The following is a 115343-nucleotide window of genomic DNA, read 5'->3' as shown; positions in this document are numbered from 1 at the left end:
TATTTAAACAGACGGCGTTGAGTCGAGAATCCCATCTATTGCCAGGTATGCCATCAATTGTAGGTTGCTGCTTTAGGGAAACTATCTTAAAACCTGCGCGATTTTTTCCGGTTAAGCCAAGAGTGAGACTACCGTTATTATTACTAGCATTATTACCTGACACGATTAATCCGTTACTCAAATTTCCTGGTAATTTTCTCAACGGGTTGTAAGGAAGTGTTCGTTCAAAGTAATTGACACCGATAATACCGGAGAACGCAGTTCCACTTTTCGCGGAGCAATTCGGTTTTTGAGTAGTACATTTGCGGCTAGTCACAACCTGTACAGGAACAGGTTCTTCAGTGGCGAGTAAACCAATTCTAAAAGTGGTATAAACTAATTCTCCTTCTAAGATCGTCCCATCACTCAATACTTCCTTGACAACTTGACCTGTTTTGCGGATGGGAGCATTCCCTAAAAATTCTTGAGGGACTCTTAAGCCTGCCGATCCTGTATCCAATAAAACGCGTCTTGGGCGACCATTGGCTACAGACATCTCCAAAAAATAGCCTCGATTTGATTGGCTAACAGATCCCCTTGTATATAAAGGAACTGATACTGTATCAAAAGTAGGCTTTCGGCGTGTAACTTGTGAAGTATCTCGCAAAACAGGGTTGGCAAAGATTTTTAAAAATCCAGCTTGTCGCTGCGCTACTGGTTCAGGTGCAATATCCCAAAGACTTTCATAGTAGAAAAATACAGCACCTAAACCGCGTTGTTGAGCCGCCTGTACTTGAGACTGAATTTGTTGTAAAGAAACTGGGCGATTTCGCAATCCTGTCATAATACCTATGCCAGTAGGTATATATTGTTGTGTTTCGGTAATTTCTGGGCGAGTAATTTGGCTGGTAAAAGCTTCTAAATCGTTACGGTAAACTTGCATGACCAGCTCGTCTACAATTCCCAATCTTACCCAATTCAGCCAGTCTTGAAGTTGAAATTTATAAGCAAAATCATAGTAATTAGGAGAAACAGAGATAATCGCATTTGGCTTTCTTTGTTTCACCGTTTGATTGAGTTGTAGCATAAATGCTGTAATTTTATCTGCTCTCCATTGCACCCATGCTTGGGCTTGAGGGTTGGGTGGAGGTGGGTTACCAGTTTCTTCGGTATATAGTTTGATCGTGTAGCTGTCGTAACCAAAATCTACAGGTAAACTCATATGGTCATCAAATTGAATGCCATCAGCGTTGTATTTGGTAATGATTTCGACTACAAGGTCAGTAATAAATTGTTGTACTTCTGGATGGAAAGGATTAAACCACGCTACTTCACCCGCCGCCGTAATTGAAGTTTGAGTTCCATCCTGCTTTTGTGTCAGCCAATTTGGGTGAGCCGATGCCAATTCTGAGGTTAAGGGAACCATAAAACCAAATTCAAACCAAGGTATAGTCAGTAATCCTTGGCGACGGCTTTGGTTAATAATGTCAGCAATGACATCTTGTCCTTCTGCGCCCCGGAAGAAGAATGGGATACCCTGCTGTTGTGCTACCGCACTAGGATATTTTGTATAACCATCATTCCAGACTACGGGGTAGACTGTGTTAAAGTTCAACCGCCGCAATTGAGCCATTGTGTCTTGTACTTTGGCTTGATACTTCATAATGTCGAAGTCATTATTAGTTAGCCAAACCCCGCGAATTTGTTGGCGGGGTAACTCAGATATTTGAGCAGATGTAGGCGTAAAATTGCCTAACAATACCACGACACTCAATGAACAGATAAACAAAACTGGTAGAAGACGCTGAATTGGTCGCCAGTTTATCCACAGGAAAAAAAATTGCCTAAATGTAGTTAATAACTTAGCTACCCAAGCATGAATTTGTAAGTTTTTGTACTGGAAAAGAGTCAACATTATTAATCAATAGTTGTACTGAAATGATGAAAGATATTTATAACATTTAATTTCAATGCAAAAAGCAAATTACTGCACCCATAAAACTAATGCACATTTAGCTGTAGGCACTGACGTAGTTAACAGTTGAATAGTGCCAAGAATTAGAGATGGTGCTTTGAACCTTTGATATTCGCATCGTTAGATATTCGCATCGTGCTAAAGCCACAGTGATTCTAATCTATTCAAACAGGGTTAAGTTTTTGAATTTTTGGTGGAGTCACAGGTGAAAGCAATCTAATCCCTTTGCTCACGCCAGTCACCTCAACAGGGAGCCACTGCATTGGGAAAACATTGCCGTGTGCGGGTTTCCCGACTTGAGGCGACTGTCGTCGGCGTTACCGAATCATTCCGCAATTATGCAACGCTTCTGATTAACACAATTATTCCTCATGGTCTTGAAGTGAACCAAGGCTTGTGCAAAACTTAAGATCCTTCGCTTCCAGGGTTGATTTGAGGAATTGAGAAATGGCGCGTCTAGCACTGCTGAGTGTATCTAACAAAACTGGTTTAATTGACCTAGCCCGTAGTTTGGTTGAAGAATTTGAATTTGATTTAATCAGCAGTGGGGGAACAGCCAAAGCCCTCAAGGATGCAGGAATACCAGTGACCAAGGTTTCTGATTACACGGGTTCGCCGGAGATTTTAGGCGGAAGGGTGAAAACGCTACATCCGCGAATTCATGGCGGAATTTTGGCACGGCGGGATGTTGCTCAAGATATTACAGATTTAGAAAATAACCAAATTCGCCCGATTGATTTGGTAGTGGTGAATCTTTATCCGTTTGAGGAGACTATTGCTAAACCAGGGGTGACTTTAGCAGAAGCTGTGGAACAAATTGATATTGGTGGCCCGGCGATGTTACGGGCTTCATCGAAGAATTTTGCTCATTTGACGGTATTATGTGACCCAGCGCAGTATGATGAATATCTGCAAGAGTTACGGCAAAATAATGGCGAAGCTTCGTTAGAATTTCGCCAAAAAGCAGCTTTAAAAGGATTTTTACATACCGCGAGTTACGATCAGGCGATCGCATCTTACCTCGCAGGTACACAACAGCATACCCTCAGCGGTACTGAGTTACAATCTCTGCGTTATGGTGAGAACCCGCATCAAAGCGCAGCTTGGTATCAAACTGGCACTACACCCACAGGATGGGCAGCAGCCAAGAAACTCCAAGGCAAGGAACTCAGCTACAATAACTTGGTAGATTTAGAAGCCGCCCGTCGCATTATTGCAGAGTTTCCTGATACACCAGCCGCGACAATTATTAAACACACCAATCCTTGCGGTACAGCGTTGGGAGATACCATTGTTGAAGCTTATCAAAAGGCTTTTAATGCTGATTCTACTTCGGCGTTTGGCGGAATTGTTGCCCTGAACCGACCAATTGACGCGGCTACAGCCAGTGAGTTAACCAAGACATTTTTAGAATGTGTGGTTGCACCTGAGTGTGACGAAGAAGCACAAAAAATTCTAGCGAAGAAAACTAATGTCCGAGTTTTGACATTAGCAGATTTAAGTAGTGGCCCGAAAACTTTGGTAAAACAAATTGCAGGCGGTTTCTTAGTGCAAGCTGCGGATGATATTGTTGCTGACACAAGTCAATGGCAAGTTGTCACAGAACGCCAACCAACCCCAGATGAGTTGGCAGAATTACTATTTGCGTGGAAAGTCTGCAAACACGTTAAATCTAATGCCATTGTAATCACAAGCGATCGCACTACTCTCGGTGTTGGTGCAGGGCAAATGAACCGTGTTGGTTCCGCGAAAATTGCTCTAGAACAAGCTGGTGATAAAGCTAAGGGCGCAATTCTCGCCAGTGATGGATTTTTCCCCTTTGATGATACCGTCAGAACAGCCGCCACCGCCGGGATTACTGCCATTGTCCAACCAGGAGGTAGTTTACGTGACCAAGATTCTATCAAAGCTGCTAATGAACTAGGTTTGGTAATGGTGTTAACGGGTGTACGTCACTTTTTACACTAAATTCAACACACCTCTTTGGGGTAGAAAATAGGGAACAAGGAACAGGGAGAAAGAAAACCTGTGATTTTTTAAACAACCGTTTTGGGTAGCAAACTGGTAATAGAATAATTCTTGTTGCCTGTTGCCTGTTGCCTGTTGCTCAAGATGGTGCAGTTATAAAAGTGTCACTTATAACACTTGCCTTTATCTAACAGCAGTGTTATCTTTTAGTTGTGTGAGGAGCAAGTTGAATTAAAAAGCGTCTGGGGTGGAAACACGGCAACACTCCCAGACGTTTTTTAGTATTTACGCCTGTTTTATGCCAACATCGATAATGAAACTGTTTTAAATAACTGGCTTGTGGAAATGCAGAAAGTCGCAGCTTTGAATAGTCCGGCTTGCTACTTCCCTTTAATGAATGGGCGCTACGAAGTTAAGCCAGGAATGATGGTGTTCGGTTCGTGTTTCGGTAATGGCCAAGCTGATAAACAAGTCTTTCAAATTGATGAAAATTTTGCTGATTACCGTCAAGCTAAACTTTTAGCTCGTGCAGAACGGTTGAGTAAATATTACCAGATTCACAACTATTCTAAGACGGTGGCAGGTGCGATCGCTCGTTTGATAATTGAGCGTCTCACCCAAGAACATCCACAATACTTTAGCTATGAAAAATTAACAGTTAATAACTCGATATTTTCTAGCCAACTCACCCAAGAAATACTTTATCTCGATGCAGACTGGCAATTACAAGCAGTCGAGAATAGTTCAGTGTTTCCAGCTTACACTTCTATTCTCGATGCTTTAGCAGCCCAGGTACAAGAAGATTTCACAGTCATCTGCTGTGGTGACAATGGTGATAATTGGCTGAGTGCAGTTCATTTGTGTTATCCCAACCATTGGTCAGCTGAAGAGAAAATTGGTAAAGATTTTGCAGCCATACATACACCTGTGGCCGGGATAGAAAAAATTAATCGCCGTGCAGATGCGATCGTTGATACTATGATTAACCGTAAACCAATGGTGCGCTTTGCTTGGGGTTTAAGTACCGATATGCGCCTGAACCACCATCCTGAAGCACCGCCTGGTTTGTTAGTTAACCAGTGGCAAGGTAGAAGCTTTGATCCTCAGCATCCCAGGCTTTACTTGCGAATTGAGCGACAAGTCATTTGGGGATTACCAGAGTATCAAGCCACATTATTCACTATTCGTACTTATTTCCGAGATTGTACTTTGCTCAAACAAGATTCGCTGTTACGGGTTAAGTTGTGTACCGCGATAGAGTCTATGACACCAGAATCACTTATTTATAAAGGTTTAGCAGATAGCAAAGCTAGTATTTTACGTTGGCTTGGCTAAACGAAGTTTGAATTATAGTAAAGTACTGAGTTGACTTGCTGAGCAGAAGTGGCATTCAATGTAAGTGATGGTAGGAGTAAACCATATTGAGATTAAAATCGGAAACCCCCTTCAAAACGGGCTTCTAATGTATCTCCACTTATTCCCAAACGAGACTCCCAAAACATAGCATTATTAAGAATTTCACGCTTGATTAATAATCCATAAGAAAAATCATTAACTCGGCTTCTTATACCGCGATTAATATCCCCAAAATTTTGCAGATAAGCGCCAAAATACCAACTAGAGTTTACCCGTTGAATACCTTCTAGAGTGTAGTAAAAATTTTCACTGATTTCTAAATTAGTTTTAAACTCCAACCCTGTACTTAATTCCAATGCACCCTGAAAGAAACCAGCTTGTCTCAAACGATCAGATTCATCATAAAATATGATTCCTGTAGCCAATGAATAGTTATTCCCATATCTGTCTTGACGCAGAAAGGAGTAACTCAAATTGATATAAGCAGGATTTTGGTAGTTTACTCCACTATTCCAATGAAATCGCAACGCTGGAATGTGGCTGGTAATAGCTTGAGTTTGCCCAGAGGCATTCAATTCTATATGGGTATTGATATAGTTTAATGACCCATTAGTATAAACACCAACTGTAGGCTCTGAAGTACCAAAATTATTTACGACATCAAAAGCATTATCTGCATTCAAATTAAACCAAACACCTGAATTAAGACTGTAATTCCAATTACCAGAAGAACCTGCCCATAAAGCTTCCACAGCAGGTAAATATAAATATCCATCAAAAGTTTGCACATGAGTAATGAGTCGGCCATCTTGACTTAATTCGATATTGTCAAATGTCAAATCAAATGAATTTATATTCACCGGCACTGTTTTAGTATCAGATGAATTAAAGTTCTGCACAAAATTCTGACCATTAGGGCTAATTAAATTCTCCTGTAAAGCTGATGAGCGATTATTCAGAAGCATAGATATTTGTTTTGAAGTAATAGGCATATTAACTGCTGTCAAACTGCCAAAATTCCGATGGAAAACATCTATTTTAGAAATATAAGTCTCCCCTTCTCTCCAAGTATATTGACTATCTATGAATTGTACTGTTCTGCGATGATTACCAGTGCGGATTTGTAAGATACTGGAGCTATTGGGTGTAATTGTACTCGGAAAGGTAAAACTTCCAGAAATTTGTTCTAAACTACTTATACGATTGCCTAAAAACAGTGTTCTATTCAGGTTTTGATTAATTTTTCTTCTTTGCTCTGGTGTTGTTTTTGAGATGATAGGTGCAAAATTTTCTTGTCGAGAAAATCGCTCTTGAGCTTCTTGTAAACTTTGTGTTAACTCTGGAGGATTGATGAATTCAAAAATTCCTCCCACGAGCATTCCCAGCGAAGCATTAGCACTTTGTATTTGATCTACATTTATTGGAGCGATCGCAAAAGATAAAGAAACACCAGGATTGCTATAAATATTAGTATATGTTGCTTTATCTTCTAAAGTATCGTACTGCAATAAAGTCCGATTATGAGGACGACTAAAATAAAATCTCTGCCAGTTTTGATTTTCTGTTTTATCTGTAGTTCTGAGTGTAGTTTGTTCTTGATCTAAATTAACCCAAAATAGTGAATTTAAGTAAGATAAATTACGTTGCGTTTCACTAATATCAGGATTTAGCAAAATGTCAAATAAATCAAAATTCCCAAATTGTTCTCGACTACCAACTTTAATTCCTGGCATAGAGGTAATTTGAGCTTGAAATCGTGTTCTTTGTCCAGTTAAAGGATTTCCCCAAACAAATCCGGCTTGTTCTAAATTCTTTCTAGGAATTATTGTTCCTCTACTTAAACTCACATCTCCTAATAATGGTTGTAAATTGTTTGTAGGGAATAATTGTAAAATTAAAGGGGGAAGATTGGCATTCAAATTAGAAATATTAGGAAGAAGTGCAGCTATATCTGAACTATTGGCTGTAGTCGGACTATTAATCCTAACAAAAGGTGCGGGAATACCCTGTGGATTAACTAACTCTGCTGCAATTGATTGAAGAGAAAATTGATTGAGGCTAGTTCTTCCTACTAGCTCTTGAAAACCTTGAGGAAGAGAAAAAACTGATTGTATCCCCCAAAGACTTTGAGTTAATCGCACAGTCTGTAGTTCTTCAAAATCTATGGTTTCTCCTTGGTACAAAATCCCACTTTGCCATCCTTGAGTTTCCACTACAATTCGATTACCAGGTAGCACCCAGTAAAATTGGTCTTGTTGCGGAAAGTGAGCAAAAGTAAATCGCTCAACTATTGGATCTTCTGCTGAGAATTTAATGGAAAAATCAACGTAGTTACTACCTTTCAACGGATTGAATGCAGTTGAAGCAAAATTTAAATTATCTCTAGGGTCAATTATCCAAGGATATATACTGGCACTATTAGTCAGAGCATTTAAAATAAATATTTGTAAATTTTTTTTGTTTAAAACTGGATTTTTATTCTGCTCATTTGGAGTATTGGGCTTGTTCGTATCAGTTTCATCAGTATTGTCTTGTGTAAGTAGACGATTAAATAATTCTGGATAATTCGGCTCATTAAGGTTAGGAAAAACCTTCACTGGCTCTGAAGTTAAATTTTGTGCAATACATATATATGTTGAACTACATGAGTTGTAATTCAAAAAAATCTTAGTAGATACTTCTTCTGGAGATTTATTAGCTGCTTCTTTAATTTTAGGAGATTTGGCTTCTACTTTATCGAATATTAAATGAGCCAGAAATAATAATGTGAGCAGCGCTATCCTAATGTATTGCTGACCAAGAAGTAATTGATTACACATGAGCCAACCCAATAGATAGTTTTAATTGGTAATTTTGGTAAAATATTTTGGGAAATACTAAAGAGTTACTCACAAACTTTCAAGCAAAAAAATCGAACTTACAATTTGAGTATTTTCTCGATTAAAAAGCACGAAATTGGACTTCAACAAATAATCAAAATCCGACAAAATTTTTATTTACGTATGTCCCTGGTGAAGAACAAGTTTACACTACTTGTTCTAAAGTAGAATTAATAGCAAAACATAAGGGAATGTTTTGCTTGTCATGATGCGCTTTAAAATTATTCTAAGAAGTTGCCTAGAAAAATACTCCGTTACTACAGCCAATGATGCTATCTGGACAGTTTACTTGCTTTAACATAAAACTTGATGAGTAACACTTTGAAAAAAATATGAGCATATTACAGTTTTATTTAAGACAAAATACTTGTAAAAATGTCTCTAATATCTCTGTAAAATGTCGATGATTTTTATGATTCATTTTTGTTGTATGATGATTTTCACAAGTGTATACATGATCTACATGTTGCTGAGAATTTTAAACCAGGCAAGGAGTTAATGCTATTGAACTAGAGACTGAATTAACTATCTGTTTAAAAAGCTATATTGAAGAGTTTTAGCTAGATTTATATACAACTAAGCTCAGGATTATTGTCTTAGACTAAAGTAATGGAAAATGACGTAATTTGTTAATTAGGAATTTTGTCTTTTTTTCTAGGGACAATTACTACTGAATTTGCTGATAATTGAAAATATATTATATAATTTTACTCCTGCCTAATCACTGATAAATGTCAAAACACCCCTCCCGCACTATCGCGCAATTGCACGCAACTGTGTTTTTTGACAGCTAACTATCAAAACTATGTATACAAGCTTTATCTATAAAAGCTTACCTTTTCTTGGTATTAGTTCAAGAGCTTTAAATTAATTGGTTTTCAAAATATAAGCGATAAAGCTCACAGCTATAAGTTACCAATTCGCCATTAATATTAATTAATCCAATACTATCTAGTTTATTCGCAAGCTGAGGTAATAGCTTAACAGGTTGTTTGGCAGTAATAACTTGTTTAAAAGCATTTTCTAGTTCTGGCTCTGATTTTAATATTCCCAATAAACTGCGCAAATAGTCATGATAAATTCCTGATGGTGTGGCTGCTTCTTGAATAATTTGTTTAAAAGCTAAGTCTCTGGCGCTGATATAGTAAAAAGCTAGTTGCACTAAATACGGATGACCTCCTACTAGAGCCATAAGTTGTTTATTTTGATTATGAGTCAACTCAATCCCATAACATTTAGATAAAGATAAAACTTCCTCTAATGTGAATGTTCTTAATTTTAGAGGTAGTCCGACATTAAAAGGAGATTGATTAATATGAAGAGGAATATAAATTTCTGTACTATATGTCATAACTAAGCGTAGTTTTTGCCAAACTTTGACACTTTTAGCTTGTTCATACCAAGAGCGTAAAAGCGAAAAAAAATCTTTGGCAATTTCTGGATACTCAAGAAGTAAATTTACTTCTTTTATCGCCAAGACTAAAGCAGTGTTAGTTTTTTTTTAATAAATATTGTTCAAAATAAATGGTGCAGCTGACTTTCCTACCGATGTCTTCATCCCAATATTCATTGAGTTTTGATTCTAACTGTAATTTATAACTGACATTAATACTAAACCAACGAAAAAAACAATCTATATTGGAAAATATATTTTTCTCTGCTTGTTGAAAATCGATAATTACTATTTGGTATTTTTGTGATTCAGCTTGAGCTAATATTCGTAGCATCAAGGAAGTTTTACCCATTTTACAAGGTGCTTTGATGCGGGTAATGCTACCTGGTTTGGTCACTTCTTCATAGGCCAGCATTTCAATTGGAAGACGCTCAATATATAATTTAGAGTCAGCAGCAAACGGAGCGCCAGAAAATTCTATACAAGAAGTAGAAATTGGATGACAATAGCTTTCAATTATTTGCTGTTGGGCTTTGGTTGGTTGGTGTGATTCAAAAACTTGCTGCAAGTTATGTTTATTAATTGATGCTCCCCAAAAGTCGCTTAAACTAGACCATAACTGTGAAGCGGTACGACTGAGGTACTCTTTAACGTAATTGGTTTCTTGCGACATATCTACATAGGTTTTTCCCTCCCAAGAATAACGCAACAGCATTTCTTGGAGTGGTGTTAAACTTTGGGGCAAGCTGGCTTTGAGTAGGTATACGAGTTCGTCAATGGTCATCTCATGAGTTAATTATTTTGAGAGGATGTGCAAGTGCTTATTAACATCATTTTTTGATTTAATTGCACAACATCCAGTATGGATTTTTGCTAGTCTAGAATTCCTATAGACATATGTCTATAGGAATTTAGTAATTATTTTTTGACCAAAAAATTTATCGTATACAATACTTGTTTTAAAGTCTTGACCAAATCCTTTGTCTAACACCAAACTCGGAGTAATAGCCAGAATTATTCTCTGTAAAAGAAGATACAGTTGCTTTCACTAGAAAATCTCAGCCTAACATTCCCAAAAATAGCAAGCAACGCCAAAGGTGAAAATAGAGCGAAGAATACTGCTAAACCTATCTTTGAGAAGGTTTTCCTTTCTCTGGAGAAAGCGTATTTATGTTAAACCTGAAGGGTTATTTTTTACGTCAAGCTAAAATTAGCAAAAACTAAGATTGCAAGCATAGCATCTAAACAACTGCTAAAATCCAAATAATTTTCTGTGAAATCCATACACAACTCCTATGAGAGAAACAGTCCTAGAGGTTCGCAATCTCCAAGTTGAATTTTCCAGTGATGACAATAGTCTCAAAGCTGTAGATGGAATTTCTTTTGAACTCAATCGGGGTGAAACTCTAGGAATTGTAGGTGAATCAGGAAGTGGCAAATCTGTAACTTCACTCGCAGTCATGGGCTTGTTACAAACTCCCGGTAAAGTGAGTGGTGGGGAAATTTGGTTTCGCCAGCAGCCAGAAGCCAAACCGATTAATTTGGTGGAGTTACCGCCCGAACAAATGCAGCTACACCGAGGCGGTGACTTGGCAATGATTTTCCAAGAACCAATGAGTTCGCTGAATCCAGTTTATACAATTGGATTTCAGCTAACAGAAGCGATTATGCGCCATCAAAATGTTTCGATAACTGAAGCTAGGCAAATTGCGATCGCAGGTTTACAAGAAGTCAAACTTCTTCCTAGTGATGAACAAATCAAACAACAGTATCTCGAAACTTGGCCGCAAACTAACCCCCATTCACCCATACCAGATGATTACAAGCTGGCACAGTTGGTCAAACAGCATAAAGAAGCCATCTTAGACCGTTACCCGCATCAACTTTCCGGCGGACAGTTGCAACGGGTGATGATTGCAATGGCAATTTCTTGCAACCCATTACTGTTAATTGCAGATGAACCAACCACAGCCTTAGATGTGACGGTGCAAGCCACAATTATTGATTTGTTACGCGAATTGCAACAAACCCGCGAGATGGCATTGATTTTTATCACCCACGACTTGGGATTAATCTCAGAAATTGCCGATAAAGTCGCGGTGATGTACAAAGGTAAAATTGTTGAATACGGTGCCGCCGCAGATATCTTTAGTAACCCTCAACATCCATATACTAAGGGATTGGTAGCTTGTCGCCCCACACTTAACCGTCGTCCTCACAAACTGCTAACGGTTTCTGATTATATGAGTGTGGAGGAAACAGCTAACGGAGATTTGTTAATTCAGGCAAAAGAACCGCCACAACCACTAGAAGTTTCTCCAGAAGAAATTACTACTCGATTGACAAATCTGGAAGACAAGCCACCTTTATTGCAAATTCGTAACCTAAAAGTGGGTTTCCCGGTGCGGGGAGTGTTTGGTGGTACAAAACGCTACAACATGGCAGTTAATAATGTTTCTTTTGATGTTAAACCAGGGGAAACTTTGGGGTTGGTGGGTGAATCTGGTTGCGGTAAAACTACTCTCGGTAGGAGTTTGCTACGGTTAATTGAACCGATGAGTGGTGAGATTATTTTTGATGGGCAAAATATCACCAACCTCAAGGGTCAAGCTTTGCAAAAACTCCGGCGCGAAATGCAAATTGTCTTTCAAAACCCCTTTAGCGCCCTCGACCCCCGCATGAAAGTGGGTGATGCAATCATGGAACCGTTGTTAATTCACTCTGTAGGTAAAACAGTTAAACAACGGCGAGATAGAGTTGCGGAACTTTTAGAACGGGTGGGTTTGAGTGCAGATGCGATGAGTCGCTATCCCCATCAGTTTTCTGGTGGTCAACGTCAGCGGATTTGTATTGCCCGTTCTTTGGCATTAAATCCAAAATTTATCATTTGTGATGAATCAGTTTCAGCGCTAGATGTGTCGGTACAGGCGCAAGTATTGAATTTGTTGAAAGAATTGCAAGACGAATTTCAACTCACTTATATCTTTATTTCTCATGATTTGAGTGTAGTGAAATTTATGAGCGATCGCATTTTAGTCATGAATCGTGGTCAAATTGTTGAACAAGGTACAGCCGAAAGCATCTACCGCGAACCCAAAGAAGCTTACACACAAAAGTTAATTGCTTCGATTCCTACAGGTAGCCCAGAACGCATACGTAGTCGGCATCTGCGCACAATATAATCAAAAACTTGGGTGACTTCCCTCAAATTTAGCTACTGGGATGTTTAATTACCTGTACGTAAGTAGGTAATAAAGGCTATTACTGAAAATTTCCCGATAAACACATAATTGAGCATTATCCTCTCATATCTTTACAATGTTTTCACAAATATCTGCTATATCCGTATCTATCCCAGTGACAATTGACCTATCTCGGCTGATACTAGGTTGATAAGATACCAAATTATAGGGTTCCAGGTTAGTCATCTGGGCAGCTATCCAGGGATGGGTGCTTCGCAATTAGCGAATGTCATCTATCCCTTTAATTAATGTTACTAAGTTCCCTTGTTTTATAGCAGGGAACAGGGAACAGGGAACAGGCTTTAAAGTCACTCAGTTTCCATGTTTGATCATTAGTCTTTGTCGTTATCTCTGCTTCGACTGCTATACAAATTATTTTCCATCCATTTTCTAAAATTACGCATACCTTGACTTCTACCAATAGTCAAACACTGCTGAACGTAATAATTAACTAATTCAATAATTGGTATATTAAAAAAATTAGGGCTAGATTGAGATTTGTTCGTTAATATCTGGTACTTTTAGACACTGCTTTAAACTATAAAGCACTTTTTGGGAAGTTTAGCATTAGCAGGGCGATCGCCCCTTTGCAGAGGTATTTTTTTTATAAGCTGCACTTATGAAAGTGTTAAGTAAGCTTTTCGTCAGACTTCTTTACAAGCCGTTACAAAGTCTTTAAGATAAAAACATCATAAGTAATTATTCCTGCGTAAACAACGCAATCGCAATCATAAAACCATGACAGCAACCTTAGAACAGCGCAAAAGCGCCAACATATGGGAGCAGTTCTGTAACTGGATCACCAGCACCAACAACCGCCTATACATCGGCTGGTTCGGCGTACTAATGATCCCTACCCTGCTCGCAGCAACCACCTGCTTCGTAATCGCCTTCATCGCAGCACCCCCCGTAGACATCGATGGTATCCGTGAGCCTGTTGCAGGTTCCTTACTCTACGGAAACAACATCATCTCCGGTGCAGTAGTACCATCCTCCAACGCTATCGGTTTGCACTTCTACCCAATTTGGGAAGCAGCATCCTTAGACGAATGGTTGTACAACGGTGGCCCTTACCAGTTGGTAATCTTCCACTTCCTGATTGGCGTATTCTGCTACTTAGGACGTGAGTGGGAACTATCCTACCGCTTGGGTATGCGTCCTTGGATCTGCCTAGCATTCTCTGCACCAGTAGCAGCAGCAACCGCAGTATTCTTGATCTACCCCATCGGACAAGGTTCCTTCAGTGATGGTATGCCCTTGGGTATTTCTGGAACATTCAACTTCATGATCGTGTTCCAAGCAGAACACAACATCCTGATGCACCCCTTCCACATGTTAGGTGTGGCTGGTGTATTCGGTGGTAGCTTGTTCAGTGCAATGCACGGAAGCTTGGTAACTTCTTCCTTAGTTCGTGAAACAACCGAAAACGAATCCCAAAACTACGGTTACAAATTCGGTCAAGAAGAAGAAACCTACAACATCGTAGCAGCACACGGTTACTTCGGTCGCTTAATCTTCCAATACGCGTCCTTCAACAACAGCCGTTCCTTGCACTTCTTCCTAGCTGCATGGCCTGTAATCGGCATCTGGTTCACCGCGTTGGGCGTAAGCACAATGGCGTTCAACCTCAACGGTTTCAACTTCAACCAGTCTGTGATTGATTCTCAAGGTCGCGTCATCAACACCTGGGCTGATATCATCAACCGCGCTAACTTGGGTATGGAAGTAATGCACGAGCGCAATGCTCACAACTTCCCCTTAGACTTAGCTGCTGGTGATGTTGCTCCTGTTGCTATCAGCGCTCCTGCTATCAACGGCTAATTCTCACAGATTGAAGTAGTAACTAATTAATAAAAAGCACTCTCCTGAATGGAGGGTGTTTTTTATTATGATGCGATCGCTCTTCAACCACATCATAATTAAAGGCGATCGCATCCCAACATATTCACTGCACTAGCCAATCTACAGAGTGTGCTTCTGTAATATCTGGCACTTCTAGACGCTGCTTTAATTTATAAAGTACCTTTTCTGGAAGTTTAGCAGAGCGATCGCAATTTCTTTGCAGCAATTCATCCCAAGGAACTTCTAAATAAACAATGCGAATGTTGGCTTGATAACTAGCAAACAAACGAGTTAGCATCCCCCGCAATTGCCTACTAATATTAGTTGCATTCCAAACAAAAGATTGTCCGTCACGCATATATTGCTTCGCTATGGTTTTGGCTGCATTTATAACTGCACCTTGGTCGTCTTCAGGGCTAATACCCATCTGTTTCCGCAGTTCATCTAGAGAAATTACTCGCCATTCAGGAAGATTTTCTTTTATCCAAGTATCTTTCCCCGCACCAGGTAAACCTGACATCATCACTACGCCAAAGCGCGTATCATCGTAGGCTGCATAGTCTGGGTTGCCATTTTCCTTTTGGAAATACACAAACCGACTGTGGGCGGAAGGAAATGCACGCGGTTGGTCAAAACATTGATTTTCTTGGCAAAACTCGCGGAAAAATTCAATCCGTTCTAATAATTGTGCTTGGTCGTTGCAGTAACGTCCCCGCACATCTGCTTCTGCTAGTAAACCCAGCATATCGCAACGAACTATTTGACTCGCTTTAATTACTGCCTGTTCCGGGTTGGGTTTATCCCAAAACCACAGTGGTAAACTGCCATATTTCACCAAAGCCACAACTGCTTCCCGTTCCGCGAATGGCACATTTAAATCCCAAAGAATTTCCTGTGCCATTTTCGCCCCTTGGAGGACGTGACCTTTAGAAGAAACAGCACCATCTGTTTCTATTTGAGTGGCTGCGGGTTTAGCGACATCATGCAGCAAAGCCGCCGCAAATAATACAGAACGTTCTTTGGCTGGTAATTTTCGCCATTGGGGTAAAGCGACTAACGCCTGACATACAAGTTTTGTATGAATGAGAACATTACCCTCAGCATGATAACGCGGGTCTTGGGGACAATCAGCAAGCGATCGCAACCAATCAAATTTTGCTTCCAACGCTGACCAGTTAATCGTCCAGTCAGTTTCACCAGGACAATCAGGAAATTTCCAATCTTGAACTAAGGAATTCATATTGATACCTTCAAACTAAAAATTTCTATCTGATAAAACCCCTCTCCAAACCTCTCCCCTGCCAGGAGAGAGGCTTTGAAAACCCGAATTTTACGTTAAAACAGTGAAATATTTCTGCCCCTCTCCACGTCGGAGAGGGGTTGGGGAGAGGTACATTGGACTCACGTTAGCTAAACAAATCTGCACTAGGATGCAGCTGATTTGGAATTATCGGGCGGTTCAGCCAATGTCCATCAGACTGCTGAATGGTGGTTAAAAAGCTGGAACGCACATATTTATAACGGGCTGTCACCGTTGCTTGTGGCTCGACTTTAATGTATAAACCTTCCATCAAAGCACTTTGGTCAGTTTGTTTGAGAGAACGTTCCACATCTAGTCCCTGTTCCAGACAAATTTGCTGGAAACGCTGCAAATGTTCTGAGGTTTGGTAGTAGGACTTTCCTAGCAGTGCGATGAGTTGTTGATAAGATTCCAGTTCGCCAGCAAACAAAACAGGTACAGACACCAAAGGTAAATCTGCAAGTAACTCCTGGCGGTTCTTGGTGCTGAGAAACACTTGCTGTTCTAAATCCAGCACATCGTATTCTAGAAAGTAATGCGGTAAAGCATCGTAAAAAACTGTGTGCTTGGCATACAGCCATTCACCAAAGAGAATGAAACGATTACCTAGTACTTCCCAAAATGCGGCTGCGTGAGTATGCGCCCATTGTTTAAATAAGTTAAAGTGCTTTTCTCTTGCACCACCTGTTAAATAATGTCCGCGGCTTTGCAATCGAATTTGCCCGTTAGAGGTAAAGCTGATAGCCGCGTTTGCGCCATCAACTTTTTCTTCTACGACTACATACTGACTTTTAATCGCACTAAAGGGAACGCTGTCTAAATCTTCATCCCCAGGCTGCAACCGCGAACCTTCGATGTGATGGGTACGCGGATATTTATAAATTTGTTCCATGACTTTTCTACCTTGGTGACTGCAATCAAATAACTGCGTGGCGAACTTCCACCGAATCAAGAGGGGGTTTTTGCATTCGCCAGTGAAATGAATTTGATTGAGACTGAAGGACTACATAAGCCGTTACCGTAGTTTTCCAAGGATGTATTTTGATAATTACATACTTCACAAGCAGCCGCAGCGTTTTCGGAAATAGAGCGATCGCTTGACGAATTTTTTGGTAATTTGCAGCTGATGAAAGTGTTGATAGAGTGCGATCGTAGTTAAGAGAATCGTAGTCTGAATAATGTTGGGTTCCGTTCCTCTACCCAACCTACACCTAACTTTACTGGTGAATGAGTCTTTGATATTCGTGAACGAGTGTTTAATACTCGCGGGCGAGTCTTTGATATTCATGAATGAGAGTTTAATACTCGTGGACGAGTCTTTGATACTCGTGAGCGAGTCTTTGATACTGGCGGACGAGTGTTTAATACTCGTGAGTGAGTCTTTGATACTCGCGGATGAGTGGTTAATACTCGTGAGTGAGTCTTTGATACTCGTGGATGAGTCTTTGATACTCGTGGACGAGTCTTTGATACTCGTGGACGAGTCTTTGATATTTGTGAATAAGCAAGCCTCGGAATTTATTCCGAATCTCATAGTGCAAATCCTCTGGGTAAGACTCAACAAAAAATTGATTCCAGTCCACTTGAGTGGACTTTCGCTATTAGCCTGGAACTTTAGTTCTAGGTAGGATATGTTTCAACATGAAAATTTTCGACTTGTGTGTTCTAAGTTAACAAGTCTGCAACCCTGATTACAAACTACGAATTAAGGATTAATATACACAGGCTTATAAGTGAACTTGCAGTAAACTATTCTGGTAAATATCGCTACAGAGTTGGTGAGGTTTGCAGGTGACAAACGAAGAACTGTTGCACATTATTGAACAAGCTGCCAAGGAAAAGGTAACAAAGCTAAACCTCTCTGACAAGCAACTCAGCAGTCTGCCACCAGAAATTGGCCAACTCTCTCACTTGAAAGAGCTAGACCTCTCTAACAATCGACTAAGCAGCCTGCCATCAGAAATCGGCCAACTCGCCAACTTGACAACGCTATCCCTCGGTGACAATCAACTGAGCAGCTTGCCACCAGAAATCAGCCAACTCGCCAACTTGACAACGCTATACCTCTATGTCAATCAACTGAGCAGCTTGCCACCAGAAATCAGCCAACTCGCCAACTTGAAGCAGTTATCCCTCGCTATCAATCAACTGAGCAGCCTGCCACCAGAAATCAGCCAACTCGCCAACTTGACACAGCTATACCTCGGTGGCAATCAACTGAGCAGCCTGCCACCAGAAATCAGCCAACTCGCCAACTTGACAAGGCTATACCTCGAGAACAATCAACTGAGCAGCTTGCCACCAGAAATCAGCCAACTCGCCAACTTGACAAGGCTATACCTTGATCACAATCAACTCAGGAGTCTGCCACCAGAAATTAGCCAACTCGCCAACTTGACAACGCTATACCTTGATCACAATCAACTCAGGAGTCTGCCACCAGAAATTAGCCAACTCTCCAACTTGACAACGCTATACTTCGATCACAACCCCATAACCTCACCACCACCTGAAATTGTCAAGCAAGGAACTCAGGCAATTTTGACTTATCTTCGAGAAAGGTTAGAAGATAGAGAACAGCAATGGGTTTCTAAACTGCTAGTAGTCGGTGAAGGGGGTGTAGGTAAAACATCCTTATTAAGAGCATTACGCGGTGAAGCATTCGACACCCAAGAATCAACCACCCACGGCATTGAAATCAAATCCCTCGCCATAACTCACCCCGCCAAACCAGATGTCACCATGCAGCTGAACACCTGGGACTTTGGCGGACAGGAAATATATCACGCCACTCACCAATTCTTCCTCACCAACCGTTCCCTATTCTTACTTGCCTGGAATGCGCGACTGGGATTTGAGCAAGGTAAACTCTACTATTGGCTAGATACCATCAAAGCCTTAGCCCCAGAATCACCCATTTTACTTGTCGCCACCCACATCGATGAACGCGACGCTGACCTTCCCCTCAAAGAGTTACGGGACAAATACCCGCAAATTGTCGAACACTGCAAAATTAGTTCTAAAACCAGCCTCGGTATTGAAGAACTCCGCCAAGCAATTGCTGACACTGCTGCTAAACTGCCCTTAATGGGTGAAATCTGGCCTACCACTTGGCTCAATGCTGCTAACACCATTCGTTCCCAGCCAGAAAAATACATCACGCCGCAGCAATTGTGGAAAATCATGGCTGAGTCTGGAGTTGCGGACATTAGTAAAGAAGTGCTGGCGCAATGGCTGCATGAATTAGGCGAAATTCTCTATTTCCAAGACAATGAAGAACTCAATGATACAGTTATCCTCAAACCACAGTGGGTGACTCAATACATCAGCAAGGTTCTGGAAAGCGAAGAAGTAATTAATAAGTTTGGCATTTTTACCCGCCAGGAAATGGATAAACTCTGGCAAGACTTAGCCCCATCAATGCGTGATCATTTTCTCCGGCTGATGGAACGTTTTGACCTTTCCTACCGCACTTTAGAAAATCGGGATATCAGTTTAATTGTTGAACGTTTGCCTTTCGACCCGCCGAATTACGAACCCAAATGGCAGCAAATCAAAACCAGAGGAAATTGCAATGAAATTTCCATGAAGTTCAAACTCAATACCATTCCGGCGGGGATTCCGACTTGGTTTATTGCGCGTCAACACCGCTTTACAACTAACACCCATTGGCGCAACGGTGCATTGTTGGCTTATGAGCAAGAACATTTAGCTTTGGTGGAAGCTGTCAAAGGCGATCGCTATATTAAACTAACAGTACGCGGTGCTAATCCCTTGAATTTCTTCGTCCTATTGCGGGATGGTATTGAAGTAACTCTCTCCAGGTTTCCCGGCTTAGATATTCAACGCACTATCCCCTGTCTTGGTCATAATGGCGAACCCTGCACCCACGAATTTGACTATCACCAATTATCCAAACGTTGGGAAAAAAAGAAAGCCACAATTGAATGTCCCGAAGCAATAGAAGATGTCTCAGTTGCCGAACTTTTGTATGGTTTAAATTTCAATACACAAAATGCAGTATTAGAACGCATTGATGAATTAGAAACAAAAGTTGTTGATAAACAAGCAATCATTCTCAATGAACTCAAAAACCTGCGCGAACTGTCACAACGAGAATTTACTAATGTATTTCGCCGCGAACAAGCAAAAATCGATTCGCATTGCCCTAATATCTTTGTCTTACGTCCGCGTAGTGGTAAATCTTGGCGAAAAGCCATAGCCGGACAAAAAATAGATTTACAACTTTATTGTCAAGCCCCAGGCTGTTGGCATCCCACCCAAGCAGGCGGTTTATATGAAATAGATGAACCTGCCAAATGGTTGAGAGCAACTGCACCTTATATTTGTAAATTATTCAAAGTCTTGAGATTTGCCGCACCCATAATTGGCCCTTGGCTGGGTGTGGTAGATCCCAAAGAATACGAAGCAATTTATAAGAATGATTTGGAATTATTTAAAGAACTAGCCGAGAAATTACCAGAGATTCAAGATGCCGAAGATTTAGAATTAGCAGACAAAATTGCCAAAGGTGAATATTTAGATCCCGAACGCGCCGACGGTGCAGCGTTGCGTGCGTTGCGTCAACTGTTAGAAGAAAAAGACCCCCAACAACACTGGGGCGGACTCAAGAAAGTGTTAACACCAGAAGGACATTACCTTTGGCTGTGCGAACACCACGCAGCAGAATATAAACGTTAGGGAGTGGGGAGTAGATTTGTTTATATTGCCGTAGTCAGAAGTTATCCTATTTCAAAACAAGAATGAAAATATTTCTTCTCTAGCCCCTAGCCTCTAACCCCTAGCTCACTTTACCACCCAGATTTCCGGTAAAATCAAGTTCGGAGGACTGTGAATCGGGAGACTAGGGTTGCCTACACTCGGAGTTAACATTGACCATATCGCCACCATCCGACAAGCGCGGCGGACGGTGGAACCAGACCCCGTGGCGGCAGCTGTGCTGGCAGAATTAGGGGGTGCAGATGGAATTACAGTACATTTGCGGGAAGACAGGCGGCATATTCAAGACCGAGATGTACGTTTACTGCGGCAAACAGTGAGAACCCATCTTAATCTAGAAATGGCCGCTACAGATGAAATGGTGGCGATCGCACTTGACATTAAACCAGATTATGTGACACTAGTTCCAGAAAAACGGGAAGAAGTCACCACAGAAGGCGGACTCGATATCGTTGGGCAAATTGCTAGAATAGGAGAAATTGTCGATAAACTGCAAAGCGCTGGCATTCCTGTTAGTCTATTTATCGATGCTGACCCTGCACAAATTGAAGCATCTGTCAAAGTGCAGGCAAAATTTATTGAATTGCACACTGGCCAGTATGCTGAAGCGCACGATGAAACCAGTCGCCAAAAAGAACTAGCTGTGTTAGCCAAAGGGTGCGAACAAGCGATTAAAGCTGGACTACGGGTGAATGCTGGTCATGGACTCACATACTGGAATGTTTATCCTGTCGCGGCGCTTCCAGGCATGGAAGAACTCAACATCGGTCATACTATCATCAGCCGGGCAGCTTTAGTCGGCATGGAAAGAGCAGTCCGAGAGATGAAACAAGCGATACAGAAGTATGAAGTGTGAAGTGTAAAGTATGAAATGATTTTTCAGCTTTAAATTTCAACAACAGAGGGGTTGTAACTGCGAAATCTAGAAAAAAGTATGAAGTATGAAGTGTGAAGTATGAAATGAATGTTTCAGTCTTAAAACTTCAAACTTCAGCTTTGTTGATTAAAATCTCAACTAAGACTTTTATGACCTCAACACAATCACAAAACTTGCCGCTTTGGGTACAGGATAGAGATAAAGTTATCGCCGCCAGCACAGATGTTGAGTGGCGCTATCAAACACCTCCTGATTATTCTCGTTCCAAAGAAAACCTTGCCAAAGAAAGTGTATGTCATCATGTTGAAGGATCGTTAGAAGCGATCGTGCAGAACTTGGTAAGAACCTTCGAGATGGAGGTATCATTTAAATCTAACCCCCAGCAGTGGTTATCGGTTGTGAGTGACAAGTTTCGCATTAGTACCAATGGCGGGTCTGAGTACACAGCAGCAGAATTAGGTCACCAAGGTACTTACAATTTATTTATGGCTGATTCTGAACATTACAAAGCTTCCGAAGAAAGCTTTGAATCATCAGCTAAAATCTTCCACACAACATTTCCCCAAGGCTTTCCTTGGGAAGTGCTGGAAGTGTTCTCAGGGCCACCAAACGTGGCATTTAAGTGGCGACACTGGGGACATTTTAGAGGTGCATATAAAGGCCATGCACCAACTGGAGAGACAATCGAAATCATCGGTATGAGCGTGGCTCGTGTTACCGATGATTTAAAGATTATTTCCGTAGAACACTATTTTGACAACACGCTGTTTTTAGAAAAACTCACAGCTGGTGGTATACAAACAAATAGTGAAACTAAAGGAAGTGCTTGTCCCTTCAGTTCTTGGTTCTCAAAATTCCGTAAGAGTTAGTTAAATAGGGTACAGAATTCACACTGTACCCTATTTAATCCATTAGTAACCCAAGGATGAAAATGCAAACATATTATTACGTTTTAGCCAGTCAACGCTTTCTAGTACAAGAAGAACCCCTAGAAGAAGTACTGAAAGAACGCACACGTCATTATCATGAAAATGAAAAACAAATTGATTTTTGGCTAGTTCAACAACCAGCCTTTTTAGAAGCGCCAGAAATGGCAGAAGTTAAAGCTAATTGTCCAAAACCCGCAGCTGCAATTATTTCTACAAATCCCCAATTTATTACTTGGTTGAAACTGCGGTTAGAGTACGTAATTACAGGAGAATTTCATGCACCTTCTGTAACAATTCCTGATCCGTTAGCATCTCTTGCTAGTGTTTCTTAGTCAAGAGTCAAGAGTCAATAGTCCATTGTCCATAGTTTTTATTCATCAAAATACTTGATTATTTTGGTTGACCATTAACCATTGACTATTGACTATTGACAAATTACTAAAATAAAATTTTTTGAAAAAATCTAGCTTATGCGTCCCAATTTTGTGCAGAGGTTTGAGACTATATCTAGTGCATTGGTAATAGCGATCGCTGGTTTAATCAATACTACAATTTCTGTCAATGCCCAACAAAAAATCCCTGTCTGCCAACCACCAAATCCTGGGGAGTATTTGTTACTAGTAATTAGTCCCACAGCAGAATATCAAAAACAATTACGCAATGCTTTGCCAAACGAGATTTCCACTACTACCTGCCAATATCTCACTGACACAGTAACCCGGATAGGTGGTTTTAACAAAATTGAAGATGCAAATCGTTGGGCAAGATATATTAACAATATCGTTGGCTTATCTGCCATCATCACTACACGGCCTGCTGAAGTTACTCAACAAGCAGCAACAGTACCAACAGTTAACTATAATCCCCAACCATTAGGACAAGGTTATGCTGTACTGGTAGATTACTTCAACCGTCCAGAAGTAGCTAATAGCGTGCAACAAGTTGTGGGAGGTAACGTAGGTTTTGCCTCCTATGGACAGCGCCCCTACTTATTGGCAACTCATACGACCAACCAACAACAGGCATACAATACACTACAGAGACTCAACGAGCGCGGCTTTTTTGCCATCCTCGTCGATAGTCGCAAAGTAGTGTTACTGCGTTCATCTGTACGAGTACAGTAGGCAGTTCAAAAACTCTGAAGTGTCAAGCCTAAAAGATAAAATCACATACTTCATACTACCCTTCGGGAAGCCACCCAAAGGGTGTCTACACACTTCATACTTTTAATAAGCATACCTAGCTAACCAGTAAATAGTAATCCCCAAGGCTGAACCGGCTATCACTTGTACTGGTGTATGTCCTAGTAATTCCTTGAGGCGATCTTGGCTAAACTCGTGCTTTTCATCAAATAATTCTGCAATCATTTGATTGAGTATTCGAGCTTGCTTACCCGCAGCTTGACGGACTCCGGCTGCATCGTACATCACGATAATGGCAAAAACTGTAGCTAAGGCAAACTCCGGCGATGCCCAACCAACAGTTTGCCCTATACCAGCTGCTAGGGCTGTCACTAAAGCCGAATGAGCGCTGGGCATACCGCCAGTCGTAACTAAAACACGCACATTCAGTTTTTGATTTTTGACGACCTCGATAACCAGTTTCAATGCTTGAGCAATGAAACAAGCTACCAGCGCTACCAGCAGCACCCGGTTGTCTAAAATATCGGCTATGTCCTGCATGGTGTTTTGGTTCAGTTAGTTAAGATTAGTAGTAATTATTTTGTAAGTAAAAATTCGACGCAACCTAAAATTCCAAATCTCAAAAGGAACTGATCCCAAATTGGCACACTTAATCATGTTTGAGGTTTTTGGAGTAGCCTGTTATACCATTTTGGATTTTGGATTTCGGATTTTGGATTGAGATTGTCCTCTAAATATAGGTTCTATGAATCCATACATCGCAATCATGTTTCCAATTGGTATTAATTAAGACTATGAATCTAATGGAATAATAGCTACTTAAAAGTCGCTCACCCTCCTGTAATGCTGATTCACCACACAGTGGCTCCAAAATTACAATCCAAATGGGTATGTCCTAATTATTGCGATTTACGATAAAGTGCGCTATGGCTTTGAGGGGTTGTGCAAGGTTGCCATATGGCTCTAATTCTGCACAAGCTGACTCGATTAGCTGTTGAGCTTTAGCGCGTGATTCTTCAATTCCCCACAGGCTAGGATAGGTGACTTTCTTTGCTACAAGGTCTTTACCTGCCGTTTTACCTAATTGTTCTTGGGTTGCAGTCACATCCAAAATATCATCAATGATTTGGAATGCCAGACCAATGTTTTGTGAGTAGCGAGTCAGTCGTTGTACATCTTCTGGTGATGCTCCTGCCAAAATACCACCACAAACGACACAAGCCTCCAGAAGGGCAGCAGTTTTATGGTTATGGATAAAATTCAGGGTTTCCAGAGAAATATCTGTTTTACCTTCTGATTCCAAATCGACTACTTGACCACCGACTAAACCTGCTGCGCCTAAGGCTCTGCCTAAGCGTGCTACTACTTGTAAAACTTTATCTCTCGGAACGCTTTCAGGTGTTTGAGTGGCAACCAGTTCAAAAGCGAAGGCTAGTAAACCATCTCCAGCCAAAATGGCGATATCATCACCATAGACTTTGTGATTCGTCAATCTACCACGACGATAATCATCATTGTCCATTGCTGGCAAGTCATCATGAATTAATGACATTGTGTGAATCATTTCTACGGCACAAGCTGTAGGCATAGCCATTTCGATAGTGCCGCCCATCATTTCACAGGTAGCAAGGCAGAGAATGGGACGCACACGCTTACCTCCAGCTAGTAGAGAGTAGCGCATTGATTCGTAGATTGTTTCTGGATAAACAACAGGCATACATGTATCCAGAGCAGTATCACAAAGCTTTTGGCGCTCTTTGAGATAAGCGGCAAGGTTAAAGGTTGCTGTTTGGGGCATCTTCTGAAGGTTATCAGCTGCTACCATTCTTATAATTCCTTCAATTTTTGGCTTTTGGCTGTTTGTCGTATACGTCACAATTTTACGGGGCTTTGGCTCCCAAAAGCTATGCGGGATGAATCGGAAGTCAAAAATTCATACTCATAACTTTTGCCTAGCTTGTAGCACGTAAATAGCTGGTAAAGGTGTTTTGCAACAATATGGCAACGGTCATTGGGCCGACACCACCAGGAACTGGGGTGAAATACTCCGCCACACCAGCAATTGATTCCAAATCAACATCGCCGACTAAGCGACTATTGCCATTGGCATCAGTGACGCGGTTCATCCCCACATCTACCACGATCGCACCCTGTTTTACCATGTCAGCTGTAATGAGTCCTGGACGACCAACTGCGGCGATGAGAATATCGGCATTCTTGGTGATGCTACCAAGATTTTGCGATCGCGAGTGGGCTATGGTGACGGTAGCATCTGCTTCTAGTAGCATCAAAGCCATTGGCTTTCCTACTAAAATACTACGCCCCACAACTACTGCATTTTTGCCCCGCAAGGGAATATTATATTCTGCCAGCAAGTGCATTACTCCCGCAGGCGTGCAACTGCGTAACCCTGCTTCACCCCGTACTAACCGCCCTAAATTTACTGGGTGCAGTCCATCAGCATCTTTATCTGGATGTATTGTATGTAACAAAGATACAGCATCCAAGTGTTCTGGTAGGGGTAGTTGCACCAAAATACCATCTACTCGTTTGTCTTCGTTGAGTTCGGCAATGACAGCTTCTAATTCTTGTTGGCTAGTTTCTTTGGGAAAATGCTTACCGAAAGAGGCAATACCCACCTTAGCGCAGGCTTTCTCTTTATTGCGGACGTAAGCGGCAGATGCGGGGTTATCGCCGACCATCAACACTGCTAAACCCGGAGGACGGCCAACTTTGGCTTGTAATTGGTGAATTTGTGTTTGTAGTTGTTTGTGAATTTTTGCTGCTAACGCTTTACCATCAAGAAGTTTGGCAGTTGTTGTTTCCATGAGAATCCTCAGAAGATTCGCCTCTAATCCAAAAGTTGATTTGTCTGTAGCGAAGTCAACAGTTTAAAAAATTTTTGTCTGTTGATTGCTGTTGCGTCTCTCCTACCACAAGACCATACTTGTTTATCTTCTCAGATCCCTGGTCTAAATCTTACGGATCAAAGAATGAAATCTTATAGAGAGGGAATAGGGAACAGGGAACAGGTAAAAGGCAACAGGTAATAGTAGAACAGTAGAAAAGTGTTCTATTGCCCATTCCCAACTCGCTACTTTCTATCAGCTATGAGACTAATGCACAAATCGCCAAATTATTACCGCATATTCTGCCATTTTTTACTAGTAGCGGGACTTTTTAGTTGTGGTTCTTGGACAGCTTCTGACTTAAAAGGCAGCAATTTCATCTTTGGCAGCAATGTGACTCCAATTGAAGATATTCAAGCCAAACCAGGCAAAAAAGCTACCGTGTATATTCAAGGTAAGGTAGAAAAGCAAGTGCCTTTGATGAAGCAGTGGGCATACGAAATTAGTGACTCCACTGGAAAAATTTGGGTAATTACCAATCAAAGCAATTTGCAAAAGGGAACTCAAGTAGTATTGAAGGGTAAAGTTCGTTATAAAAGTATTCCGATCGCAGGGCAAGATTTTGGTGAAGTGTATATAACAGAAGAGTAATTTTTAATTATAAATTTTATGACTAACCAATTACCAGAAGTCGCGATCGCTATTCTCTACCAAGACAATAAGTATCTCATGCAACTACGAGACAATATCCCGACAATTGCGGCGGCTGGTTGCTGGGGTTTGTTTGGCGGACATATCGAACCCGGCGAAACGCCAGAAGTGGCGCTCAAACGCGAAATTATGGAAGAAATTGCTTATGATTTGCCAACCTTTGCCGAATTTGGCTGTTATCCCGATGAAAAGGTCATTCGCCATGTTTTTCAAGCTCCCTTATTAGTGGATTTAAATCAACTGGAGCTAAATGAAGGCTGGGACATGGGACTTTTAACCCCAGAAGATATTCGTAATGGTGGTTGTTACTCAGCCATAGCTGGCGAAGTCCGACCTTTGGGGACGATGCATCAAAAAATTATGCTGGATTTTATCAATAAGCAAAGTGCTGAGTATCAAGTTCTGAGTGCTGAGTGAGGAAAACACTCTTTACCCTTACACCCTTGCACCCCTAATTACCAAACTTTTGATTTTTTGTCTCAGTAATCTGATGCCACAATAAATTAAAGAATTGTGGTGAAGTCACTCTCATGCAATCAGCAAACAAACTACCACGATGGTTAAGTTATGGCTTGGCGTTTCCGCTAGTCATTCTCAACGGTTGGTTATTAATCCAAGTTGTCAAGTACTTCCAACCTTTGGTGAGTGTAGTTGCGATCGCTATCCTACTAGCTTTTGTCTTAAACTACCCCATCCAGTTCTTTCATAGACGCGGTGTACCCCGGAACTTGGCTATTATTGGAGTTTTGCTGTTAGCTGTGGTGATTGTTGGGGGTATTGGTGTCACCTTAGTGCCAATTATCTTGCAACAGCTGAACGAATTAGCAAATATCCTCCCCTCTTGGGTAGATTCTGGCTTGCAGCAATTAGATGCTTTTCAAACTTGGGCAGCTACGCAACAAATTCCTGTAAATTTAAGAGGGTTAGCCCTGCAATTATTAGAGAGGTTATCTAATCAATTTCAATCTTTTACAGGTAGAATACTTGGTTTTGCTTTTGACACGATCGGTGTTGTAGTTAATATATTAATTGCAGCAGTTCTGACTATTTATTTAATATTAAATGGTGAAAATTTATGGGATGGTATTTATCAGTGGTTTCCCTCCCATATAGGCACAAAAGTTAGGCAATTACTCCGAGAAGATTTTCAGAATTATTTTATTGGTCAAGCAACACTGGGGTCGATTTTAGCTGTGTTAGTGACATTAGCATTTGTAGCACTGCGAATTCCCCTAGCTTTACTTTTTGGCATTGCCATTGGCTTTTTCTCGTTGTTTCCCTTTGGTACAGGGATAGGAATTGGAATAGTTAGTTTATTAGTGGCTTTAGAAAACTTTTGGTTAGGTGTGGAAGTTTTAGGTGTAGCTGTAGCACTTGACCAAATCAACTCTAATATTGTTGCACCTAGAATTTTAGGAAATTTAACAGGGTTAAATCCTGTATGGGTTGTGATTTCCTTACTCATAGGTGCAAAATTAGGTGGCGTTTTAGGTTTATTAATTGCTATTCCTATTGCTAGTTTTGTTAAGGATATTGCAGATAGTTGGCGAGCCGGAGAACTTAGTCAACAGTTTATACCTGGTGAGGATGGTGTAAAAGTTGCACCAATGGAAATAAATCAAGAAAATTACGTCAGCTAAAGTTCATCAGCCACTACATCGACATTTCAGATCCCCGACTTCTTTGAGAAGTCGGGGATATTTTTTTAGATAACTCTTTCTTAACTTCTGGATAACTCAATATTTACTTCTAACATTCAAAGAATGTGCTAAATACCTATTGATGAATAAATCTGGTCTATCTGATTAATTAAAGTTTACAGAATATTACATAACAAAAAATCTGTTTTTCTCGCATTACTGCTTAGGCATTAATTATATTAATGCACATTATTTTTGTGTGTTATTCACGCGTGAATATTTAGCTTCTTAGTTCCTTATACACCTTTGAATTTATGGAATCTAATCAGCCATTAAAGATAAATCGTCGCCAATTTTTACTGCGTTCAGCGGTAACAGCAGGTGGAATTATTGGGACAAATATTGTCTCGAAATCAGGAGTTTTTGCTCAAGCACCTGCAATTATTACCTCTGAAAGAATGCGTCCTCGTATACCTTATGGTGTAGCTAGTGGCGATATTAGCGAAAACAACGTTGTAATTTGGAGTCGGAGCGATCGCCCCGCCAGAATGATCGTAGAATATTCCACTAGCGAATCTTTTCGTAATGTACGCCGCATTCCTGGCCCTGTTGCGTTAGAAAATAGCGACTTTACCGCTAGACTCAATCTCAAAAATTTACCCCCAAATCAACAAATCTGCTATCGGGTAATTTTTCAAGATTTAAATTATCAAAACATTTACAGCGCCCCTGTAACAGGTACTTTCCTTACACCGCCTAGATTTGGTAGAGATATCTGCTTTGTTTGGGGTGGCGACACCGCCGGTCAAGGATGGGGTATCAATCCCGATTTTGGGGGGATGAGAATTTATGAAACCATGCGGCAACTTCAGCCTGACTTTTTCATCCATTCTGGCGATAATATCTATGCTGATGGCCCCATTCAATCAGAAGTAAGGCTGGATGATGGCACAATTTGGCGCAACATTACCACAATCGAAAAATCTAAAGTCGCAGAAACTTTAGCAGAATTTCGAGGTAATTATAAGTACAACTTGATGGATCAAAATATCAGGCGTTTCTACGCTGAAGTGCCAGTTTTAGCGCAGTGGGATGACCATGAAGTTAGAAATAACTGGTATCCTGGGCAGAATATTCTCAATGATGACCGCTACACAGTCAAGGATGTTAACTTGTTAGCACAAAGGGCAAGGCAAGCATTCTTAGAATACATACCTATTCAGTATGACGATGACCCAGAACGAACCAGAATTTACCGTTCTTTCAACTATGGCTCATTACTAGACATTTTCATGCTGGATGAGCGCACTTATAGAGGGCCAAATTCTCCAAATCGTCAGCCAGAACCCAGTTCAGAAACAGATTTTCTGAGTAGAAGACAAGTGCAATGGCTGAAACGACAACTACTTACATCCAAAGCAACTTGGAAAGTCATTGCTAGTGATATGCCTTTGGGACTGATAGTTCCAGATGGTAGTGCTAATTTTGAAGCTTGGGCTAACGGCGACGGCCCAGCTTTAGGAAGGGAATTAGAACTCGCAGACTTACTACGGTTTATCAAGAATAAGAACATTACAAATGTTGTGTGGTTAACTGCGGATGTCCATTACGCCGCCGCCCACTACTACGACCCTAACAAAGCACAGTTTCAAGACTTCAAACCTTTTTGGGAATTTGTCGCTGGGCCGCTGAATGCTGGCACATTTGGCCCAAACCAATTAGAAAATACCTTTGGCCCACAATTGGTATTTCAAAGCCTTCCTCCAGGTACGAGGGCAAATCGTCCCCCCAGTGAAGGGTTGCAATTCTTTGGTGCAGTCAAAATTAATGCTTATACCAAAGTGATGACAGTATCACTGCGTAACTTGGCAGGGCAAACTGTTTACAGTGTAGATTTACCACCCGAACAATATTAGCCGTAGCCGTAGGGTGTGTTGTCGCAAAGCGCAACGCACCATCCTCTCAAACATCCCAAATATCCCATAAAGCTTGAATCTTAGCACTGCTACCCCAATCTAACGGGTAAAAGTTATTGATCCTTCTTAGCTGGGTATTCTAACGGAGTCACAGCAGATAAGAAGGTCAGCTATGCAACTAAGTGCAGGAATACAAACATTTTGGCTGGCGATCGCCAGCTATATATTATTAGGTTTAAGCTTATTTTTATATCTTTTGGCTGGCAATAATTGGCAATTAACCAATATGTTAAGTTTGCCAGATTTAATAGGTTTTACACTGGTCGTTGCGATCGCGCTATTTCCCTTACTTTGGTACTTATCTAATCTGAAGTCCCAAATACTTCAGTCAATGCCAGATGATGTGCAGTTTCAAGAAATAGCGCCAACAAATTATCCTCAGTTAGATGTAGTGTCTTTGGCGTATCACACTACTATTTTAGAATCTCTTGGTTTTATTCATTTAATTGACCATGATATTAAACCAGGTATCGGTTTTGCCCGATGTTTTGCCCATCCCGAATATTATTGTTTTGCCGAAATCGGACAGTTTTTTCAAGAAACAGGGGAAATTATTACACAGCAATTTGTGTTTTTTAGTGTTTTACAGCAAGATTGGGTACTAGCTGAAATTAATCGTACAATTAATAGTGGTGATGGCATTACTTATATCTGGCGACATCCTCAACAAATCCGACGATATCATCCCAATATTGATATTGATGAACTTTTTCAATCTCACTTGCAATTTAGACAGAAAATTTTGACTGATTTAGGCATTAATTTATCTACAGATGTTTCTTGGAATGCCTTTAAACAACAAGAACAACAAGCAACGCTTTTCCGTAAACAAGTTATGCGCCGGAAAAACTTGCTGCTGGCAATGTTAGAAGCTACTTTATTTGAAATGAATCCCAAATCAGAATGGTTGGGTAATTATCCAAAGTTGGCGACGAAAAAATGAGTGTTTAGTGCTGAGTATAAACACAGTAGCGATCGCCTTCCACGTTATATTTATCATGAGTTGTAGAGGAGGCGATGCCTGCGGCGGGCGTGCGATTCGTTCAGTCGAAATAAGTAGCAATACTTAGGGATGACTGGCTTTTATTGGGTAACCCATCCTGGGTTGAGTTCGCACTTTAATCCCCAATAAAATGACAACTCATATATCCATGTAGGTGAGGGAATCTAGTCTAGCTACAAGCTGAGAAAACTAGAGAGGAAAAGAAAAGTAGAAGTTCACACTAACACTATAACTTACCCCAAAATACACCAAGTCCTACTGTCCTAGTGCGGGATTAAAAGCACACAGACTACCAGAGGCAACTTTGGTAGCCCCCACATCCGAGACCGATTATCAAAGATGCGAAGCAGGGGTGAAAGCAGTCAATGCGGTAATTGCTGAAAGCGTATACTGCAAGCAAGAATCCTATGGGTAGAACAAGCAAAGTGCCGTTTAACCATCGTTAGCAGGCTCCAGGGGGAATAAGCTTCTTTGGAACTAACTTCCAAACCGCCTGGGTCGGGAATATCCGACATAAAAGAGTCCACTCGGTATGCCCGACCGAGATGGCGCACTACTCTCACCCGGTGGAAAGGCACGCCCTAAAGGATTCAAACATGGATGATGGGAACGAAACAACCCCTGATGTTCTCCTGAAAATACAGGTAGGTATCAGCCATAAGACATAAGGGAGAAGGATGGTACAAAAAGCAAATGCCCAACCTGAATTAACAGGTAAAGCCGGAAAAAGGATGGCTGTAATCGCCGGGATAAGCTGACGTGTACCGCAGTGTGGGAAAGGCTAAAGGTAACAGTAGCAATGAATAAGCCTAAATTGGACTCAGTTTCACTGAATACCGAGGGATGGAAAACTATCAATTGGCTCAAAGCCGAAAGATATGTCTTTAAGTTGCAAAAACGCATTTATGCTGCTTCCCGCCGTGGCGATGTTAAGCGATGTCGCAAACTCCAAAAGACGCTGATGAGGTCTTGGTACAACAGATTACTATCGGCTCGTCGGGTAACCCAAGAAAACCAAGGTAAAAAGACGGCAGGAGTGGATGGCAAAAAAACGCTGTCCCCAGAAGCACGTATGAAACTGGCAAGGGAACTAAAACTTACTGGAAAATCCAAACCCACTCGTAGAGTATGGATTCCAAAACCAGGAACACAAGAAAAACGCCCATTAGGAATACCCACAATGTACGACCGTGCATTACAAGCCGTAGTAAAATCTGCACTAGAACCTGAATGGGAGGCAGTCTTTGAACCAAATTCCTATGGTTTTAGACCAGGAAGGTCTTGCCACGATGCAATTAAACAAATCAAACTCTGTATACAGAATCAGGCAAAATTCGTACTAGATGCGGACATAGCCAAATGTTTTGATTGCATTAACCACATAGCCCTACTTCAGAAACTTAACATCAGAGGAAAAGCTAGGCAACAGATAAAAGCTTGGCTCAAATCTGGGGTCATAGACCAGGGGGCATTTACGGCTACATCTCTTGGAGCACCGCAAGGTGGTGTTATTTCACCACTACTGGCAAATATAGCCCTCCACGGCTTAGAAAATGCACTCAACAACTTTGCCACAACACTCGATATTCGTGATAAAAACGGTAAAAGAGTGTCACGTCAAGAAAGAATCAAATCACTTAGCTTTATACGCTATGCAGATGATTTTGTTGTGTTGCACAAAGATAAGGCTATAGTCCAAAGATGCCGAGAAATCATCTCGGAGTGGTTAAAAGACATAGGCTTAGAACTTAAACCCGAAAAAACCAGGCTAACTCATACACTCACCAATGAACTGAGTGAAGATGGTAAAGCTGGATTCAACTTTCTTGGTCACCATATCCAGCAATACCCAGCAGGGAAGTACCGCAGCAATAAAAATGCTGAGGGAAAAATACTTGGTTTTAACACCCTCATCACCCCATCCACGAAGGCGAGTAAGGCACATCAAGAGGAAATCGGAAGAATCATCAGAAAACACAGGTCTTCGCCCCAAGCGGCACTAATCAAAGACCTCAACCCTGTAATCAGGGGATGGACTTCCTACTACTCAAACTCCGATGCCCAAACTATCGGAGAATTATCAAAACAAGACAACCTCACATACCTGAAACTTCAACGATGGGCAACACGCCGATGTGGAACTACAGCAAAAGGACATACCAAATACTGGACATCCATAGAAGGCGTTAACTGGGTATTCGCAACAAGAGTTGGGGATGCGAACCCCCTTCGGTTACTAAAACATAACCAATTCTCTTGCAGTAGCACTAGTTATGTAAAAGTCAAAGGTGATAAAAGCCCCTACGACGGCGACACAGTTTACTGGAGTTCAAGACTAGGGAAACACCCTCAAATGCCTAGTCGTAAGGCTAAGTTGCTAAAACTTCAAAAGGGTAAATGTCCCTGGTGCGGATTAAGCTTCCAAGAATGGGATGTAATTGAAATAGACCATCAAATCCCCAAAGCACTAGGCGGTAAGGATGAATGGAAAAACCTGCAATTATTACATCGGCATTGTCATGACGAAAAGACCGCAATTGACCTTAAAGAAATTCGGAATAAAGACCACTCCAAATTCCAAGAATTGCTCTCTAAATTTTGGGAGAAATTCGACTGGGAATGGCTAAACGATATTCCAAACTTTCTTGGTCATGCTGTTAGGAAGTCCGACATGACAAATGGACAACACACTGAGTAGCCGTGTGCGGTGAAAGTCGCACGCACGGTTTCGGATGGGAGGGGTGATGCAGTAATGCACACCTCGACCCTACCTACGCTTACGCAATCAAAACCCGACATTCGAGCTTGGAACTCGGAACTTTGAGCTTTGAACTCGAAGTTTCAACCTCAGAACTTGGAACTTTGACTTCAGAACACAAAACTTCGAGCCTGGAACTCGGAATTTCAACATCAGAACACGAAATTTCAAGCTTGGAACTCGAACAATGGTGTTTATTTCTCCAATGTTCGCCTTCCAAGGTAGATTTATCATGATTTGGGCATAGGGTGATCGCAAATCCATCGAACATCACGCTATCATCGAGTATCGTGGCTTTTCTGTGCGTGAATCTTGACATCTATCTATGACCCTATGACCGCTTCTGACTCTGACATCCAGCCAGCAGAAACTACTCAACTGGCTGTGCCTCATGCGGATACGCGACTAGTAGACCGCAGTAAGCTTAAACAAGTAGTGGAATAAGAATAGCAAAGGCAAAATCGAAACATAAAAAAATCTTGAGCGATCGCAAATCCATCTAACATCACGCTATCATCGAGTATTGTGGCTTTTCTGTGCGTGAATCTTGGCATCTATCTATGACCGCTTCTGACTCTGACATCCAGCCAGCAGAAACCAATCAACCCCCTGCACCCCACGCTGATACGCGATTGGTAGACCGCACTAAGCTGAGTAAAATGTATCAGCATTATGTGGAAATTAAAGATAAATATCCTCATGCGCTGTTGCTGTATCGAGTAGGCGATTTCTTTGAAACTTTTTTCCAAGATGCGGTGACTGTCTCTCGTGAACTGGAATTAGTTCTCACCAGCAAGCACGGCGGCGAAGTGGGACGGGTGGCAATGACTGGTGTGCCGCACCACGCTTGGGAACGCTACACTACTTTATTGGTAGAGAAAGGTTATGCAGTTGTTATTTGCGACCAAGTAGAAGATGCTTCGGAAGCTGTGGGTTTGGTGCGCCGGGAAGTAACGCGCATCCTCACCCCTGGCACGTTGTTAGAAGAAGGAATGCTAAAATCTAGCCGCAATAATTATTTGGCGGCGGTTGTTATTGCTGGTACTCACTGGGGTTTAGCTTACGCAGATATCTCAACTGGGGAATTTCTCACAACTCAAGGTAGCGATTTAGAACACCTGACGCAAGAATTAATGCGTTTGCAACCTTCCGAGGTGTTGGTTCCAACAAATGCGCCTGATTTGGGTGCTTTGCTGCGTCCAGGAGAAACTTCGCCTCATCTTCCCCAATGTTTACCGCCATCATTTTGTTATAGTTTGCGATCGCAAGTACCTTTTTCTCAAGGTGAAGCTAGAAGTAAATTATTGCAGAAATTCAAGGTGCGATCGCTCGAAGGTCTAGGTTGTGATCATCTTCCCCTAGCTGTGCGGGCGGCTGGCGGTCTTTTGGAATATGTGGAAGAGACTCAAAAGGAAAACACAATTTCCCTGCAAAGGTTACGCACCTATACACTCACAGATTATCTAATTATTGACCATCAAACCCGCCGTAATTTAGAAATTACCCAAACAGTTCGTGATGGAACTTTTCACGGTTCTTTGCTGTGGGCATTAGATAAAACTAGCACCGCAATGGGTAGTCGCGCTTTACGGCGTTGGTTATTACAACCGCTACTTGATATTAAAGGCATCCGAGCGCGGCAAGATACAATTCAAGAATTAAAAGAAAATACACCTCTGCGCCAAGATTTGCACTATTTATTACGGCAAATCTACGACCTTGAACGCCTCACAGGACGGGCGAGTTCTGGTACTGCCAATGCCAGAGATTTAGTCGCTTTAGCTGATTCTCTCTCACGTTTACCAGAGTTAGCCCGTTTAGTAGCCAATGCCAATTCTCCTTTCTTGAAAGCTTTGCAGAAAGTGCCGCCTGTATTAGAAGAATTGGCACAAAAAATTCAAGCCCACATTGTCGAAGCACCACCCTTACATTTAAAAGAAGGGGGGCTAATTCGTCCGGGCGTTAATGTTTTGTTGGATGAAAGAAAGGCAACTGTAGAAGCAGACCATCAATGGATTGCAAATTTAGAAGTTGATGAACGGGCGAGAACCGGAATTCCGACTTTAAAAGTAGGATTTAACGAAACCTTTGGTTACTACATTAGTATTTCGCGCACCAAAGCCGACCAAGTACCCGCTAACTATATCCGCAAGCAAACCCTGAAGAATGAGGAACGTTACATCACCCCAGAACTAAAGGAACGAGAAGCACGCATTCTCAGTGCCAGAGATGATTTATATAAGTTGGAATATGAGATTTTTGTAGCATTGCGGGAAGAAGTCGGCGAACAAGCAGAAGCTATACGTCAACTTTCTCGCGCCGTCGCGGCGGTGGATGTGTTGTGTGGTTTAGCCGAGTTAGCAGTGCAACAAGGTTACTGTCGTCCCGAAATGATTTCAGGGCGCGAGATAGAAATTGTTGATGGTCGCCATCCGGTGGTGGAACAATCTTTACCAGCGGGTTTCTTTGTGCCGAATTCAACCCAGCTAGGACAAGAGTCATCAACACATGAAAACCCTGACTTAATTATTCTTACTGGGCCAAATGCCAGTGGTAAAAGTTGTTATTTGCGTCAAGTAGGATTAATTCAATTGATGGCGCAAATTGGTAGTTTTGTCCCCGCTAAGTCGGCGAATTTGGGAATATGCGATCGCATTTTTACCCGTGTCGGCGCAGTTGATGATTTAGCAACAGGTCAATCTACCTTTATGGTAGAAATGAATGAAACCGCCAATATTCTCAACCATGCTACATCTCGGTCGTTAGTCTTGTTAGATGAAATTGGTCGCGGGACAGCAACTTTTGATGGTCTTTCCATTGCTTGGGCGGTAGCAGAATATATTGCCACAGAAATTCGTTCTCGGACAATTTTTGCCACTCACTACCACGAATTAAATGAGTTGGCGGGGATGTTACCTAATGTGGCAAATTATCAAGTAACAGTCAAAGAATTACCAGATCAAATTATCTTTTTACACCAAGTTCAACCAGGTGGTGCGGATAAATCTTATGGCATTGAAGCGGGAAGATTAGCAGGTTTGCCAGCGGTGGTGATTCAACGGGCAAAACAAGTCATGGATCAAATCGAGAAACACAGTAAGATTGCGATCGGACTGAAAAATTTGACATGAGTAAAAAACCTACACCTGTCACACATTCTTGTTTATGTTTTTTGATTTTGCGATTTAAATCGACCTGCAATAAATTCTCGCTTATTTAAATGTTTTGTCTTCCGTTTGGTAACTCGTTCTCGCCACATCCGAAAACTGGATTCTTTCATTTGCTGGCGCATCAATGCAATTACTTGCTTTTCTTTCAGTCCAAACTGAGTTTCAATCGCATCAAATGGTGTTCTGTCTTCCCAGGCCATTTCAATAATGCGATCAATTGTTTGGGTATCAAGGTTTGGTAACTTCATTCCTTTGTTGATAATTAGTCAATTACAGCTAGATATATTCTAATTTTAAAAATGCTACTCCCAAAACTGCTTATTTAAAAGTAGTCCTCTTGAGAGGACTTTTGCCATGAGACTCGGAATTTATTCCGAGGTAGGATAGGCATTCTAGCGACTTAAACTCAAGAACTACAAATCCTCACCTAGCGATCGCCCAGAGATCACAATAAAGCCAACAGAATCAAGCTGAAGCTTTGGCTGACGGACTCCTTGAACAATAGCGGACTTTAAAAGCCTTTCTATTTTCAGTTCTTCAGCTAGAGTATGATTCCAAGTCTGTGTATTCAAGCGCAAATTTAATTGTTCTACTCTCTGCGCTAATTTCTGCTCTGCAACCTGAGCGTAGTCTTCACATAACTGAATAAAATTTTGCCGTTCAGTAAGTAATTGCTTAGATGCAGTACTTACTTGATAACAAACATTATGCCAACTATTAGGAGGAATAAAATTATCAATAATTTCTAAACGCTCTTTAGCCAAATTGTAATCTTGTCCTCGATGAGAATTTTTATCTTTCTGATATGGACGCTGTAATACATTTAAGATAGATTCATCTTGAACATCACTTAGAGTTTCCGAACGAGCATCAATAAAGATACTCTCAATAAAAGGCGGAAATAGAGCATCAACCTGGCGTTTCAAAATATTGAATTGAGAATCATTCAGTTGATAATCTGTAAAAACTTGCTTGATTTTTTCGAGATTACATTCAACTAAATAGTTACACTGAAAACCAAACCATTCCTTTTCCTGATGGCTATCCCATGACGAATCTTGTCGCCATAGAGCAAAAGCTTGACCGCGATCGTCCCATTCTATATAACTAGAGATTGTATCTACTAATTTTTCGCCAATGCGGAAAAGTTTGATACCAGGATGCTGGTTTGCTAAATTGCGGTTATAAGTACCAAATTGGTTTATATTACTATTAGCAAAGCGAGTTTTTAATTCGTCTACAGGAACTAAAGTATACTTACTTGCTTGATAGTGTTTTACATCTGTCAAATCTGGGTGATAAATCGATTTTAATTTTAATACATCATCAATCCAACCTTCGATCGCTCGTTTAATTTCAAGATGATTGCTATCATAATTCTCTAGTTCTTGGAAATATGTATTGGCATCTTTTTGAATACTAAATTCATTTAAAGCATTCTCTACATCTATTTCTAATTGTTCTTGCGCAATTTTCTGTTGAATTGATTCAATTTGTTGTAATAAACCACTACCGCCTAATTGAAACAGAGCTTTTTCTAACTCTGACAATTGTTCATTAAATTGACAACTAGCTATTGACTGGTTAAAAATCAAAAATCCATCTCTTAAGACTTGGTACCAAGCAGCATGAAGACTGTCTTCTAAATCAACACCAACTAGCACAGTAACATCAATATTTTTACAGCGACTAATTCTGTCAAATCTACAAATTCTCTGTTCTAGTTGATGAGGTATCCAAGGAATATCAAAATTAATTACCCAATCAATAAATTGAAAGTTATGCCCTTCTTGAGCAGACGCATCACCAATTAAAATAAAGCAATTAGGGTTATTATGAAACTGGGTTAAATTTTTTTCAGTTTCTACCCAGTTTTGTCCTGAGTGATGAATTGCAATACTTTCTGCACCAAAAGTGATTGATAGGGAACGAGCAATTTCTCGGCAAGCCTGACCAAATTCAGTAAATATCAATACTTTTGGTAAAAAATCACCAGGAATAGGTCTACGAATTCTCTGTTTGATTCTTTCGCTTAATTGGTCAAGATTATTACGAAATGATTGCAACCCATAAATTTCTGATAAGCGGTAGAGAACAATAATTTTTAGTAATTCAATACGGTCTCCGTCTTCTGATGGTTGAGCAATAATTTGCCGTAAAGATATAAGAATTTCTTCTTCCCCTGCAAATTTTGGAGTTTGAGTTAGCAGATTGATATCATGATTGCCAAATTCTTTAATCAAATCTTGGTTACGAATTCCACTTTGGCGGGCTGCAATTACTTGCTCTAAAATTCCTAACCAAGTACCAGAAGCCAAAAATAACAACAGAAAAATACGTTGATAATTTTCCTCATTAGGGGCATTAGTACGCCATTTTTCAATCAGTTCATGGATATCAAACGATCGCTCATCTAAATCGTATTCTTCTTTAGGTGTAATATTACGATTCAAGATGGCATCTTTCACATAAGTACGACGATTACAAAGTACTCGTCGATGTACTCGGTAAGTTTCATTGATATAAATACAAATATTCTGAACAATCTCACTTGGAATATTCGAGTTTGCTTGTAAACAATTTTCCCACTTTTCTATTAAAGATAACAAATATTTATCTTCAGGGAATAAGTTATGTAATTGATCTAAACTGCTTTTGATTTTAGAAGGATTATTCTCATTTTTTAATGAAAGAATAATTTGATTGCTGATTTGATTCTTCTGTATTTGCTGCTGAAAATCTGGTAAATTATTCAATTTGTAACTTGCTGGCTCTAGTAAGTGCAACATTACTAATAAATCTTGCTCGTTCTTCAGGATGTGACTAGCAGATAACAAAAGTAAATGTTCACTTTTATGGGCTAAATTTCTATAAAGTTCAAAACGCTGGCTGATTTTTATATCTTTAGAATTAGCCATTGCTGCAATATGGTGAGCTTCATCTATAATTAGTAGCCCAATATTTGTTTGTGGAGTGATTTTATGTACATCCTCAGATGCCAGCACCACTACTCTTTTGGGAAAATAAGAAATATAAAATTTATTTTCTAATTCATTTTTCCATTGTTGTACTAATTTGCCTGGAACCAGGACTAACACACGTTTTTCTGGTTCATCAAGCAGATATTGACGTAGAATTACACCTGCTTCAATAGTTTTTCCTAGTCCTACTTCATCTGCTAATATGTAGCGTTGAACAGGATCTTCTAATACACGCTGGATAACTTGTACTTGATGGGGATAAAGATGAATATTGGACGAAATTAGTCCTGTCATTCCACGACTAAAAGCCCTCTGCTTGACTAAACATTTAACCAAAGCCAACCTTCTGTCGTGCAAGTAAGGTGTTTCGTGTGCTTTAAGTGCTAAGGTTTCAATGGGATCTTTTATCGCTAAATTACAACGAACATAAGTTTCTGATTCAGCCGTAATTAGTAACTTTTTATCTGGCAAATCTATTTGATACTTTTGAGTGTCTTCGTCCCAAATAAAAATTTTGCCTACTACCCATTGATTCTGGTCTTTTAACTTGACATAACACCGAGTCTTGGGTCTTAGCATAACTTGAGACAGTGACTGTATAGGTAAAGTTTTTTGCAAGCGTTGCTCTATGGAACAGAAATACTCAACAATGATATTGCCATGAGAGATTTCAACGACTTTACCTATCCCCAAAGAATTACTTGAGGACTGCACTAGTGAGCCAAGCTTAATCATAGTTTTAGTCCCCTAAATGCTCCTAAACCTTGTAAAAACTCATCTGAAAATTTTGCAGAATTTCAATTGTAGCGGGTTTTTGTGTTGCCTGTTCAGGGAAGTTCTTAAAATCTTTGCTAAGCTGTCTGCTGTGGTGGCTTACTTTGCCTCACCTGTTGCTGATAGCCAAAAATTTGGGATTTCCACTCTCGCAAGGCATTCGCACTTATTACCAGTTGCTCTGCTCTGGGTGTTGGTGTAGACTTGACATCAAAAAATAGATTTAGCTGATTGGGTTATGAGGTGATGACAAAAGGTGTGACTGACAAGTTAATTATCCCTCAGAAGTGAAAGTAACTCAATTATGGTCTTTAATATTCAATTTGCACTAGCTGAACGTTAACTTGCTCTAACTCTCTAGTAAGTTTATTTGATTAAGTTCCAATGGCTTTGGCTAAATTCGTACAGATCCATAATAAAGCATTGGCACAAAAAATCACTCAAGCAAACACATCACTTGAGACTATGCACTTATAGATTCTTTGTATTCAAGGTTGTGATAATTACCAAACCTTTTGACAACTAAACTGACACGTTTCTCACAAGAAGTTACAAGCAGCTCTGCTTTCAATATTAAGAGCATCGCTTGAGAACAAAAAAGAAAGGTTGAGGTATGTTTTTATAATCCATAATGCCTAACACAGTATTCTCATCTACTTTTCTAAAAGAATCATTGATTGGCAAATAATCATAAATCATTGTGGCAGTGACTTTTCCTCTGTACTCCATCATTCGTAGTCTGGCTTGACTTTTGTCAGTTTTAAGTAAAGAATTAATTGACGTTAGTAAGGGTTTAAGTGAATTATTTTTAGGTATCGGTAATTTCAAAACCCAGTTCATTAAATTGGGATTCGGAGCAACCTGAAAAATTTTCCCCTGATTATCTAAAAATAACAACGGATTAACATTTTCAGAATTGATAAATTCCTTGCCATACCAGTTAGAAATTTCTAATAAGCCATCCATTGGATGATTTGTATGCAGTCCAGATCCTTGCCAACGACCATACATAAAATCCAGATTTACGGGTTCAAGAGCGTCAAACAATTCCAAAGCTTTTTCTGTCGTAGTTTTACCCGTTTTGAGAATTGATTGATAATTTTCTAATGTTTCCATTGCACATTCTCCTAATACTTATTAACTACTTCCATGCCATGTTTTGGGTTAATCCGTAATAACTATGATAATTGCTGATCAAGGAACTGACATGAGCAATCATTAGAGGATGTCTGAAAAATTTTTGATAGGTGATTTTAATCACGCAAGTTGGTAAGTAGACATAATATATTAGATGTGTTTGCTTGGGAGTCAAGATTTAACCGATCAGTTGAGCGACTTGCAAAGCAGATGCGATCGCTCCTTCATGTAAGCCATCTCCCAGGTAAGCTCCTGCATGGTAGGTATTGTTCTCGCCGTTAGTTTCAATCACTTCATTTCGGTATCGAAAAGCTTCAGTAGTATACAACGGAGTATGATGTTGCTGAATGTGAATGATGCGATCTTTGGCAATTAACTCTTCTAGTTGGAATGATAAAAAATAATGCGGTGGCGACGAAATATCGCACAGCTGATTCAAGTAACCGTTATATCCCCAGCGGGTGTCTGTCTGGAAGAAATCAAATTCTGAAGGATATCGGATACCGTGGTTGTCATACATGGAAGTATCATTATGAACTGTAGTAGTTGCATAATGGGCTTTCCAAGCCGAGAAGCGTTTAATTTCAGCATCCGTTGGGTCAGCTAACAGCGCCAATACCTGGTCGGGTGGCGTAGCAAACACGACTTTATCAAACTCCTGCATTTCGCCATTCAATCTCGCAATTTTCACGGCATCTGGGCTTCGGTAAATACTGACAATCTCCGCATTCAGCAAAACTTCACCTTGAAAGCGTTCCAGAATTTTTTCAATGTAAGAATACACACCGCCTTCAACCCTTACCCATTTGACCCCAAGGTAGTCACGTAGCATCGGAATTGCCAATTCTGCTGGAAAATTATCGATGAGTTCAAACGGCATCGAGTAGCTATACATCGTCAGCAACTTCAGCCAGAGGCTACCAGTAGTCTGGTCTTTCAAATAATGAGATAGTGGCTGGTCGTATAAATCTTGCAGATGAGCAAACCGCGTTTTTAGCCATAATCCAGCAGAACGGGCATAAATAGTATCGAATCGCAGATATTCGATGAGGCGTTGAATACCCGTGAAGTTCTTCTTGATGGCGATATCCGATAAAAAGTGACCGCCATTTTTCGGAAACAACGCTGAACCAATATTGACGGGTACTAGTTTCACTCCTAACTCTTGCATAAGAGCAACGAAGTTGTGAAATACAGTCGGAAATTCGAGTGTTCCACTTTCCAAAATTTCATTGCACTGGGATTGATTGGGCTTCACGTTTTTGTTCAGTGTCCGAATATGTCCTCCTAACATAGGCTGGCTTTCAAACACTCTGACATGATGCCCTTGTTTGTCGAGCCAGTAAGCTGTGGCCATACCACTCGCTCCGCCCCCAATGACAGCAATCCTCATAGTTCACCTCTAAATTGATGAAATGAATAGTGCATGAAGGTCTGTTTATACCAATTTGAAAAATGATGGCGACAGATGGATTTACAGAAGCTCAATCCAAAATCCAAAATGGTATCAGTTGTTACCTAAAATCACATCGCCCGATAAGCGTTGATACAAAAGTGTTCCTGTCCAGATGGTTGGAGCAAAACCTGGATAGCCTGATGAGGCATTGCAGAAATAGAAATGGTTGAGTGAGGTTTCGTGATTCAACCGTCCCAGACCCATGTTGCGCGGTGTGAGAATAGAGCCGTAGGAATTCCCTTGAGGACACCAGCAGAAGCGTTCATTGGTGGTGGGGCTGCCTGTGATATGGAAGACCATATGCTTTCTAAAATTCGGCACATAGTGTTTTTCCACAACATCCAGGATGGAATCGAAGATTTCTTGCTTTTTCTGGTAGTAAGCTTGGCGATCGCTCTCTCGCAATTGCTTGAAGTAGTCGTAATTGGCAACGGTGAGAAATTCCACAATCTGGCAGTCTTCTGGACAATCCCTTTTCGCTTGGGTCAATAAAGTGGGTGTTGTAATCGCAAAACTGGGATTGGAAAAGTCATGGCGTTCATACATCTGAGCAAAGGCTTCATTTAGATCTTGATGCCCTGTATGGGAGACATTCCACTTACCAAATCCATAGTCGCGCAGGTCAATATCTTTGACGACGCAATAAGCCATGAAGTTGGATGCCGAATATTCATAGTTGAGTTTCCGGCGCAATTTTTTGGAGAACTTTTCCTCACCAATCATTTTCGCGGCTTTTTTAGGGTCAATGTTGCAAATCACGGTGTCACCTGTAAATTCATGAGTTTGATGGGTGGTGAGATCCATCGCCTCAACTCCGGTGACCGTTTTGTCGCTAACTATAAACTTCGTGACTTCATGGTTGAGCAACACTTTTCCCCCGTTTGATTCAATCACCTTGACGAGTGAATTAATCACATGCTCAAAATGCTGAGTTGGGTAAAATGCGCCTGCTTGGTAGCCACGAAATAATGCAACCCAGGCATAAAAAGAAAGTTGGTTAGGAGGCAGCAAAAAATCAAGCCATTGCAGAGCTAATAAGGTTTGGGCGGCTTGGGGTAGCTGAAATTTGTCAAATACATCCTGAAGTGTGCTGTTGAGATACTGGGCAGTACAGAACACCTCATTCGGATGTTGGAGTAGTTCAGTTGGCTTAACTGGAGGAGCGAGTATTTTCAAGCCTGCACCAGTTTTTTCCACTTCATTGATGAATTGGCGAATGCGTTCCGCGCTTCGCGGCAGCGCTTCGCTATCGCTATGTTCAGGAAATAATGCTGATAATCGTCGAATCAGTTCTTCTGGTTTTGAGGGAATATTCAAGGCATACCCCGGCATTCGCATGTGGTCAAAGCCATCTGGGTCATACCTCTCAAAGGTCACGTCTTGATCTAAGCCCAGTTTTTTGAGTACCCGATTCACCGTTTGCCCTTCACCGCAGTCCCAAACGTAGTGAAGTTGGGCATTAAACGTATATTTTTTAGCCATTGTAAACGTATGCCCAAACCCTCCTGGATGCTCATGGGCTTCGAGGATTTGCACAGACTTGCCAGAGTTTGCCATCAAAGCACCAAAGACTAATGCCGATAAACCACTGCCGACAATCAGATAATCCGGTTTCATAAAATGATTCCTCGGATGATTGAATGTAATTTTCCAAAAAACTATGGATGTCGGCTTCTATAATTGGTGGGAAATTTTTAATAGATGTCGAATAAACTCTTGGCCTTGGTAATCATTAGGATGCACCTTACCAGCAAAAACAAACTACTGATTACTTAACTGCAAAACTTTTGTAGAGCCGAGCTATCAAAGCAGCACATAACGCTGTTTCTACAGTTCAAAGGGCGATCGCACTCACGAATCCTATGGGTGATGATACTCAAATGAAAGCTTGTGTGCAGATATGCCGTTGTTGCGCTGATTTCTATCGGCAAATGGCAATGGCAACTGCCTAATTCATCAGACATATCAGACATTGAGCCTATAGTCCTGAATAAAACGGGAATATAAGCTTTTTCAGCTTATATTCCCGTTTTATCCAAACATAAGAAGGCTACAAATAAGCACAAATTAGTATATGTTTACTAATTCTAAAATTAGAACCAATACTTGGGATATGTTCTCTCGTGTGCCAGATTATTGAATACCACAGCACAAAGTACCAAAATTATCGAACCTTCTAAGGCTGGAGTTAAAAGAAATTGCCAGGATGCTTTTGTCATCATCACAACTAATGCAACTGCTCCCGAAGGAGGGTGTAATGTTGACGTAAGTTGCATCATTCCAATGGCTGTAGCTACAGCCATTCCCATTGCCCAAGGTTCTGAACCGAAAAGATGCAAAATGGTCAGGCTAACTAATGCCGCTACAAAATTACCGCCAATTACATTCCGGGGTTGAGCTAAAGGACTGTCAGGTATACCAAAGATTAATACGCTAGTAGCTCCAAAGGGAGCCATCAGCAAAGGAGAATTAGTTTTTATAGAAAGGTAAGCCGTTGCCGCTATTCCAATAAAACTACCACACCAACTCCAAAAGATGTGTCTGTGGTGGGGTCTATCTAAACAAAATGAACGTCTCGTTCCACGTATTTTAAAGCAGTAATTTTTCCATTTCTCCTGAACATTTTGATAATTCAATCTTGCTAGATAGGTTGAATAAATCCGTTTTTTGGGTAAATAACCTTTCATAATTTTCCAGAGCAACTACAACTAACAGTCCTCAACACACAAAAATTCCCTGTATTTACTGCCTTAGCTCGTCTTTGTCAGTAAATTAGATAAAAAATATCTAAATTCTGTCAATAGAGGGAATTTAAAATTAGATTTATTAGCTTAAATTCCTATGTGATGAACAAAAACGTTAAGGCATAAATCAGCATTTTTATCAATGAAAAACTCATATTTATTGATTTAAAAAGTTTGGCAGCCTAAAAATGTCATGAAATCATGACATATAAGTTCCAAAATATCTTTTAAATCTGTGCAAGGAAATACAAAAACTATATAAATAAGTAATCATACTCATAAAATTTAATTATATTTTTATATATTTGCAGGATAAATTGGTATAAGCATAGGCAAAGCGATCGCATTTTAGTTAGTTCACTAGAAAGTCAAGGCACTGAACAGAAATTGTGCCTAAGTTCAGTTAATCTATGAAAAATAGCTGCAAAGCTTGTTGAAAAAGGGATTTCTGCTTAGTTCCAATTTTTTTCCTTTACCCCCTTGACACTCCAGTTCACTGGAGGATTCAAGATGAAATCAGTCTTGAACACGACTTGATAATTGGAGCTTTGAAATGGAGAATGCCACAATTAAGCTGCGCGGGATGAGTTGCGCTTCCTGTGCCAAAAGTATTGAGGATGCTATCAGTTCTGTTCCTGGTGTAAATGAATGTAGTGTGAACTTTGGGGCAGAACAAGCAACAGTTGATTATGACCCCAGAAAAGCAGATTTACAAACCATAGTCGATGCAGTGGATGCCGCAGGTTATTCTGCCTATCCCCTCCAAGAACAAAATCTGCTGGCGGGAGAAGATGATGAAGAAAAAAGATATCGTCAGAAAGAATTTCGTGATTTGCGGCAGAAAGTTATAGTAGGGGGCATCATTGGCTCTGTGCTAGTAATTGGCTCACTACCAATGATGACAGGGTTACACCTGCCTTTAATTCCGACATGGTTGCATCATCCTTGGCTACAATTAGTCCTCACCACTCCTGTACAGTTCTGGTGTGGTTACTCCTTTTACGTCAATAGCTGGAAAGCTTTCAAGCGCCATGCTGCCACAATGGATACCTTAATAGCTTTGGGTACAAGTGCAGCCTATTTTTATTCCCTATTCGCCACTTTATTTCCTGGCTTTTTCATTGCTCAGGGATTGATGCCAGATGTGTATTACGAAACTGCGGCGATTGTGATTACCTTAATTTTGTTAGGGCGATTATTTGAAAATCGCGCCAAAGGCCAAACTTCAGAAGCTATCCGCAAGCTGATTGGTTTACAAGCGAAAACCGCACGGTTAATTCGGAATGGTAGAGAAATAGATGTGCCAATTGAAGAAGTACAAATTGACGATGTGGTGCTGGTGCGTCCTGGGGAGAAAATTCCTGTTGATGGCGAAGTAGTGGACGGGACATCCACAGTTGATGAAGCAATGGTAACTGGTGAAAGTGTAGCTGTGAAGAAGCAACCAGGGGATGAAGTTATCGGTGCAACCATCAACAAAACCGGGAGTTTTAAGTTTAGGGCAACAAGAGTTGGTAAGGATACTGTATTGGCGCAGATTGTCCAACTAGTGCAGCAAGCTCAAGGCTCAAAAGCCCCCATTCAAAGACTAGCAGACCAAGTTACTGGATGGTTTGTGCCGGCGGTAATTGCGATCGCTATCCTTACTTTTATCATTTGGTACAACATCATGGGCAATGTCACCTTGGCATTGATTACCACAGTTGGGGTATTAATTATCGCTTGTCCTTGTGCGTTGGGTTTGGCAACACCAACTTCTGTGATGGTGGGTACGGGTAAAGGAGCAGAAAACGGCATTTTAATTAAAGGAGCCGAAAGCTTAGAAATAGCGCATCAAATTCAAACAATTGTGTTAGACAAAACAGGCACAATTACCCAAGGTAAACCAACAGTTACAGATTTTATTACAGTTAACGGTACGGCTAATGGTAACGAAATTAAGCTAATACAACTAGCCGCCTCAGTAGAACGTAATTCTGAACACCCTTTGGCAGAAGCAGTTGTTCGATATGCCCAATCTCAAGAAGTAACCTTAGCAGATGTCAGAGATTTTGAAGCTGTAGCAGGTAGTGGTGTTCAAGGTATCGTTTCTAATCGTCTTGTGCAAATTGGTACACAACGCTGGATGGAAGAGTTGAGTATTGACACCCAAGCCTTGCAACAAGATAAAGAACGCTTAGAATACCTGGGTAAAACAGCCGTGTGGTTAGCAATTGACAGCGAAATCAAAGGAGTTATGGGGATTGCTGATGCTATTAAACCCACTTCTACCCAAGCTGTGAGAGCATTGCAAAAACTTGGTTTAGAAGTAGTCATGCTTACAGGTGATAACCGCCGCACTGCCGAAAGTATTGCCCGTGAAGTTGGTATTCAACGAGTCTTAGCAGAAGTGCGTCCTGACCAAAAGGCTGCGATGATTAAATCCTTGCAAACAGGTGAGCAGAGGAGCAGAGAGGCAGAGGAGCAGGGGAGAATAGTCTTTCTAAAATCCAAAATCCAAAATCCAGAATCTAAAATTGTAGCGATGGTTGGTGATGGGATTAATGATGCACCAGCCTTAGCGCAAGCTGATGTGGGAATTGCAATTGGGACTGGAACAGATGTAGCGATCGCCGCTAGTGACATCACCTTAATCTCTGGAGATTTGCAAGGCATAGTTACAGCGATTCAACTCAGCCGCGCCACAATTCGCAACATTCGCCAAAACTTATTCTTTGCTTTTATTTACAACGTTGCTGGTATTCCCATCGCCGCCGGAATTCTCTTCCCCTTCTTCGGTTGGTTACTGAACCCCATCATCGCTGGTGCAGCAATGGCTTTTAGTTCAGTTTCCGTAGTCACCAATGCACTGCGTTTGCGTAACTTCCAAGCTAAAGGGGTTAGAGGCTAGGGGCTAGTATTTTTACTCAGCGCTCAGCACTCAATACTAACAACACAGGAGATTTTTCAATGGTGAACAAAACAGTACTCATCGGTAGTATAACCAGTGTAGGAATTGTACTCGGAATTGCATCTGGTGAAGTAGCAGGACAAACATCCCACCAGACACACTCATCTGCAACAGTTCAAACCAATCAATTTCAACGTATTGACCAACCATTAGGGAACAAGATAGCCGTCACCCTTGGCGGTTTGGGATTAGTTGGTTTAGAACTTTGGTGGTTCTTGCTGAGTAAACCTAAGTCTCAGAAAGCAGTTGCAACAGGTGGGAATATTCAGGAACTCACTATCACCGTTGATGGGGGATATGATCCAAGTCGAATTGTAGTGCAAGCCGGGAAATTAGTACGACTGAAATTTGAACGCAAAGATCCCAGCAGTTGCTTAGAACAAGTAGTAATTCCAGACTTTCACATTGCCGCAGATTTACCACTTAATCAAGTAACAACTGTGGAATTTACACCCGAACAGGCCGGAACTTATCTCTTCAGTTGTGGGATGAATATGTTTCGCGGTGCGATCGCAGTTCAAGCCGCAGACACTAGTGAAAAAACCACTTCTAGTCAAATTTAGCTTCTCGTAAGCTTGAACTCGTTGTTTATACCCAGCCTTGAGCCACTGTTTCATTTGGTTAATTTCTGCTTGCTGCAATCAATAATGCTATCTAATTTTCTCGATTGTAGAGATGTTGTTGCAACGTCTCTACAGAATTTATAGAGTGCAGCTGCTCATAGAATTGGTATAAATATTTTCTGATTTCAACTGGTTACATCATAAGCAACCGTTTTACTTACCAAGTAGTTTGACAAATCAAAATGAAATCACAGGTTCCTCTTTGTTGCCGTTCGTTTTTGATTGTCGTTTGGGTTAGGAAAATTTTGCGATCGCATCTCCATACCTAAAGTGCATCCATATAATACTGTTTTTTCAACACCGACTAGTAGAAAAACGCTCATTATGAAGATATAATATTTTGGCATCTACCATTAGATATAAAAACTTATGAATATTTATTTTTTTATATTTGTTTTATAAAAATTAAGGAAAAAATTTTCTCCTACTTATTATGTCATTGATGTATGACAATACCGTAGAAATAACTAGAGCTAAAATATTTGGATAATACGAATAATCACCTTTGACTAATAATAAAAATTCTCTAGTAATTTATATATAACTTTTTGATGTTGGTTATACTTATAAATATTTCAGTAAAATTCAAAAATACTTGGATTAAAAAAATATTTTTATTTTAAATTGTATATAATTTTACTTATTGAAATACACAAAACTACAGTTATCCTTTTTTAGAAGTATCAAGCAATAATAAAGCAAGATAGTTGGGTTTTGAATCTGAAATTTGGCTAAACATAGTCTCCAGTAAGGTTAAACCTAGGGACATAGATCACGAAGAAAATTCTACAGTGTATAAAACATAGTGTAAGCATAAGCATACCATTCGTAGAAATGTAACTAATACTACGTGTTACTTACACCATCACAAAAGATGAGCTTTTAAACTCCGCATAACTTTTTTATAAGTTATGCAGACATCAAGATGCATCTTAAACATCAGGTGCAGTTTTTTGCAAATAGTTTTTATGTCTAAAAGACTGACAAGGTACTACTAATAATTCAAGTACCTAGTTTTTGAATGCATAGATTAATGGCTGCAAATATTGCCATCTAAAGTGCCAACCATAGCATTAGCCACTTCAACAATTCTGTTGATTTAGTACTTCATACAATTGCAGAGGTGTTTTATGGAAAATTTCATTTTTCCCGATTTATACTGCCCATTTACATACCAAATAAATAAGTATGTTAATGTTATAGAGAATTATTCTTTGGAATGGTTACAACGCTTCGATTTACTAGCAAATGAACTAGCTTATCAGCGTTTATCTAAGTCAAAGTTTTTTTTATTAACAGCAGGTACTTACCCTTATTGTGAACTAGAAGATCTGAACATTATCAATGACTGGAACACATGGCTATTTATTTGGGATGACCAATGCGATATGTCAGAACTAGGAAAACAACCAAAAGTTCTCAATTTGTATCATCAAAGATTTCTAGAAGTACTGAATGGATCTGAACTAACTAGGCAAGATATGGCTTTGAGTTATGCTTTGAGTGATTTAAGAAAGCGAATTCTGCAAAGGGGAAGCGCAAAATGGTTTGATTACTTTGTTCGTTGCTGTCAAGATTACTTTCAAGGATGTGTCTTTCAAGCTGAATATCGCGCTCAGGGAATTGTGCCTAGTATTAATACATATATCATGATCCGCAACTTATGTTCAGCAGTAGAAACTTGTCTGGCTTTAATTGAAGTTGGATATCAAATGAAGGTACTTGATTCTTTAAGAAATCATCACATATTGCAACAACTAAATGTCACGGCAAACAATATTATTTCTTGGTGTAATGACATCTTTTCTGCACCCAGGGAAATCAAAAGTGGTGATGTGCATAATTTAGTATTTATACTACATCATCAACGGCAAATTAGTTTAGGAGAAGCTGTCAAATTGGCGGCAGAAATGCATGATCAAAAGGTAAAAGAATTGCTTCTTTTAGAAGCATCCATACCATCATTTGGAGAAAAAATAGATAATGAAGTTGCAAAATACATATCAGGATTACATTCCTGGATACGTGGTAATCTCAATTGGTATTTTCAGTCTGGTCGTTATCAGAATCAAGGAACGCTTGAACTTGCTAATTTTTAAGTTCTGCTAATACTTCTGTAAATAAGTAATCAATAATTATTCTTCTTTGTGAAGGACATAGCCCAATACAGTTCAGATAAGTTTTTTTGTCTTTTACTGTTCCCTATTCCCTGTTCCCTTGTTTCTACAGGGAAAATTTCTTAACTGAACCGTATTGGGACATAGCCAGCTGTAATTACTTGCAAATACTAAGATGCCATTACCGAATCCTCTTCCGACTTCCGCTTTTATTCAAAACCTGCAATGGGTAGTTGATCCTGTGCGATACATGAAAGATGCAGCCAAACAATATCCTGATATTTTTACTGCTAATATAGTTGGCTTTGGTCGTCCTGTAGTATTTGTCAACCATCCCAAGGCAATCCAAGAACTTTTAACCAACGATCGCAAAAAGTTTGCAGCTCTCGGTGCAGCGAACAAACTGTTTCGACCCTTAATTGGCAATACTTCGACAATTATGTTGGATGGCGATCGCCACAAACAACGGCGACAACTCCTCATGCCTCCCTTTCACGGAGAGCGGATGTGGGCTTATGGTGAGCTGATTGGCAACCTCACCACAAATGTCTTGAGTCAGTTCCCCCTCAACCAGACTTTTACTGCTCAAACTGCCATGAAAGATATTTCACTACAAGTCATCTTACAGGCTGTGTTTGGCTTGTATGAGGGAGAAAGATGTCAAAAATTAAAGCATCTACTGCCTAGATATCTATCAAATATCTTTCATTCACCACTCACTTCTACTTTTCTCCTTTTTCCCTTTTTACAAAAGGATTTAGGAGCTTGGAGTCCTTGGGGGAAATTTCTGCGCGATCGCCAAGAAATTGATCAATTGCTCTACACTGAAATTGCTGAACGCCGTTCTCAACTAGACCAAAACCGCAACGACATTCTCTCGTTGCTGATGTCAGCTAAAGATGAAGCAGGAAATTCGCTGACGGATTTAGAATTGCGCGATGAGTTAATGACCGTGATGATTGCTGGATATGAAACTACAGCAACTACTATGGCTTGGGCATTGTATTGGATTCACCACAATCCTGGAGTTCGTGAAAAACTACTTCAAGAACTCAATACTCTCGGTGATTCTCCAGATCCAATGAGCATTTTCCGATTACCTTACCTGAGCGCTGTATGTAACGAAACCTTGCGGATGAGTTCAGTTCCAATCTTCACATTACCAAGAGTCGTCCAAGAACCAGCTGAATTAATGGGGCATCCTTTAGAGCCAGGTACGGTAATACTTGGAGCTACTTATATCCTCCATCATCGAGAGGATTTATATCCAGAACCTCATAAGTTTAAGCCAGAGCGCTTTCTAGAACGCCAATTTTCTACCTATGAATTTATACCGTTTGGTGGTGGCGCTCGTGGTTGTATTGGTAGAGCTTTAGCTTCGTTAGAAATCAAGCTAGTGTTAGCTACAATCTTAACCAACTATGAACTTGCACTAACTGACACCCGACCAGAACGGCCTATGCGCAAAGGTACTACCCTTGCACCAGCCAATGGAGTCAAGATGATGATTAAAGGGCGAAGTGTGCGCCAAAAGTCGCTGATTCCGATGGCAGCTACACCAGCCATTTAATCGCCACATCTCACTGCTGGATTGGGATCTCAATCACAAACTCAGTTCCTTCTCCGGGAGTAGAAGCACAGGTTAACTGACCCTTATGTTTATCTACAACCACCTGATAACTAATAGATAACCCCAACCCTGTACCACTACCCACGGCTTTAGTAGTAAAAAATGGGTCAAAGATTTTCTGTCTAACTGCTTCTGTCATTCCAGAACCATTATCGGCAATGCAAATACGCAGAGTATTTGATCCGATGAGTTCAGTAGAAATGCGAATCTGTGGTTGAGTCAATTGTTCAGAGTTGTCATCTAAAGCATCGATCGCATTGCTCAAAATATTCATAAATACCTGATTCAGTTGACCAGCATAACAACAAACGTCAGGTATTTGTGCATATTCTTTGATAACTTCAATTTCTGGAGAATCGCTTTTTTCCTTCAGTCTGTGGTGCAAAATCATCAAGGTGTTGTCTATGCCTTCATGGATATCAACAGCTTTCATTTCTGATTCATCCAAGCGGGAGAAGTTACGTAAACCCAAAACTATATTGCGAATCCGAGAACTGCCAACCTTCATTGAATCAAGAATCTTCGGCAAATCTTGAGCTAAGAACTCTACATCAATTTCTGCTGCTTTTTCCTCGACTAAATCTGAGGGATTAGTGCATTCTTGCTGATAAATCGCTAGTAAATCTAGTAAATCTTTGACATATTCACTAGCATGATCAATGTTGCCATGAATAAAATTAATCGGGTTATTAATTTCATGGGCAATTCCTGCTACCATTTGACCCAAAGAAGACATTTTTTCGCTTTGCACTAATTGGGTTTGGGTGCGTTGTAGTTCTTGTAGAGCTTGTTGTAGATTTTGTGTTCTCGCTTCTACTTTTGCTTCTAAGCTATGGCTGTATTCTTCCAAGCTTTGATTTGCTTGTGCCAAATTGTTGTAAAGCATAGCATTCTCTAGGGAAATTGCTGCTTGAGTAGTGAGGAGTTTGAGGATTTCGACGCGATCGCGTGTAAAAGCACCTGTAGTTAAATTATTTTCCAGGTAAAGTATCCCTAGTAATTTACCTTGATTGATTATTGGAATACACAAGAGGCTTTTTGGTTGTTCACGGATAATATAGCGATCGCCTGTTAAGAAATCAACAGTCTTAGCATCATCAACTACAAACACTTCTCCAGTGCGCTTCACATATTTCAGTAACGTCATCGGCACATCGTTGCTAGATTCCAAATTAATGGATGGGAATTGGGTAGAGATAGACGCAGAATTTGAACTGGAACTAACAGCAGTGACGCGTAATTCCAAGTTACCATCCTCACTCAAAATCAAAGCAGATTTAGAAGCTCCGGCATTTTCCATCACAACTTGCATTAATGTAGAAAGCAGTTGCTCCAACTCAATTTCGCCAGAGAGTGCTTGCGAGGCTTTGATCACAACCGCTAAATCTAGGGAGTCAGAAATGCTAGTTTTTGAACCCACGAGTGTTGGGTAACTACTTTGTTCTGCTAGAGATTGATAAGTAGAAACAGTGATTTTTTCAGCTAATTGGATGCTAAGTTTTTCTTGCTGAAGTATGGGCATGAGTAATTGCGGATAGCGTGTTGCTAAATCATCAACTTTGGCTTTTGCTCCCCAGCGAACATAGCAATAATAAGCATCAGTGAGATAAGTTTGGGCAATTTTCTCTTTGCCCCATTCCAGAAAGAATTTAGCTGCCAGTTCATTAGCTAAAGCTTCTTCATTAATGTATTCGTTTTCTTTAGCAAGAGAAATGGCGCGATCGTAATATTCTATTGCTTCAAGATATTGATTTGTAACGCGATATTTTTCAGCTTCTACCAAATAAAATTTGTGTAGATAATTCATTGGCGCATGAGCCACCCATTTCTGAAACTTTTCTTGATTAGCTTGTATCTTGTCGAGAATGTGTGTTTGTTCAAAATCAGGCGTGTCACGATAAATTGCTAATCTTGCCAGAGAATCATAAAAATGAAATACAGGAACGTGCAGTTGTCCTGTAACACTTTCTAAATATTGTTCTGCCAAGGTGGCATTTTCCACCGCTTGAGAAAAATCTTGAAATAGATAGCATAGATATAGTTTGTTCAAAAATAAAGCACAAAGACAACTTCCATCCTTACTGATTAGGTGAAACGGCAACATTTTCTCTTCATCGTAGGCTTCGCCGTTTAAATGACAAGGATTTTTCTCCGTACCTAGCAAGTTTAAGACACTTTGGTGATAGATAGCGTTCCAGTTCAACACTCTCTCTTGTTTGATTTGGGCAATGGCATCATTGTAGGTTGCCATCTCCTGTGCTAACAAAGTTAGTTCTTTACCTATGAAATATGAAAACGAAGAATAATTGTAAAGTGAATAAGCAGCGTACTCTAAATCTCCTGTTTCCAGTGCCACTGTATGAGCTTCTAGTTGAGGTGTTAATGTTTCTCTAGCGTGTTCCTTCCAATGCCGAATAACTGCATTAAAAGAAATTATAATTTTAGCTTCGACTGGTTTGGCATTGAACTTATCTAAAATCAGCAAAGCTAGTTTGCCAAATTGGTAACCAGATTCAATATCTTCCACTACACAACATAGAATAACTCCGTAATTCAGGTAGGCGAATGAAGATAAGGCAGTATTACCATGCTGAACTGATAACTGAATTTGCTTCAAAATAAACAAAAGGAAAAGAGTCGGTACACTTTGATAAGCAGGAGAAATAGTACTGGAGATAATACGCATGATGGCAAGTGGTTGCTCTGCCGCCATTTCTGGTAGGTTAATTAAATCTTCAATAGATTTCTCACTTAAATCTGACGTTATTTCTGCCATTGCCATCTGAACATCAGACTGACTTGGACTCTCAGGAAATTCTACTCCTAACAACTTCAAAAAAGGTAGGGCAATGTTGAGAGCTTCTAATGCTTTATCTTGTGTACCGTAAGCTTGAATTTTAACTTCATAAACTTTGACTTTTTCTAGTAATGTTTTAGCTTGTGCCAACACAACATCAATTAATTGCTCCATTTGCTCAAATTCACCAGCTAGGTATGCTGCTTCTGCTGCTGTTTCATACAAAGCTAAAGTGAGTTCATATTGTGTTTTCCAGCTACCAAATGAAAGGAGGTGAATGCCAGTTGTTAAATACTTAATCGCTGCGCCAAAAGCTGTTGATGCTAAAGCTTTGCGTCCAGCGAGGAAATTCATTTGGGCTATTTCATCACGCTTTGTCTGGTGAGTAATGAGTTCTAATGCGGTATTGAATTGATTGACAATCTGAAAAATCTTTGATTCCCTTTCTACTACTGGGATATTATCAAACAGTAACAGGGCAATTTTTAAATGAATTTGCTTTCTTTGAGTTTCGGAAATTAAAGAATAAGCAGCTTGTTGAACTCTGTCATGGATGAATTTGTATTTAGGAACTTGAACACTACTATTGAAAAATTCCTGAGAATTTGAACTTTGCGAAATTCCTGCTAGATTATTCACATTTTGAAATAACTTATAAAGCTCAGTCTGAGGTAAAATTATTCCTTCATGTAAAGCTATCCATAAGTCAGATGCTGTATCTACTACAGATTTTTCATGGACGATCGCCAAAGTTTTTAAATCAAATTCATTCCCAATACAAGCAGCTAGTTTCAATACGTCTTGCGTAACTATTGGCAACTTTTCTATTTGTCGGGCAATGAACTCTACAACATCATCTGTCAAAGCTAATGCCTGTATGGCTGCCAAATCATACTGCCAATAGCCGACATCAAAGTTAAATTTAATGATGCCATCCTGATGTAAAGACTTCAAAAATTGAGTTGCAAAAAAGGGATTACCTTTTGTTTTGGCAAACACCATTTGGCTGAGAGGAATAGCCATCTCGGTACGGCAACCAAGGGTATCAGTAATCAAAAAATTCAAATTACTTTGATTTAGAGGTGTGAGTGTAATTTGATGAATATTTACTCCTGCTTTTTCAATTTGCTGTAATGTTAAACAAAGTGGGTGTGCTTGGTAAACTTCGTTGTCACGATATGCACCAATGAGTAAAAAACTTGCTTCAGTTTGAGTAACTCTTGGCTCTTCATCAACTTCCCAAGGCTCTCCATCAAATATCGGAGTCCAGATGTTCTCTTGGGTTTCAGGAGAAACTAAGGCAGAATTTTTATTGATGGCATTAGTTGGACTCATCAATAGTTGAATAAACTTCAAAGAAGCTGAGTCTGCCCATTGCAAGTCATCCAGAAAAATCACTAGCGGATTTTCTTTAGTGCTAAATACCTGAATGAATCGTTGAAAGAGTAAGTTAAATCGATTTTGAGCAGCGCTACCAGAAAGGACAGGAATTTCTGGCTGTTTGCCAATAATCTGTTCCAAAGTAGGAATTACATCGATAATTACCTGCGCTTGTTCACCCAAGACCGCGAGGATTTTGTCTTTCCACTGTCGAATTTGAGCATCAGTTTCTACCAGAATTTGCCCTATCAAATCTTGAAAAGCTTGTACTAATGCTGATAAGGGAATGTCACGTTGGAATTGATCAAATTTACCTTTAATAAAATAACTATGCTGTCTGGCAATTGGTTTATGCACTTCGTTCACGACGGCGGTTTTACCAATTCCAGAAAACCCAGCGACTAGGATCATTTCTCTTGTACCTTTGGCTACTCGCTCAAAGGCTGCTAGTAAAGTCGCAACTTCTTGTTCACGACCATAGAGTTTTTCGGGAATCAGAAAACGGTCGGAAACGTCTTTAGTTGCTAACTCGAAGGTAGCAATCTTATCAGTTGCTTGCCATTGGTTGTAGCAAACTTCTAAGTCGTACTTCAGTCCGTAAGCACTTTGATAGCGGTCTTCGGCATTTTTGGCCATCAATTTGCTCACAATTGCCGATAATATTGGCGGATGATGAGGATTAATTTGGTCTACAGTTGGTGGTTGTTTAGCAATGTGAGCATGAACCAATTCCATCGGTTCACTATTTGTGAAGGGTAATTGTCCGGTGAGGAGTTCAAAAAAGGTAACACCTAAAGAATAGAAATCGCTGCGGTAATCAATACCACGGTTCATTCTGCCTGTTTGTTCCGGAGATATGTAAGCTAGTGTTCCTTCTAAGACGTTGGGATTTGTCAGGTATTGAATTTCTCTGGGTAGGAGAGTAGCAATACTGAAGTCGATAATTTTGATTTCTAGAGTGCTGGGGTTAATTAAGATGTTGGCAGGTTTGATATCTTTATGAATAATGCGACTGCGATGTAATCCTTCCAAAGTAGATGCGATCGCTATAGCAATATGGAAAAATTCTTTTAGTGTTACCCCAGTTTCTTGTAAAACTTTGTTACGCCGTCCCCAATCTTTGAGCGATATTCCGCCAAAGTCCTCCATGATTAAGGCATAGCCATTGCGATAGTTTTCTAAGCACAGAGGTTGAACTATTCCTGGTATATTAAGGCTTTTGGTAATTGTATACTGATTACGGAATTGAGCAACTTCGCCAAAAGTAGGATACTCATTTCTGATCAGTTTAATGACTACAGGTTTTTGGTCTTGTTCTCTAATCCCTCTATAAACTAAGGTTTTGCTACCACAATAAATTTGCTCTAAAATTTTATATCCAGCAAGAGAAAATACTTTATCAGATAAAACTAACATTACAGCAAAGTCACAATATTTTTACTGTCCTTAGTATTCCCTGCTACTCAGTTTATTTAACGTCGAGAGAAAATTTTTAGCTAATTCGGTTGATGTCCTAATCTTTCAATCAGTTTATTGTTTCATATAGCGGAGTCATTTCTTTATGTAGAGCGTTAAATTAACGCTCTACCGTAATTTATGAATTTAGCAAAGTTTGAATAATACCAATCAGCGAACCCAAAAGAAGCACCATTCCACTAATAGCACCGATGCCAAAGCCAATCATCCGTTTTTCGGCCGCCTGATAATATCCCCAAGCATAAACAATTCGACCTATAAGCCAAATAGCACCAATAATTGCTCCCCACAATGGGTTGACGTAGAAAGAGAATAACCATAAACCAGGTAGAAATAAAATTACTTGTTCTAAGGTATTCTGCTGAACGCGCAGCACTCGTTCAAAGTTGGCATCTCCTGTCATTTGGGGAGGTGCTACTTTATATTTGGCTCTAGCTCGACCAACATTAATTGTGATTACCAAGTACAGTAATAGTGTCAAAGCAGTAATGAGACTAGTCCAGGGCGACATATCAAAATCCTCGTTTACCAACAAAGTATAATTCTTTAGTCTCATCAATGCGTAAACACCTAAAAAAGAAATATATTTTCATAAAATTTGAGCGCTTACTTCAGTGATTAGGATATTATTAAAATTTAAGTAGATTTATATATATGCTGTAAAAATTACAGCTTAGATTTATTATCACAAAATCAGTTTTATGACTAACAAAATTACCGAAAAGCTTCAGCAAACTTCTCATGGTTTGCTCATGATGAGTGAATCTGATTATCCTTTTGAAGTTGTTTTCTGGCCTGGTCAAGCTCAAGAAAATGTGACTAATGAAAAACTTCTCCAGTTAACAAATCATCCACCAGAAACCCCAATTGAAACAGGAGAATTAGACTATTTCTTTCGTAACTGTGCTGAAGAAAAAGAATGGCAAGATGAAATTCAAAAACAAGATGTACAAAAATTTCAAGCGCTGGTCAAAACACTCAAGGATAATCTCACAGATATCAAAGTTTATCGTTTAGGCACGATAGATATTGATGTCTATATTATTGGGAAAACTTCATCCGGTGATTTAGCTGGAATTTCTACAAAAGTTGTAGAAACCTAATGCAATATCTCAGTCATTTATATTTGGTCAATGCTGATAGCATTCCCGGAGCAAAACCCTTCTTACAACTTCTCGCACTCGTAAAAATCCAGCTTTATCAAGGCTAGTGGTAAGAATTTTAAATCCATACCTAAACTTAGCTAGGCTCCAGAATTGAACCCATAAATAAAAGACTACCTGTTTGATTATCTCGGATGGCACAAAAGAAGGGACGGTCAACAATCATTCGGAATGGTTCTGGCTTTTGTCTCAAAGATGTTGCTACTATCCCTACCGATGTAGCCGCAGCTGCTTCTGTGCCTTCTTCATTAACTTCCACAAAAGTTTTGTGCTTTACCTGACTAATAGCCAAATTTTTCCCAATACCAGAAAAGTTAGCTTGCTTGCTAAAAGCTTCTTGCATACCTAACGCTTTCAGCGCATCGTTGAGTGTCACTTCGTAGTCAGTTTTAAACCGGGGTAGGCGAATTAAACCTTCTTGGCTATGGAATTGTTTGAGCCATTTTTCCCAGTTCTCAGCATTTAAGTTTTGATAAAAGGTTTTGAGATTAGAGTTTTGTTTCGGTAGAAAGATGTAAAAGCTGATTTTGCCATTTTTACCGTAAGGTAAACTTACTGCTTGGAATTGCTCGTTTTCATAATATTTATACTCGCCTTCTTGCGACATCATTGGGTGTTGTTTTTGCTGACCAGATGCCATGTAAAAAGGATATTCAGCGGTTTGATTTTTATCAAACTTTTCACTCCATTGCCCTTTAAAGTATATGGCATTAATCAAAAACAACACTTGATTCGCTTCGATTTTATCAACTATTTTGTTGATTTTGCCGCGTGTATTATCGTTAACCCAGCTATTGATTGTACTTAAAGCAGATGTATCTTGAAAGTCTAAATTAGCTACCTTAGCTTTGTAGAATTCTTGGTTTCTTTGCAAGAAATCTGGGCGCAAACTGACATCTTTATTTACCCAAAGTGAGTTAGCAATATTTAACTGCACATTAGCGTCGGGATTTTCTAATAGACGTTTCAAGGTTGCATAACTAGAGTTAATGTCTGCCAGACTCATGCCTTGTAACTCTAATGTTTTAGCCATTGCCTGTTGGGTAGAACCACTAGCACCGTTGTAGGTCATAGCTAAGGCGATCGCTAAACTAGAAGGTGAGATAAAAATGTTTTTCTCGCTACTTTCTTCTTTGAGGATTTCTGAAAACAGCTTGAAGCCAAATTTATTATTGGCATTTATCAGTTTAGTATCAGGATTTACTGTTTTTTTTTGCAATGGTAACTCTGGTTGAGGCATTTTAGTGTCGGCAAGGGCATCACTATTACTATTAACTTGAGAACAACCTAATACACTAAACAAAACGACACTAGCGGCTGCTAGTACGTAACGCCTTCCTAAGCTTACAGCGTAACGTCTTTGCAGAAAATTTTCTTTCATACCGCTAAACTTTTGCCGAGTCATTCTTCTACCTCACTTACCAAAATTAATCAAGATTGATGCTAAAAATGCGTTAATGATTAACTATTGCATTAGCAGGGGCATCAAAGCTTGACGGTTACAGTTTTGGTAACGGCAATAAACAGGCAATAGGGAATAGGGAACAGGCAACAGGGGTAAAATTTTTGTCCGAATAATTTGGACACAGAGCAATTTAATTAGTTTTTCACAATGAATATTTCTGTTCCTTTGTCAATATTTAGACTTCATACTTCAATTTACAGTCCACCAAGCCAAAGCATAAGGTTGAGTTGCAGCGTTTACTTGTTGGCGAAATTGGACACGGATTTTGTAATTGCCATTAGCAGGAACGGGGCAGAAAATATGTTCGATACTATCAATTGGACTGATGGAAGAACAAACAGCACTAGCTTCAGAATTTTTGGCATCAGCTTTTACTAAGTAGAGGTCGAGGTTATTTAATCCCTTATCGCTAAAAGTTTCGCCGACATCATACAGCTGGTTTTGATTGCGATCGCTCAACTCGACCAATCTATCCCAACTGAGGGTGATAGAAACAAAACTCCCCTGCTTTAAAGGTTTTGTTAATTGATAATCAACAGCAGTCCCCGCAGTGACTTCTCGATAATCCCAACCAATGGCTGGGACAGCCTTTGCTGGTTGCCATTGACCAGCGCTAAATTGTTGATAAGCGCGAAACGCATTTAAATGACCTGTACCCATTTGAGCATTTAAGGGAATTTTCGGGTCTTTATAAGCGTCTGAATCTAACCAATCTTGATTTTGTTTATCGATGAGTGTGCGCGTCATCCCCAAGCGCAAGCCATCACCACTATCTTGAATTTTATCGGCTGAATTTAGTAAAACCGCTTTCATCACTTGATGACGACGGCTATCAACACTCCAATTAGGTTTTTTGGCTCGTAATTGGCGATCACCAAATTCCTGTAACAAAGCTACCGTCGCCGTCACATGAGGTGCAGCAAAACTTGTACCTGTAGCTTTATTAATTTTGCCGTCAGGATTCAACAAAGGTATATTACTACCAGGTGCAACTATGCTGATAGAGCGACGACCATCAATATTAAATTCTCTTCCAGCTAACCTGCCACTGACTCCCTGATTCAAACCTGCAAGGTTAGAAACGTCTACTTTATTAAAAATCCCGCCGCGACGGGATGAAAAAGCCACGTTAACTCCATTAAAATTATCAGTAGGAATCGGAATACCACCTTTACCTTGATTGCCTGCGATCGCATACAAAACATCGTGAACACGACTCGACCAGTCAACACACAATGTTAATAAAGCATTCCCATCTAGAACAGCATCTGGTCGCGGATCACGATTAAGCGGTTCACCAAAGCTAAAATTAATCGCGCGGATATCACCGCTGTTTTGTAACGCAATGTGTTGCGCTGACAAGCACTCTTCTGGCTGACCCATATTTTTGGTAGAACCTACCGCAGAAGAATACAGTCTTGCTCCCGGCGCTATTCCTGGTAGACCTTTGTCTGTACTCACCATCACACCAGCGACGTTGTAAGCGTGGGGGTCAACGCCTGTATTTGATTTCGCTGGGCCATTGCGTAAGAAAACTGCTGCTAAAGATATGGTGCGATTTTTCGAGACTGCTTTATCCCAACCAAACATTCCCGGACGACCGATTTCTACTTGGCCAATGGCTATCTTCCGACCAATTAAATTGTAAGGAGGCTGATGTAGTTTTAAAGCATCAATACCATTTGTTCCTATGGAAGTTTGTAATCCTGTAGCCAGTACCGGCACACTCAAACAAGAAGCACTCAAACTCCAAATTATCCAGTTTAGTTTTTTGTTCATAGATTAGTAGTCAATAGTCAATAGTCCACAGTTTTACTTTTTTCTGCCGCTTGCCTCCAAAAGCAACATTAAATTAATTAGGATCACTCAATATTTTGTTACAGTATTTTGTTACAATGCTTACAGACGAGGACGCTTAAAAACCCACTAGCCATGACCCAAAACCGATCTGAAAAGCCCATTGTGATTGCTCCATCTATCCTATCAGCCGATTTTAGTCGTCTGGGTGATGAAATTCGCGCGGTAGACGCAGCTGGAGCGGATTGGATTCATGTTGATGTAATGGACGGTCGCTTTGTACCTAATATTACGATAGGCCCTCTGGTTGTGGAGGCGATTCGTCCAGTTACTACAAAACCTCTGGATGTCCACTTGATGATTGTGGAACCAGAAAAGTATGTAGAAGACTTTGCTAAAGCAGGTGCAGATATTATCTCTGTACATGCTGAACATAATGCTTCACCACACCTGCACCGCACTCTTGGTCAAATTAAAGAACTCGGTAAACAAGCAGGGGTAGTACTCAATCCTTCCACACCACTAGAATTCATTGAGTACGTGTTGGAACTTTGCGATTTAGTATTAATCATGAGCGTTAACCCCGGCTTCGGTGGTCAAAGCTTCATTCCTGGTGTATTACCTAAAATTAGAAAGCTGCGTCAGATGTGCGATGAGCGCGGACTTGACCCCTGGATTGAAGTAGATGGTGGACTAAAAGCAAACAACACTTGGCAGGTTTTAGAAGCTGGTGCTAATGCAATTGTTGCCGGTTCAGCTGTATTTAACGCCAAAGATTATGCTGAAGCAATCACAAATATTCGCAACAGCAAGCGTCCTACACCAGAACTAGCAAAAGTTTAATTGAGTAAAGTTTTCCGTTAATCAAAGTAGGGTAGACAATTATTTTTATTGGTCTACCCTACTTTTTTGTTTGGCTGAAATTGAAAAGAAAATATAGCTATCTTACTTACTTCTTGCCCAATTTGTAGTTCTCCAAATGACGAAAAATAGAGCAGATGTCACTAAGGCTCCCAGATTCCATTTAACCGAATTTTTCAGTAAATTCAACCGCTGCGTAGATTGATTAGCTTTAGCTTGAAGTTTGATTTTCTCTTTAGCTTGAGAAACTTCTGATAAGACTTTTTCTTTCAATTCTTTAGGATTATTTGCATCTATTGAACGACCTTGACTTTTGAGAAAACTTTCTATTTGTTCTGGTTTAGCTTGGCTCAGTCGTTGCTCAACTTGTTCCGCTTGCGTGAGTTGTTGCTGAGATAAATTATTAATCTGAGTATAACTTTGTTTACTCAGTCTCACAGTGTTACTTACACCAACGGGGACAAGTAATATAAAGATTATCGCTAACAATAAGCTTAGCCAAGATAAAAATCTTAAAGTTAAAAATTCCCACTTATTTCGTGCTTGTAGCTCACCATAAAATACTAACGCCAAACCAATTAAAGTAACGGGTATTCTTTCAACTATTGCACCAAAAGTTTGAAATTCCCAAACGGGATTCATAAAGCTAGGTGGAACAAAGGTTTCAACTATATCGAATAAAGCAAGCAACAATAGCCCATAACCAAGGACTCGCAAAATAGTCATTGAGCCTACTTGGCTGAAAGCAAATTCCTGCAACTCTTGAACTACAGGAATAAATTTATCAGTGTTTGATTTTGTCATGTTTTTAGCAAATGTTACAAAGGTAAGTTCAGCCTAAAGCCACAAAAAAATTAGAAGATTTTTGGGAGTTTTATTACTTATTGGTTAATACTAAATAATAAAATTTATACAATTTACTCATGAATCATTACATAATATCATTTCTTTGATTCTGTACACTTTGGCAAAAATAGTTTTTATGAAATTCACTAATGTCAGCTTTACTTCTGTATTCTTCGAGTTTGGGCTTTTTACCAATTTGTTTTTGTAACAGATTCACAAAAACTAACATGACACAGCCTAAAGTTGCAGCTAACAAAAGAATACGTAGTTTACTCCAAATTATCATTGGGTTTTAGACCTTGTAAGACTTTTTTTCGCTTCCTCTTGATTGAGTAAGAACCAATAAAATAAACCAAAAATCATGACTGTCATCATCCCAAATATTAAAGAACCATCTCCGACGTGCCAAAACTTAAATGCTTGTTGGTTTTGATTAGCCGCGATAACAGCTAAAATTGCAACTCGTACTGCATTAACAATAAAAGCGATAATTACAGCCACAATAGGAACTAAGATTCTTTTTTGAGGGGCAGGAGGAAACATCAATAAACCAATTACAGATAATCCTAAAAGATGGCATATCCATTCTATACCTGCACAGTTTTCTGCAACTTTAATACCACCAGTTGGTAAATTTATATAGACATCTTGGAGATGTACTTCAAACCCCGTATACCAAAGTATTAAGGTGGAAAATTTGGCAGTTAAAACAGATAATGGGGTAATATCTAGCAAACTAAAAATTAAGACTTTAGGTACGCCAGCAAAAAAAATAATAACTAGTTCTTGCCAATATTGCTTTAATCCCTTCAATCCAGAAGCCAGTAAACTCAGTCCAAGAGCAGCAATAAGTGGTGATATGTGAGTATAGACTGCAAATAATTTTCCTTGAGGAAAGTGAGTACTATACCAAAGTACGATCGCTATTAAAACTGTACCTAAAACGCTCGAAATAACATCACTTTCTAATTTCAGTTTATGTTTTTTATCACCTAATAATGAAGCTACAGCAAATAAAGCTAAAACAGTCATTCCTAGATGTGAATCATCGTTAGCCTTCCAAATTACGGTTAAAAGTATTGCAACCAATCCTCCGCCTATCCCTAATAACCAAAATTGGGGATTTTTTAGTGGTTGATTCAAAATGTCTGTCGCTTTCATGTGCTTCACGATTAAACAGCTAAAATCAAAGTTTAGATAACAATTTTTTCTAATCCTTCGCAAGCGTAGACTGATTCTGCAAAATACTTTTCTCAAAGTAGCATTGCTGACTTATGCTAGTTAAATCTAGAGGTGATAAATAGTTAAATTGTTATTAACTTGCGAATAATAAAAATTTTTAAGTAATCTTTCCCAAAGCATTTAGTAACTAAGATTACCTTTTAAGTAAATATAATCAACCATTTTTATGAATTTTTATTAAATCTTTAATTTAAAAAATTTCTGACACTTATTTCATAATCAGCTATAAATGCTGTAATATAAAGCTTTTTTCCTAAAAATGACTTTAGTCTTTTCATGAAAATTATGTAAATTTATTTTCAAATCACAGTAATTAAAGTATTGTTTTATACTTATTGATCTTGTCAAGAATTTGTGTATGATTCATACTAATCTCTAAAGCACATCTAACCTTCAGAAGATTTGTTGCTTTTAAATTTAGTTTGTTGATATGGCAGGCAATAGGGAACAGGCAACGGGGAATAGGCTTTAAAGTCGCTCAGTGTCCACGTTTGATCATTAGTCTTTATCATTATCTATGCTTCGACTGCTATAGCTTCCTGACGTTGTAAGTTATATATTTGCCAAAATCTGGCAACTAGCATTTTGAATATTTAAATGTTTCCTAGCTTTTGTTTTTGTGTAAGATATTTACAAAATATTAATTAGTAATTTAGAAAAAATTACTAAAACCTAGTTGTGTTTAGAATTTAAGTAATCAATTTTAGAATTATGAGCATTATTAAAAATTATGAGCGCGGAATTTGTAAATAAGATTCCCGTGATGCCTCTGGTACTACTGTGGCTGGCTTATGCCTTACTGGGATGGTATCTGGCTGTGCATCACATTATTTGGTTAGTAGGGGCTTTTATTGCTGCTGTAGCTATTGCTGTTGTTCGCAGGAGTAATGCTTGGCTGGAAGAGTTAACAGCATTTGGTTCTAAAATTTTAATTGTTATTTTATGTTTAGGTACATCAATTGCTTTAGTTGCAACTTGGTCGCTATTGTTTAGCTTGTTTCTTATACCAATAGCAACTACATTTTTAGCTGATTTAGAAATGCGTTTTGCGGGCTTGAACAAACGAGATTCATTTCGGATGTTAACCTTCCTGGCAGGATCTGGTTTATTTGTTGGTGAAGTTATAGATTTGCTATTTTTGCCTAGTAATAGATTCTAATTTTCCCAGGCGATCGCATAAAAAGTAGAAACTAGAGAATAAGGAAAGAAATGTCTTTAATTCTTTCTGCATTCTGCTTCAATTTGATATTCATATCTGGCGCAGATATTCAGGCGGTACAGCATCTACTAACCAAACACCATTATCAGAACAGTAGAATAAGTAACCCGCCTGATGCATAGCTATTGCATCCACCGCAAAAACAACGGGTTTACCGTGTCGTGCGCCGACTGTTTTGGCTGTAGTAATATCCCGTGATAAATGAACATGATGGCGAGACATTTTGCAAAGTCCTGTTTGCAGGATGGACTCGACGGCTTTGTGTCCTGTACCGTGATACAACACATCAGGAGGGACAGTCGGTAGTAATTGTAAATCAATTTCTATGCTGTGGCCTTGGTTAGCGCGAATCAGAGTACCTGTAGAATCGAAACTAAAGCGTTGTTTATCGTTGGTGGCGACTACTGCGGCTAATTCTTGGCGAGAAATGGGAAACTGATTTTTTGCACAAGCAGCTAAAAGTTCATCAACTGCAACCCAGCCACCAGGTGCTAGTGTGATTCCTAAAGATTCTGGTTGGTGGCGGAGATATTTGCTTAAGAATTTACTAATCTTGACTAGGCGGGGATTGTTCATAAAGAAAGAATTTGTTTGAAGATAATGCCCGATGCAACTCCAATCATCACAATCAATGTCAGTTTACCGCCAGGAACAAGTTGATTTGAGTGTTGCAGTTGTTGACGTTGTTTCCATGTTGCCAATGCGGGAATGATGCCACCTAAAATAGAAATGCTATAGGTACCTGCAAAATCTAAAGCCGTAAAGAAAATGCTGGGGCTGATTGCACCTAAGCCGATGGGTGGTAGTAAAACCAGTGAATATAAAGGTAAGCGACGGCTGGGTTCATTTTGAATATTTGCAGAAATATCTTTAAAAAAATCAAGCAACCCGTAAACAAATCCGATAAAAGATGTGGCGATCGCAAACTCTGAAAAAATAGATACTAATAACCCTAACCATTCTCCACCACCACCTGTACGCAGAACTTGTAGTGGATCAAATACAGTACCATCACCACTGATCATATCTGGACTGACACTGCCCAAAATCACAGCATTCCAAGCTAAAAACATGATCAAAGGAATTGCTGAACCAATGATAATCGATTGCCGAATTTTGCGGCTATCTCCTTCTAACTGCGTAACTACGACTGGCACAACGTTATGGTAAAACATTGCCACTAGCATAACTGGTATGGCAGTGCCTAACGCACTCCAGTTCTGAAATAAAAAATGTACACCTTTAACTTGAGTTATTCCTAGCAACAATAGTCCGAGGAAAGATGCAAGCACAATTCCCACCAATAAGTTATTTAATTTTTCAATAAATTTTTCTCGTCCTAAATACATAATGCTGCCAAACAGCAGTGTAAAAGTGGTAGTCCCCACCCATCCAGGTAACGAGTGCTGTACACCCCACAGATGGGAAACCGCAGATATCAAAATTTCTCCACCTTGGGTAACATACGCTACTAATAAAGCATAGTGTAGTAACAGATAAGCAGCACCAGCAATCCGCGCCCCGGCAAACCCTAGGGTGTTTTCTATCATTGCCAATAAACCTACACTCGGACGGCCTGCTAAACGCATGGTGTTAATGCTAACTTCGGCAATTAACAACCCAGAAACTAACGCATACAGCCAAACAGCAATCAACAGAACTGTAGATGGGATTACTCCAGAAGGTAATGTCACCGCTGGTAATGCCAAAATCCCAGCGCCAACGGTTGTACCTGCAACTAAGGCCGTGCTTCCCAATACACTACCTGGTTGATGAGTCAGCTTGTTACCATCAACTTGTAGATGGGAGAACAATCGTGTGACTTCTTCTTGATGTGTCTGGAAAGTTGTCTTAATTGTGGTCATAGCTAAAAGACAATGTTAAGTTATGTAACAAATTATCTTAGCAAAAACTTTTGTTTAATCAGTGTTAAAAAAAATGGTTAGAAATTAATACGGTTCAGTTAGGGTTATCTGGTGATAATACTAGGTTTGTAGAGACGCGAAATTTCGCGTCTCTACTGGTTTACACAACATAACAAATTATCTTATCTGAAACGTACTGCGTTATAAATAATACCTACATTCAGAAAAAAATTTGTTGACTGTGACAGTTAACCGTCAACAAATTTCAAGACATAGCGGTCGCCGCATAGATTAGGACAAGCCCTAATTATCAAACAAGGACAGTAAGCTTTCCAACCTGTTCCCTGTTCCCTGTTCCCTACTCCCTGCTATAACAGCGCTATTCTTTGCTGCGGAACATAACTGGGGAAAACTTGGCTCAGTTGCTTGTCATTCACAGACATATGTCGTTCTAACACAGTCGAAATTACATCTCGAAAATCAGTAGTAATTGCCAAGTCTCGTTTTTCATAAAGTTGGGCTGTTTCTAAACCTGGCCATTCGCCATAAACTTTACCACCACGAACTTTTCCACCTAAAACCCACATAACATTTCCGTGGCCATGATCAGTGCCATGATTGCCATTTTCCCGTAATGTCCGACCAAATTCAGATATGACTAAAATAACTGTGTTTTGGTAAGCAGGGCCTAAACTTTTGGCTAAAGTAGCTAACCCCTTACCTAAACTTCCTAAACTTTTAGCTAAAGAACCAGTACTGCCGCCTTGATCAACATGGGTATCCCAACCACCCAATGCCATAAACCCTAACTCAATTCTGGGGTCTTGAGCCATGAGTTTTCCTAATTGTTGTGCATCACCAGAAAAGCCGTTGGGTAGCGGTGCGCCATTATTAGCCATTTTCATTTCTTCAGCGAAATCAGTTTTCAAGGCTTGACGGGCAATTCTTCCTTGACTATAAGTTTGGCTGAGAACATCACTACCACTGTACAGTTGGTTAAAGGCTGCTTCTACTGGTGGTCGATCTAATGGCAATGGTTTGTTAGCATTTCTGCCTGTGGCTAAGTTAGCAACTGGCATTCGACCATACAAAATTCGGGGTTTTTTAGTACCTAAACTGACGGCTTGGATGGGTGTTTTGTGGGAGAGATTAGCCAATAAGCGATTCATCCAGCCTTCGTTAATTCGTTGGTTTCCGGGAATTCCAATTTCCATATATAACTGCGCGTCAAAATGAGAACGCGTGGGATCAGGGGAACCACAAGCATGAACAAAGGCTAAATTACCTTGTTGCCACAGAGGCATTAATGGTGCTAAGGCTGGATGTAAGCCAAAGCGTCCATCTAAATCTAAAACTCCGTTCTTTTTACCAGGTTTGGGAATAGCGATTTTTGGTCGTGCTTGATAGTAAGCTGGCTCTGCGTAAGGAACTACTATATTTAAACCATCTGCACCACCACGCATAAAAATCACAATCAACCGCTGTCTATCGCTTTTAGTGGTTGCAGATCTAACGACCCAACTATTACAGCTGACCGATGCGATCGCAGTTGTCGAAAATAGTCCTGCTTGGATGAGAAAATCACGTCTTTTCATCTTGGTAATTCTTAAAAGTTGCTAATTTTTCTACTTTTTTCTTCTAGTCACTAGGTTTATACTCAGCACTCAGCACTCAGCACTTTGCCAGCACTAACGGCGCATAAATTCGGGGCTACCCAAGACTAATGCGGCTCTGAGTTGTGGGGGACTAGTGGCGATCGCGCTTTGGGTTTTAGGAGAAAGAGAGTTACCCAAAGTGTTGACTAGCTGAGTTGCATCTAGACGTTGAACGCGGTTGATGTTTTTATTCTTAGTTGGATTATTTGCAGTTTCTAGCAGTGTTAAGCGACCACTCGCTAATGCTGTGGCAAAATTGAGGCGACGGTTCATAGCTTCGGAATTTAACCAGACATCTTGTGTATTTTTGTACCCATCAGGAGTCCGGCAACCGTACAAAGGCATTTCTAATTCTTCCAAGGTGCGAGAGAGCGCTAGAGTATATTGGATTTCCATACCTGTAGCCCGCACTGCTGAGACAGTGTATTGTAATGGTGTTTTAAATTTGGCGTTGAAATATTTTTTATCCCAGAATTCTGGGCTTTGAAACAAAGTTTCTAAAACAGCGCGAATATTGCCATCGGTTTGGAGAAAGCGTTTTGCGAGACGATCAACTAAAGATGTGGGTGGGACATCGCTCACAAAATACTGAGCTAATTGGTAACTAATATGACGAGCAGTAGCTGGACTCCGCGCCAACATATCTAATGCTTCTTCGCCTTCAGCTTGGCCACTGCCTTTAATTTTGCGTCCTAAAAAAACTTTATCACTCAAATCATGGTGCTTAGAGTCAAAGTAAAATAGCGATTTGCCACTTGTCGGTTGGCTAGGAGGAATGAATCCCCAACCAGTAAAAATTCTTGCTAGAGCAATTACATCTTGTTGGGTATAGCCACCGTTTGCACCTAAAGTATGCAGTTCCATTAATTCACGGGCATAGTTTTCGTTAACATTGGGAGCTACACCAGGACGACTACTAGCTTTATTTTTCCAGTTGTCTAGATAAAGCAGCATTGCCGGATGATGGGCTGTTGCTCCTAATAAGTCACGAAATCGTCCCAAAGCATAAGGTCTGATTGCTTCTTGTTCGTAGGCTCCTACCCAGATGCGAGTATTTCCTTGGCCAGCATAAACATTGAAGTGGTTATACCAAAAGTCCACCATCACTTCTTGCAGTTGTCGCTGACTGTTAGTGGCTCGCAGTAACCGTGCTTTGATTGCTTCTCGTAAGATTTTGTCTCTTTTTTGTTGGCGGGCTTGTTTTTGTTCTCTAGTTTGTTGTGGTGAACTATTCAGATATGCGCGAATTTCAACTGTATTCAAACCGTGCGTTTCTAGCTGTGAAAGCTGGCGGGTCAGGTTGGGCGATTCAGATATAGAATTGGGTGAAAGCTGCTCTTTAATATAGCGCTCTACACCTATAGACTGGACTTTTTGAATATCTCCAGGTCGAGGCCCAAAACTCAGGCGATTAATTATATGTAATACTTTTGGGTCAACAGGTTTAGTAGCTGCATAGATGGGGTCACTTCCTGCCAACAAGATGAACAGCAAAAATACCAAGTACCTGGGTTTGACTGTCATAACTTGAGTTATCCTTTCTAGGTTGGCAAACACATCGTTATTTGACTGGCGAACTACAAAAAAAGTTCAAAATCTCCTCAGTGAACTACTGAATATAATTTAGCAACCTTTGCTAAATCTACGTTGCCACCACTGATAATTACACCGATCCTCGCATCTGGTGCTTTCACTACACCACTAAGTAATGCTGCTGCGGCCAATGCACCGGTGGGTTCAACCACAATTTTCAGACGTTCCCATAAGAAAAACATTGTGTTAATAATTGCCGCTTCCGAAACTGTCACCATGTCATCAACGTAATTTAGCACTAGGGGAAAGGTTAATTGCCCAAGATTAGGAGTCCGTACACCATCGGCAATTGTCTGAGGATTGGTAACAGTTTGCAGAGTTTTGCTGTGAAAGGAACGAGTTGCATCATCAGCGAGTTCTGGTTCAACACCAATAACTCGACATTGGGGTAAAAGTGCTTTTGTAGCGATCGCACAACCAGATATCAGTCCACCGCCACCACAACAAACTAATAGATAATCTAGTTGACCAATTTCTTGGATCAGTTCTAAGGCTGTGGTTCCTTGTCCGGCGATGACGTGGGGATGATCGTAGGGAGGAATCAAAGTCAGATGGCGATCGCTGGCTAGGGTTTTGGCTAATGCTTCTCGGTCAGTTTCTTGGCGACTGTACAAAATCACTTCTGCACCATAACTGCGAGTGGCTGTTTGTTTAACTTCTGGGGCATCGTCAGGCATGACAATGGTGGTGGGAATATGCAATAACTGTCCAGCTAAAGCGATCGCTTGGGCATGATTTCCCGACGAAAATGTAATTACGCCTTGTTGCTTTTGCATTTCTGATAACTGGACTAAGGCATTGTATGCACCACGAAACTTAAATGCGCCTGCACGTTGAAAATTTTCGCATTTAAAAAATACTTGACTATGGGTGCGATCGTTGACAGTTCTGGAAGTTAGCACAGGTGTACGATGAGCAATTCCGGCAAGACGCGCTTGTGCCGCTTTGACATCGTCTATGGTGACAAAGTGATGCTGTGACATTTTGATTCAGTGGTACAGAATTTAGCGGCTCATAGCAAAAATCTGTTCAGCCGTTAGGGGAATGTTCGGAAACAATCGAGAATCAATTTGCTCCTGTCCGCGAAACATTTTTGAAGGTAAATACTCTCCATCTTCAAGTTGGTAGATTGTAACCAATGACACATGTTAAATGACCATTGACTAGCCCTTCGAGGCGGGAATAGGGAACAGTGAAACAATAGCCCCGAAAAAAGGGATTCAAGCCCCTTAATTCATGAATGAAAAAAATCAAATATTTGAAACGAGATTGCTGGCAACGAGTTTCAATCCGTCCCTATTTTATCCCTACTTTTAAGTATGGGTATTGGACTGTTGCCTATTGCCCGTTCCCTGTTCCCTTTTAATTAGAACTTTTTCAAGCCTGCTTAACTTCTTCATACCAAATGCCGACTTTCTCAAAAGCAGCATAAGCCAGCTTGAGAAATTGTACGACTCGTTGTTTACTGAGAATCCCAAATTCTTTATACTCTCGCGCGTCCGAGAAAGTCATGCGAGTTTGATCAATAATATTTCTTTCTTTGTATGCCAACTTAGGAAAATCTACAACCTGAACGTTATGCTTTTGCATTAACTGTTGCATATTTGGATCAGAATCAACGTGTTCCCAGTCGTCACACAGTCCACAATTTCTGACAAGGACATGGGGAACTTTATCACCATAGCTATTGATAGACTGGACAAATAAATTGAGGCTGTCATAGCCACCTGTAGTTACAAACCACTTGCAAAAACTGACTCCTTCCGCACTTCCTAGTTCGAGTAACTGGTTTTTATCAATCCAGTTTTTGACGGCGCGATGGCTTTGTGCTGCCAGATTCACAATTACTGGCTTAGACATGGCCATCTCAAAGATTCTATCGGCTTTGTCAGCTTGGCGTTCATCTTCGGTAAACACAGCATACTGACACATCCCTTTATAAACACCAGCCACATCAGGATTTGATCTATCCGTCTCTATTGGCACAAAAGGAATTTTCTTATCCAGACAATATTGAATCATTGTTCGGGTGACTAAAGACTTACCTACTCCACCCTTTTCACCATCTATTAAATGAATTGTTGGCATAATAGCTACCCCTAATACTGATTGAAGTTATTTAAAATATCTGTATGTGCTTTGGAAGCTTTTGGTGTCTTCCGCTGCAACTTTTATACCATCTGTTGATAAATGTTGCTGAGTTTTCGTTAATTTGGAGTTTATCTATAGGAATTTTTTTCTAGACTTTGTGTATGCCATGTTGCCGATTATGCTCAAAATTTAAATAATCCTACCATCAAAGACTGACAAGCTTTTGATACAAACTTTTACATTAGCCTTGAGGGAGAAATCGGCAAAACATAACCAAAAAAGGCTGAAAAGAGTTAGTTTGCTTTGTTATCGGAATTTTACGTTTGACATCTGTGTCGCATAAATAAGGATATTATTGATTGCTTAAAGTTTGATGCAACTAAGTTTATACTCAGCATTTTCAACTCAGCACTCAGCAGTTTACTATACCTTGTTTTAGCTAAATTTACTTTTGTAAGACCAAACTCCCAAATTTTTGCTAGTAGCGCTTTCAGCTTTTCAGTGTTATCGTAAAATCCTGGCTTTGTATAAGGTTGTTAGCTTTATTATTTGAATATCACTCACAAAAAAATAATTCATTGATGGCGTAATTGCTTAGTAATTTTTGCCTAGCACTGGCGTCAAAAAAATCTTACCTATAACTAAGTTTAATATTGCCAATATCTAGAGAAAAATACAGTCAATTATTGTATCTATTGATATATGTTTAATTGCGAAATTGTAATATTAAGCAACCAATTCTTAGGGAGAAGTCTACAATTTTGATGGTAGCTTCTAGAACTAATTTGTGTAAAAATAGGCGGCTACCTCAAGCTATTTTTTAACGGGAGGTCAGGCAATGGCTATCGCCACCATCAATCCCGCCACTGGGGAGACGCTCAAAACTTTTGAGCCACTCAAAGATGCAGAAATTGCCGCTAAACTAGATTTGGCAAATCAAGCTTTTGAGCAATATCGCACGACGAGTTTCGCACAGCGATCGCTTTGGTTGCAACAAGCTGCGGAAATTTTAGAGCAAGAAAAAGCGGACTTTGCTAAAGTAATGACGCTGGAAATGGGTAAACCATATAAAGCAGCGATCGCAGAAGTCGAAAAATGTGCCGCTGTTTGCCGTTATTATGCGGAAAACGCTGCTGATTTTTTGGCTGATGTTGCTGTGAAAACCGATGCCAGCCATAGTTTTGTGCGCTATCAGCCATTGGGTGTAATTTTGGCAGTGATGCCGTGGAATTTTCCTTTTTGGCAAGTGTTTCGGTTTGCTGCGCCGGCACTGATGGCAGGTAATGTTGGTTTATTAAAACACGCATCTAATGTGCCGCAATCTGCTTTAGCAATTGCAGAGATTATCCAACGGGCTGGTTTTCCTGAAGGTGTGTTTCAAACTTTCTTAATCGGTGCTGCAAAAGTTGCCGATATCATCTCTGATGACCGGGTAAAAGCAGCAACTTTGACAGGTAGTGAACCAGCAGGCGCATCTTTAGCTGCGATCGCAGGTAAACAGATTAAAAAAACTGTCCTGGAATTAGGTGGAAGTGACCCGTTTATTGTGTTAGCCAGTGCTGATTTAGAAGCAGCAGTAGCTACAGCGACCGCCGCGCGGATGTTAAATAATGGGCAATCTTGTATTGCAGCGAAACGCTTTATTATCGAAGAAGCGATCGCTGATCAATTCGAGAAGAAGCTATTAGATAAATTCCTGGCGCTGAAAGTCGGCGACCCCATGCACCCAGACACAGATTTAGGGCCACTAGCAACACCAGATATTCTCCAAGATTTAGATCAGCAAGTGCAAGTTGCTAAAAATAGTGGTGGTAAAGTCTTGACCGGTGGGTATCCCATATCAGACCGTCCGGGGAACTTTTACCCAGCAACTATCATCACAGATATTCCCCCTGACGCACCAATTGCCCAAGAAGAATTTTTTGGCCCGGTGGCCTTGTTATTCCGCGTGCCAAATATTGATGCTGCAATTAAACTGGCAAATGCTACACCCTTTGGTTTGGGTGCGAGTGCTTGGACAACCAATGACCAAGAACGCGATCGCTTGATTGCAGAAATTGAAGCTGGTGCAGTATTTATCAATGGTTTAGTTAAATCTGACCCCCGTTTGCCCTTTGGCGGCATCAAACGTTCTGGGTATGGCCGAGAATTAAGCATTCAAGGCATACAAGAGTTTGTCAATGTTAAAACTGTTTGGGTGAAGTAATTATTAGTCAATAGTCAATAGTCAATAGTCAATAGTCAAAAGTAAAACCATTGACTATTGACTCTGGACTATTAACTAATTTCGTGCATCGCTAGTGAGGAACTGAAAATGAATACAGCAGAATTATTAGTAAAGTGTTTAGAAAATGAAGGAGTAGAATATGTTTTTGGACTTCCTGGCGAAGAAAATTTACATGTTTTAGAAGCACTAAAACATTCTCCGATAAAATTTATTACGACTCGGCATGAACAAGGTGCAGCTTTCATGGCTGATGTCTATGGACGCTTAACTGGTAAAGCAGGAGTCTGCCTTTCCACCCTTGGGCCTGGGGCGACCAATCTCATGACTGGTGTGGCTGATGCCAATCTTGATGGTGCGCCTTTAGTCGCAATTACTGGGCAAGTGGGAACCGATAGAATGCACATTGAATCCCACCAATATTTAGATTTAGTGGCAATGTTTGCCCCGGTAACTAAGTGGAATAAGCAGATTGTTCGACCAAGTATTACACCAGAAGTAGTGCGGAAAGCATTCAAGCGATCGCAATCTGAAAAACCCGGTGCAGTTCATATAGATTTACCAGAAAATATTGCCGCTATGCCCGTTGAAGGTAAACCTTTGCATCGGGATAAAATCGAAAAAACCTATGCATCTTTTGCCAGCATTCGGGCAGCAGCAGCCATTATCTCTCAAGCGGTGAATCCATTAATCTTAGTTGGAAATGGAGCAATTCGCGGTCAAGCTAGTGATGCAGTAACGCAATTTGCTACCCAAATGAATATACCTGTTGCTAATACATTCATGGGTAAAGGTGTGATTCCTTACACTCATCCTTTAGCGTTATGGTCTGTGGGATTACAGCAAAGAGATTTTATTACCTGTGGGTTTGATAATACCGATTTAGTAATTGCGATCGGCTATGATTTAATTGAATTTTCGCCGAAAAAATGGAATCCTGACGGCAAAATTCCCATTGTGCATATTAGTACAAATGCGGCGGAAATTGATAGTAGCTATGTTTGTCATGTAGAAGTCATCGGCGATATTTCTGACTCTTTGTTTGAAATATTAAAAGTAGCAGACCGCCAAGGTAAACCTAATCCTTACGCCATCAGCTTACGCAGTGAGATTCGCGCTGATTATGAACAATATGCCAACGATGATGGTTATCCTATTAAACCGCAGAAACTAATTTATGACTTGCGGCAAGTCATGGGGCCAGATGATATTGTGATCTCTGATGTTGGCGCACATAAAATGTGGATGGCGCGTCATTATCATTGTCACAGTCCTAATACTTGCATTATTTCTAACGGCTTTGCGGCGATGGGTATTGCTATTCCTGGTGCATTAGCGGCTAAACTTGTTTATCCCAACCGCAAAATTGTTGCTGTGACTGGTGACGGTGGCTTTATGATGAATTGTCAAGAATTAGAAACTGCTTTGCGTGTGGGTACTCCTTTTGTCACTTTAATATTTAATGATGGTGGCTATGGCTTAATTGAATGGAAACAAGAAAACCACTTTGGCAAAGGCAGTTCCGCCTTTGTACATTTTGGTAATCCAGATTTTGTGAAATTAGCCGAAAGTATGGGTTTAAAAGGTTATCGAGTCGAATCTAGTCTCGATTTAATACCTATACTTAAAGAAGCCTTAGCACAAGATGTACCAGCTGTCATCGATTGCCCTGTAGACTATCGAGAAAACCGCCGTTTTACTCAGAAAGCTGGTGAATTAAATTGTGCTTTGTAAGATTATAAAAATTCTTTGAACTAGGTTAGGTGGTTAGGGGCGCAAAGCTTTGCGCCCCTCAAATTATTGATAGGACTTTGTATTTTTCCTTATCTTCCCCGCTTTCCAGTAGAGTTTATGAGACTGTAGTTTACTCGGTAAATAAACGAATATTTATCTACTTGTTTGATTTTGGAAAATGCGTAATTGCTCGACTATATAATCTTCTAGTTCTTGTTTTTCTCTACTGCTGGCTTTGCGTTGATAAGTTCTGCCCGTTTCTTGAATAAACTTGCGTTTCTCTAGTTGAGAACCTTTAGATTTAGTGCCTGATTGTTTTAAATTTTTTTGTAATTCTTCCCAAGTTTGTTCGCCTATACTTTCACCTAGTTTTTGCAATGCTTGAGGTAATAGCATTTTGGCTTCTCTGTGGAAATCTTCGTCTGTTTCTAGGGAATTTATCTCTACATCACTGAAGTCAATATCAATTTGAAATTTACTCATTAAACTTTTCAATAAAACAATTTATTAATTATTGCATAAAGTGATGGATATGCAATGATTAAGCAATAAATTCAGTCTAGCAGTATATAGGATACAAAAATGTATGATCGCTTACCTTCGTTACATGAACATAACAGATGCGATCGCTAACTAATAAAATGTTTAAAATCTTTTCAAAATTAACCAAGGAATAAGCCAGAAGCAGCAGCAAGGAACTTAGATGTTGTTACTTGTTCTTTCTCAGGATACAAGACACATAAATAAAAATAATGCACTTTAAGAGTAGTGCGGAGATCGTAAATTATGGATGCTGCTACACGCCTAATTACTCTTGACCGTATTCGCAGACTTAGCCGTCTGATGGATACATCTATACGCATACCTCTTATTGGTTTTCGCATTGGATTAGATCCAATTATTGGTCTGGTTCCTGGTGCTGGTGATTTTATCAGTACAGCATTTTCGGCTTACATCATATTTTTAGCAACCCGCTTTGGTATTCCTCACCAAGATTTAGCCAAAATGATTTTTAACGTTGGTTTAGAAGCTGTGGTCGGTACTGTACCTTTAGTGGGTGATTTGTTTGATGCGTTCTACAAATCCAATATTCGCAATTTGGCAATTTTAGAGCAACATCTAACACAAGTTGAACCAGAAGTTCAAAAAGGATCTCGTGAAATTAACAAACAGGAATTTAGCCGAGTTTAAGACTGAAATTTTCAATATTTTGGGTAATTAGAGAAGTCTGATTACGACCTGCAAATTTGACGATTTAATATAGGAGATGAATGGTTATGGCACTGCAAAATGCTGCAAAACTTTTTCAAGCAGTTAAAGAAGATCAAGCATTAAAGCAAAAACTGAAAGCCACAGCTAATCCAGAAGAATTTATCAAGATTGCTAAAGAACGCGGCTATGATTTCACAGTCGAAGAATTAGAAGCTGAAATTGATCAGCTATCTGAAGAAGATTTGGCAGCTATTGTTAATCCTGGATGGGGGCCTAGACGACACATTAATCCCAGGTAATTCTAAAAATAACAGGCTAAAAGTCTAGACAAAAACATAAAATACTTGCATAGGCTTTTTGCCTGAAGTTATTAGGCTGAACGTGCTTGGGCTAAATCACGTATTAGTAAAGTTCGAGAGCTAATGTAATCTGCTAGGCTACAAGTTTCTTCATAATTTAGGACTTTATTGCTCTCAATCTTGCCTAACAATAGCTTAACCAAATCTGGGTCACTCAATCCCAGGAGTGTACTGCTTTGGGTTTGTTCCACTACAGCCCAAAGCTGACGTAAGATTTTGGAGTTAACAAGGCACATCTTCATTACTATGGCTCCTGGCTTGAATGAACACGCATCAGCACTGATCGGAATATAAAGAAAATATTAAATTATTTAGTCTATAGAGATTCTGTAATATTACAAAAGCTTATTAAATATATGTAGACTTATATATTTGAAAAAATTTGTTTATTAAAACATGGTTAGTTTTGATGAAAACAACTTTTATGGGTTAGTCCGTAAGTAATATGACTTACGCAGTTTGATAGATATAGTCTTACGCCCAGTTTTAACAAATAACCTGAGTACAAAGATACAGTACTTATCTTCCTATATTGGTAGGCGAGTCATACTTGTAACCGATGGCAAACGCAACGAAAAACTGGTCAAATACAATTAATGTTGCCTATCACCGGAGTAATGACAGACCGCGTTTTAATTCTTGGAGGAAGAGGGCGAATTGGTAGCAGTGTCGCTCAGGATCTTGCCGCCCACACGCAAGCCCAAATTACCATTACTGGGCGTACCCCAGAGACGGGAAATTTGCCATTAGCAGAACGAGAGCAGTATTTAGCTTTAGACCTGGCAGAAGTTGATAAAGTAAGAGAAGCGATCGCTAACTCTGACTTAGTAGTTCACTGTGCCGGGCCGTTTCACTACCGCGATGCCAATGTTCTGAAATTTTGTATTGAACAAGGCGTTAACTACGTAGATGTTAGCGACCATCGTTCTTTTACCAGCAAGGCTTTAACTTATCATGAACAAGCTGTTGCTGCTGGTGTCACAGCAGTAATTAATACAGGTATTTTCCCTGGCATTTCTAACAGTATGGTGCGTCAGGGTGTCGAACAATTTGATGAAGCAGAAAAAATCAAGCTGTATTATTTAGTAGCTGGTTCTGGTGGTGCTGGCATCACAGTTATGCGCACAACTTTTCTGGGCTTACAACATCCTTTTGAAGCTTGGATAAACGGTAAATGGCACGAAGTCAAACCTTATAGTGAAAGAGAAATAGTTGAATTTCCCCACTATCAACGTAATGGAGTTTACTGGTTTGATATGCCAGAAACCTTTACATTACCCTATGCCTTCCCTTCAGTTAAAAGTGTAATTACTAAGTTTGGTTCATTTCCCGATTATTATAACCATCTGACTTGGATGGCAGCACATATTTTTCCCAAGTGGTTAATGCAGCGTAAAGGCATGATTGAATTTTTATCTCATGTCAGCCATACAATGACAGATTTTACTAATCGTTTTAGCGGGATTGGCGTAGCAGTAAAATCAGAAGTTACAGGCAAAAAAAATGGCACTACAGGCGTTTATACTTCTACTGTATTGCATGATAATGCCGCTGTAGCTACTGGCTGTGGTACTGGTACTGTTGCTCAACTAATTCTTGAAGGTAAACTCAATAAACCAGGGGTTTTGCCTGTAGAAAATGCACTACCAACAGATTTGTTTACTCAAATCATGGATAGTCGAGGCATTAAGATTGAGCATACTTTTTTAAAGTCCCCTGAATATGTTTAGTAGCATAGATAAATATAGAAAAAATTCTATATTTATCTATGTTTTTAACTCAAACAATTAGTTTTATAAAACTATCTATTTGGCTTTCCTTGAATATTCAATGGAAAAACCCCACGAGTGCTGTGGGGTTGTTTTATTAGGGTCTCTTGTTACAGTATAAATGTACTATATACGGGTAAAATTTGCAAGTATTTTCTTTTCCTTAGTTAAAAAAGCCACAGACCAATTAGCTTCTTGCAGGTTGATGATGTCTGCGTTTACTCAAATTCATCAATGGTGGAAGCAGGTCTAGGTTTTTTCTGGCTGGCGATATGACCTTCATACCAATTCATTAAGGGAGTTGCACTAATTCCATGCACCAGCACTGAAACCACGATAGTTGTATAAGTTATCCAGGCGATTTGTTCAGCAGCTTCTCCTTTAAGACCGTTACCAAAAGCATAGGCAAGATAATATAAAGAACCAACTCCACGAATTCCAAACCAACCAAATAACCAGCGAGTTCCTGGATGTAAATTGCGGCGATGGGAACTAAAAGGATGTTTAGCAATTGTGCTGACCCATGCGCCTAAAGGTCGGATAAATAAAAATAAGAAAATAACTACTATTAGAGATTGGAAAGCATAATCAACCATAGGCTGGAATAATAATATTGAGCCTAATAGTAAAATTGTACCAACTTCTAATAGCTTTTCTAGTTGCTCGATAAATTCTAATTGTGCTAATGGTTTATCTGGATTACGATAGCTGCGTTGTACCACTAAACCCGCTACAAATACTGCTAAAAAGCCATAGCCATTAACAAATTCTGTTAAAGAATAAGTCAGCAAAATTATACTAATGCCAACAAAATCTTCCATTAATTTATCCGCAGAACGGCGCTTTTGGATATTTTGATCAATCCAAACTATTATTTTAGGGACTAATATTCCCATAAAAATTCCTGCTGCGATCGCCCAAAATAAATCTATAGTTATCCATTGTTTAAACCAGTTGTTCCAGTTATCATCTTTTAACGCATAAATACCAAAATAAACAAAAGGAAAAGCTAAAGCATCATTTAATCCACCTTCAGAAGTTAAACCAAAACGTAACTCATCTTTATCATTAGTATCTGTAAGTTGAACTTCTGAAGCTAATACCGGGTCAGTTGGGGCGAGAATTGCTCCTAACAATATAGCTTCTCCCCAACTCATACCTAAAAATAATTTGCCTACAGCAGCTAAGCCAAAAATTGAAATTGGCATTAATATTCCAATCAAGCGAGAGGTAATCCCCCAAACCCGAAAATTTAGTGGACGAATAATTTTTAAGCCACAACCAAAAACTGAAACAATTACTACTAATTCTGAGACCTTTTCTAAAAATTCTGCATTAAATACATCATCACGTCGCAAGTGAATTAAACCTAAGCCATAAGGCCCCAGTAAAATACCAACTAAGAGGTAGATAAGTGAAAAAGATAAAGGTAAACGGGTAATCCAACCGGATGCTAATGTAACTACCAATAAGAGTAATCCAATTACAAACAAGTCAACAATATAGATATCAAACATGATAATTCATATAAAATTACATATCAACCTGTCAGTTTAGTTGTAATATTTTTAGCAATAAATTATCTATAGGTAGATTTTAGAAAGAAACTATCCGGTAATTCATACCTTTGTTAAGTTAGGGAAAATAGCAATACCAGGAGCGCTAGTTATGCAACTTCCAGACAGTCCAAAAATTCCAAAATTTATGCAACTAATGCAATGGATTTACCAGCCATTGCAACTCATGGAAAATTCTGAAAAAGCTTATGGCGACTGTTTCACTTTATGGCTAACAAACAAGCAGCCAATGGTGTTTTTGAGTAACCCGCAAGCAATTCAACAGTTGTTTACAGACAACCTCAGTAATTTAGATGCTAGAGGTTCTGCCCAAATTTTACAGCCATTGTTAGGTGAAAATTCTTTAATATTGCTGTCTGGGACATCTCACCAACGCCAGCGTAAGTTGTTAACGCCACCTTTTCATGGCGATCGCATGAAAGCCTATAGCAGTATCATTACTAACATCACCAAAGAAGTACTCAGTGAATGGAAAATCGGTCAACCGTTTTCTGTACGCGACTCCATGCAAGAAATCTCTCTGCGGGTGATTTTACAAGCTGTATTCGGACTGAATCAAGGAGAACGTTATACCCAACTGCAAAAACTCTTGGCTGCCATACTAGATTTAAGTGGTTCTGCTTTGCGTGCTACGATATCGTTTTTGCCAGCACTACAAGTAGATTTAGGTTCATGGAGTCCTTGGGGTATTTTTTTGCGTCAAAGACAGCAAATTGACCAACTGCTGTATGCTGAAATTGAGGAACGCAGAAATAATCCCGATTCATCCCGCAGTGATATTTTATCTTTAATGATGTCGGCGCGTGATGAAAACGGCAAACCGATGACTGATGTCGAGTTACGCGATGAATTAATGACTTTGTTAGTTGCTGGTCATGAAACCACAGCCTCAGCTTTAACATGGGCATTGTACTGGATTCATCGCCAACCACAAATACGCGAAAAGCTTTTGGCTGAGTTAGATAATGTTGAGAACAATGCAGATTTAGATGAAATTGCTAAATTGCCTTATCTAACAGCAGTGTGTCAAGAAACGCTACGCATTTACCCTATTGTTATGATTACCATCCCGCGGATTGTGAAACAACCTATAGAAATTATGGGTTATAAATATGAACCGGGAACATTGCTGGTAGGTTGCATTTATTTAACTCATCGCCGCCCAGATTTATATCCAGAACCACAACAGTTTAAACCAGAAAGATTTTTAGAAAGACAATATTCGCTATATGAATATTTACCTTTTGGTGGTAGTAACCGTCGTTGTATAGGTATGGCATTTGCCTTATTAGAAATGAAACTAGTACTGGCAACAGTATTGTCTCAGATAGATTTAGCATTAGTTGATAATTATCCAGTTAAACCTATTCGTCGCGGGGTCACTTTAGCACCTTCAAGTGGTAAATGGTTAATTGCAACTGGACAGCGACAAAAAGCTGAGATTCCTATTGGAGTGTAATGAAAAATAGAATTAGTAATTCAACATAAAATGTAGGGTGTGTTATGCCGTAGGCTAACGCACCTCCCCAAACCTGGCAAGCAATTGAAGCGCGGATGTTGTTAGCTCAAAATATTAGTTAGCCGCATCAAAAATCTGTTGTGCAGTTAAATTTAATTGTGGAAAAGTAGGTGACGCAATACTAGCATTACCTTGAAACGGAGTCATTTGATATTCACCATCAATTAACTCGCACACAAAAATAGTAGGTTGTTTAGGATTCCCGATAAACTTTCTTCCACCTAATCCAGCATAATCAGCAATCCAATATTCAGGAATTCCCATTTCTTCATAATCCCTCAATTTATTGTAGTAATCGTCACGCCAATTGCTCGATACAACCTCAACTACCAAAGGAACAGATGCGGCTTGGCTGACTGTTGAGTATTTTTGAAAAAGCGGTTCATTATCGAGATTATCAAGATTTAACAGCAATACATCAGGTAAGTAAGCTGATTCAGCAGATGGAGTTTTGATAAATGTAGTTTTAGGAATACCGTAAGGTAAATTCAGACGATCAAACTCCACTGTTAATTTGCGCGATAGGAACGCAATAACTTTTTCATGCGTTCCGGTTGGAGGTGGCATTTCAACAATTACGCCCTTGTGTAATTCATAGAGTTTACCATCATTGGGATACCATTCAATAAATTCATTGAAGGTGAGTAATTTAGACAAAGCTTGAGTCATAATCTTACCTCCACAGGTATTTTATGCCAATTCGTAATTCATAATTAAAAAATCGAGAATAGTAATAAATTACAATTAATAAAACTTTTGTATCCCTAAGTTTCTAATTTTAACTCGTCGCCGAATGCGTGAGACAAAAAACAATAACTTTAACTCATTGTTGTTTGATAAACCTTAACTAATCTATCAATACCTTTAAACCGATAATCCCCCATTTCTTGAAAATCTGCGGGTTCTGAGAGCATTTGATATGTGGCTTCACTAATCACACATTCACTAGGAGGACAAACTGCTTCCATGCGTGCGGCTAAGTTAATCGTAGCGCCTAATGCTGTGTAGTCTACCCGTTGGGAACTACCAACATCACCAACGACAGCTTTACCACTATTAATTGCAATGCGTAATTGTAGAGGTTCTTGCCAAAAATTGTTGGCGTTTAACCTTTGCAGACGAGTTAGCATTCCTTTAGCGGCGGCGGTGGCGCGGTCTGCATGATCTAATAACGGTTCGGGAGCGCCGAAAAATGCCATAATACAATCGCCAATATATTTATCTAAAGTGCCACCGTAGGCAAATATTTCTTGCAGCATTTCTTCAAATAAATTATTTAATAATTGCGCGATCGCTTTTGGTGTTAATCTTTCTGAAAGAGCAGTAAACCCAACTAAATCTGCAAATAAAATACTAATTTCACTTTCTGTTGTCGGCAAACGTCCATCGGGTAAACCACCTACAGAAATTAACTGCTGCACAACTGCGGGAGAATGGTAACGTTCTAGTCGATGACGAATTACTTCTTCGGTTTTTAGCTTTTCTACCAACAACCAACGCTGCACACTAGAAGCAACTAAATTTGCTAAAGCCGAAAAAAAGCTGAGTTCTTCTTCGCCATTTTTTTCCCATTGATAAGAAGAAAGATGGGCATCAGCATAGAGAACGCCAACAACTTTATTTTCATCCCACAAAGGCACAGCCATTGCACTGCGAATGCCTTTGACTAAAATACTATGTTCACCAGCAAATCGTTCGTCTTTGTGAGTATCAGCAGTTTGAATTGCAACTTTTTCTTCAAATACTTTTTGACAGATACTCCGACTAATCCAACTACCATCAGCTGCTAAATATTTTTGTTCAGAAGGGTATCTCGTACCAGCGTTGACCAACTCTAGATGATTACATCCATTCACATCAATTAATAAAGCCAAACGGTCAATACTGTCGAGATAACGAAAAACTACTTTTTGTACCTGAGAGAAAATTTCTTCTATTGATGCGGCTGCACACAGATTTTTAGCTATATCTACCAAGTCTTTCAGGCGAGCTATGCTTTTGTTTTTATTACCAATATCATTATCGTGGCTATCAGCTGCTATCCACTGCTGTTGCAATTGTTCAACGTTGCGTAAAATCGTTCTTTGTTCTGCACTATCGGAAACTTCTGACACTGCTGCTTGTTGAGTCTTCAACTGCATTGCCGGATTTGTCAACGATACTACTAAGCTGACATTTCCTAGCCAAATAATATCGCCGTTTTGTAAATCTCTGCCACCAGTCACAAAACTTTGATTTACTTGTGTGCCATTTTTACTGCCTAAATCCTCAATAGCCCATGCACCATTAGCTTTTTTGCGTAACAGTGCATGTTTGCGAGAAACTCCTCCAAAGGGTAAGTACAGGTCACATTCTGGTAAACGACCAATAGTGAATTCATCTTGATTCACTGTTACCGTTGTTTCCGTATCTCCCTGTTGTAGGCGCAGTATAAGTTCAGTCATGAGTATGATTTATCTATCCTGGAAGCTAGGGAACCATCTTTAACGTAAAGGATACACCCAGGATAAATCCTTTACCTTATCTTTATGACACTGTTAATACCATTCCGCCAACTGTGTACATTAAATTAAATAGGATTTATGTATTGCGCGTAGGCAAAGCCCGTCGGAGGCATTGCCTCTAGCCTCCATATGACAACTTGTTACCAACTTTGGTATTTTGATCATCTCCTGGTTAGTGTCTAAAAGTACATAGAATGCGATCGCACAAAAAATGCTGGGAATGTCTGCTTATAAGTTCGGTGGTAACTCCAAAGGGACTGTTCCTAAAAAACCTTTGCGATAATCTGTTAAAAGTTGTCTCGCAGTGCGTTCAACATCACCGTTATAACGATGTTCTGCCAAAGCTTCTAAATATGATTCGCCTGTGTAGGGTGAAGAGTCGAGTTCGTAGCGTAACTTTAGTGGTGATTCTGGTAACAAATTATTCGCCGTGATGTGGATTTCATTCAGGAAATCTACTAATGCTGAGGCTACAAGTTGATTATCGTAAGATGCTTGCCCAATATCATCGCAAATTGCTAATTTCAAGGCGGCGGCTTGATTTTCTAACCGAGAAGGAATGACACCAGGCGCATCGAGTAATTCTAACTGATCAGATATACGTACCCAACGCAAGTTACGCGTTACTCCTGGACGCGCTGCACTTTCTACTACACGCCGTCCTAAAAGGCGGTTAATTAAAGCTGATTTGCCAACATTGGGAAAACCAATCACCACAGCCCGCACAGGACGAGGTAACATTCCGCGATCGCGTCTTCTTTTATTCAGTTCCACACCAGCAGCTTGGGCGGCTTTGGCCACAGCAGTTACACCTTGACCTTGTTGAGCGTTGGTAAAATAAGGCACTTCTCCTTGACGTTTAAACCAATCTGTCCACAGCGATCGCACTTGGGGTGTAATCATATCTAAGCGGTTCAATACCAAAATCCGCGTTTTGCTTCCCACCCATTCACCGATTTGTGGGTGGTTCGTCGCCAAAGGAATCCTCGCATCGCGGACTTCTAAAACCACATCTACCAGTTTTAGCTGTTCTTTAAGATTCTTTTCCGCCTTAGCAATGTGACCCGGATACCATTGGATCAGGTTTAATTTGTAGTTGTTTGTGATAGACATAGAAAAAAGTATGAAGTGTGAAGTGTGAAATTTTGTCCTTTGACAAATGACTATTGACTATTAACCATTGACTGCCTTAGCTTGATGTAGAATTAGACGATTACCGTCAGGATCGTAAGCATAAATTTCTCTACCGTGGGAAGCAACGGAAATTTCGCCGGGTGGAGGATAGCCCAAATTTGTGAGATGAGCGATCGCATCTTCTAAATTACTCACCTCAAAGCACAAACTCATTTTACTTTTAGTTGCGTTGGCAAATTCCAACTCGTGACTTTTTTTCGGTTGAAAAATACCCAATCGCAAACCTATCAGTTGAAACTCTGCATAAACATTAGGAATCAAAGTACTGGGTTTTTCACCGAACAATTGGGTATAAAAATCTATCAAAGTTTCTAGATTAACTGTGGCGATCGCCACGAATGCTTCAGTATATCGCAAATCCATCACTATTCTTCAGGACTGGGGTTAAATCAGCCGTTCCCATCCAGTATAAATATTGAAACGCTCTCCACGCAGAAATCCAATTAAAGTAATCCCAAATTCCTGGGCTACAGACACCGCCAAACTGCTAGGCGCAGAAACAGAACAAACAATTGGAACTTTAGCGACTACAGATTTTTGCAATATTTCAAAACTAGAACGCCCACTCACCATCACAATATGATCATTAAAAGGTAATTCCCCACTCAGCAAAGCGTTACCAATTAACTTATCTAAAGCATTGTGACGACCAACATCTTCTTGCAGATGCAACATTTTTCCTTGAGCATCAAATACTGCTGCTGCGTGTAAACCTCCCGTTGCAGTGAAGATCCCTTGATGCGATCGCAACTGCTCAGATAAACTGTAAATAATCTCAGGCTTGACTGTTAAATTAGAAGTTATTTTTGCATAACCCCGCAAGCGTAAAGTTTCAATACTAGCTTTACCACAAACGCCACAGGCACTATTAGTATAAAAATGACGTTCCAAAGGCTGTAAATCTGGATTTAACCCAGGCTTTAATTCCACATTAATAATGTTGTAATTTTGTTCACCATCTACAGATTCATCTGTGCAGTAACTCATCCTGTGGATATCTTGTTTACTATTAATTACACCTTCACTAAAAAGAAAACCAGCCGCTAATTCAAAATCTGCGCCTGGTGTTCGCATCGTTACAGCAACCGTACGCGATAAAGATGTCAAGCGAATTTCTAAAGGTTCTTCGGTAGTAATTTGGTCTTGTCGCAGGCGTTTTTTGCCATTTTCGACTACCCAAACTTGCGCTTTAGTTTTGCTTTTAGTGGGAAATTTCATTAATTAATTTAGTAATTTCAAGTGCGATCGCATTTTAATTGCAAACTCCAGTGTGCAATCATTATTACTCAAAGATATAAAAACTGAGATTATAGCTATTACTACCAAATGTAGAATTGGCAACCGCTACAACTTTTCTAAAATATACAAGTCTTCCTCTAAAACTTCTTCTGGGTTATCTAATTGTTCTCCCAAACCGAATTCTTGCGATAAACAGTAATAATTTCTATGGGTAGCTAAAGAATAGTCTAATTGCTGACTATAAAAGCTGGTGGGAAGTGTTGTGGGTATGAAATTCTGCATTTGATAATCTGTTCTACAATAATTCACCAACCGTTGAAATATTAATTTGTTGCATTCTTCTGGACGAAATGACGTACTCGCGACAATATCACCTTGATGCTGTAACGAAGCTAAAATTCTGTACAAATAATTGATGGCTGAGATTTTCAAGTAGAAGAAAACACCTTCAAACAGTACAAAGGATGACCGATTAGCCAACCATGTTTTTAAACGCGACTCAATTTTTGTAATCTCAGCTAAATTATTCAAATCCTCAACTACTATAAATTCAATAGTGCGATGCGGAAGCTCACCCTGCAATTCAAACTGGGCTAATTTTTGTTTTTTGAAGGTGATATTCACTTCGGTATCAATTTCACAGCAAGGAACTTTTGCAGATATAAGATAAGGATAGTTTGTAAATCCAGCACCAATATTAATAAATACTCCATCTGGAGTTTTTTGCAGAAATTCCTTTAAACGCTCAAGAAAGAATCTATGACGAAGAGCATGTACTAAAACTTCCGTAATTCCAACTTGTTCAGCATATTTATTTGCCCAGATTTCGCTGCTTTTTTCAACCCATATTTTGGCAAACTTATCAGCACTAACATCGTTTTTCTTGGCTCGAAAAGCATTCACAATCAGCGCTGAATCATGAACACCACTTGGCATATTTTGACCTTTAGTTGAATTACGCATACTTGTAAACTTGCTAATTCTATGTCATAATTAAGAGTCATGGCTCAGTAAGCACAAAACTCTATTTTGAGGATTTTGCTGAAAATTTCTCCTCCTGGCGAAACAGCGTAGACGCAAAGCGGCTTGTCGCCAGACATCGCTCAAACTTAGCAAATGCTAAAAATGCTCTCAACATCTATAAATTAAGCAACTCTAGTAATTAATCCTAGCGAGAATTGCCACAGCGCGATCGCATGTTCATCGCCAACCCCAAGGCGCGATCGCGAGAGTTGCAACATTGATCAATTCTTGAGAATGCTAGGCGAAGCCTGTATTTGCCAGATTCTTTTTTTAAACTGGTATAAGCAATACTGTAAAAGTCTGATCTCATTCATAACTGCGATCAGCAGAGATAAGTATTTATCTCAAAATTGGCTACGAGGTAATATTAAAATGCCCAAATGGAAAGTAGTAACGGAATTTTCTTTTAATAGCGCTCACTACATCAAAGATTACGATGGCCCTTGCGGTCGGATGCATGGGCATAATTACCAAGTCCGCATTGAAGCCATCTCAACACAACTGCATTCTTCACAATTTTGTCCACATCCGGTGATGGTAGCGGATTTTAGAACTTTACGTTGGGCAAAACAAGATGTAACTAAAGGAGGACTTGATCACTGCATTCTCAATGAAGTTATGCCTCCTGAATATGAGACTACTGCTGAAATGATCGCTAAGTACATTTACGATGAAACAAAGAAGCGAGTACCACCAAATGTACAATTAAAAGTTCAAGTTTCAGAAACACCTAATAGTTGGGTGGAGTATGAAGAATAATATACCAAAACTCAGAAGTTAGGAATCAGAACTCACCAGCAGAATAGGCTTTATACTTAGCTTTGAACCTAAATAATTTACTTCACAATTCTTCAAATCTGCTGTAATAGACAAGACTTCTTTCCTATTTCCTACTTCCCCTTCAGGTGACGCTCAAGAGCCTTGCTAACGCAGTCGCTTGGGTCGGGAAACCCTACCAAGAGCGCTGCCTCACCATTCCCTACTCCCTGTCTACTCAAGTAAATTCCCAAATCAAACTGGATTCCTATAAACACAGATAAATACTAATAATTTATCTGTGTTTTTTTAAGACATTTTGTTCATTTAATACATTATTAAATATTAATTAAACAAGACACTTCTTTTGATAAATGGCATTTATAAATGATTAATAATTTAGCAATGCTGTATCAGTAAATTTTTATTAACTAAACAATGTAATAGTGCATTTCTGAAAGTTCATAAAGTTATAAATCACATTATTAATTTTTTAATAATACTTGTCTCAGCTTGTACATTCATGCCATAAATGACTGCCGAAATTGTGTAATCTAAAAACAGCTAGGCTAATCTTCAATGAGGTCTGATGACTCCTAAAATTCTGCGTCAGCTTTGGTCTGTGGTTGAAACTGCCCAAACCATGACCCTCTTACAGCTGGATGATGCTAGCTTGGTGCAATGGTTGGTCAAACAAACCACAACACAAGTTTTCTTAGATTCCCATGAGGTTGATTCTCTTGGTGATTATATTCAATCCCGCCTAAGTCTTATACGTGATATTGCTTATGAACGGCAGTACTAACAAGTTAAAAGTCAATGGTCAATAGTCCAGAGTCAAAACTATTGACCATTGACCATTGACCATTGACTATTAAGGCAAATAACCTTCAACTAGGCAATCGGAACCAACTACTCGCCAGCGAACACGTTCTAAGGGTAATGCTTCAGTCATGGTAGTAAAACCTAAATCACCAACAGGTGTAGGTGCATGGCTACCGCCAATAATTTTAGGAGCAATAAAAGCCATAACTTTTTGTACGGCTCCTTGAGCGATCGCACTTGCAGCTAAATTACCGCCACATTCCCACAAGACACTGCAAAAACCCCGTTCATACAAATGCATCATCGCTTGTTCGGGTGTAAGTGCAGGTAATTCCACAACCTCTACGCCGCGTTTGAGCAAAAGTTTTTGTAAATCAGGGTTGGCTCCGACTTCTGTTAACACCAAAGTTGGAGCTTCTGCTGTTTCCCACAAGCGGGCGTTTTCCGGTAAGTTGAGTTGACGACTCATCACCACCCGTAAAGGATTATGCGCCCCCGCCTGATGGCTAGTTAAATAAGGATTATCTTGTCGGACTGTATTACCACCAACAATAATGGCATCACAAGCCGCCCGCAGTTGATGTACTTCACTACGAGCGGCTTGATTTGTCACCCAAGCACTATGACCAGCCGTAGTGGCTATTTTGCCATCCAACGTCATGGCATATTTCAAAATACCAAAAGGTTTTTTATGCAGAATGCGATGCACAAAAGCTTCATTTAATTGCTGACAGGCTTCAGTTTCTACCCCAACTAACACCTCTACACCAGCAGCACGTAAACGAGCAATTCCACCACCCGCAACCAAGGGGTTAGGGTCAACCATACCCACTACCACCTTAGCTACACCAGCCTCTATCAAACCTTCTGAGCAAGGAGGAGTGCGTCCATAGTGGTTACAAGGTTCGAGGCTGACATAAACTGTAGCACCACGAGCGCGATCGCCTGCGGCTCTCAAAGCAAAAACTTCAGCATGAGGTTCACCAGCACGCGGATGAAACCCTTCTCCGACAATTTCGCCATCTTTGACAACAACCGCCCCCACCAACGGATTAGGCGAAGTGCGTCCCAAAGCACGGCGGGCAAGTTCCAAGCACCGCTGCATCATCCGGGAGTCAAAGTCAGCTTCACTGCTCATACTGTTCTGCGTTTGTGAATTAAATACCACTGGCATTGGTGCAGCCTCTCCAGAGGACACTCTCTGCCCATCTTCTTGAGTGTAATTTAGTGATGTATCTACTTGAGCAACAACTGGGGAATTATCCATAAATTTTGGGCAAGAATTTCAATAACTTTGCACATTACTGACTTATATTTTGATACCTCAACAGTAATATCCCAGAGCTACTGTTCGCTGTCGTGGCGCTTACTTATAAAACAGTGCGTTGCGCTGTGCGACAACATACCCTACTTGGCTATTGCACCGAAACTAGTAACCATCAATTAAAAAGAGTGAGAAATTAGGGTCTATACCCCTGATCCTCACTCCCAAATTTAAACTTCAAATTATCTCCTACTGTAACTATTGCTGGACTGCTTTCCGCTTTTGCCACCAAAGATTGAGGGGATAGTAAACTACAGGGGCCCAAAGACTACTAAGAATAGCCGAGGCTAGGGCAACCCGTTGGTAATAAGCCCAGATGTATTCTACTTTGCGATCGCCAATCAAACTCAATTGCCCAGCGAAAATTGTTTCTGACAAAATTGCCATTATAAAAACAATTAAAGCGACAGAAATAAAGTCTTCCTGAATAAACCGCTGTTTTTGTAGTAAACCAGTCAGAAATCCCACTAAACCCAAAGTTAAAGCATGAGTCGGGTCTTGTGATGTCATTCCATCTTGCAGCAGCCCTAAAACTATACCTGCTACTGCTCCTTCCCACAAAGAGCGTTTCACACTCCAGGCTACTACCCAAATTAACAGCCAATTAGGCCCAATTCCCAACAGTTCTGTACCAGGAAAGCGAGTAGGCAATAACAGCAAACATAACAGCACAGATCCGATTGTGATAGACCAATCTAACACTCTAACTGCGTTAGGATGCCAACGTGCGAGTGGTTTACGATAAGCTTTAGATTTGCGCTCCGAAGATTTCGACTTTTTTTGGCGACGAACATTAAATGAAGGTAGCTTCATTATTTTGATTTTTGCAGTTGTTTATTTGCCTGTTCTTTCTGTGCCGACTGAGGGTTGTCCTGTTGTTGGTTAGTCGGTTTGGGATACACAGCTACCCAATCTAATGACCTAATCGGTGGGAAAAGTTCAACTTTTGCCACTGATGCCGGAAGTTTCTTTAAATCTAAAGATTTGATTCTACCTACTGCCAAACCAGAGGGGAATTTTTGGCTGTAAGTAGAAGTTGAAACTAAATCTCCCACTTTCACATTGGGAACTTTTTCATAAAATTCCAGCACAGCTTCCGCTGAAGAATCTCCCCGCAAAACTCCCTTAGCTGAAGTGCGGCTAATAGTCACACCCACTTGACTTTTTAGGTCACTAATTAATAACACACGGCTAGTATTAGGGGTGACACTATCCACCAAACCAACTAATCCGCCCTCGGCCTTAACAATAAAACCTTCTTGAATGCCAGAGTTTGAGCCACGATTGAGAGTAACTTGTTGCCACCAATGATCAGCACTCCGCCCTACTACCCTTGCTGGCACTGGACGTGATGCAGCTGGCTCAGTCTGCACATAACCTAATAAGTTTTGTAACTGTTTATTTTGGCTTTCCAGTTCTTGGATGCGTGTTTGCATTTCCATAAACTGGGCATCTTTGAGGCGTTCTTCCAAACGTTCTTCTGGAGTTGGCCCAGATTGCAAAATCTGTAAAGGACGCGTCACTCCTTGGTAAACTTCCAGCAGCATTGCCCCTTGAGTCTGTCGTAATATCCAAGCACCACCTAATACAAGGGCCAGCGAACCAATCTGTAACCCTTTGCGACCCCACCATCGACGTACAGTAACCATTTATACCTATTTCTATATTTTGCTAGATATCGGATTCTATTTATATGAAACCCAAATAAAAGCCAAATAGAACCCAATATCGCATATTTTTTGCTACATATTCCGAGAACGTGCGCTGAAAACTCTTTCCAACTGTTTAAAGTTTTCTAACACACGACCTGTTCCCAGCACGACACAGCTAAGAGGATCAGCCGCAATGTGAGTCACAATCCCTGTTTCATGACTGATTAGGGTATCAATGCCTTTGAGCAAAGCCCCACCACCAGCCAGCATGATGCCGCGGTCTATGATGTCAGATGCTAGTTCTGGGGGAGTACGTTCTAGTGTCCGCTTTACAGCTTCTACAATTACTGATAACGGTTCCAACATACTTTCACGGATTTCTGGGCTTTTAATGGTTACAGTTCGTGGTAAGCCAGAAAGTAAGTGTAAACCTCTTACTTCCATCATGATTTCATTGTCTTCGTTGGTGGGATAAGCTGAACCAAGACGAATTTTAATGTCTTCCGCAGTACGTTCACCAATTACCAAGTTATGAACTTTCTTCATATATTGAACGATGGATTCAGTAAGTTCATCACCCGCAATGCGTACTGATTCACTTAACACCGTACCTTGAAGACTTAATACAGCAACTTCTGTTGTGCCACCGCCAATATCGATAATCATGTTACCAGTTGGTTCGGCGACTGGTAATCCGGCTCCAATTGCCGCAGCTACTGGCTCATCTATTAAATATACTTCTCTAGCCCCAGCTTGAACGGCTGCATCCATTACAGCCCGTCTTTCTACCCCTGTGACACCACTGGGAATCCCAATCACAATCCGGGGTAAAATTAGCGATCGCCCCTCATTAACTCGCTGAATAAAGCTTTTCAGCATTAACTCGGCTGTATCAAAATCAGCAATTACTCCATCACGCAAGGGACGCAAAGCAATCACGTTTTCCGGTGTGCGACCGAGCATTTTTTTGGCATCTTCACCTACTGCCAGTGCCACCTTTTCGTTTTGGTCGATCGCCACTACAGAAGGTTCTTGCAGTACAATGCCTTTACCAGATACATAAACAAGGGTATTAGCAGTACCGAGGTCGATACCCATATCCCATGATGAGCGAAAGTTCCTAAACAGCCCCACGCTTCTCTACGCCCCCTATTGCAATACTTTTTGACTATAAAAAAATGTTAGATTGAATCGTGCTGGATTCTATTACGTTTTTGATCATCAGTCTAGTAAACTTGGCCATTTTTTGATTAAGTTTTGACCATACTTACTAGGTTTTTAGACATTCACGTTTTCGATATTCCCAGACCAACTCAGTATATCCGTACAGTTTGTTAGTTTTCCCCAAGTAATAGCTCAAATTTATATAGCTGGCAAGGTTGTTAAGTTTTTAACTCATTTATGTCTTACGCAGAAAAACGAAAAATCAATGATTTTAGCCAAGGATCTAGGGGTTTGAGAGGTATATGGGTGTAGTTTTCAAAAGCCTTACACCCCATACCTTAACACCCAACCTCAAGATATAAACTGTGCGTAAGCCCTGACATTTCCAGTAAGTTGATAATTGGCTATTATAGGATTCAAGCTAAAAAATCAGTACACAAGTACTAAAAGGTAAAGCACATGACTATTAATATAGTCCACCTCATTGGTCGTGTAGGTGGAGATCCAGAAATTAGGTATTTTGATTCTGGTAAGGTTAAGTGTAGATTAACACTGGCTGTTAATAGACGAACACGCAATAGTGACGAGCCTGATTGGTTCGAGTTAGAAATCTGGGGAAAGACTGCCGAAGTGGCAGGTAATTATGTGCGTAAAGGTAAACAAATTGCTGTCAAAGGTTCACTGAAGTTTGACACCTGGAACGATCGCCAAACAGGAGTTAGCCGTTCTAAACCTGTTATTTTAGTAGATCAGCTCGATTTATTAGGCTCCAAGCAAGATGGAGACGGCGGTATGAGTGATATGTCTCCAGATAATTTTTAGTTGCTCAAGAGTCAATGGTCAATGGTCAATGGTCAATGGTCAATGGTCAATGGTCAATAGTTAAGTTAAAAGTTATTGTGACTTGGTAAGTCAGAAAGCCAAATAAAACGCTAACAAGATAGCTAATCGTTAACTATTGATTCCCGACTACTGACATTGGACTATTGACTATTGACTAATCACTAATAACTAATTTGCAACGTCACCGATGCTTCTACTTCCTGTTCACCACCAACCACAGGGGTGGAAACTTCGTCGGCAACTTTGGCTACTTGGGCGCGTAAAAATACAGGCGGTGGGGGAGCGCTGGCGTTATTAACTTGAATGCTAACGATTTCTTTGGGTTTTAATCCTAAAGCTCCAAAAACAGCATCAGCTTGCTGTTGTGCATCTTGGGTAGCTTCTTTTAATGCTACTTGACGAGCAGCAGCGATCGCTTCATCACTAGCAATAAAACTAACACCGTTAATCTGCGTTGCCCCAGCTTTCACAGCATCATCTAACAATGTCCCAGCTTTCTCCGTAGGAATCCGAAAGCTGACTGTATTACTAGCAGAATAACCAGTAATTCGCTGCACATTATTGGTGTAACTGTAAACCGGGTTAAGGCGAATACCTGTAGTTTCTAGTTTCTCTACATTGCGGCTTTTGAGTAAAGCAACTACAGCTGATGTTTTCTTAGCAGCCTCTTGTTGTACTTCTTGGGCAGTTTTTCCTTGAATTTCTACTCCTAAATTAACTAGCGACAAAGTGGTAGGAATTGATTCCATACCGCGACCACTCACAGTCAAGGTGCGCCATAGCTTTTCTTTTTCTTGCGCTGTTGCAGGTAGAACTAAAGTTACGCATAACAGCAAAGCTAACGGTAAAGATTTCCAGAACTTCCCAGCACGAAACTGAGAACCAGACAAAGCGGCTCTAGACATAAATTTGCACTCCTCTGAAAAATATATACAGATGTTAATAAGTAAACTGCATCCAGCAATCATTCGTTAACTGTCAAGCATTAATAGTTAACAGTCAGTTCAACTCAACACTGATGGTGCGATCGCTCGATAGGATTTGTATGTTCCTACTGTGACACTGCCGTAGTCAAAAACAGGTATTGTTACATTTTTGGAAACTAAAAAATTACAGCAAAATTTTTCGAGACTTTGTTATGGCGTATTGGCTGCTAAAAACTGAACCGGATAAATATTCTTACTCAGACTTAGAACGCGAAGGTTGTACAGTTTGGGATGGAGTCACAAATGCTCTTGCCTTGAAGCATATCCGTACAATGGTTCCTGGTGATTTGGCTTTGATTTATCATACTGGCAAAGAACGACAAATCACAGGTTTAGCAGAGATTGTCAGTCAGCCTTATCCTGACCCCGCACTTAATGATGCCAAGTTGGTAGTTGTGGATGTGCGGTCAGTCCGCCCAGTTTCTCAGGCTGTTACCCTAGCCCAAATCAAGCAGGATGACAAATTTACAGATTTTGACTTGTTGCGACTCCCCAGATTATCTGTTGTCCCCGTCTCGGACATTCATTGGCAACACCTCATCCACTTAACACAAGACTTACGCAATAGTACACAAAATCAAGGGGTGTAAGGGTATTGGGCTGTCGGTTGAAAATGAGCAAAAACCCTTATTTTACACCCGTCTTCCTGATTCCTTTACTGATTTCTCATAAGCCTCTGTCCATAAAAGAGTAAAAATAAAGAGAAGCATTTTCGCGGAAACCATGCAGTTTTTAGATGCAATCAACTTTTCTTTTCCCCTGCTGGCCAGCACAACAGAAGCAGCAGACAGTTCTATGGTATTAGCGGCTGTACTGCTGAGTTTAGTGGTAATTTACTTCGCCAGCAAAGTTGGTGGGGAGTTATCCAACCGCATCGGTTTACCGCCTGTCTTAGGCGAACTTGTCGGCGGTGTAATCGTAGGTGTTTCTGTTTTGCACCTGTTAGTGTTTCCAGAAGGTGGCGCAGACAGTTCTAGTTCTTTAATTATGGTCTTTCTCCAAACTACGGCTGGTCTGTCGCCAGAAGCAGCGCCCCAGGTATTTGCTGCCCAATCAGAAGTTATTTCTGTGTTATCGGAATTGGGTGTGATTATCCTGCTGTTTGAAATTGGCTTGGAGTCTAACTTAAAAGATTTAATGGCAGTTGGTATCCAAGCCACAATTGTGGCAGTTGTGGGGGTAGTAGTACCTTTTGCTGCTGGGACAGTCGGTTTGATGACGTTGTTTGGCGTTGGTGCTGTACCAGCAATTTTTGCAGGCGCAGCTTTAACAGCTACAAGTATTGGGATTACATCTAAAGTATTGGCAGAACTTGGTAAGCTGAATTCCAAAGAAGGGCAGATTATTCTCGGTGCGGCTGTGATTGATGATGTACTGGGAATTATTGTGTTGGCGGTAGTTGCCAGCCTTGCTAAAGATGGTGCAGTCGATGTCGGTAAAGTTATTTACCTAATTATTAGCGCTACAGCATTTTTGTTAGGTGCGATCGTTCTGGGTAATGTTTTCAATAAAGCATTTGTAGCGATCGCTAATCAACTCAAAACAAGAGGTGAGTTAGTCATTCCCGCCTTTATTTTCGCTTTTGTTATGGCATATCTAGCAGCCATCATTCAGTTAGAAGCAATTTTGGGTGCTTTTGCGGCTGGATTAGTTTTAGAGGAAACTGATAAGCGTCTAGAACTGCAAAAACAAGTTATTCCCGTAGCGGATTTGATGGTGCCAATTTTCTTTGTGACTGTTGGTGCAAAAACTGATTTAGGAGTGCTAAACCCAGCTATTCCTAGCAATCAAGAAGGTTTAATTATGGCTATTTTCCTGATTACAGTAGCCATTATCGGTAAAGTGATCACAGGTTTGAGCGTCTTTGGTCAACCCCAAATCAATCGTTTAGCGATCGGTGTGGGTATGATTCCCAGAGGTGAGGTTGGATTAGTATTTGCTGGTGTCGGTGCTGCCAGCGGCGTTCTCTCAAAACCATTGGGAGCCGCAATCATTATGATGGTTATCCTCACAACCTTTTTAGCTCCGCCTTTGTTACGTTTCGTATTTCCAGAATCTAGTAAAGTGGCAACAGAGTCCAAGCAATTAATTCAAGATTAGAGATTGGCGACTGGGGAATAGGAAGAATAAAGGTTCAAGAATAAAGCCTGAAATGAAATTGTATAATTCATAGCCCACACTTTCTTTTTCCCCAATCCCTAGATTAATTAAAGGAAACTTCTGTCTCTTTAGCTTCGTCCTCTGATAGGTTGTTTTTCTACCATTCTTGCTACTGATTATTAGCTTTGGAAAAATAATTTGTTACCAATCTTACTTAATTACAAACCCTCACTGAAACATGGTCACAAACTTAAAAACTAGTAATTGTCAAGATTGCAACATCATTTAAAAATCCTGGAAATTTTTTACTGAGAACATTGTTTGCTCATCAACCAAAAACTCAAAATCAATTTTTAACAAAGTCAAAAATTAACAAGGATTGACTGAAAGCGGTTAATTCTGGTTATATGTGTGTTGCATCTCATGCTTTGTCAACTGAAGTTTTATGCATAGATAGTACAAAAAAATCAAAATTGCAGACCATGTAAGCAGTTGAAAATTTACCTTGTTCATTGTTTCTTTAACCCAAAAAAAAGTCAAAGTCAAATCTCAAGATTATCTGCTGACAGTAGCACAACTTACCTAAATGTTGAGATATTGACAAATTCCATGAATGCGAATCAGGAGAAAGGATTGTGAAATTACACTGGTTACTACCCGGTACTGTTGGGATGATCTGCTTACTGTCCTCACCAGTTTTGGCAGCCAGACTGGAATCTTGGCGTTTTGATGCCAAGCAAAACCGTCTGGAATTTAATACTTTGGGAGGTGTTCAACCCAAAGCACAACTAATTTTCAATCCCACACGCCTGGTTATTGATTTACCAGACACAACCTTTGGAAGACCGCAGTTAACACAACCCGTAGGTGGGGCAATTCGTGCCATTCGGATTGGTCAGTTTGAACCCCAAACAGCCAGAATTGTCGTGGAACTAGCTCCCGGTTATACTCTCGACCCCCAAGGGATAAAATTTGTTGGTATAACTGCCAGTCGTTGGACTGTACAATTACCAAGACCAAAACTGGAACCTATAAATTCTTCTTCCGATAATGTTTACAACCTAGTTACCACCGTTGACTCAAATGCAAAACCAGAGGTTTCTGCAAAACCGGAGTTTTCTAGAGTTGCCACCATTACACAAAGCACAACTCAAATCGACAGCTTACAAGTTACAGGGGATGGTTTTTTTGTGCGGACTAACGGTGGCAATCCCCAAATTAAGGTGAATCGGAGCCGCGATCGCTCTACTATTTTTATGGATATCTCTGGCGCAACTTTATCAGCAAATTTGGCGCAGCGAGATCTCAGCGTTAACAAGCATGGTGTAAGTCGCGTTGAATTTATTCAATTGCGCACTACTCCACCCACAGTCCGTATGACTTTGCGCGTAGATAAAAATAGTCCAGACTGGCGGGCTACAAGAAGTGGTGTTGGTGGTTTGGTAGTTCTGCCCAATCGATTTGCTAGATTACCAGAAAATAACTCTAACAACTCCGCTGACAATCAGCCAGAATTTTCTCCTTCCAACCGCCGAATTGTTAGTGACCAAACAGCCACCATTCAAGCGGTAGAACTGTCTGATGATGGCAAGCAACTAATAATTAGAGCCAATCAATCTATAACTGCTAGGGGTGGATGGGATCGCACCTCTGGGTTGTATCGTATCACCATCAACGATGCTAAATTAGCGCCGCGCATCAAAGGCCCTACTTTTAATGCTAATAGTTCAATTTTGCGAGTTCGCTTACAAACACCAGAACCTGATACAGTAGTTATCTTGGTTCAACCCGCCGCCGGAGTGCAAGTTGGGCAAATCAACCAAAACGACGACCAAGTGACGCTGCAATTGCAAGGTTCTCGCCGAGTTGTGGCAATTCCCGGCACACTTCCTTTTCCTTCTGAACAAGGTCAATTACCAGATCCCAATGAAAATCCCCGTTCTCAACCTCAGCCAGGAACACGCCCCCTCCCCAGAGGTAAAGTAGTAGTTGTGATTGACCCTGGACATGGAGGTAAAGATCCTGGGGCAATTGGTATTGGTGGTACCCGTGAGAAAGATATTATTCTCCCAATAGGGAAAAGGGTAGCTGAAATTTTACAGCAAAATGGTGTCCAGGTAATTATGACACGGAGTTCTGACTATTTTGTGACTTTACCTGGAAGAGTACAGATGGCAGAAAAAGCCAACGCTGATGTGTTTGTCAGTATCCATGCTAATTCCGCAGGTGCAGGTCGTCCTGATGTCAGTGGTTTGGAAACTTATTATTATGACAGTGGTTTGAGTTTAGCCCGTATTGTGCATAACAGTATTCTGCAAAGTCTGAATGTCAGAGACCGAGGAGTGCGACGAGCCAGATTTTACGTTCTCAGAAAAAGTTCTATGCCTTCGATTCTTGTCGAGACAGGTTATTTAACTGGTCGAGAGGACAATGCCAAGTTACGTAGTTCAGCTTATCAAAATCAAATGGCAGAAGCGATCGCTCGTGGTGTACTCCAGTACCTTCGACGAAGATAAATAATTCCATCGCCAAATTTTGGTAAATATACTTAATTGCTCAGATGAATAACTGATGATTTGTCTTATTAAGAGTAATCTTGCTGATACTAAGTAAGAGTTTACCGTCATCTCACTGATAACAATCTATCGTTCTCACTTTTTTAGTGAGAACTATTTTTTAGTATTAACAGATACATTGATCTCTCATGTTGTGTTCAAAATGCTAGATTAGGTGTCACCACCTTTGTCGTATCAGTTGATAGTAGCAAGAAGTTTTTGGGTACATTGATGATCAGCAATCAAATAACTCAACACTAATCCCTACGGATTTTACGTATTATTGGCTGGAACTATTTATGTACAGTTAATTTCATTAGTTTTTATTGGCTGTTATCTCATACTTGACAGGCGAATTTTTTTGCCTTGATAGGATAACAAAATCAAAGGGGCGTGCTAAAATTTTACGCCATTAACCATGTCTTGAATGCCAGAACAAAATTTCTGGTTGCCACGGAAGTTCTGATAACCAGTGTCCACTGTGCAGACTTCTGATATTAAAACTTTTGGCGGTGACGGTGTGAGGATTTACCAATACGTGGACATATCAACGACTTCCATGAACGCGAATTAGGAGAAAGGACTGTGAAACTACACTGGTTACTAACCGGTACTATTGGAACTATCTTCTTACTATCGTCGCCTGCTTTGGCAGCGAGACTGGAGTCTTGGCGCTTTGATGCCAAGCAAAACCGCTTAGAATTTAATACGTTGGGATCTGTTCAACCCAAAGCACAACTCATTTTCAATCCCACTCGTCTGGTCATTGATTTACCGGACACAGACTTTGGCAAACCACAGTTAACACAACCAGTAGGTGGAGCCGTTCACTCTATTCGTGTGGGGCAATTTGACCCCCAGACAGCCAGAATTGTTGTGGAACTCGCTCCTGGTTATACTCTTGACCCCCAAGAAGTGAAATTTGTCCCCACTACTGGCAGTCGTTGGATAGTACAATTACCTACACCAACAGCAGTGCCTGTAGGTTCATCACCTGATATTTCACTACAATCAGAACCTAAATCTCCAGAATCGACCTCTAATTCAGAATTTCCATCTAGAAGTATTTATTCTGTAGTCAAAACAGACCCAGTAACATCAAATAATCCGAAACCACTTAACAACACTCTCGCCGCTGTTACTCAACTAGAAAGTTTCCGAGTTACTGGTGATGGTTTTTTTGTTCGTACCAATGGTGGTAATCCTCAGATTCAGGTAAATCGGAGTTCAGACAAACGATTAGTAAATATCGATGTTGCTGGTGCGTCCTTATCTTCTAGTTTGTCCCAACAAGATTTATCTGTTAATCGTTATGGTGTCAGTCGGATTCAATTTTCCCAGTTGCAAACAAGGCAACCAACAGCCCGCATAACGTTGTATGTGGATCAAAATAGTCCAGACTGGCGGGCTAGTACTAGCAGCATAGGTGGATTTATAATTCTACCTAATCGTCTTGTGAGATTGCCTGGTAATAGCAACTCCAGCATCATTTCCGAGGCTACTGACTCACCCGCAATCATTCAAGCGGTGGAATTAGCGGAGAATGGTACTCAACTTTTAATCCGCTCTAACAAGCCTGTATCTGCCAAGGGTGGTTGGGATAGATCTTCTGGTTTATTTCGGATTGCGATCGCCAATGCTAAGTTAGCACCTAGAGTTGTTGGCCCAGCTTTTAATGCTAATAGTCCCATTCTGCGGGTACGTTTGCAACCCCAAGAAGATTCAGTCAATGTTTTGGTTCAACCAGCTTCGGGAGTCCAAATTGGGGAAGTCAACCAAATTAGTAATCAGTTGTTAGCTGTACAATTACAACGTACTCGTGCAATTACACCACCAGTTGGTTTACCGCCTCTACCTTCAACTAGAAGTCAACTACCAGACCCCAATAGTAATTCCCAACCGATATCAACACCACAAACACGTCCAGTTCCTAGAGGCAAACTGCTGGTTGTGATTGACCCTGGGCATGGTGGTAAAGATTCTGGCGCTCCTGGTTTGGGTGGACTATTAGAAAAAGATGTAGTTTTACCAATTGGTAAACGAGTAGCTGCAATTTTAGAGCGAAATGGCGTACAAGCAGTTCTTACGCGGGATGCTGACTTTTTCGTTGAACTTCAGGGACGAGTAGATATTGCTGAACGCGTCAATGCCACTTTATTTGTCAGTATTCATGCTAATTCAGTAGATAATCGCCCTGATGTGAGTGGTTTAGAAGTTTATTACTACGATAGTGGTTACGCTTTAGCGGAAGTAGTTCGCAAGACTATTCTGCAAGATATTAGTACCATCAAAGACCGTGGTACACGCAAAGCACGATTTTATGTCCTGAGAAAAAGTTCTATGCCTTCGATTTTAGTGGAAACAGGTTATATGACTGGTCGGGAAGACAATCCGCGCCTAGGTTCAGCAGAATATCAAAATCGTATGGCAGAAGCGATCGCTAGTGGTATTCTCAAGTACCTCCGTCAAAGGTAAGAATACAGCCAGTCTCAAAATATAGTACAAATTTTTAATTAATGAGGTGCTATTTGCAGAAGTCAGAATTCAGAATCAATTAGTGGGCGAAAAAGACCTGCCACTAACTTTAGGCGTAGCCTTCCCGTTACGCTGATTCTGATTCCTGACTCCTGAATGCTGAATTCTATTTGGTAAACTTCTGACTCACCAAGAATTTAGTAGTCAGTTCTCAAATTGTCTGCTAAATTCTGTATTTTAAAAGCCAAAACCTAAATCAATATCTGCCTGTGTATTCATCTTCTATTTTTGATGGTAATCTTTACGATTTTTCTGATAAAGAACCTCAACGTGCGCCTATCGGCGTTTTTGACAGTGGTGTGGGTGGGCTGACGGTACTTCGACAAATCTACCGCCAACTACCAAATGAATCGATCATTTACTTTGGTGATACAGCTAGACTCCCTTACGGTATTCGTTCCCAAGCGGAAATTCTTCAGTTTGTGCGTGAAATTCTCTGTTGGATGCAACAACAGAAAGTCAAAATGGTGGTGATGGCTTGTAACACTAGTTCCGCCCTCGCTTTAGAAATTGTGCGTCAAGAATTCAACATCCCGATTTTAGGCGTAATTCTCCCAGGCGCTAAGGGGGCGGTGCAGCAAGGTAAGCGTATTGGTGTGATTGCTACCCCAGCAACTGCTAAAAGCAATGCCTACAAGCAAGCGATTTTAGAAATTGACCCAGACGTACAAGTCTGGCAAGTTGGTTGTCCAGAGTTTGTCCCGTTAATTGAGCAAAATCGCATCCACGATCCTTACACTACTGAAGTAGCACGTTCTTATCTAGAGCCATTGCTTCAGCAAGAAATTGATACTTTAGTCTACGGCTGTACTCATTATCCGCATCTAGCACCAGTACTGCGATCGCTTCTTCCCTCTCATGTCAAATTAGTTGACCCAGCTGTTCATGTCGTGGCCGCTTGTAACCAAGATTTAGAGTTGCTTGGCTTAACTAATACTCACCCGCCATTACCAACTCGCTTTGTCGTTAGCGGTTGTCCACAACAATTTGCTCAGTCCGCAGTCCAATGGCTAGGTCATACACCAATGGTTGAGGTCGTAGACTTAAATAACACAGTAGTTTCCCAACTTTCATAAACAAAATGAAGTATGAAGCTTTAAAAATAAATTTCATACTTCATACTTCACTCTTCATGTGACTATTGACTCTTGACTATTAACCACCTCAGTTACCTGTGATGTTACAGCCACTTCCGGTTGATGTTTCTCATTATTTCTTGATAGAGAATCTTGAGAAACAGATTTTTGACCACTGCGCTTAGCTAGTGCTAATAATAGGTAAACTGTGAATAAATACCCAGCAGCTAAAATAAAAATCATCATAGGCATATTAGCGTAAATCATTGTTCTACCAGCTTTTTTCCCCGAAAAATATCAAATTCCATACCATGCGTAGAACCTCAACCATTCAAGAAATCCTTGATGGCCGTAGTTTGCTATGCTAAATTTGCCGTAGAGTTATGACACTCTCCGGTCAACAAACTGAACTATTTAATTGCAGCTATTTGCAGACAACACATACCACAACAGTTAAATTGCCAAATGGCATAATTAACTGCGCTCCTCAGCAGTTTACTTAGTCTGCATTATTGTTTTTCATGCCTCTGTGGTAGGATATACCACGACTTTCAGCGCAAGCTGAAAGCCGAAAGCGAACTCCTGTAAGGATACCGCCTAACTCCATCCCAAGAAGTTTACCTGCCGCTACAAAACAACCAGAAATAATTTCCTTGATTTTATTCTGCGGCAATTAGTTATTCTGGATTCACAACAACGCGGAGGTAATATCACTGAACAGTGCTTTACCTTTACATTGTCAATACCTGAAAAATTTAAAATCCCTACATTTTAGCGTAACACAACGAACCTGACTTTTAAGCCACTCTTGAGGCTAAATTTTGAATTTTCTGCAAGACTAAATTTACGGATGGAACAAGTTTTTCTTCGAGTAAAAATATTGTTTGTGTCTAATTTGATCATAAATAATTAAAATTTAATATTTTAATTATGTAATTATTATTACTTAATAAATATAAACTTATAGTAAAAAAATCAATATTTTTCCACAAAATAGGTATTGCTGAATCAACAAGTAAGCAGGATTGGCTTTTTTATACTTGTATATATACTTAGATTACTGAAGAAGCTAGAAAATTTTGAGTGCAGACAACACAAATAAAGCATAGGGGAAAAAGAATTCAGCAGTCAGAATTCAGATCATGTCCGGCTAATTAGTTATGAAACCCCATCTGTGTAAAAACCTGAAAACTCTTTTTCCCCCTGCTCCCTTGCAGTCTTAATGATAAGTCTTTCACCGGACACGATATCAGAGGTCAGAATCAAGATTGTGTCTATTGAAAGACTACTCATAGAAAAACGCTCATGAGAGCAGCTGCTGTTGTGTTTGTGTTCAAGACTCGTTAGTACTCATTCAGAAAATTGATGTTAATTCTCAGATTTCGTCTCGAACTACAAAAATTTTTCCGATAATTTTTCAATCCAGTTAAGACCAGCAAAACCGCCTGTTTACCTTGACAGAAGGGAAATAGCGGTTACTTCGCCGTGGTCAGATCTCACCCAACAAGTAAGTATTCTCTCAGCAAAACTTTGCGCTGGCACAGGGTTATCTTAAAATGAGTATAGGATATGTAAACTTTCGTAACCTAAGCCAGAGTCCGGCCATCCATGACCCCAGCTACCTCCCTGTTTACCCCTGTGGAAGCAGATTTGCAATTACTAGCCGATAACCTGAAGCAGCTAGTTGGCAATCGCCACCCCATTCTTTTTGCAGCCGCCGAACATCTATTCGGAGCTGGGGGAAAGCGCATCAGACCAGCGATCGTTCTGCTGATATCGCGGGCGACAATGTTAGAAGACGAAATTACTCAACGTCACCGCCGCCTAGCCGAAATTACAGAAATGATTCACACGGCAAGCCTAGTGCATGACGATGTGGTAGATGAATCACAAATGCGCCGTGGTGTGCCTACTGTTCATGGTTTGTTCGGAAACCGCATTGCTGTATTAGCAGGTGATTTTCTCTTTGCCCAATCATCTTGGTATCTGGCAAACTTAGACAATTTAGAGGTAGTTAAACTCCTCTCAGAAGTAATCATGGATTTGGCTACTGGAGAAATTCAGCAAGGCATGAATCGCTTTGATAGTGGCCTTGCAATTGAAACTTACCTCCAAAAGAGCTACTACAAAACGGCTTCCTTAATAGCTAACAGTGCCAAAGCAGCAGGGTTACTGAGTGAAGTTTCTCAAGAAACTGCGCAGCATCTATATAGCTACGGGCGTAATCTAGGATTAGCGTTTCAAATTGTGGATGACATCTTAGATTTCACCAGTACTACAGATACTTTAGGTAAACCAGCCGGTTCTGACCTAAGAAGTGGTAATTTGACTGCACCTGTTTTATTTGCTCTTGAGGAGAAACCATATTTAGAAGTGCTAATTGAACGCCAGTTTGCCCAAGAAGAAGATTTAGAGCAAGCACTGGCATTAATTCAAGATAGCCGAGGGATACAGCAAGCGCGGGAATTAGCGGCTCACCATGCAAAGTTAGCAGCTGATGACATTGCAATTCTGCCACCTTCAGAATCACGTCAAGCTTTAATTGACATGACTGAATACGTGCTGAGTCGACTTTATTAAAAATTTTAGATTGTAAATTTTTAATGTTGGAGTTGGGTGTGAGGAAAATTGGATTGTATCCAAAGCACCCCAACTCCAAATTTTTTTAGGCAATATCAGGTGGTATCTGTTTCGACTGCTGTTTTGGTTTCAGCTTTTGTTTTAGGTGCTTTTGAATAGTTTTTTCTAGCTGAGAACGCTGTACTTCAAAAGCATTATCCAATGTACCCGGAGTTTCTAAAAAAACAATGCTATCTACGGGTGTTAACGCTATTAATTGAAACAAAATATGGGTGACAGCAATGGGTGTAGCCACCACTTGAGGGTCTCGCCCAGCAGATGAAATTAGGGAAACATCCTGTATGGTAGAAAAAGCGTAAATCACCTGCTTCTCCAAACCTGGATTTGCACGGTGGCTCAATGTAGTTAAGACCCAGCTTCCCTCCTTTTGGAGAATATAGTACTGGGAGTGGCGTAATTGTTGAGCGATCGCGCAAAAAGCAGGAGCAATTGCTGCAATAAGATGTGGTGAAATACCATCGCGGGGTGCATTGTCGATCAGCAATTGAATTTGTGTTTCTAAATCCATAATGACTTGTCAACGACTTTTGGGTAATGGCAATCACAGCAGGCCAAGGTGTGAACAATTCCATCCAAATTGGGAATAATAAAATCAGCTATATCCTGAATGCAGGATAGACCTGCGTTTAGCTTATACGCAAAACACACAAAGCCAATACCTACAGTCGTACAGGTTGTTTCTTATGTATGTTAGGGTCTTTTAAACACCGAGACTATGAATTCAGCCGCAACCGCAACTATTCCAACCGCAACTTTTCTGGGAGAAAATACTATCGGCGTGGAGGTGATATTTCAACTCCTGTACAAGGAGTTTCGGCAATCAACCAAAGCCTCAGAACAGAATTGCCATGATGTGGCAACACGCATTACCACCGAAGTATACCGAATTTGCAGCGAAAGTAAACGCATCCAAGCTTCTGGTGCAATAGAAAGCTCAGCCATGACCTTAGCTAGACATCGGCTGCAACAATGTCTGAGATACTATCAGTTGGGTTCTAATAGAGGCAGAGTTGAATTACACAGTACCCTGAGTGCCATTATTTATCGTTACATTAATCCTCCCCAGCGGCAATTGAGCTATCAAGGGCGGCTGACTATCATAGAAGATTTTCTACAAAGTTTTTATTTAGAAGCATTGAATGCTTTCCGGCGAGAGAATCAACTTGGTTCTACTTATCGTCCGCAAACTCTTCTGGAATTAGCAGAGTACATGGCCTTTACCGAACGTTACGGTAAGCGGCGCATTCCTTTACCTGGTCGTCAGCAACAGTTAATTATCCTGCGGGCGCAAACTTTCTCTCAACAGCAACCTCCTGAAACCAGCGTAGACATAGAACAAGCTGCTGAAGGTAGTTCTGGTGATGGTGATGGTTCTTGGGAAGAGCCAGCAGTACAGCAGTTACGTTCCACAATGGCGACACAACCAGAACCAGAACCCGAAGAAGATACTTTGCGTTCGGTTGTGATTACCGAATTAATGAGTTATTTGGAGCAAAAACAACAATCTGATTGTGCTGATTACTTCTCCCTACGTCTTCAAGATTTATCAACACAAGAAATTGAGAATATCTTAAATCTCACTCCTCGTCAGAGAGATTACTTACAACAGCGCTTCAAGTATCATTTGATCAGGTTTGCTTTGTTACATCGTTGGGAACTAGTACACGAGTGGCTGGAAGCTTCTTTACAAACAAATCTGGGGTTAACACCACAGCAATGGGAAGCCTACACCTCTGGGCTAGACGAGAAACAGCGGTCTTTACTCGACTTAAAACAGCAAGGTCAAACCGACGAAAAGATTGCCAAAATTCTAGGGTTATCAATGGCACAACTGCAAAAACGCTGGTTTAAAATTCTGGAACAGGCTTGGGAAATTCGTAACTCATTAGTGTCCGGATCAGGTGCATCTACTCATGAATAGTGACTCAGAATCCTTAAAAGACAAATTACTCTCTTGGTTGTTGGCAAATAATATCAACACCAGTGAGCTTAACAGAGTCGAGTTTAAGGAAATTGATGGGGTTGATCACTCTCTCAAACAATCAGCCACTTTCGCCAGTGGCGATCCAAACTTGGGAGGGAAACCCCAAACCTTTAAACTGGGAGATATTCCTACTGTGCAAGACCGTTTCCAAGCCGTAATCAAGCGTCGGTTACAGACCGAAATCGAAAACCAGCCACCTTTGTTTCCTTGGGAAACACAATTAATGGAATACCCTGAGCGTTTGGAAGAGCGATCGCTCAGTTTAGTTCCTACCTGGGGCTGGAAGATACAACAATCTAAGCTGAATCTGCCAGTTGCTCTGCCAGAAGCAGTTTTTCGGGAGTTGCTAGAAAAGTGCCAAACACTGCTAACTTCTTCAGTTCCTTTGGGAGCCAAATTAGTTCAGGCAGTGGAAAGCTTCTTCCCTCAAGATTCTCATGCGCTCAATGATATTGCTGGTTTGGTACTAAGAAGTACCTATCGGTCTGCGGATGTTCTCGAACAGAAACTCAATATCGAGAGCGATTACCCAGATTTACAACCACGTCAACAAATGGCATTGTCTCTACTGGCTGCGAAACAACTGCTAGAAAATTTGAGTCTACCAGTCACACCCAACAGTCCAGTAGTAGAAAGACAATGGTTTACAAGTGAAGGTATTCTGACTTTGCGGGTAGAATACCAATCTCGTGGTAAACAAACCCAATTAAAAGTTCAGGCTGATTTACCTACTAAAGGTATTGTGACGTTGCGAGCCGATGGTACTTTAGCAATGGCTCAGTCGTCAAGTGCAGGTTGCTTGCATGTCGAGCTATCCTGTCAGGAATTTAACCCAACTTATACATTAGAAGTTGAGTTTCCGGAAATTGACCAACAGTCTTTGTTGTTCGTGATAAATCCTACAATTTAGCCAAAGTTACCAAGGCTACTATAATAGGTCGAACAACACTGAGAGATTAAGAAAATTATTGTGGTTTTGGAGCTTATCCTTTTTTTAACAAGCGATCATTAGGGCTTCTACATTTTTTGAAACGATCATTAGGGCAAAAGATATGAGACTCCCAAAGGCTGCTTCGGGGAGTTACTGTTATCTGCACAAGAATTTCAGCAGGGTATGAGTTACAACTAAGTAGATGGTTTGACTGACCAAGCATTTTGTTGACTGCATCTACACCATTGCTGACTTTTTAAATGTTTAACTTATCCAGGAATAATTGGTTTTCGCGTCTACCTATAGTTAATAATTGGAGACAAAATATCCAGACTTCACCTTTGATGCCAGTGGAAGATTCTCTTTCCTTGCGGGTGCTAGTGCTGGGTTTGGTAATTATGGGAACTGTAGCAGTAGATATTGCTGCTGATACAACATTTAGTTTTTGGGCAGTGCCGCTAAGTGTTGTTGGTTCTGTTTGGAGTTATCATTATCGCCGAAATCCCAATGTGCCAGTGAAATTCTGTATCGCCATTGGGATGTTAATTGGCTTAGGAGCTTTTTTTGGTCGGTTGATAGGTGAATTAAATGATACGCGCCTAGCTTTAGCAGAGTTATTAATTCAACTCCAAATACTTCACGGTTTTGATATGCCTCGCCGTAAGGACTTGGGCTATTCAATCGTGATTGGGCTAATTTTATTGGGTGTGGCAGCAACGCTGAGTCAAACTTTAGCGTTTGCACCTGTATTATTGTTATTTTTAGCGATCGCTTTACCAACTTTAGTTCTCAACTACCGTTCGCAACTCGGTTTAGATAAGTCAAAAGTTAAAAGGGAAAAGGCAAAAGAAACACAATTTGGATCAAAATTACCTTTTTATTTTTTATTATTTACTTTAGTTCTTGGACTAGGATTAGGGATTTTTGCCGTTTTACCCCGGTTTCCTGGTTACCAGTTACGAACATTTCCAGTTAGTTCTCCGATTGAAGTGAAAGGCGGCTTTACTGGACGGAGTATTATTAATCCTGGCTATGTCCGCCAAGGTAACGCCGACAATCAAGGCGATGGTACAGGAGAAAGCCAAACTGGGCAACCAGGAAAGCTGAATGATAGCTTTTATTACGGTTTTAATAGCAAAATCAACCAAAACCTGCGAGGAAGCATGACATCCAAGGTAGTCATGCGGGTGCGATCGCAGGCAGAAGGATTTTGGCGTGTATTAGCATTTGATCGCTACACAGGTAAAGGCTGGGAGATTTCCCGCAATGACGATGTTACCACTCTCAAGCGATCGCCTTGGTCTTATCAAATTTATCTGTCTCCACCAGCTACCTCGGCTCCAACTAGAGAAGTAGTGCAAACCTACACAGTGGTGGAAGATTTGCCGAATTTGATTCCGGCGATGTCCCATCCAAAAGAAATTTACTTTCCCACCCCGATTGTCGCTGTTGATAAAGAAAATGGGCTGCGTGCGCCTGTTGCTTTATCAAAAGACCTCACCTACACAGTCATCTCGGAAGTACCATACCGCGATCGCACTTTGTTAGGAAAAGCTACGACTGAGTATCCGCAACATATTAAAAAATACTATCTGCAAATTCCGCCAGAAATTGCACCCAAAGTCCGAAAGCTAACTGAAGAAATTCTGGCTAATTACAGTCGAAATAATGTATCTAGAGTCACAAAAACTTTAGATTCAACTTATGAGAAGGTACTTTACCTAGCGCAATACCTCAAGCAACGCTACTCTATTCCCCAAAATCCTTCTGATTTTCCTTATTTGGATGAAAAAGAAGATTTGGTAGAAACTTTCTTGTTTAAATCTCAAGGAGGCTACCCAGACCATTTTTCTACAGTGCTGACAGTGATGCTGCGTTCCATTGGTATTCCAGCACGGTTGGTAGCGGGGTTTAGTCCAGGCGAGTTTAATCCATTTACCGGGATGTATGTTGTCCGTAACACGGATGCTTACGCGATGACAGAAGTTTACTTCCCCAAATATGGCTGGTTTGCTTTCGATCCAATT

At 40.3% G+C, this 115343-nt stretch carries 85 protein-coding genes (2 of these 85 cut by a window edge); 41 read left to right on the top strand and 44 right to left on the bottom strand.

Going from position 1 to position 115343, the window contains the following annotated elements:
• Positions 1-1894 carry the 5' portion of a family 10 glycosylhydrolase gene (locus tag ACMX3D_RS28885; RefSeq protein ID WP_482749197.1) on the bottom strand. Its footprint begins 335 nt before the window's first position, so only the first 1894 of its 2229 coding nucleotides appear in the window; it begins with the start codon at positions 1892-1894; the stop codon falls past the left edge of the window.
• A gap of 507 nt (positions 1895-2401) precedes the next feature.
• Here ACMX3D_RS28885 and purH point away from each other — a divergent pair.
• Complete coding sequence (gene purH, locus ACMX3D_RS28880) at positions 2402-3922, top strand: bifunctional phosphoribosylaminoimidazolecarboxamide formyltransferase/IMP cyclohydrolase (protein ID WP_482749196.1); 1521 nt, start codon at positions 2402-2404, stop codon at positions 3920-3922.
• A gap of 345 nt (positions 3923-4267) precedes the next feature.
• Positions 4268-5257 carry a heme-dependent oxidative N-demethylase family protein gene (locus ACMX3D_RS28875; protein WP_482749195.1) on the top strand — a complete coding sequence of 330 codons (990 nt, stop codon included), beginning with the start codon at positions 4268-4270 and terminating at the stop codon, positions 5255-5257.
• Between the two features lie 92 nt (positions 5258-5349).
• On the opposite strand, the gene ACMX3D_RS28870 is transcribed toward ACMX3D_RS28875, so the two are convergent.
• The 3 genes from ACMX3D_RS28870 to ACMX3D_RS28860 all read right to left on the bottom strand — a co-directional run bounded on the left by ACMX3D_RS28870 (position 5350) and on the right by ACMX3D_RS28860 (position 10334).
• Positions 5350-8097 carry a hypothetical protein gene (locus ACMX3D_RS28870; RefSeq protein ID WP_482749194.1) on the bottom strand — a complete coding sequence of 916 codons (2748 nt, stop codon included), beginning with the start codon at positions 8095-8097 and terminating at the stop codon, positions 5350-5352.
• A 922-nt stretch (positions 8098-9019) separates the two neighbouring features.
• Positions 9020-9634 (bottom strand): AAA-like domain-containing protein, encoded by a 615-nt coding sequence (locus tag ACMX3D_RS28865; RefSeq protein ID WP_482749193.1) that lies wholly within the window; start codon positions 9632-9634, stop codon positions 9020-9022.
• A 13-nt stretch (positions 9635-9647) separates the two neighbouring features.
• Positions 9648-10334, bottom strand: coding sequence for an AAA-like domain-containing protein (locus ACMX3D_RS28860; protein ID WP_482749192.1), 687 nt, complete (start codon positions 10332-10334; stop codon positions 9648-9650).
• Between the two features lie 511 nt (positions 10335-10845).
• Between ACMX3D_RS28860 and ACMX3D_RS28855 the strand changes: the two genes are divergently transcribed.
• Positions 10846-12732, top strand: a complete 1887-nt coding sequence (locus ACMX3D_RS28855; protein ID WP_482749191.1) for an ABC transporter ATP-binding protein — start codon at positions 10846-10848, stop codon at positions 12730-12732.
• Between the two features lie 798 nt (positions 12733-13530).
• Positions 13531-14613 (top strand): photosystem II q(b) protein, encoded by a 1083-nt coding sequence (psbA, locus tag ACMX3D_RS28850; protein ID WP_482749190.1) that lies wholly within the window; start codon positions 13531-13533, stop codon positions 14611-14613.
• A gap of 124 nt (positions 14614-14737) precedes the next feature.
• Here the strand turns inward: psbA and ACMX3D_RS28845 are convergent, their stop codons facing one another.
• Entirely contained in the window at positions 14738-15874 is a 1137-nt protein-coding gene (locus tag ACMX3D_RS28845) for an AAA family ATPase (RefSeq protein WP_482749189.1), read from the bottom strand.
• Positions 15875-16040: 166 nt separating this feature from the next.
• A complete protein-coding gene (locus ACMX3D_RS28840) occupies positions 16041-16826 on the bottom strand; it encodes an RNA ligase family protein (protein WP_482749188.1) in 786 nt (261 codons plus the stop codon).
• An 899-nt stretch (positions 16827-17725) separates the two neighbouring features.
• Here ACMX3D_RS28840 and ACMX3D_RS28835 point away from each other — a divergent pair.
• From ACMX3D_RS28835 to ACMX3D_RS28815, 5 genes are all read left to right on the top strand, one after another.
• Positions 17726-20635 (top strand): leucine-rich repeat domain-containing protein, encoded by a 2910-nt coding sequence (locus ACMX3D_RS28835; RefSeq protein ID WP_482749187.1) that lies wholly within the window; start codon positions 17726-17728, stop codon positions 20633-20635.
• Positions 20636-20804: 169 nt separating this feature from the next.
• Positions 20805-21530 (top strand): pyridoxine 5'-phosphate synthase, encoded by a 726-nt coding sequence (locus ACMX3D_RS28830; RefSeq protein ID WP_482749186.1) that lies wholly within the window; start codon positions 20805-20807, stop codon positions 21528-21530.
• A gap of 170 nt (positions 21531-21700) precedes the next feature.
• Positions 21701-22420 (top strand): ester cyclase, encoded by a 720-nt coding sequence (locus ACMX3D_RS28825; protein WP_482752450.1) that lies wholly within the window; start codon positions 21701-21703, stop codon positions 22418-22420.
• Positions 22421-22482: 62 nt separating this feature from the next.
• On the top strand, positions 22483-22812 hold the full coding sequence (locus tag ACMX3D_RS28820) for an MgPME-cyclase complex family protein (RefSeq protein WP_482749185.1): 330 nt from the start codon (positions 22483-22485) through the stop codon (positions 22810-22812).
• 138 nt (positions 22813-22950) lie between these two features.
• Positions 22951-23604 carry a hypothetical protein gene (locus tag ACMX3D_RS28815; protein ID WP_482749184.1) on the top strand — a complete coding sequence of 218 codons (654 nt, stop codon included), beginning with the start codon at positions 22951-22953 and terminating at the stop codon, positions 23602-23604.
• 102 nt (positions 23605-23706) lie between these two features.
• Here the strand turns inward: ACMX3D_RS28815 and ACMX3D_RS28810 are convergent, their stop codons facing one another.
• From ACMX3D_RS28810 to folD, 3 genes are all read right to left on the bottom strand, one after another.
• Positions 23707-24162, bottom strand: coding sequence for a divergent PAP2 family protein (locus ACMX3D_RS28810; protein ID WP_482749183.1), 456 nt, complete (start codon positions 24160-24162; stop codon positions 23707-23709).
• Between the two features lie 355 nt (positions 24163-24517).
• The gene (crtE, locus tag ACMX3D_RS28805) at positions 24518-25447 is read right to left on the bottom strand and encodes a geranylgeranyl diphosphate synthase CrtE (RefSeq protein WP_482749182.1); all 930 of its coding nucleotides are present in this window, start codon (positions 25445-25447) and stop codon (positions 24518-24520) included.
• 127 nt (positions 25448-25574) lie between these two features.
• Positions 25575-26450 (bottom strand): bifunctional methylenetetrahydrofolate dehydrogenase/methenyltetrahydrofolate cyclohydrolase FolD, encoded by an 876-nt coding sequence (gene folD, locus ACMX3D_RS28800; RefSeq protein WP_482749181.1) that lies wholly within the window; start codon positions 26448-26450, stop codon positions 25575-25577.
• Positions 26451-26741: 291 nt separating this feature from the next.
• Here folD and ACMX3D_RS28795 point away from each other — a divergent pair, with 291 nt between their 5' ends.
• The 7 genes from ACMX3D_RS28795 to mutS all read left to right on the top strand — a co-directional run bounded on the left by ACMX3D_RS28795 (position 26742) and on the right by mutS (position 37690).
• Positions 26742-27122 carry a hypothetical protein gene (locus tag ACMX3D_RS28795; protein WP_482749180.1) on the top strand — a complete coding sequence of 127 codons (381 nt, stop codon included), beginning with the start codon at positions 26742-26744 and terminating at the stop codon, positions 27120-27122.
• 18 nt (positions 27123-27140) lie between these two features.
• Positions 27141-27599, top strand: a complete 459-nt coding sequence (locus ACMX3D_RS28790) for an NUDIX hydrolase (RefSeq protein ID WP_482749179.1) — start codon at positions 27141-27143, stop codon at positions 27597-27599.
• A gap of 113 nt (positions 27600-27712) precedes the next feature.
• Positions 27713-28822: an AI-2E family transporter gene (locus ACMX3D_RS28785; RefSeq protein WP_482749178.1), complete on the top strand. Its 1110-nt coding sequence runs from the start codon at positions 27713-27715 to the stop codon at positions 28820-28822.
• 314 nt (positions 28823-29136) lie between these two features.
• Positions 29137-30738: an alkaline phosphatase D family protein gene (locus ACMX3D_RS28780; protein WP_482749177.1), complete on the top strand. Its 1602-nt coding sequence runs from the start codon at positions 29137-29139 to the stop codon at positions 30736-30738.
• A 172-nt stretch (positions 30739-30910) separates the two neighbouring features.
• A complete protein-coding gene (locus tag ACMX3D_RS28775) occupies positions 30911-31741 on the top strand; it encodes a hypothetical protein (RefSeq protein WP_482749176.1) in 831 nt (276 codons plus the stop codon).
• A gap of 859 nt (positions 31742-32600) precedes the next feature.
• Positions 32601-34499, top strand: a complete 1899-nt coding sequence (gene ltrA / locus ACMX3D_RS28770; protein ID WP_482749175.1) for a group II intron reverse transcriptase/maturase — start codon at positions 32601-32603, stop codon at positions 34497-34499.
• A gap of 620 nt (positions 34500-35119) precedes the next feature.
• Complete coding sequence (gene mutS / locus ACMX3D_RS28765; RefSeq protein ID WP_482749174.1) at positions 35120-37690, top strand: DNA mismatch repair protein MutS; 2571 nt, start codon at positions 35120-35122, stop codon at positions 37688-37690.
• Positions 37691-37722: 32 nt separating this feature from the next.
• Here mutS and ACMX3D_RS28760 read toward each other — a convergent pair whose 3' ends face one another.
• The 6 genes from ACMX3D_RS28760 to ACMX3D_RS28735 all read right to left on the bottom strand — a co-directional run bounded on the left by ACMX3D_RS28760 (position 37723) and on the right by ACMX3D_RS28735 (position 46764).
• Positions 37723-37977, bottom strand: coding sequence for a TIGR03643 family protein (locus ACMX3D_RS28760; protein WP_482749173.1), 255 nt, complete (start codon positions 37975-37977; stop codon positions 37723-37725).
• Between the two features lie 165 nt (positions 37978-38142).
• On the bottom strand, positions 38143-41445 hold the full coding sequence (dpdE, locus tag ACMX3D_RS28755) for a protein DpdE (RefSeq protein ID WP_482749172.1): 3303 nt from the start codon (positions 41443-41445) through the stop codon (positions 38143-38145).
• A gap of 612 nt (positions 41446-42057) precedes the next feature.
• Positions 42058-42600 carry a DUF4334 domain-containing protein gene (locus tag ACMX3D_RS28750; protein ID WP_482749171.1) on the bottom strand — a complete coding sequence of 181 codons (543 nt, stop codon included), beginning with the start codon at positions 42598-42600 and terminating at the stop codon, positions 42058-42060.
• A gap of 199 nt (positions 42601-42799) precedes the next feature.
• Positions 42800-44014, bottom strand: coding sequence for an FAD-dependent oxidoreductase (locus ACMX3D_RS28745; RefSeq protein WP_482749170.1), 1215 nt, complete (start codon positions 44012-44014; stop codon positions 42800-42802).
• A gap of 114 nt (positions 44015-44128) precedes the next feature.
• Positions 44129-45694: a phytoene desaturase family protein gene (locus ACMX3D_RS28740; RefSeq protein ID WP_482749169.1), complete on the bottom strand. Its 1566-nt coding sequence runs from the start codon at positions 45692-45694 to the stop codon at positions 44129-44131.
• A 476-nt stretch (positions 45695-46170) separates the two neighbouring features.
• Positions 46171-46764, bottom strand: coding sequence for an HPP family protein (locus ACMX3D_RS28735; RefSeq protein ID WP_482749168.1), 594 nt, complete (start codon positions 46762-46764; stop codon positions 46171-46173).
• 610 nt (positions 46765-47374) lie between these two features.
• On the opposite strand from ACMX3D_RS28735, the gene ACMX3D_RS28730 reads away from it, so the two are divergent.
• The 4 genes from ACMX3D_RS28730 (at position 47375) to ACMX3D_RS28715 (ending at position 54081) form a co-directional block, all read left to right on the top strand.
• Complete coding sequence (locus tag ACMX3D_RS28730; RefSeq protein WP_482749167.1) at positions 47375-49711, top strand: heavy metal translocating P-type ATPase; 2337 nt, start codon at positions 47375-47377, stop codon at positions 49709-49711.
• Between the two features lie 59 nt (positions 49712-49770).
• Positions 49771-50334, top strand: coding sequence for a cupredoxin domain-containing protein (locus ACMX3D_RS28725; protein ID WP_482749166.1), 564 nt, complete (start codon positions 49771-49773; stop codon positions 50332-50334).
• A gap of 1190 nt (positions 50335-51524) precedes the next feature.
• A complete protein-coding gene (locus tag ACMX3D_RS28720) occupies positions 51525-52493 on the top strand; it encodes a terpene synthase family protein (protein WP_482749165.1) in 969 nt (322 codons plus the stop codon).
• Between the two features lie 193 nt (positions 52494-52686).
• Positions 52687-54081, top strand: coding sequence for a cytochrome P450 (locus ACMX3D_RS28715; protein WP_482749164.1), 1395 nt, complete (start codon positions 52687-52689; stop codon positions 54079-54081).
• Between the two features lie 10 nt (positions 54082-54091).
• Here the strand turns inward: ACMX3D_RS28715 and ACMX3D_RS28710 are convergent, their stop codons facing one another.
• Both ACMX3D_RS28710 and ACMX3D_RS28705 read right to left on the bottom strand, forming a co-directional pair.
• On the bottom strand, positions 54092-59734 hold the full coding sequence (locus tag ACMX3D_RS28710) for a trifunctional serine/threonine-protein kinase/ATP-binding protein/sensor histidine kinase (protein WP_482749163.1): 5643 nt from the start codon (positions 59732-59734) through the stop codon (positions 54092-54094).
• A 178-nt stretch (positions 59735-59912) separates the two neighbouring features.
• Entirely contained in the window at positions 59913-60305 is a 393-nt protein-coding gene (locus ACMX3D_RS28705; protein ID WP_482749162.1) for an MAPEG family protein, read from the bottom strand.
• A 190-nt stretch (positions 60306-60495) separates the two neighbouring features.
• On the opposite strand from ACMX3D_RS28705, the gene ACMX3D_RS28700 reads away from it, so the two are divergent.
• Positions 60496-60897 (top strand): nuclease A inhibitor family protein, encoded by a 402-nt coding sequence (locus ACMX3D_RS28700; protein ID WP_482749161.1) that lies wholly within the window; start codon positions 60496-60498, stop codon positions 60895-60897.
• Between the two features lie 136 nt (positions 60898-61033).
• Here ACMX3D_RS28700 and ACMX3D_RS28695 read toward each other — a convergent pair whose 3' ends face one another.
• Positions 61034-62362 carry a serpin family protein gene (locus tag ACMX3D_RS28695; RefSeq protein WP_482749160.1) on the bottom strand — a complete coding sequence of 443 codons (1329 nt, stop codon included), beginning with the start codon at positions 62360-62362 and terminating at the stop codon, positions 61034-61036.
• Between the two features lie 249 nt (positions 62363-62611).
• A complete protein-coding gene (locus tag ACMX3D_RS28690; protein WP_482749159.1) occupies positions 62612-64201 on the bottom strand; it encodes a S8 family serine peptidase in 1590 nt (529 codons plus the stop codon).
• Between the two features lie 153 nt (positions 64202-64354).
• Between ACMX3D_RS28690 and rpe the strand changes: the two genes are divergently transcribed.
• On the top strand, positions 64355-65062 hold the full coding sequence (gene rpe / locus ACMX3D_RS28685; RefSeq protein WP_482749158.1) for a ribulose-phosphate 3-epimerase: 708 nt from the start codon (positions 64355-64357) through the stop codon (positions 65060-65062).
• 102 nt (positions 65063-65164) lie between these two features.
• On the opposite strand, the gene hpsJ-A is transcribed toward rpe, so the two are convergent.
• Positions 65165-65884, bottom strand: a complete 720-nt coding sequence (hpsJ-A, locus tag ACMX3D_RS28680) for an HpsJ-like protein, cyanoexosortase A-associated (RefSeq protein WP_482749157.1) — start codon at positions 65882-65884, stop codon at positions 65165-65167.
• Between the two features lie 324 nt (positions 65885-66208).
• Positions 66209-67087: a cyanoexosortase A gene (gene crtA / locus ACMX3D_RS28675; protein ID WP_482749156.1), complete on the bottom strand. Its 879-nt coding sequence runs from the start codon at positions 67085-67087 to the stop codon at positions 66209-66211.
• An 811-nt stretch (positions 67088-67898) separates the two neighbouring features.
• On the opposite strand from crtA, the gene ACMX3D_RS28670 reads away from it, so the two are divergent.
• On the top strand, positions 67899-68327 hold the full coding sequence (locus ACMX3D_RS28670; RefSeq protein WP_482749155.1) for a hypothetical protein: 429 nt from the start codon (positions 67899-67901) through the stop codon (positions 68325-68327).
• A gap of 90 nt (positions 68328-68417) precedes the next feature.
• Here the strand turns inward: ACMX3D_RS28670 and ACMX3D_RS28665 are convergent, their stop codons facing one another.
• The 6 genes from ACMX3D_RS28665 to ACMX3D_RS28640 form a co-directional block, all read right to left on the bottom strand.
• Positions 68418-68963 carry an RNA 2'-phosphotransferase gene (locus ACMX3D_RS28665; protein ID WP_482749154.1) on the bottom strand — a complete coding sequence of 182 codons (546 nt, stop codon included), beginning with the start codon at positions 68961-68963 and terminating at the stop codon, positions 68418-68420.
• The gene (locus tag ACMX3D_RS28660) at positions 68960-70252 is read right to left on the bottom strand and encodes an amino acid permease (RefSeq protein ID WP_482749153.1); all 1293 of its coding nucleotides are present in this window, start codon (positions 70250-70252) and stop codon (positions 68960-68962) included. The genes ACMX3D_RS28665 and ACMX3D_RS28660 overlap by 4 nt, the downstream gene beginning before the upstream one ends.
• Positions 70253-70620: 368 nt before the next feature.
• Positions 70621-71847, bottom strand: coding sequence for a DUF1501 domain-containing protein (locus ACMX3D_RS28655; RefSeq protein ID WP_482749152.1), 1227 nt, complete (start codon positions 71845-71847; stop codon positions 70621-70623).
• A gap of 93 nt (positions 71848-71940) precedes the next feature.
• Positions 71941-73431 carry a DUF1800 domain-containing protein gene (locus ACMX3D_RS28650; protein ID WP_482749151.1) on the bottom strand — a complete coding sequence of 497 codons (1491 nt, stop codon included), beginning with the start codon at positions 73429-73431 and terminating at the stop codon, positions 71941-71943.
• Positions 73432-73508: 77 nt separating this feature from the next.
• On the bottom strand, positions 73509-74483 hold the full coding sequence (locus ACMX3D_RS28645; RefSeq protein WP_482749150.1) for a threo-3-hydroxy-L-aspartate ammonia-lyase: 975 nt from the start codon (positions 74481-74483) through the stop codon (positions 73509-73511).
• A gap of 394 nt (positions 74484-74877) precedes the next feature.
• Positions 74878-75588, bottom strand: a complete 711-nt coding sequence (locus tag ACMX3D_RS28640) for a P-loop NTPase family protein (RefSeq protein WP_482749149.1) — start codon at positions 75586-75588, stop codon at positions 74878-74880.
• 841 nt (positions 75589-76429) lie between these two features.
• Here ACMX3D_RS28640 and ACMX3D_RS28635 point away from each other — a divergent pair.
• Positions 76430-77797: an NAD-dependent succinate-semialdehyde dehydrogenase gene (locus tag ACMX3D_RS28635; protein WP_482749148.1), complete on the top strand. Its 1368-nt coding sequence runs from the start codon at positions 76430-76432 to the stop codon at positions 77795-77797.
• Between the two features lie 108 nt (positions 77798-77905).
• Positions 77906-79549, top strand: a complete 1644-nt coding sequence (locus tag ACMX3D_RS28630; RefSeq protein WP_482749147.1) for an acetolactate synthase large subunit — start codon at positions 77906-77908, stop codon at positions 79547-79549.
• A 153-nt stretch (positions 79550-79702) separates the two neighbouring features.
• On the opposite strand, the gene ACMX3D_RS28625 is transcribed toward ACMX3D_RS28630, so the two are convergent.
• Positions 79703-80032 (bottom strand): hypothetical protein, encoded by a 330-nt coding sequence (locus ACMX3D_RS28625; RefSeq protein WP_482749146.1) that lies wholly within the window; start codon positions 80030-80032, stop codon positions 79703-79705.
• A gap of 303 nt (positions 80033-80335) precedes the next feature.
• Here ACMX3D_RS28625 and ACMX3D_RS28620 point away from each other — a divergent pair, with 303 nt between their 5' ends.
• Positions 80336-80740, top strand: a complete 405-nt coding sequence (locus tag ACMX3D_RS28620) for a DUF4112 domain-containing protein (RefSeq protein WP_482749145.1) — start codon at positions 80336-80338, stop codon at positions 80738-80740.
• A gap of 86 nt (positions 80741-80826) precedes the next feature.
• Entirely contained in the window at positions 80827-81060 is a 234-nt protein-coding gene (locus ACMX3D_RS28615) for a Nif11-like leader peptide family natural product precursor (RefSeq protein WP_482749144.1), read from the top strand.
• Between the two features lie 71 nt (positions 81061-81131).
• Here ACMX3D_RS28615 and ACMX3D_RS28610 read toward each other — a convergent pair whose 3' ends face one another.
• Positions 81132-81362 (bottom strand): hypothetical protein, encoded by a 231-nt coding sequence (locus ACMX3D_RS28610; protein ID WP_482749143.1) that lies wholly within the window; start codon positions 81360-81362, stop codon positions 81132-81134.
• A gap of 375 nt (positions 81363-81737) precedes the next feature.
• On the opposite strand from ACMX3D_RS28610, the gene ACMX3D_RS28605 reads away from it, so the two are divergent.
• Positions 81738-82850, top strand: coding sequence for a saccharopine dehydrogenase family protein (locus ACMX3D_RS28605; RefSeq protein WP_482749142.1), 1113 nt, complete (start codon positions 81738-81740; stop codon positions 82848-82850).
• Positions 82851-83107: 257 nt separating this feature from the next.
• Here the strand turns inward: ACMX3D_RS28605 and ACMX3D_RS28600 are convergent, their stop codons facing one another.
• On the bottom strand, positions 83108-84406 hold the full coding sequence (locus ACMX3D_RS28600) for a cation:proton antiporter (RefSeq protein ID WP_482749141.1): 1299 nt from the start codon (positions 84404-84406) through the stop codon (positions 83108-83110).
• 151 nt (positions 84407-84557) lie between these two features.
• Here ACMX3D_RS28600 and ACMX3D_RS28595 point away from each other — a divergent pair, with 151 nt between their 5' ends.
• Entirely contained in the window at positions 84558-85925 is a 1368-nt protein-coding gene (locus ACMX3D_RS28595) for a cytochrome P450 (protein ID WP_482749140.1), read from the top strand.
• A gap of 114 nt (positions 85926-86039) precedes the next feature.
• On the opposite strand, the gene ACMX3D_RS28590 is transcribed toward ACMX3D_RS28595, so the two are convergent.
• The 6 genes from ACMX3D_RS28590 to ACMX3D_RS28565 all read right to left on the bottom strand — a co-directional run bounded on the left by ACMX3D_RS28590 (position 86040) and on the right by ACMX3D_RS28565 (position 91885).
• A complete protein-coding gene (locus tag ACMX3D_RS28590; protein WP_482749139.1) occupies positions 86040-86654 on the bottom strand; it encodes a Uma2 family endonuclease in 615 nt (204 codons plus the stop codon).
• Between the two features lie 149 nt (positions 86655-86803).
• On the bottom strand, positions 86804-88429 hold the full coding sequence (locus ACMX3D_RS28585) for an adenylate/guanylate cyclase domain-containing protein (protein ID WP_482749138.1): 1626 nt from the start codon (positions 88427-88429) through the stop codon (positions 86804-86806).
• 288 nt (positions 88430-88717) lie between these two features.
• On the bottom strand, positions 88718-89602 hold the full coding sequence (gene ylqF / locus ACMX3D_RS28580) for a ribosome biogenesis GTPase YlqF (RefSeq protein WP_482749137.1): 885 nt from the start codon (positions 89600-89602) through the stop codon (positions 88718-88720).
• Positions 89603-89662: 60 nt separating this feature from the next.
• Positions 89663-90046 carry a VOC family protein gene (locus ACMX3D_RS28575; RefSeq protein WP_482749136.1) on the bottom strand — a complete coding sequence of 128 codons (384 nt, stop codon included), beginning with the start codon at positions 90044-90046 and terminating at the stop codon, positions 89663-89665.
• A 21-nt stretch (positions 90047-90067) separates the two neighbouring features.
• On the bottom strand, positions 90068-90901 hold the full coding sequence (fdhD, locus tag ACMX3D_RS28570) for a formate dehydrogenase accessory sulfurtransferase FdhD (RefSeq protein WP_482749135.1): 834 nt from the start codon (positions 90899-90901) through the stop codon (positions 90068-90070).
• Positions 90902-91027: 126 nt separating this feature from the next.
• Positions 91028-91885: a class I SAM-dependent methyltransferase gene (locus tag ACMX3D_RS28565; RefSeq protein WP_482749134.1), complete on the bottom strand. Its 858-nt coding sequence runs from the start codon at positions 91883-91885 to the stop codon at positions 91028-91030.
• A 432-nt stretch (positions 91886-92317) separates the two neighbouring features.
• Here ACMX3D_RS28565 and ACMX3D_RS28560 point away from each other — a divergent pair, with 432 nt between their 5' ends.
• Both ACMX3D_RS28560 and ACMX3D_RS28555 read left to right on the top strand, forming a co-directional pair.
• Entirely contained in the window at positions 92318-92704 is a 387-nt protein-coding gene (locus ACMX3D_RS28560; protein ID WP_482749133.1) for a 6-pyruvoyl trahydropterin synthase family protein, read from the top strand.
• 586 nt (positions 92705-93290) lie between these two features.
• Positions 93291-93506: a hypothetical protein gene (locus tag ACMX3D_RS28555; protein WP_482749132.1), complete on the top strand. Its 216-nt coding sequence runs from the start codon at positions 93291-93293 to the stop codon at positions 93504-93506.
• Between the two features lie 69 nt (positions 93507-93575).
• Here ACMX3D_RS28555 and ribD read toward each other — a convergent pair whose 3' ends face one another.
• From ribD to ACMX3D_RS28535, 4 genes are all read right to left on the bottom strand, one after another.
• Positions 93576-94700 (bottom strand): bifunctional diaminohydroxyphosphoribosylaminopyrimidine deaminase/5-amino-6-(5-phosphoribosylamino)uracil reductase RibD, encoded by a 1125-nt coding sequence (ribD, locus tag ACMX3D_RS28550; protein ID WP_482752449.1) that lies wholly within the window; start codon positions 94698-94700, stop codon positions 93576-93578.
• Between the two features lie 348 nt (positions 94701-95048).
• A complete protein-coding gene (mreD, locus tag ACMX3D_RS28545; RefSeq protein ID WP_482749131.1) occupies positions 95049-95663 on the bottom strand; it encodes a rod shape-determining protein MreD in 615 nt (204 codons plus the stop codon).
• The gene (gene mreC, locus ACMX3D_RS28540; protein ID WP_482749130.1) at positions 95663-96499 is read right to left on the bottom strand and encodes a rod shape-determining protein MreC; all 837 of its coding nucleotides are present in this window, start codon (positions 96497-96499) and stop codon (positions 95663-95665) included. Before mreC ends, mreD begins: the two co-directional genes overlap by 1 nt.
• Before the next feature lie 93 nt (positions 96500-96592).
• Positions 96593-97600 carry a rod shape-determining protein gene (locus ACMX3D_RS28535; protein WP_482752448.1) on the bottom strand — a complete coding sequence of 336 codons (1008 nt, stop codon included), beginning with the start codon at positions 97598-97600 and terminating at the stop codon, positions 96593-96595.
• Positions 97601-98125: 525 nt separating this feature from the next.
• Between ACMX3D_RS28535 and ACMX3D_RS28530 the strand changes: the two genes are divergently transcribed.
• Positions 98126-98488, top strand: a complete 363-nt coding sequence (locus tag ACMX3D_RS28530; RefSeq protein ID WP_482749129.1) for a single-stranded DNA-binding protein — start codon at positions 98126-98128, stop codon at positions 98486-98488.
• A 182-nt stretch (positions 98489-98670) separates the two neighbouring features.
• Here the strand turns inward: ACMX3D_RS28530 and ACMX3D_RS28525 are convergent, their stop codons facing one another.
• Positions 98671-99414 (bottom strand): SIMPL domain-containing protein, encoded by a 744-nt coding sequence (locus ACMX3D_RS28525; RefSeq protein ID WP_482749128.1) that lies wholly within the window; start codon positions 99412-99414, stop codon positions 98671-98673.
• 233 nt (positions 99415-99647) lie between these two features.
• On the opposite strand from ACMX3D_RS28525, the gene ACMX3D_RS28520 reads away from it, so the two are divergent.
• The 5 genes from ACMX3D_RS28520 (at position 99648) to murI (ending at position 107761) form a co-directional block, all read left to right on the top strand.
• Positions 99648-100085: an EVE domain-containing protein gene (locus ACMX3D_RS28520; RefSeq protein ID WP_482749127.1), complete on the top strand. Its 438-nt coding sequence runs from the start codon at positions 99648-99650 to the stop codon at positions 100083-100085.
• A 133-nt stretch (positions 100086-100218) separates the two neighbouring features.
• The gene (locus ACMX3D_RS28515) at positions 100219-101595 is read left to right on the top strand and encodes a cation:proton antiporter (protein ID WP_482749126.1); all 1377 of its coding nucleotides are present in this window, start codon (positions 100219-100221) and stop codon (positions 101593-101595) included.
• A gap of 635 nt (positions 101596-102230) precedes the next feature.
• Complete coding sequence (locus ACMX3D_RS28510; RefSeq protein ID WP_482749125.1) at positions 102231-104111, top strand: N-acetylmuramoyl-L-alanine amidase; 1881 nt, start codon at positions 102231-102233, stop codon at positions 104109-104111.
• A 624-nt stretch (positions 104112-104735) separates the two neighbouring features.
• Complete coding sequence (locus ACMX3D_RS28505; protein WP_482749124.1) at positions 104736-106625, top strand: N-acetylmuramoyl-L-alanine amidase; 1890 nt, start codon at positions 104736-104738, stop codon at positions 106623-106625.
• Between the two features lie 269 nt (positions 106626-106894).
• Positions 106895-107761 carry a glutamate racemase gene (gene murI / locus ACMX3D_RS28500; protein ID WP_482749123.1) on the top strand — a complete coding sequence of 289 codons (867 nt, stop codon included), beginning with the start codon at positions 106895-106897 and terminating at the stop codon, positions 107759-107761.
• Positions 107762-107815: 54 nt separating this feature from the next.
• On the opposite strand, the gene ACMX3D_RS28495 is transcribed toward murI, so the two are convergent.
• Together ACMX3D_RS28495 and ACMX3D_RS28490 are read right to left on the bottom strand one after the other, a co-directional pair.
• Positions 107816-108028 carry a hypothetical protein gene (locus ACMX3D_RS28495; protein ID WP_482749122.1) on the bottom strand — a complete coding sequence of 71 codons (213 nt, stop codon included), beginning with the start codon at positions 108026-108028 and terminating at the stop codon, positions 107816-107818.
• Positions 108029-108260: 232 nt separating this feature from the next.
• Complete coding sequence (locus ACMX3D_RS28490; RefSeq protein WP_482749121.1) at positions 108261-108434, bottom strand: hypothetical protein; 174 nt, start codon at positions 108432-108434, stop codon at positions 108261-108263.
• A 935-nt stretch (positions 108435-109369) separates the two neighbouring features.
• On the opposite strand from ACMX3D_RS28490, the gene sds reads away from it, so the two are divergent.
• A complete protein-coding gene (gene sds / locus ACMX3D_RS28485) occupies positions 109370-110341 on the top strand; it encodes a solanesyl diphosphate synthase (protein ID WP_482749120.1) in 972 nt (323 codons plus the stop codon).
• A gap of 85 nt (positions 110342-110426) precedes the next feature.
• Here the strand turns inward: sds and ACMX3D_RS28480 are convergent, their stop codons facing one another.
• Positions 110427-110909 carry a hypothetical protein gene (locus ACMX3D_RS28480; RefSeq protein WP_482749119.1) on the bottom strand — a complete coding sequence of 161 codons (483 nt, stop codon included), beginning with the start codon at positions 110907-110909 and terminating at the stop codon, positions 110427-110429.
• A 207-nt stretch (positions 110910-111116) separates the two neighbouring features.
• On the opposite strand from ACMX3D_RS28480, the gene hetZ reads away from it, so the two are divergent.
• From hetZ to ACMX3D_RS28465, 3 genes are all read left to right on the top strand, one after another.
• Positions 111117-112322 (top strand): heterocyst differentiation protein HetZ, encoded by a 1206-nt coding sequence (gene hetZ / locus ACMX3D_RS28475; protein WP_482749118.1) that lies wholly within the window; start codon positions 111117-111119, stop codon positions 112320-112322.
• Positions 112315-113295, top strand: a complete 981-nt coding sequence (locus ACMX3D_RS28470; protein WP_482749117.1) for a PatU — start codon at positions 112315-112317, stop codon at positions 113293-113295. Before hetZ ends, ACMX3D_RS28470 begins: the two co-directional genes overlap by 8 nt.
• A gap of 281 nt (positions 113296-113576) precedes the next feature.
• Positions 113577-115343 carry the 5' portion of a transglutaminase TgpA family protein gene (locus ACMX3D_RS28465; protein ID WP_482749116.1) on the top strand. It continues 546 nt past the right edge of the window, so only the first 1767 of its 2313 coding nucleotides appear in the window; the start codon lies at positions 113577-113579; the stop codon falls past the right edge of the window.

It is taken from the genome of Anabaena sp. TISTR 8404 (assembly GCF_056847745.1).
This window is presented reverse-complemented; position numbering and strand designations above follow the sequence as displayed.

Coding starts and splice junctions, on each gene's coding strand:
- ACMX3D_RS28695 (WP_482749160.1), bottom strand. CDS start 62,362: ATGACTCGGCAAAAGTTTAGCGGTATGAAAGAAAATTTTCTGCAAAGA.
- ACMX3D_RS28785 (WP_482749178.1), top strand. CDS start 27,713: ATGCAATCAGCAAACAAACTACCACGATGGTTAAGTTATGGCTTGGCG.
- mreD (WP_482749131.1), bottom strand. CDS start 95,663: ATGAAGCTACCTTCATTTAATGTTCGTCGCCAAAAAAAGTCGAAATCT.
- ACMX3D_RS28525 (WP_482749128.1), bottom strand. CDS start 99,414: ATGTCTAGAGCCGCTTTGTCTGGTTCTCAGTTTCGTGCTGGGAAGTTC.
- ACMX3D_RS28610 (WP_482749143.1), bottom strand. CDS start 81,362: ATGAAGATGTGCCTTGTTAACTCCAAAATCTTACGTCAGCTTTGGGCT.
- ACMX3D_RS28870 (WP_482749194.1), bottom strand. CDS start 8,097: ATGTGTAATCAATTACTTCTTGGTCAGCAATACATTAGGATAGCGCTG.
- ACMX3D_RS28735 (WP_482749168.1), bottom strand. CDS start 46,764: ATGAAAGGTTATTTACCCAAAAAACGGATTTATTCAACCTATCTAGCA.
- ACMX3D_RS28750 (WP_482749171.1), bottom strand. CDS start 42,600: ATGGAAACATTAGAAAATTATCAATCAATTCTCAAAACGGGTAAAACT.
- ACMX3D_RS28660 (WP_482749153.1), bottom strand. CDS start 70,252: ATGACCACAATTAAGACAACTTTCCAGACACATCAAGAAGAAGTCACA.
- ACMX3D_RS28820 (WP_482749185.1), top strand. CDS start 22,483: ATGCAAACATATTATTACGTTTTAGCCAGTCAACGCTTTCTAGTACAA.
- ACMX3D_RS28720 (WP_482749165.1), top strand. CDS start 51,525: ATGGAAAATTTCATTTTTCCCGATTTATACTGCCCATTTACATACCAA.
- ACMX3D_RS28620 (WP_482749145.1), top strand. CDS start 80,336: ATGGATGCTGCTACACGCCTAATTACTCTTGACCGTATTCGCAGACTT.
- ACMX3D_RS28615 (WP_482749144.1), top strand. CDS start 80,827: ATGGCACTGCAAAATGCTGCAAAACTTTTTCAAGCAGTTAAAGAAGAT.
- ribD (WP_482752449.1), bottom strand. CDS start 94,700: ATGCCAGTGGTATTTAATTCACAAACGCAGAACAGTATGAGCAGTGAA.
- ACMX3D_RS28585 (WP_482749138.1), bottom strand. CDS start 88,429: ATGACTGAACTTATACTGCGCCTACAACAGGGAGATACGGAAACAACG.
- ACMX3D_RS28650 (WP_482749151.1), bottom strand. CDS start 73,431: ATGACAGTCAAACCCAGGTACTTGGTATTTTTGCTGTTCATCTTGTTG.
- ACMX3D_RS28515 (WP_482749126.1), top strand. CDS start 100,219: ATGCAGTTTTTAGATGCAATCAACTTTTCTTTTCCCCTGCTGGCCAGC.
- crtA (WP_482749156.1), bottom strand. CDS start 67,087: ATGAAAGCGACAGACATTTTGAATCAACCACTAAAAAATCCCCAATTT.
- ACMX3D_RS28740 (WP_482749169.1), bottom strand. CDS start 45,694: ATGAAACCGGATTATCTGATTGTCGGCAGTGGTTTATCGGCATTAGTC.
- ACMX3D_RS28530 (WP_482749129.1), top strand. CDS start 98,126: ATGACTATTAATATAGTCCACCTCATTGGTCGTGTAGGTGGAGATCCA.
- ACMX3D_RS28760 (WP_482749173.1), bottom strand. CDS start 37,977: ATGAAGTTACCAAACCTTGATACCCAAACAATTGATCGCATTATTGAA.
- ltrA (WP_482749175.1), top strand. CDS start 32,601: ATGAATAAGCCTAAATTGGACTCAGTTTCACTGAATACCGAGGGATGG.
- ACMX3D_RS28815 (WP_482749184.1), top strand. CDS start 22,951: ATGCGTCCCAATTTTGTGCAGAGGTTTGAGACTATATCTAGTGCATTG.
- dpdE (WP_482749172.1), bottom strand. CDS start 41,445: ATGATTAAGCTTGGCTCACTAGTGCAGTCCTCAAGTAATTCTTTGGGG.
- rpe (WP_482749158.1), top strand. CDS start 64,355: ATGACCCAAAACCGATCTGAAAAGCCCATTGTGATTGCTCCATCTATC.
- fdhD (WP_482749135.1), bottom strand. CDS start 90,901: ATGAAATTTCCCACTAAAAGCAAAACTAAAGCGCAAGTTTGGGTAGTC.
- ACMX3D_RS28495 (WP_482749122.1), bottom strand. CDS start 108,028: ATGATTTACGCTAATATGCCTATGATGATTTTTATTTTAGCTGCTGGG.
- purH (WP_482749196.1), top strand. CDS start 2,402: ATGGCGCGTCTAGCACTGCTGAGTGTATCTAACAAAACTGGTTTAATT.
- ACMX3D_RS28700 (WP_482749161.1), top strand. CDS start 60,496: ATGACTAACAAAATTACCGAAAAGCTTCAGCAAACTTCTCATGGTTTG.
- hpsJ-A (WP_482749157.1), bottom strand. CDS start 65,884: ATGACAAAATCAAACACTGATAAATTTATTCCTGTAGTTCAAGAGTTG.
- ACMX3D_RS28670 (WP_482749155.1), top strand. CDS start 67,899: ATGAGCGCGGAATTTGTAAATAAGATTCCCGTGATGCCTCTGGTACTA.
- ACMX3D_RS28840 (WP_482749188.1), bottom strand. CDS start 16,826: ATGGAACAAATTTATAAATATCCGCGTACCCATCACATCGAAGGTTCG.
- sds (WP_482749120.1), top strand. CDS start 109,370: ATGACCCCAGCTACCTCCCTGTTTACCCCTGTGGAAGCAGATTTGCAA.
- ACMX3D_RS28810 (WP_482749183.1), bottom strand. CDS start 24,162: ATGCAGGACATAGCCGATATTTTAGACAACCGGGTGCTGCTGGTAGCG.
- ACMX3D_RS28600 (WP_482749141.1), bottom strand. CDS start 84,406: ATGTTTGATATCTATATTGTTGACTTGTTTGTAATTGGATTACTCTTA.
- ACMX3D_RS28565 (WP_482749134.1), bottom strand. CDS start 91,885: ATGCGTAATTCAACTAAAGGTCAAAATATGCCAAGTGGTGTTCATGAT.
- ACMX3D_RS28605 (WP_482749142.1), top strand. CDS start 81,738: ATGACAGACCGCGTTTTAATTCTTGGAGGAAGAGGGCGAATTGGTAGC.
- ACMX3D_RS28875 (WP_482749195.1), top strand. CDS start 4,268: ATGCAGAAAGTCGCAGCTTTGAATAGTCCGGCTTGCTACTTCCCTTTA.
- ACMX3D_RS28640 (WP_482749149.1), bottom strand. CDS start 75,588: ATGCCAACAATTCATTTAATAGATGGTGAAAAGGGTGGAGTAGGTAAG.
- ACMX3D_RS28590 (WP_482749139.1), bottom strand. CDS start 86,654: ATGACTCAAGCTTTGTCTAAATTACTCACCTTCAATGAATTTATTGAA.
- ACMX3D_RS28710 (WP_482749163.1), bottom strand. CDS start 59,734: ATGTTAGTTTTATCTGATAAAGTATTTTCTCTTGCTGGATATAAAATT.
- ACMX3D_RS28520 (WP_482749127.1), top strand. CDS start 99,648: ATGGCGTATTGGCTGCTAAAAACTGAACCGGATAAATATTCTTACTCA.
- ACMX3D_RS28595 (WP_482749140.1), top strand. CDS start 84,558: ATGCAACTTCCAGACAGTCCAAAAATTCCAAAATTTATGCAACTAATG.
- ACMX3D_RS28745 (WP_482749170.1), bottom strand. CDS start 44,014: ATGAGGATTGCTGTCATTGGGGGCGGAGCGAGTGGTATGGCCACAGCT.
- ACMX3D_RS28630 (WP_482749147.1), top strand. CDS start 77,906: ATGAATACAGCAGAATTATTAGTAAAGTGTTTAGAAAATGAAGGAGTA.
- ACMX3D_RS28655 (WP_482749152.1), bottom strand. CDS start 71,847: ATGAAAAGACGTGATTTTCTCATCCAAGCAGGACTATTTTCGACAACT.
- ACMX3D_RS28555 (WP_482749132.1), top strand. CDS start 93,291: ATGACTCCTAAAATTCTGCGTCAGCTTTGGTCTGTGGTTGAAACTGCC.
- ylqF (WP_482749137.1), bottom strand. CDS start 89,602: ATGTCTATCACAAACAACTACAAATTAAACCTGATCCAATGGTATCCG.
- folD (WP_482749181.1), bottom strand. CDS start 26,450: ATGGAAACAACAACTGCCAAACTTCTTGATGGTAAAGCGTTAGCAGCA.
- psbA (WP_482749190.1), top strand. CDS start 13,531: ATGACAGCAACCTTAGAACAGCGCAAAAGCGCCAACATATGGGAGCAG.
- ACMX3D_RS28560 (WP_482749133.1), top strand. CDS start 92,318: ATGCCCAAATGGAAAGTAGTAACGGAATTTTCTTTTAATAGCGCTCAC.
- ACMX3D_RS28535 (WP_482752448.1), bottom strand. CDS start 97,600: ATGGGTATCGACCTCGGTACTGCTAATACCCTTGTTTATGTATCTGGT.
- hetZ (WP_482749118.1), top strand. CDS start 111,117: ATGAATTCAGCCGCAACCGCAACTATTCCAACCGCAACTTTTCTGGGA.
- ACMX3D_RS28780 (WP_482749177.1), top strand. CDS start 29,137: ATGGAATCTAATCAGCCATTAAAGATAAATCGTCGCCAATTTTTACTG.
- ACMX3D_RS28855 (WP_482749191.1), top strand. CDS start 10,846: ATGAGAGAAACAGTCCTAGAGGTTCGCAATCTCCAAGTTGAATTTTCC.
- ACMX3D_RS28480 (WP_482749119.1), bottom strand. CDS start 110,909: ATGGATTTAGAAACACAAATTCAATTGCTGATCGACAATGCACCCCGC.
- ACMX3D_RS28645 (WP_482749150.1), bottom strand. CDS start 74,483: ATGTCACAGCATCACTTTGTCACCATAGACGATGTCAAAGCGGCACAA.
- ACMX3D_RS28575 (WP_482749136.1), bottom strand. CDS start 90,046: ATGGATTTGCGATATACTGAAGCATTCGTGGCGATCGCCACAGTTAAT.
- ACMX3D_RS28860 (WP_482749192.1), bottom strand. CDS start 10,334: ATGACCATTGACGAACTCGTATACCTACTCAAAGCCAGCTTGCCCCAA.
- ACMX3D_RS28795 (WP_482749180.1), top strand. CDS start 26,742: ATGCACAAATCGCCAAATTATTACCGCATATTCTGCCATTTTTTACTA.
- ACMX3D_RS28625 (WP_482749146.1), bottom strand. CDS start 80,032: ATGAGTAAATTTCAAATTGATATTGACTTCAGTGATGTAGAGATAAAT.
- ACMX3D_RS28730 (WP_482749167.1), top strand. CDS start 47,375: ATGGAGAATGCCACAATTAAGCTGCGCGGGATGAGTTGCGCTTCCTGT.
- ACMX3D_RS28725 (WP_482749166.1), top strand. CDS start 49,771: ATGGTGAACAAAACAGTACTCATCGGTAGTATAACCAGTGTAGGAATT.
- crtE (WP_482749182.1), bottom strand. CDS start 25,447: ATGGTAGCAGCTGATAACCTTCAGAAGATGCCCCAAACAGCAACCTTT.
- ACMX3D_RS28845 (WP_482749189.1), bottom strand. CDS start 15,874: ATGAATTCCTTAGTTCAAGATTGGAAATTTCCTGATTGTCCTGGTGAA.
- ACMX3D_RS28775 (WP_482749176.1), top strand. CDS start 30,911: ATGCAACTAAGTGCAGGAATACAAACATTTTGGCTGGCGATCGCCAGC.
- ACMX3D_RS28690 (WP_482749159.1), bottom strand. CDS start 64,201: ATGAACAAAAAACTAAACTGGATAATTTGGAGTTTGAGTGCTTCTTGT.
- ACMX3D_RS28715 (WP_482749164.1), top strand. CDS start 52,687: ATGCCATTACCGAATCCTCTTCCGACTTCCGCTTTTATTCAAAACCTG.
- ACMX3D_RS28635 (WP_482749148.1), top strand. CDS start 76,430: ATGGCTATCGCCACCATCAATCCCGCCACTGGGGAGACGCTCAAAACT.
- ACMX3D_RS28825 (WP_482752450.1), top strand. CDS start 21,701: ATGACCTCAACACAATCACAAAACTTGCCGCTTTGGGTACAGGATAGA.
- ACMX3D_RS28705 (WP_482749162.1), bottom strand. CDS start 60,305: ATGTCGCCCTGGACTAGTCTCATTACTGCTTTGACACTATTACTGTAC.
- ACMX3D_RS28790 (WP_482749179.1), top strand. CDS start 27,141: ATGACTAACCAATTACCAGAAGTCGCGATCGCTATTCTCTACCAAGAC.
- ACMX3D_RS28470 (WP_482749117.1), top strand. CDS start 112,315: ATGAATAGTGACTCAGAATCCTTAAAAGACAAATTACTCTCTTGGTTG.
- mutS (WP_482749174.1), top strand. CDS start 35,120: ATGACCGCTTCTGACTCTGACATCCAGCCAGCAGAAACCAATCAACCC.
- mreC (WP_482749130.1), bottom strand. CDS start 96,499: ATGGTTACTGTACGTCGATGGTGGGGTCGCAAAGGGTTACAGATTGGT.
- ACMX3D_RS28665 (WP_482749154.1), bottom strand. CDS start 68,963: ATGAACAATCCCCGCCTAGTCAAGATTAGTAAATTCTTAAGCAAATAT.